Origin of the sequence: Streptomyces sp. NPDC048481 (genome assembly GCF_043200075.1) — a bacterium.
Lineage (GTDB): Bacteria > Actinomycetota > Actinomycetes > Streptomycetales > Streptomycetaceae > Streptomyces.
Genome location: NZ_JBICXC010000002.1, coordinates 397,610 through 512,952, shown reverse-complemented (window position 1 = coordinate 512,952; position 115,343 = coordinate 397,610). Strand labels below are relative to the sequence as shown.

The window sequence follows — 115,343 nt, the reverse complement described above, 5'->3', positions numbered from 1 at the left end:
TCGAACTGGAGGGGCACGGCCGCGAGGACATCGTGCCCGGACTGGACCTCAGCCGCACGGTCGGCTGGTTCACCAGCGCGTTCCCCGTCCGTGTCGACCCGGGCGGCTCGGACGGCGTCCGCGCCCTGAAGCTCGTCAAGGAGCAGCTGCGCGCGGTGCCCGGCAACGGCATCGGATACGGGCTGCTGCGGCACCGCGACGCGCGGTCCACCGCCGAACTGGCCGCGTACGGCCGCCCCCAGCTGGGCTTCAACTACCTGGGCCGCTACGCCGCTCCCGAACTCGCCGACTGGGCGCCGGCCCCCGAGGCCCCCGCACTCGGCGCGGGCTTCGACGCGGCCGCGCCGCTCGGCCTGGGCATCGAGCTGGACGCCGTGACCGTCGACCACGCCGACGGTGCGCGGCTCGTGGCGACCTGGACCTGGTCGAACGCCCTGCTGGCCGAGGACGACGTCCGGGAACTGGCGGACGGCTGGTTCGCCTCCCTCACCGAACTCGCGGCCGTCGAGGGCGGCGGACTGACCCCGTCCGACCTGCCCCTCGTGGACCTCTCGCAAGGCGACATCGAGGAGCTGGAGGGGGCGCTGCCGGATCTGGTCGACGTGCTGCCGCTCGCCCCGCTCCAGGAGGGCCTGCTCTTCCACGCCCTGTACGACTCGGGCGCCGACCTCTACGCCGTCCAGGAGGTCTTCGCGCTGAGCGGGCCGCTGGACCCGGGCGCCCTGCGCACCGCGGCGTCCGCCCTCCTCGACCGCTACCCGAACCTGCGGGCGGGCTTCCACCACGAGGGCCTGCCCCGGCCCGTCCAGGTGGTCGTCGACGGCCTCGAACTGCCGTGGCGCGAGGCGGACCTCTCGGGACTCGCCCGGGACGAGCGCGAGCCCGCCCTCGCCCGGATCGTGGCGGAGGCGCGCGCCGAGCGCTTCGACCTGGGCCGGCCGCCGCTGCTGCGGTTCACCCTGGTGAAGCTCGCCGAGGACGAGCACCGGCTCGTCCTGGTCAACCACCACATCCTCTTCGACGGCTGGTCCATGCAGGTCGTGCTGGAGGAACTGTTCGCGCTCTACCGGGGCGAGACCCTGCCCGAGCCGGCGGCGTTCCGCGACCACCTGGCCTGGATGGCGCGACAGGACCGCACGGCGGCGCACGACGCCTGGCGGACCGCGCTCGACGGGCTCGCCGCACCGACCCTCCTCGCCGAACCGGGCACGGCGGCTCCCGCCCGCCCCGTCCAGGTCTTCTGCGACCTGCCCGACACGGTGTCCGAACGGCTCCAGGACCGGCTGCGCGAGCACGGGATCACCCTCAACACCGCCGTCCAGGGCCTGTGGAGCCTGCTGCTGCGCACCCGCACCGGCCAGGACGACGTGGTGTTCGGCTCCACTTACTCCGGACGTTCCGCGGAGCTGCCCGGCAGCGAGGCGATGGTCGGCATGTTCATCAACACGCTGCCCGTCCGGGTGCGGCTCGACGCGGCGGAGTCGCTGCCGGAGCTGATGCGACGGGTCCAGGACGAGCAGTCCCGGCTGATCGCCCACCAGTACCTCGGACTCAACGACGTACAGCGGCTCTGGGGGCCGGGCGACCTCTTCGACACGCTGACCATCGTCGAGAACTACCCGCACGACGACGACTGGGAGCCCGCGCCCGGCCTGCGCGCTAGCGCGCTGGAGGACCACGACGCCACCCACTACCCGCTGACGCTCTCGGTGCTTCCGGGGACGCGTCTGCGGCTGCGCCTGGAGTACCGGCCGGATCTGCTGGACGGCGCGCAGATCGACGTGCTCGCCGCCGACCTCGTCCGCCTGTTCACCGCCTTCGTGGACGACACCCGCGTGCCCGTGGGCGAACTCGTCGGGACGCGGACGGCCGAGACCGGGACCGTTCCCAGCGCGGCGCCGGCGCACGGTACGGGCGGCGAAGGCGGCTCGGACGGTGAGGGCGGCGTTCCCGTGCCCCTGTCGTTCCGCGCGCCGCGCACCCCGGAGCAGGAGATCCTCTGCGGTCTCTTCTCCGCCGTGCTCGCAGTGCCGACCGTCGGCATCGACGACAGCTTCTTCGACCTCGGCGGACACTCGCTCACCGCGATCCGGCTGCTCAGCCGCATCCGCTCGATGTTCAACGTGGAACTGGCCATCCGGCACCTGTTCGAGGCGCCCACCGTCGCCGAACTCGCCGAACGGATGACGGGCGCCGAGGAGTCCAGGCTCGCCCTCGGCCCGATGACGCGGCCCGAGCACATCCCCGTCTCGGCGGCGCAGTGGCGCCTGTGGTTCCTGTACCGGCTCGAAGGCCGCAGCGCCACCTACACCGTGCCGCTGCTGCTGCGCATGTCGGGACCCCTCGACCGGCCGGCCCTCGAAGCCGCGCTGGGCGACATGGTGGCGCGGCACGAGAGCCTGCGCACCCGCTTCCCCGAGGTGGACGGGCAGCCCCACCAGCTGATCGTCGACGCGGAGCAGCCGGACGTCACCCTGGTCGAGACCGACGAGAGCGGGCTCGCCGAGCAGCTCGCCGTCGCCACCCGCTACGGCTTCGACCTCGCCACCGAACTGCCGCTGCGGATCACCCTGTTCCGCCTCTCGGAGACCGAGCACGTCCTGCTCTTCCTGCTGCACCACATCGCCAGCGACGGCTGGTCGGACGCGCCGTTCGCGCGGGACCTCTCCGTCGCGTACGGCGCCCGGACCGGAGGGCGGGCGCCGGCCTGGCCCGCGCTGCCCGTCCAGTACGCCGACTACACGCTCTGGCAGCGCGAACTGCTCGGCTCCGAGAACGACCCGCAGAGCCTGCTGTCCCAGCAGCTCGCCTACTGGCAGAAGACCCTCGCCGGGCTCCCGGAGCAGCTGGAACTGCCCACCGACCGGCCGCGGCCGTCCGCCGCGAGCTTCCGCGGCGACGAGGTCCGCTTCGAGCTCGACGCCGACCTGCACACCGGGCTGCTCGAACTCGCCCGCCACACCAACACCACCCTTTTCATGGTGTTCCAGGCGGCGGTGGCCGGACTGCTCACCCGGCTCGGAGCCGGCGAGGACATCCCGCTCGGCGGCGTCATCGCCGGACGGACCGACGAGGCGCTCGACGAACTGATCGGCTTCTTCGTCAACACCCTGGTGCTGCGCACCGACACCTCGGGCAACCCCACCTTCCGCGAGCTCCTCGCCCGGGTCCGGGAGACCGACCTGGCCGCGTACGCGCACCAGGAGGTGCCGTTCGAGCGGCTGGTCGAGGTGCTCAACCCGACCCGCTCCCTCGCGCACCACCCGCTGTTCCAGGTCATGATCCTCTTCCAGAACAACGCCGAGGCGGACCTGGACCTCCCCGGTCTGCGGGCCGGTCTGGAGGACGTCGGTTCCGGCGTCGCCAAGTTCGACCTCGACTTCGACATGCAGGAGAACCACGGCCCCGACGGGGAGCCCGCCGGTCTGTCGGGCCTGGTCGAGTACGCCACCGACCTGTTCGACCGGTCCACCGTGCAGGACATCGTCGCCCGGCTCGCCCGGCTGCTGCGGGCGGTCGTGGCCGACCCGGACCAGCGGCTGTGGCAGACGGACATCCTGGCCCCGGCGGAACGCCGGGAACTGCTGGAGCAGTGGACCGCGCCGGTTGCGCCGTCCGAGCGCACGACCGTGCCCGCGCTGTTCGAGGCCGCGGTCGCCGCACACCCCGAGGCGGTCGCCGTCGTCGACGGCGCAAAACGCCTGACCTACGCGCAGCTGAACGCCCGCGCGAACCGGCTCGCCCACACCCTCGCCGCCCACGGCGTGGGACCGGAGTCCGTGGTCGCACTCGCCCTGCCGCGCGGCGTGGACCTCGTGGTGGGCGTCCTCGGCGTCCTCAAGGCCGGCGGCGTCTACCTGCCGCTGGACCCGAACTACCCGGCCGAGCGCATCGCCTACGTCGTGGAGGACGCCCGCCCGGCCGTCGTCGTGACCAGCCTGCGCGCGGACGTGGCCCTGCCCGACGGCAGCACCCGCCTCGTCATCGAGCAGCTCGGCGACGGCCCCGTCACCGACCCGGCACGCCCGACGCTGGACCCCGACAACGGCGCGTACATCATCTACACGTCCGGCTCCACCGGGCAGCCCAAGGGCGTCGTGATCCCGCACCAGAACGTCGTGCGGCTCTTCACGCGGACGGAGCAGTGGTTCGGCTTCGACGCCGGCGACGTGTGGACGCTGTTCCACTCCTACGCGTTCGACTTCTCCGTCTGGGAGCTGTGGGGGCCGCTGCTGCGCGGCGGCACGCTCGTCGTGGTGCCACAGGACGTGAGCCGCTCCCCGCTCGACTTCCTGCGGCTGCTCGAAGACGAGCGCGTCACCGTGCTCAACCAGACCCCGTCCGCCTTCTACCAGCTCATGCAGGCCGACGAGGAGAACCCCGGCACGGACCTGGCGCTCAGGTACGTGGTCTTCGGCGGTGAGGCGCTCGACCCGGGACGGCTCTCGTCCTGGTACGACCGGCACCCCGACGACTCTCCCGCGCTCGTCAACATGTACGGCATCACCGAGACCACGGTGCACGTCACCCATCACGCGCTCGACCGCGTCTCGGCGGCCGCCACCGCCGTCAGCGTCGTCGGCGCCGCCATCCCCGACCTGCGGGTGTACGTCCTCGACCAGGGCCTGCGGCCCGTCCCGGCGGGCGTCACCGGCGAGCTGTACGTGGCCGGCGCCGGACTGGCCCGCGGCTACCTCGGCCGCCCCGGCCTGAGCGCCCAGCGCTTCGTCGCCGACCCGTACGGCGCGCCCGGGACCCGCATGTACCGCACCGGGGACCTGGGCCGCCGGGCCGCGGACGGCACGCTGTCCTACTTCGGCCGCGCCGACGACCAGGTGAAGATCCGCGGTTTCCGCATCGAGCTGGGCGAGATCGAATCCGCGGTCCTGGACGCGCCGGACGTCACGCAGGCCGCCGTGGTCGTGCGCGAGGACCAGCCGGGTGATCCGCGGCTCACCGCGTACCTGGTCGGCGGCGACGCCGCGCGGGTCCGGGCGCACGTCGTGGACGTGCTGCCCGCCCACATGGTGCCCGCCTCCTTCGTCACGCTGGACCGGCTGCCGCTCACCCCGAACGGCAAGCTCGACCGCAAGGCCCTGCCGGCGCCCGCGCAGTCGGGCGCCGCGGAGGGCCGGCGACCGCGCGACCCGCGCGAGGAACTCCTCGCGGTCCTCTTCGCCGACGTGCTGAACGTGGACCGCGTCGGGATCGACGACAACTTCTTCGAGCTGGGCGGGCACTCGCTGCTCGCCACCCGGCTGATCAGCCGCATCCGCTCCGCGATGGGCGTGGAGGTGCCCGTCCGGGCGCTGTTCGAGACCCCCACCGTCGCCGGGCTCGCCTCCTGGACCGGCCAGGCGGGTGAGGCGAGGCGCGCCCTGGCGCCCATGGAGCGTCCCGAGCGGGTGCCGCTCTCCTTCGGTCAGCGCGGCCTGTGGTTCCTGAACCGGCTCGAAGGCCCCAGCTCCACGTACAACGTGCCGCTCGTCATGCGCTTCTCGGGGCCGCTCGACGTGCCGGCGCTGCGGACGGCCCTGCACGACGTCGTCGCCCGCCACGAGGGGCTGCGCACCCTGTTCCGCGAGGCCGACGGCACGCCGTACCAGCACATCGTGCCCGCCGACGAAGCGGTGGTGGACCTGATCGTCGCCGACGTCGACGACGAGCGGCACCTGCGGACCGCCCTCGCGGAGGCCGCCCAGTACCACTTCGACCTCGTCACCGAACTCCCCATCCGCTGCACCCTGTTCCGGCTCGGCGACGAGGAACACGCCCTGCTGCCCCTCATGCACCACATCGCCAGCGACGGCTGGTCGGAGACCCTGCTCGGCGACGACCTCTCCGTCGCCTACGCGGCACGGGCCGAAGGCCGTGCGCCGGGTTGGGCGCCGCTCGCGGTGCAGTACGCGGACTACACCCTGTGGCAGCGCGAACTGCTCGGACGCGAGGACGACCCCGACAGCGCGATCTCCCGGCAGCTCGCCTACTGGACCGAGAACCTGCGCGGCCTGCCGGAGCTGGTGAACCTGCCCACCGACCGGCCCCGGCCGCCGGTGGCCACCTACGGGGGCGCCGAGGCGCCGCTGCGCCTGGACGCCGCCCTGCACGACGCGCTCCTGCGTCTCGCCCGGCAGCGCAACACCACGCTCTTCATGACGATCCAGGCCGGCCTGGTCGCCCTCCTGAGCCGGCTCAGCGGCGACACCGACATCGCCGTCGGAACCCCGGTCGCCGGGCGCACCGACGAGGCCCTGGAGGATCTGTTCGGCTACTTCGTCAACACGCTCGTGCTGCGCACCGACGCCTCGGGCGACCCCACGTTCGCCGAACTGCTGGAGCGCGTGCGCGAGACCGACCTGGCCGCGTTCGCCCATCAGGACGTGCCGTTCGAGCGCCTCGTCGAGGTGGTCAACCCGGTGAGGTCGCTCGCCCGGCACCCGCTCTACCAGGTCATGCTGACGTTCGAGAACTTCGACGAGGTCAGCCTGAGCGTCCCCGGACTGGAGACCCGCCTGGAGGACGTGGTCGGCGACGCCTCCAAGTTCGACATGGACGTCCGTCTCCAGGAGAGGTACGGACCGGACGGCGAGCCCGCCGGGATCGTCGGCGAGATCGAATACGCCACCGACCTCTTCGACGCGGCGACGATGGACGCGTTCGGCGACCGCCTGATCCGGCTGCTCACCGCGGCCGCCGCCGACCCGGCCGCGCCGATCGCCGCGCACGACCTCCTGTCCGACGACGAGCGCGACACCGCCCTCGTGGACGCCGACGGACGCCTCGTGCCGCCGGGCGTGGTGGCCGCCCTCCCCTCGGGCGAGCTGGCCCGCCGCAACCCCGGCGGCACCACCGAGTTCCTCGGGCGTCCCGAGGACGTCCGCCTGGTGCGCGGCTTCCGCGTCAACCCCGTCGAGGTCGCGGCCCGGCTGCGCGAGGTCTTCGCGGACGCCGCCGTCGTCGCGGGCTCCGCCCGGGTCGTCGCCCACGTCGTCCACGACGGCGACGCGACGGCAGCACGGCACCTCGCCGGGTCCGTGCTGCCCGACTACCTCGTGCCCGCCGAGTTCGTCGTCGTCACCGAGATCCCCGACGTCCTGCCCGCCGAGGATCTCGCCACCGCCGCGGCCCGGCGCGGCCCTCGCACCCCCGCCGAGGAGATCATCGCCGGTCTCTTCGCCGAGACGCTGGGCGTCGCCGCCGTCGGCGTCGACGACAACTTCTTCGACCTCGGCGGCCACTCGCTGTCCGCGATCCGGCTGCTCAGCCGCATCCGGTCGCAGCTCGGAGCGGAACTGTCGGTCCGCTCGCTGTTCGCCGAGCCCACGGTGGCGGGACTCGCCACCCGGCTCGACGGCGCGGCCGTCGGCCGTCCCGCCCTGCGCCGCCGCGAGCGGCCGGCCCGCGTGCCGCTCTCCTTCGCCCAGCAGCGCCTGTGGTTCCTGCACCGGCTCGAAGGGCCGAGCACCACGTACAACGTGCCGATACTGATCAGGCTCACCGGCGAGCTGGACGCGGCGGCCCTCGAAGCGTCGCTGGGCGACGTCGTCGCACGGCACGAGGCGCTGCGCACGGTGTTCCCCTCCGACGCCGACGGAACCCCCTACCAGCGGGTCCTCGGAGTCGACGAGGCCAGGCCCGTCCTGGCCACCGACGTCGCGGAGCCCGCCGAGGCGGCCCGGCACGCCTTCGACCTCGAGACCGAACCCCCGCTGCGCGCCACGCTGTTCCAGGACGGCCCGGACGAGCACCGGCTGCTCCTGCTGATCCACCACATCGCCGCCGACGGCTGGTCGACCGGCGCCCTCGCACGGGACCTGTCGACCGCGTACGCCGCCCGGCGGGCCGGCCGGGCGCCGCGCTGGCCCGGACTGCCGGTCCAGTACGCCGACTACACCCTGTGGCAGTCCGAACTGCTCGGCGCCGAGGACGATCCCGAGAGCCTCGTCAGCGGTCAGCTGGCGTGGTGGAAGGGTGCCCTCGACGGCATGCCCGAGCTGCTCGCCCTGCCGACGGACCGGCCGCGGCCCGCCGAGGCGAGCCACCGCGGCGCCGAGGTCGCCCTCCGCATCCCCGCCGAGCTGCACGGCCGCCTCCAGGCGGTGGCGCGGGAGACCGGCACGACCCTGTTCATGGTCCTCCAGTCGGCTCTCGCCCTGATGCTGTCCAAGCTGGGCGCGGGAACCGACGTCCCGATCGGCACCCCGGTCGCGGGACGGTCGGACGACGGCCTCCAGGACCTCGTCGGGTTCTTCGTCAACACGCTCGTCCTGCGCACCGACGTGTCCGGATCGCCCTCCTTCCGCGACCTGCTGGACCGGGTCCGGGAGGCCGATCTGGCCGCGTTCGCCCACCAGGACGTGCCGTTCGAGCGCCTGGTGGACGTGGTGCGGCCCGGGCGCTCGCTGGGCCACCACCCGCTGTTCCAGGTGATGCTCGTCTTCGAGAACGACGACGAGGACGACTTCGCCCTGTCCGGCCTGACCGCCGCGTTCGACGAGGACGTCGACATGGGGGCGGCCCGCTTCGACCTGACCCTGCACGTGCGGGAGGCGGTCGGCGCGGACGGCGCGCCCGCAGGCCTCGGCATCGACCTGGAGTACGCCGAGGACCTCTTCGACGCCGCCACGGCGCAGCGGATGGCCGCGCAGTTCGTCCACCTGCTGGAGACGGTGAGCGCCGACGCGGACGTCGTCGTGGACCGGATCGCACTGCCGCAGGCCGTGCACGGCCGCGCCGGCGGAGCGCCCGCCGACCCGCCCACCCTGCTCGAACTGATCGGCGCGCAGCCGGCGGACGCCGTCGCGATCGTCGACGGTGACGTCGAGACGACGTACGGGCAGCTGCTGGCCGAGCCGCCCGCCGGCATCCTGGCCGCCGTCGTCAGCGGCGAGCCGTTCGTCCTGCGCACCCGCAGCGGCAGGCCCGTCGTCGTTCCGCAAAGCGTCGTCGCGGCCCGTGTCGCGGCCCGCCAGGGCGCGCACGGCCTGGACGGCACGGACCGCGTCCGGTCGGCGGCCGCCCCCGGAACGGTGGGCGAGATCGACGAGGTGCTGTGGCCCCTCACGGCCGGTGCGACCGTCGTACGCGCCGACCGCACGGCCCCGGCTCATGGCACGGCCCTCGCGCACGGCGCCACCACACTCCACGTCACGCCCTCCGAACTGGCCGTGCTCCTCGGCGACCCGGCGCTGCCTGCGGCCGGACTGCGCCGGGTGTTCTGCACGGGCGAGGCCCTCGCCGAGCCGTTGCAGCGCGCCTGGTTCGAGGCCGTGGACGTGCCGCTGTGGCACGGCTACTCGCTGACCGAGGCCGCCGGCGCCGTCACGGAGCGCGCGTGCGACCCCGACGACTGGGACACCGTGGTGCCGCTCGGCGCCCCGCTGCCCGGCACCGTCCTGTACGTCCTCGACGCCGGCCTGTGCCCGGTTCCGCCGGGCGTCGTCGGCGAGCTCCACGTCGGCGGGCCGCTGCTCGGCTCCGCGCCGACGGTGGTCGCCGACCCGTTCGGCGGCGAGGGCGCGCGGATGGTCCGCACCGGGGACCTGGCCCGCTGGACCGCCGACGGCGAGCTGGAGTTCGTCGGGGCGCCGCTGCCGGTGCCGGGCTTCACGGCCCACCCGGCGCAGCTGGAGGCGGCCCTGGCCGAACACGACGGCGTCGCCCGTGCCGTCGTGGCGGTGCGGGACGGATCCCTCGTCGCGTACCTGACGCCGGCCCACGGCCGTACCGTCACGCCCGCCGCCGTCACGGCCTTCGCCCGCGCCGCACTGCCCGATCATCTGGTGCCGGCCGCCATGGTGGTACTGGACAGGCTGCCGCTGACCGCGGACGGCCGGGTGGACCGCGAGGCACTGCCGTCGCCGCGCACCGCCGGCGACGGCGCGGACCGCGGCCCCGGCACGCCGGCGGAGGAGATCCTGCGGGGCCTCTTCGCCGAGATCCTCGGCGTCGAGCGGGTCGGCGTCGACGACGGGTTCTTCGAACTCGGCGGGCACTCGCTGCGCGCCACCCGGCTGATCAGCCGCATCCGCACCACGTTCGGTGTCGAACTGCCCGTCCGTGCGGTGTTCGAGTCTCCGACGCCGGCGGGTCTGGCGTCGCGTCTGGTGGGTGCGGACGCGGCGCGGGGGGCGTTGGTGGCGGGGGAGCGTCCGGCTCGGGTGCCGTTGTCGGCGGCGCAGCGCCGGTTGTGGTTCCTGCACGAGCTGGAGGGGCCGTCGGCGACGTACAACGTGCCGTTGGTGCTGCGGCTCGAGGGTGAGCTGGACGTGGCGGCGCTGGAGTGGGCGCTGGGTGATGTGGTGGGCCGGCACGAGAGTCTGCGGACGGTGTTCGCGGATGTGGAGGGTGTGCCGTATCAGCGGGTGCTGCCGGTGGCGGACGCGGGTGTGGTGCTTGAGGTGGCGCAGGTCGGTGCTGCGGATCTGGCTGCTGCTGTGGATGCCGCCGCTGGGCATGCGTTCGATCTGTCTGCCGAGTTGCCGTTGCGGGTGACGTTGTTGCGGGTGGGTGAGCGGTCGTCGGTGCTGGTGGTGCTGATGCATCACATCGTCAGTGACGGCTGGTCGTTGGGTCCGCTGGCGGATGATCTGTCGGCGGCGTACGCGGCGCGGCTGGATGGTGTGGCGCCGGGGTGGGCCGCGTTGCCGGTGCAGTACGCGGATTACGCGTTGTGGCAGGCGAAGGTGCTGGGTGAGGAGGGTGACCCGGCGAGCACGGCGGGCCGGCAGATCGAGTTCTGGCGCACCGCACTGGCCGGCGCGCCCGAACTGATCGAGCTTCCGCACGACCGGCCGCGTCCCGCGATCGCCTCCTACCGCGGCGGAGCCGTCGACCTCACCCTCGACGCCGCGTTGCACGGGCGTCTGCTGGCGGTGGCCCGTGAGTGCGGGGTGACGCCGTTCATGGTGGTGCAGGCCGCCGTGGCGGTACTGCTGTCGCGGATGGGCGCGGGGACGGACGTGCCGCTGGGCACGGTCGTGGCGGGCCGCTCCGACCAGGCCCTGGACGGGTTGATCGGGTTCTTCGTGAACACGCTGGTGCTGCGCACCGACGTGTCGGGCGATCCGTCGGTGCGTGAGCTGCTGGCCCGCGTCCGTGAGACGGACCTGGCCGCCTACGCAAACCAGGACGTGCCGTTCGAGCGGCTGGTCGAGGTCGTCAGCCCGCAGCGCTCGCTGGCCCATCACCCGCTCTTCCAGGTGATGGTGGTCTTCGACAACAACACCGAGGCCTCACTGACCCTGCCCGGTCTCGAGGTCCTCGCGGGCGACTCCACCACGACGATCTCGCAGTTCGACCTCTCGTTCGCCCTGTTCGAGCGCCATGACGCGGACGGCGCGCCCGCGGGGATCAGCGGCGAGATCGAATACGCCTCGGACCTGTTCGACGAGGCGAGCGCCGAGGAGCTGGGCAGGCGGTTCGTCCGCGTGCTCGAAGCCCTGGTGTCGGCTCCGGACGAGCCCGTCGGCGCGGTGGACGTCCTGGGCGCGGACGAGCGGCGGCGGGTGCTGGCGCAGTGGAACGACACGGCGGTGGCCGGCGCCGCAGAGGCGTCCGTGGTGGAGCGATTCGAGGCGCAGGCGGCGGCGACGCCCGATGCGACGGCGCTCACCTTCGGCGAAGACGCCTTGTCCTACCGCGAGTTGAACGCCCGCGCGAACCGGATGGCGCGCTTCCTCGTGGAGCGGGGCGCGGGTCCGGAGACATACGTGGCGGTGGTGCTTCCGCGGTCGGCGGAGCTGGTGGTCTGCCTGCTGGCGGTCCTGAAGTCGGGCGCGGCCTACGTTCCGGTGGACCCGGAGTTCCCCGAGGACCGCATCGCGTACGTTCTCGACGACTCCCGTCCGGTGCTGACCCTGACCGGGGAGGTCCTGGCGGGCTTCGGCGCGGGCGACGCGTACGACGACGGTGACCTGGGCGTTCCCGGCAGCCCCGGCCGGGCCGCCTACGCGATCTACACCTCCGGCTCCACCGGTCGGCCCAAGGGCGTCGTGATCTCCCATGGCGCGCTGGCCAACTTCCTCGGCTCGATGCAGGACCGTTTCCGGCTCTCCGCCGACGACCGGCTGGTCGCGGTCACGACGGTCGGCTTCGACATCGCCGGCCTGGAGATCTACCTGCCGCTCCTGAACGGCGCGGGCCTGGTCCTCGCCGACCGGGAGGCGGTCAAGGATCCGTCGGCCCTGGGCGCTCTGCTGAAGACGTCGGGCGCGACGGTGATGCAGGCGACACCGAGCTTGTGGCACGCGCTGACCGACGCCGGGGTGGACCTGTCCGGCCTGCGGGTGCTGGTGGGCGGCGAGGCGCTGCCGTCGGATCTGGCGGTGACGCTGGCCCGGTCCGCCCGCTCGGTGACGAACCTGTACGGCCCGACCGAGACCACGATCTGGTCCACTACCGCGGACGTGACGGCCTCGGACCGGGTGACGATCGGCCGTCCGATCGCCAACACGCGGGTGTACGTGCTGGACGCGGCGCTGCGCCCGGTGGCCCCGGGGGTGCCCGGTGAGCTCTACATCGCCGGTGAAGGCCTGGCCCGCGGTTATCTCGGCCGTCCGTCGCTGTCGGCGGAGCGGTTCGTCGCCGATCCGTTCGGCCCCGCGGGCGGGCGCATGTACCGCACGGGCGACCTCGTGCGGTGGACCGCCGACGGCGCCGTGGAGTACATCGGCCGCACCGACTTCCAGGTGAAGCTGCGCGGTTTCCGTATCGAACCGGGTGAGGTGGAGTCGGCCCTGAACGCCGTGTCGGGCGTGGCGGGGGCGACGGCGGTGGTGCGCGAGGACCGTCCGGGCGACCGGCGTCTGGTCGCCTACTACGTCGGTGACGCGGACCCGGCCGCCGTGCGGGCGCAGGTGGCCACCGCGCTGCCGGACTACATGGTCCCGGCCGCCCTGGTGGTCCTGGACGAGATCCCGCTGACGCCCAACGGCAAGGTCGACCGGGCGGCACTTCCCGCGCCGCAGTGGTCCACCACGGGCGGCGGCGGACGCCGGCCCGCCGACGGCCGCGAGGAACTCCTCTGCCGGATCTTCGCGGACGTCCTCGACCTGCCCGACGTCGGCCCCGACGACGACTTCTTCGGGCTCGGCGGGCACTCGCTGCTCGCCACCCGCCTCGTCAGCCGGATCCGCTCCGTCCTCGGGCGGGAGATCGGCATCCGTGCGGTGTTCGAGTCTCCGACGCCGGCGGGTCTGGCGTCGCGTCTGGTGGGTGCGGACGCGGCGCGGGGGGCGTTGGTGGCGGGGGAGCGTCCGGCTCGGGTGCCGTTGTCGGCGGCGCAGCGCCGGTTGTGGTTCCTGCACGAGCTGGAGGGGCCGTCGGCGACGTACAACGTGCCGTTGGTGCTGCGGCTCGAGGGTGAGCTGGACGTGGCGGCGCTGGAGTGGGCGCTGGGTGATGTGGTGGGCCGGCACGAGAGTCTGCGGACGGTGTTCGCGGATGTGGAGGGTGTGCCGTATCAGCGGGTGCTGCCGGTGGCGGACGCGGGTGTGGTGCTTGAGGTGGCGCAGGTCGGTGTTGCGGATCTGGCTGCTGCTGTGGATGCCGCCGCTGGGTATGCGTTCGATCTGTCTGCCGAGTTGCCGTTGCGGGTGACGTTGTTGCGGGTGGGCGGGCGGTCGTCGGTGCTGGTGGTGCTGATGCATCACATCGTCAGTGACGGCTGGTCGTTGGGTCCGCTGGCGGATGATCTGTCGGCGGCGTACGCGGCGCGGCTGGATGGTGTGGCGCCGGGGTGGGCCGCGTTGCCGGTGCAGTACGCGGATTACGCGTTGTGGCAGGCGAAGGTGCTGGGTGAGGAGGGTGACCCGGCGAGCACGGCGGGCCGGCAGATCGAGTTCTGGCGCACCGCACTGGCCGGCGCGCCCGAACTGATCGAACTCCCCCTCGACCGGCCGCGCCCGCAGACTCCCTCCTACCGCGGCGGGGTGGCCCGTTTCGAGACGGGCGCCGCGTTGCACGGGCGTCTGCTGGCGGTGGCCCGTGAGTGCGGGGTGACGCCGTTCATGGTGGTGCAGGCCGCCGTGGCGGTACTGCTGTCGCGGATGGGCGCGGGGACGGACGTGCCGCTGGGCACGGTCGTGGCGGGCCGCTCCGACCAGGCCCTGGACGGGTTGATCGGGTTCTTCGTGAACACGCTGGTGCTGCGCACCGACGTGTCGGGCGATCCGTCGGTGCGTGAGCTGCTGGCCCGCGTCCGTGAGACGGACCTGGCCGCCTACGCAAACCAGGACGTGCCGTTCGAGCGGCTGGTCGAGGTCGTCAGCCCGCAGCGCTCGCTGGCCCATCACCCGCTCTTCCAGGTGATGGTGGTCTTCGACAACAACGCCGACGCCGCCTTCGACCTCCCCGGTCTCGACGCCTCCTTCGAGGGGGCCGACCTCGGCGTGGCCAAGTTCGACCTGACCTTCCACCTGGAGGAGACGCCCGACGGGCTCCACGGAGAGGTCCAGTACGCCTCGGACCTGTTCGACGAGGCGAGTGCGCACGGCCTGGGCGAGCGGCTCGTCCGGGTGCTGGAGGGACTGCTCGCGGAGCTGGACGGCCGGATCTCGGCGGTCGACGTGCTGTCGGCCGGTGAGCGCGGCCGGATGCTGGAGGAGTGGGCGGGCTCCGCGCCCTCCGGCCGGGTCAGCGACGGCCGGTCGTTCCCCGAGCTGTTCGCGGCCCGGGTGGCGGCGGACCCCTCCGCGCCCGCGCTGGCCTTCGAGGGCGACGAGTTGACGTACGGCGAACTGGCGGCGCGGGTGGACGCGTTCGCCGGGCGCCTCGCCTCGTGCGGGGTGGGGCCGGAGACCGTGGTGGCCGTCGCGCTGCCGCGTTCCGTGGACCTGGTGGTGTCGCTGCTGGCGGTGCTGCGGGCCGGCGGCGCGTACGTGCCGGTGGACCCTGACTACCCCGCGGACCGGGTGGCGTACATGCTCGCGGATTCCCGGCCGGCCCTGCTGGTCAGCGACAGCGCGACGCTGCCGGGGCTCGGGGAGTGCCGGACGCCGGTGCTGCTCGTGGACCGGCCCGCCGGCGAACGCGAGCCGTCCGCGGCTCCGCGGGTGGAGCTGCGGGCGGACCACCCGGCCTATGTGATCTACACGTCGGGTTCGACGGGCCGGCCCAAGGGCGTGGTCGTGCCGCACGGCGGCATCGCCTCCCTGTCCCGTGCCCAGCAGGACGCGTTCGGGGTGGGACCGGGCAGCCGGGTCCTTCAGTTCGCCGCGCTCAGCTTCGACGCGGCGGCCTGGGAGATCGTGATGGGGCTGCTGTCGGGGGCCACCCTGGTGGTCGCCCCGGCGGAGCGGCTGATGCCGGGACCTGATCTGGCCGCGCTCTGCGCCGAGCAGGCCGTGACGCACGTGACCCTGCCGCCGACGGCGCTGTCGGTGCTCGCGGACGACGCGCTGCCGGCCGGTGCGACGGTCGTCGTGGCGGGCGAGGCCTGCCCGCCGGAGCTGGTGGCCCGCTGGTCCGCGGGCCGCCGCATGATCAACGCCTACGGTCCGACCGAGACGACCGTGTGCGCCACCATGAGCGCGCCGCTGTCGGGCGGGATCGTGCCGCCGATCGGCCGTCCCATCCCGGGGACCCGGGTGTACGTGCTGGACGCGGCCATGCGCCCCGTGGCTCCCGGCGTCACCGGCGAGCTGTACGTCGCGGGCGCCGGTCTGGCCCGCGGTTACCTGGGCCGTCCGTCGCTGTCGGCGGAGCGGTTCGTCGCCGATCCGTTCGGCCCCGCGGGCGGGCGCATGTACCGCACGGGCGACCTGGTGCGGTGGACCGCCGACGGCGAGCTGGAGTACCAGGGCCGGGCCGACACGCAGGTGAAGCTGCGCGGTTTCCGTATCGAACCGGGTGAGGTGGAGTCGGCCCTGAACGCCGTGTCGGGCGTGGCGGGGGCGACGGCGGTGGTGCGCGAGGACCGTCCGGGCGACCGGCGTCTGGTCGCCTACTACGTCGGTGACGCGGACCCGGCCGCCGTGCGGGCGCAGGTGGCCACCGCGCTGCCGGACTACATGGTCCCGGCCGCCCTGGTGGTCCTGGACGAGATCCCGCTGACGCCCAACGGCAAGGTCGACCGGGCGGCACTTCCCGCGCCGCAGTGGTCCACCACGGGCGGCGGCGGACGCCGGCCCGCCGACGGCCGCGAGGAACTCCTCTGCCGGATCTTCGCCGAGGTCCTCGACCTGCCCGACGTCGGCCCCGACGACAGCTTCTTCGACCTCGGGGGCGACAGCATCATGTCGATCCGGGTGGTGAGCCGCGCCCGCGCGGGCGGGCTGCTGGTCTCGGCCCGCGACGTCTTCAGGGAGCGCACTCCCGCCCTCCTGGCCCGGGCGGCCACGGCGGTGCCGGCCACGACGGAGGACCGGGACGCCGGAACGGGCGTCTTCGCGCCCACACCGATCATGCGGTGGCTGGAGCAGTACGAGGACACGGACGGTTTCAACCAGTCGATGACCGTGCGCGTCCCGGCGGGCCTCGACGAGCGGGCACTGGTCCGGGCCGCCCAGGCCCTGGTCGACCATCACGACGTCCTGCGCCTGCGCCACCACCCGGACGGCACCTACGAGGTGCGCGCACGCGGCGCCGTGCCGGTGTCGGTCGTACGCGTCGACCACGGCGACGCCGAAGCCGCGGAGACGGCCCGCCGGGAACTGTCCCCGGCGGCCGGCGAGGTGGCACGGTTCCGCTGGTTCGACGCCGGGCCCGACGCCCCGGGCACGCTGCTGATCGTCCTGCACCACCTGGTCGTGGACGCGGTGTCGTGGCAGATCCTGCTGCCCGACCTCGCCGCCGCGTACGAGGCGGCCGCGGCCGGCCGGGCTCCCGAACTGGCCCCCGTCGCCACCTCGTACCGGACCTGGGCCGGGCATCTGCGGGCGGCGGACCGGCGGGCCGAGCTCCCGGTGTGGCAGGAGATCGCCGCGACCGCGGAGCCGCTCCTCGGCGCCCGCCTGCTCGACCCGGCGCTCGACACCGCCGCCACCGCCCGGGAGATCGAGCTGACCCTGGCGCCGGAGGTCACCGAGGCGCTGCTCACCAGGATCCCGGCGAGCGTCAACGGCAACGTCACCGACGCACTGCTGTGCGGGCTGGCGACGGCGGTCGTGGAGGAACGCGGGGCCGGACCGGTCCTCGTCGACCTCGAGGGGCACGGAAGGGAACACGTCGCCGACGGGGTGGACACCTCCCGGACGGTCGGCTGGTTCACCAGCCTCTACCCCGTCAGGCTCGACCCGGTGGGCCGCACGCCGATCGACCGGCTCAAGCAGGTCAAGGAGCAGATGCGCGCGTTCCCCGACAACGGCGTCGGCTACGGCGTCCTGCGCCATCTGCGGGGCGAGCCCGGTCTGGCCGTCGCGCCGCAGATCGGCTTCAACTACCTGGGCCGGTACACCGACGGTGACGAGCCGGCCGACTGGGAGACCGTCGACGGGCCGACGCCCGCGCCGCGGTCGCCGGGGATGCCGATGACGCACGCGGTCGAGATCACCGCGGTCACCGAGAACCGCGAGGGCCGTCCGCACCTCGTCGCCACCTGGACCTGGGCGTCCGGACTGATGTCCGAGCCCGGGATACGGCGGCTCGCACACGCGTGGTTCGACGCGCTCACCGCCCTCGCGGACGAGCGGCCGGACGCGGTCGGCCTGACGCCGTCCGACCTGAGCGATGACCTGACACAGAGCGAGATCGACAGCCTCGAGGCTGAACTGGGGGATTGGTAATGAAGCGCTCGCGCCTCGAAGACGTACTGCCGCTCACACCGTTGCAGGCGGGACTGCACTTCCACTCCCTCTATGACGACGAGGCCGTGGACGTCTACAACACCCAGCTCGTGCTGGCGCTGTCCGGTGAGGTGGACGGGGCCCTGCTGCGCCGCAGCGCCGAAGCCGTCCTGCGCCGGCACGCCAACCTCAGGGCGGGGTTCCGGCTGCGGGCGGACGGCCGGCCGATGCAGATCATCCCCCGCGACGTGAAGCCCGGCTGGTCCGAGCCGGTCCTTCGCCCCGAGGAACTGGACGCGTTCCTGACGGCCGAGCGGGCCACCCGGTTCGACCTCGCCCGGCCGCCGCTGATCCGGTTCAGCCTGGTCCGCCTCGGGCCGCGCGAGCACCGGCTCGTGGTGACCAACCATCACATCCTGCTCGACGGCTGGTCGGCTCCCCTGCTGGTCGACGAGCTGTTCGAGGTCTACGAGGCGCAGGGCAGCACCGACGGGCTGCCCCCGGTCACCCCGTACCGGGACTACCTGGGCTGGCTTGCCCGGCAGGACGCGGAGGCCGGCGCGCGGGCATGGAGCACGGCTCTCGCCGGCCTCGACGGCCCGACCACGGTGGCCCCCGGCGCGCCCGCGGGCAAGGCGCTGCCCGAGCGGATCGCCGCCGAGCTGGCGCCCGGCGCCACGGCCCGTCTGGTCCGGATGGCGGCCGAGCGCGGCCTGACCGTGAACAGCCTGGTGCAGGGCGCCTGGGCGATGGTGCTCGGGCAGCTCACCGGCCGCGGCGACGTCGTCTTCGGCGCCACGGTCTCCGGCCGCCCGGCCGATCTGCCCGGTGTCGAGGCCATGATCGGCTCCTTCATCAACACGCTCCCGGTACGCGTCGGGCTGGACCCCGCCGCGACGTTCGCCGAGGTCGTCGGCGACCTCCAGCGCCGCCAGGGCGACCTGCTCGACCACCACCACGTCAGCCTCGCCGAGATCCAGCGGGCTGCGGGACTGGGGGAGCTGTTCGACTCCCTTCTCGTGTTCGAGAACTACCCCTACGACGAGACGAAGGAGAGCCCGGCGGGGAAGCTCGAGATCGCCGACATCGACGGCGGCGGCGCGACCCACTACCCGCTCAGCCTCATCACCGGCATCGCCGGAGACCGTCTCGTCGTCCGGCTCGACGTCCGTCCCGAGCAGTTCGACCGGGCGCAGGGCGCCGCCATCGCCGCCCGGTTCCTCCAGGTCCTCGAAACCGTCGCCGACGACCCCGACCTGCTCGTCGGCCGCATCGACGTGACCCTGCCGGCCGAGCGGGAACAGGTCGTCGAGGCGTGGAACGCCACGGATCTCGAACTGCCCGCCGCGGTCCTGCCCGAGCTGCTCGACGCCCAGGCGGCCCGCACCCCCGACCGGGTCGCCCTGGTCCTGGAGGGCGAGGAGGTCACGTACGCGGACCTGCACGCCCGGGCCGACCGGATGGCCCGCCACCTCGTCGGCCGGGGCGCGGGTCCGGGCAAACTCGTGGCCCTCGCCCTGCCCCGCTCGGTGGAGCTCCTCGTCGCGCTGCTCGCGATCGTGAAGACGGGCGCGGCCTACCTGCCGGTGGACGTCGGCTACCCCGCCGACCGCATCGCCCACATGCTCGCCGACGCCGCCCCGATCTGCGTGCTGGACAGCGCGTACCTGGCGGCCACGGACACGACGGGTCACGCGGACGTCCCGCTCACCGACGCCGACCGGCTTCGCCCGCTGCACCCGTCCGACCCCGCGTACGTCATGTACACCTCCGGATCGACGGGCCGCCCCAAGGGCGTCGTCATCCCGCACGCGGCCGTCGTGAACCGGCTCGACGGCATGCAGCGCGCCTACCCCCTGGAGGCCGACGACCGGGTGCTCCAGAAGACCGCCACCAGCTTCGACGTCTCGGTCTGGGAGTTCTTCTGGCCCCTGCTCCAGGGCGCCACGATGGTGATGGCCAGGCCGGACGGGCACCGCGACCCCGAGTACCTCGCCGAGCTGATCCGCGCCGAACGCGTGACGACCGTCCACTTCATCCCCGCCATGCTGTCGGCCTTCGTGCAGACCCCGCAGGCCGCCGGCTGCACGAGCCTGCGCCGCGTGTTCTGCGGCGGCGAGGCCCTCCCCGCGGACCTGCACCGCGACTTCCGCGACCTGCTCGACGTCCCGCTGCACCACCTGTACGGCCCGACCGAGGCCACCGTCGACGTCACCGCGTGGGACGCCGGCCGCGAGCCGGGCCCGGGCAACGCGCCCATCGGCTTCCCCGTGTGGAACACCCGCGTCTATGTGCTCGACCGGGCGCTGCGCCCGGTGCCGCCCGGCGTGCAGGGAGAGCTCTACCTCGCCGGCGTCCAGCTCGCGCACGGCTACCTGAACCGGCCGGGCCTCAGCGCGGAGCGGTTCGTGGCCGACCCGTTCGGCCCGGCGGGATCGCGGATGTACCGTTCCGGCGACCTGGGGCGGTGGAACCCCGACGGTTCCCTCCAGTTCGCCGGCCGCGCCGACCGCCAGGTCAAGGTGCGCGGCGTCCGGATCGAACTCGACGAGATCCGGGCCACGGCGGCCGAACTGCCCGAGGTGGGCCAGGCCGTCGTCACCGTGTCCGGCGAGCGTCTCGTCGCGTACGTCGTCCCCCGCGGCGACCACGAGGGCGGCGACGACCTGATCCGCACGGTCCGGGAGCACCTCGCCGCCCGGCTGCCCGAGACGCTCGTGCCCGGCGCGGTCGTCCTCCTCGACGCCCTGCCGCTGACCCCCAGCGGCAAGCTCGACACCGACGCGCTGCCCGCCCCCGAGTTCGAGGCCGCCCCCGCGACGCGCACCGCGGCGACGCCGCAGCAGGAGATCCTGTGCGGCCTGTTCGCCGAGGTGCTCGGCCTGCGGCAGGTCGGTGTCGACGACGACTTCTTCGCCCTCGGCGGGCACTCGCTGCTCGCCACCCGGCTGGTCAGCCGCATCCGCTCCACGTTCGCCGTCGAGCTGCCGATCCGCGCGCTGTTCGAGGCGCCGACCCCGGCCGGGACGGCCGCCCGTCTCGACACCGCGGCCACCGTCCGTCCGCCGGTCCTCGCGGGCGCGCGGCCCGAGCGCCCGCCGCTGTCGTACGCGCAGCGGCGCCTGTGGTTCCTGTACCGGATGGAGGGGCCCGCCGCCACCTACAACCTGCCGATCGCGCTGCGCCTGACGGGCCCGCTGGACCGGTCCGCGCTGCGGGCGGCGATCACCGATGTCGTGCAGCGGCACGAGGCGCTGCGGACCGTCTTCCCGGACTTCGCGGGCACCCCCTACCAGCGGGTCCTGCCGGCCGGGGCCGATCTGAGGGTGGAGCGCTTCTCCCCGGAGGCGTTCGACGCGGCGGTCGGGCACGCCTTCCGTCTCGAGAGCGAGGTCCCGCTGCGCGTCACGCTCTTCGAGTCCGGCCCCGAGGAGCACACGCTGCTGCTGCTCATGCACCACATCGCCGGCGACGGCTGGTCCGCGGCCCCCCTCGCGACCGACCTCGCCACCGCCTACGCGGCCCGCTGCTCCGGTGAGGGCCCGGCCTGGCCGGCCCTGCGCGTGCAGTACGCGGACTTCGCCCTGTGGCAGCACGAACTCCTCGCCGGCGAGGAGGACCCCGACAGCCTGATGGCCCGTCAGCTCGACTACTGGCGGACGGCGCTGGCCGGCGCTCCCGAACTGCTCGAACTGCCCACCGACCGGCCGCGGCCCGCGGTCGCCGGGAACGGCGGCGCCGTCGTGGAGCTGACCGTGCCCGCCGGCGTCCACGAGTCGCTCGCGGCCCTGGCCAGGACCCATCAGGCGAGCCTGTTCATGGTCGTCCAGGCCGGCATCGCGACCCTGCTGACCCGGATGGGTGCGGGCACCGACATCACCCTGGGCACGGCGATCGCCGGCCGCACGGACGAGGCGCTGGACGACCTCGTCGGCTTCTTCGTCAACACCCTGGTGCTGCGCACCGACGTCTCCGGGGACCCGTCCTTCGCCGAGCTGCTGCGGCGCGTCCGCACCGCCGACCTGGCCGCGTACTCCCACCAGGACGTGCCGTTCGAGCGGCTGGTCGAGGTGCTCAACCCGGCCAGGTCGCTGGCCCACCACCCGTTGTTCCAGGTGATGTTGACGTTCGCCAACACCGCGGGCGGGGACTTCGGGATGGCGGGTCTCGACGTGGTCCGCGAGCACGTCGGCGCGGACACCGCCAAGATCGACCTCTCCTTCTTCCTCGCCGAGGAGCACACCGAGGACGGACGTCCGGACGGACTGCACGGCGCGATCCAGTACGCGACGGACCTGTTCGAGGCCGAGACCGTGCAGGCGATGGCCGACCGTCTGGTCCGCCTGCTCACCGCGGCCGCGGCCGACCCCGGCCGCCCGGTCGGCGACCTGCCGGTCCTGTCGGCGCCGGAACGCGACAGCGTGCTGGCCGGCTGGAACGGCCCCGTGCGCGACGTGCCCCGGACGACGGTGCCGGAGCTGTTCGCCGCGCAGGCGGCCCGGACCCCCGCGGCCGTCGCCGTGGTGTGCGGGGAGGACCGCGTCACCTACGCCGAACTGGCCGGCCGCGTCGACCGTCTCGCCCGGCGCCTGGTCGCCCGGGGCGCCGGCCCGGAGACCTTCGTGGCCATCGCCCTGCCGAAGTCCGTCGATCTGGTGGTGGCGGTGCTCGCCGTCTTCCGGGCCGGGGCGGCCTACCTGCCGCTGGACCCGGAGCACCCGGCCGACCGGCTCGCCTTCGTGCTCGACGACGTCGATCCGCTGCTGGTGCTGACCACCGCCTCCACCGAGCTTCCCGGCACGCGCCCGCGCCTCCACCTGGACGCGGACGCGTCCCCGGACGCGGACGGCGACGCCGCGCGGACGGGACCGCTGCCGGCGTTCGCGCCGGACAGCGCCGCCGCGTACGTCATCTTCACCTCCGGTTCCACCGGCAGGCCCAAGGGCGTCGTGGTGGAGCACCGCTCGCTGAACTCGTACCTGGCCTGGGCCCGCGACGCCTACGACTCCGTCGAGCGCGGCGCGCTCGTGCACTCGCCGATCTCCTTCGACCTCACCGTGACCGGCGTCTTCGCGCCCCTGACCTCGGGCGGCGCCGTCGACCTCGTCGACCTGGACGGGGACGCCCCGGACACCCGCCCCGCCTTCGTCAAGGCCACGCCGAGCCACCTGTCGCTGCTGCTGAATCTGCCGGACGCGTTCTCCCCCTCCGAGCAACTCGTTCTCGGCGGCGAGTCGTTGATGGGCGAACTGCTCGACGAGTGGCGCCGCCGCCACCCCGGCGTGACCGTGATCAACGAGTACGGGCCCACGGAGACGACCGTGGGATGCACCGAGTTCCGCATCGCCCCCGGCGACGCCGTCCCCGGCGGTGTCATCACCATCGGCCGGCCGGTCTGGAATACCCGGATGTACGTGCTCGACGAGAAGCTGCGGCCGCTGCCCGTCGGAGTGACGGGCGAGCTGTACATCGCGGGCGACCTGGTCACCCGCGGCTACCTCAACCGGCTCGGCCTCACCGCGGCCAGGTTCGTCGCGGACCCGTATGGCCCTCCCGGATCCCGCATGTACCGCTCGGGCGACCTCGGCCGGTGGAACCGGCACGGCGAACTGGAGTTCGTCGCCCGCGTCGACCACCAGGTGAAGCTGCGGGGCTTCCGGATCGAGCTGGGCGAGGTCGAGTCGGCCGTCGGCACGCACCCGGACGTGTCGCACGCCGCCGTCCTGCTGCGCGAGGACCGGCCCGGCGACAAGCGCCTCGTCGCGTACGTGACACCCGCCGGGCTGGACCTGGCGGCCGTGCGGGCGCACGCCGCCGACCGGCTCCCCGAGTACATGGCGCCGTCCGCCTACGTGGCGCTGGACCGGCTGCCCTTCACCGCCAACGGAAAACTGGACCGCGACGCGCTGCCCGAGCCCGAAGCCACGGCCGCCTCCGCCCAGGGCCCGCGCGACGCCCGCGAGGAAGCCCTCTGCACGATCTTCGCCGAGAGCCTCGGCGTGCCCTCGGTCGGCGTCGACGACGTCTTCTTCGACCTCGGCGGACACTCGCTGCTCGCCGCCCGGGTCGTCGCCCGCGTCCGCGACGAACTCGGCGCCGACGTCGGCATCCGGACCCTCTTCGAGGCGCCCACCGTCGCCGCCTTCGCCGCGCGGATCGCCGCGTCGGGACCGGACGCCGGACCGGCCCGCCCCGCCCTCGCGCCGCGCCCGCGGCCCGAGCGGGTGCCGTTGTCGGCCGCCCAGCGGCGCCTGTGGTTCATGTACCGCTTCGAGGGCCCCTCACCCACGTACAACGTCCCGCTCGCGCTGCGCCTCACCGGCAGGGTCGACCGGCCCGCGCTGCGGGCCGCCCTGTCCGACGTGGTGGGACGGCACGAGAGCCTGCGCACCGTCTTCGGCGACGAGTCGGGCACCCCGTACCAGCGGATCGTGACCGCGCAACCCGTCCTGGAGGAAGAGGCCGGCGACGGCATCGCCGCCGCCGCCGCGTACGCCTTCCGGCTCGACTCCGAACTCCCCGTCCGCTGCCGGCTCTTCTCCCGGAGCGACGACGAACACATCCTGCTCGTGCTCGTCCACCACATCGTCACCGACGGCTGGTCGACGGGACTTCTGCTGCGCGACCTGGCCACCGCGTACGAGGCCCGCAGCGCCGGGCGGGCCCCGCGGTGGACCCCGCTCCCGGTGCAGTACGCCGACTTCGCCCTCTGGCAGCAGGAGGTCCTCGGCGACGAGAGCGACCCGGACAGCGTGCTGGCACGCCAGACCGCGTTCTGGCGCGACACCCTCGCGGGCGCGCCGGACCTGCTGGACCTGCCCCTCGACCGGCCCCGGCCGGCCGTCCTCGGCCACCGCGGCGGCTCGGTGCCGCTGAGCATCGGCCCCGGCCTGTACCGCGCCGTCGCGGACCTCGCCCGCCGCCGGCACGCCAGCGTGTTCATGGTGGTGCAGTCCGCTCTCGCCGCCGTGCTCGCCCGGTACGGCGCCGGCACGGACATCCCGCTCGGCTGCGCGGTCGCCGGACGCGACGAGGAGGCCGCCCGCGAGCTGGTCGGCTTCTTCGTCAACACCCTCGTGCTGCGCACCGACGTCTCCGGCAGCCCCAGCCTGCACGAACTCCTCGACCGGGTGCGGGAGACCGACCTGGCCGCGTTCGCCCACCAGGACGTGCCGTTCGAGCGGCTCGTCGAAGCGCTCGACCCGGTCCGCTCGCCGGCCCATCACCCCCTGTTCCAGGTGATGCTCACCCTGGAGAACCTCGACGTCGCGGAGCCGGAGCTGCCCGGCCTGGCCGTCCACGGGGAGCAGGTCGACACCGAGACCGCCAAGGTCGACCTGGCGTTCGTCCTGGAGGAGGACGAGACCTCCGGGCTGAACGGCATCGTGCGGTACGCCGCCGACCTGTTCGACCCGGAGACCGCCCGCGCGCTGGCCGACTCCCTGGTGCGGCTGCTCACCGCGGCCGTCGCCGAGCCGGACACACCGCTGGACAGGCTGGACGTCCTCGGCCCGGAGCTGAGCCGGCGGGTCCTCCAGGAGTGGAACGACACCGCCCGCGACGTCCCCGCGCTCACCTGGCCGGAGCTCTTCGCGCGGCAGGCGGCCCGCACCCCGGACCGCCCGGCCGTGCAGTACGGCGCCGAGACGCTCAGCTACGCCGAGCTGGACCTGCGCGCCAACCGGCTCGCGCACCTGCTGCGCGAACGGGGCGCGGGACCGGGGGAGATCGTCGCGCTGCGGCTGCCCCGTTCGGCCGACCTGGTCGTCGCCGTCCTGGCGACGCTGAAGGCCGGAGCCGCGTACCTGCCCGTCGACCCGGGATACCCGGCCGAGCGGATCGCGTTCATGCTCGACGACGCCCGGCCGGTCTGCGAGCTCACGCCCGCCTCCTTCCCGGTCCCGGACGGGCTCCCCGGTACGGAACCGGCCGTCGCCCGGCGCCTCGACGACGCCGCGTACGTCATCTACACCTCCGGTTCGACGGGCCGCCCCAAGGGCGTCGTGGTGTCGCACCGCGGCATCGCCGGCCTGGCCGCCAACCAGGCCGAGCGCTACGAGGCGGGGCCCGGCAACCGCGTCGCACAGCTGATCTCCCCGAGCTTCGACGCGAGCGTCTCCGAGCTGTGCCTCGCCCTGCTCACCGGCTCCTGCCTCGTGATCCCCCCGGGCCTCCTGGCCGGCGACGAACTCGCCGCGTTCCTCGCCGACCGGCGCATCACCCAGGCGCACCTCACCCCGGCCGTGCTGTCCGGCCTGCCGCGGACCGCGCTGCCGGACCTGCGGGTGATCGTCACCGGAGGCGACGTGCCCGCGGCGGACGTGGCCGCGTACTGGTCCCGGGGCCGCAGGCTCGTCAACGCGTACGGCCCGACCGAGGCGACCGTCGACGTCGCGTCCTGGGTGTACGACGCTCCCGGCCGGCAGCCCGTCCCGATCGGCCGGCCCATCGCCAACGCCGGCGTGTACGTGCTCGACCGGTATCTGCGGCCCGTCCCGCCCGGCGTGACGGGGGAGCTGTACACGACCGGTCCCGGCCTGGCCCGCGGATACCTCGACCGTCCCGCCCTGACCGCCGGGAGGTTCGTCGCGGACCCGTTCGCCCCCGGCGGCCGGATGTACCGCACGGGCGACCTCGTCCGCTGGGACCGCACCGGCAGGCTGGTGTTCGCCGGCCGGGCCGACACCCAGGTGAAGCTGCGCGGCCTGCGGATCGAGCTGGGGGAGATCGAGTCCGCGCTCGCCGGACAGCCCGGCGTCACCCACGCCGCCGCGGCCGTCCACGCCGACCGGCTCGTCGGCTACGCCGTCCCGGCCCCCGGAGTCCGGCTGGACCCCGGGGAACTGCGCGGCCGGCTCGCCGTGCTGCTCCCGGCCCACATGGTGCCCGGTGTGGTCGTGGTGCTCGACAGCCTGCCGCTGAACCCCAGCAACAAGCTCGACCGCAAGGCCCTGCCCGTACCGGAGGTGAGCGCGGCGACGACCGGGCGCGATCCGCGCAGCCTGCGCGAGGAACTGCTCTGCGGCCTCTTCGCGGAAGCCCTCGCACTGCCCCGGGTCGGCGTCGACGCGAACTTCTTCGAGCTGGGTGGCCACTCGCTCCTCGCGATGGGGCTCGCCACCCGGATCGGCACCGCGCTCGACGTCGTGACGGACGTCCGCACGCTCTTCGAGGCGCCCACCCCGGCCCTGCTCGCCGCGCGGCTCGACACCGCCGACGACACCGGCCCCATGGCGGTGCTGCGCCGGGCCGGCGACCGCCCCTCCCTGTTCTGCGCCCCGCCGGCCCTCGGCCTGAGCTGGTGCTACGCGGGCCTGCTGCGCGGACTGCCCGAGGACGTGGGCCTGTACGGCCTCCAGGCGCGGGGACTCGACGGCCCCGGACCGCTGCCGGACTCGCTGGCCGCGTGGGCGCTCGACGCCGTCGAGCACATACGCGCCGTGCAGCCGCAGGGCCCGTACCACCTGCTGGGGTACTCGACCGGGGGCAACATCGCGCACGCCGTCGCCACCGCCCTCCAGGAGCAGGGCGAGCAGGTGGCCCTGCTGGCCGTCATGGACTCCCGGCCGGGCGACCCCGCCCAGGAGGGCCCGGTGGAGGAGCAGCGGCCGCTCACCGCCCAGGACGTGCTCGCCGTCCTGAGCGACGACGCGGGCGGCGACCCCGACGACCGGGGCGACGAGGCGGAACAGCGGGCCCGGGCACGGGGCCTGGTCGGAGAGATCCTCGGCGGCGCGGCCGACGAGCGGCTCTTCGACGTCATGATCAACACGATCATGGTGGTCACGGCACACCGGCCCGCCGCGTACAAGGGCGAGGTCGCCCTGTTCACCTCGGGCGGCGAGGAGAGGGCCGCGGAGCTGGCCGCCGCCTGGGCCCCCTACGTGGACGGGGAGCTGAAGGTCACCCCGTTCGCGTGCGGGCACGACGATCTGCTGGAGCCGGCCCTGCTGCGCGACGTGGCGGCGCGTATCGCCGGGTCCTTCGAATGCGACCCGGAAATGGCCGTAATAGAGGACCGATAAGGCGGCTCAATACCGTGTGACGCAATTCCTGTTGTCCCGCATATTTCGAGGCGGCCCGGTCATGCCTGACAGGCTCATAGCAGAAACTCCACTCGTCCGCCGCGCCCGGCGGTCGAACCGGAGGGTCCGTCTGTTCTGCCTTCCGCACGCGGGAGCGGGGGCGAGCGCTTTCGCCGCATGGCCGGGCCTTTTCCCGCCCGAGGTGGAAATCGTGGCCGTGCAGCTGCCCGGCCGCGAGGACCGCGTCGGCGAACCGCATCCCGCGTCCGTCGACGCCGCCGTCCGCATGGTCGCCGTGGCGCTGCGCCCCTACCTCCAGGGCCCGTACGCGTTCTTCGGCCACAGCGGCGGCGCGCTGCTGGCGTTCGAACTGGCCCGGGCGCTGCGCAGACGCGGCACCCAGCCCGGACATCTGTTCCTGTCCGGCCAGTCGGCCCCGGGGCACGACGTCGCCGTACCGGAGCTGCACCGGCTGTCCGACGACGACTTCGGGGCCGCCCTGCGGAGCCTGGACGGCACCTCGGACACGGTGTTCGGCGACCCCGAGCTGATGAAGCTGCTGCTGCCCACGCTGCGCGCCGACTTCACCCTCTGGGAGAACCACCGGCACCGCCCCGACCAGCCGCTCTCCGTGCCGATCACCGCACTCGGCGGGGACACCGACCCGCGCGCCCCCGTCAGCGGCCTCCACGCGTGGCGGGAGCAGACCACCGGGGCGTTCTCCGTGGAGGTCTTCCCCGGCGGCCACTTCTATCTCAACGACTCCGAGGCGGAACTCGCCGCGATCGTCGGCGGCACGCTGCTGGGCCGCCGGCCCGCGCACGCCGGTCAGGGAGGACCGAACCGATGACCATGCCCGGACCCGACGCCGTGGCCCTGCTGCGCGCGGCGGCCGAATCCGTCACAGGGGTGGAGGAGGCCGCGCCCCTGCTGCGCAGGGAGGCCCGGCTCGGCCGGGCGCGCCCGGCGGCGCCCCGCACCGCGGACGCGCCGCCCGCTCCGGCGCGGCCGCCGGCCGTCGCGTACGGCGGCGACCTGCCGGCCGACCCCGACTTCCCCACCACGTTGCAGGAGGCGCTCCGGCTGGCCGCCGAACTCGCCCCCGACCAGGGCATCGTCTACCTGACGGGTGACGGCGAGCGGGTCCAGAGCTACTCCCGGCTGCTGGCCGACGCACAGCGGCTGCTCACCGGCCTGCGCTCCACGGGCATCGCCCCCGGCGAGTCCGTGCTGTTCCAGTTCGGCGACAACCGCGCCTTCGTCACCGCGTTCTGGGCGTGCGTCCTGGGCGGGTACCTGCCCACCCCGGTCGGCGCCGCACCCGGCTACGACCGCGAGAACGCCGGCACGACCAGGCTGCGCAACGCCTGGCAGCTGCTGGACCGGCCGCTCGTCCTCACCGACGCCTCCCTCGCCCCGGCGGTGGCCAGGCTGCCCGCCCTGTGGGGCGTGGACGACCTGCGGGTGGCCGTCGTCGAGGACCTGTGCGACGGGCGCCCGCAGAGCACGGACTGGTTCCCGGCCACCCCCGACAGCCCGGTCGTGCACCTGCTCACGTCCGGCAGCACCGGCGTGCCGAAGGTGGTCCGGCACGCAAGCCGCAGCATCCTGGCCCGCACCCGCGCCGTCGCGGCGGTGAACGGATTCGACGCCGACGAGGTCGCGCTGAACTGGATGCCGCTCGACCACGTCGGCGGCATCGTCATGTGGAGCGTGCGGGACGTGGTGCTGCGCTGCCGGCACGTCAACGCGACCATCGACGCCTTCCTCGCCGACCCGCTGCGCTGGCTCGACTGGATCGACCGGTACGGGGTGACCAACACCTGGGCCCCCAACTTCGCCTTCGCCCTCGTCAACGAACGCGCCGCCGAGATGACCGGCCGGTCCTGGGACCTGTCGACGCTGCGGCACCTCCTCAACGGCGGAGAGGCCGTCGTCAGCCGCACCGCGGACCGGTTCATCGAGCTGCTCACGGCGCACGGGATGCCGGCCGACGCGATGCGCCCGTCCTGGGGGATGTCGGAGACCAGCTCGGGCGTGACCCACTCGACGCTGCGCGCCGGCGATCCGGACGCGGGCCGGCTGCGGGTGGACAAGAGCTCGCTCGGCGGGGCGCTGCGCTGGTCGGACGGCCCCGACGCCGTCACGTTCACGGAGGTCGGCCCGCCGGTGCCGGGCGTGCGGCTGCGCATCGTCGACGCGGACGACGCCGTGCTGCCCGAGGACCACGTGGGACGGCTCCAGATCACGGGGCCGACGGTCATGGAGGGCTACTACCGCAACCCGGAGGCGAACGCCGAGGCGTTCACCGCCGACGGCTGGTTCAGCACCGGAGACCTGGCGTTCCTGCACGAGGGCCGGCTCACCATCACCGGCCGGGACAAGGACCTCATCATCGTCCAGGGCGCCAACATCCTCAGCTACGACGTGGAGTCCATCGCGGAGCAGGTGGAGGGCACCGAGGTCACCTTCGTCGCCGCCTGCGGCTGGTCCGGCGCGGGCGACAGCACCGACAGACTGGTGATCTTCTTCGTCCCGGCCCACGGCGACCGGACCTCGGTCCACGACACCATCGCCGCGATCAAGGCACGGGTGGCCGAGACCCTGGGCCTCCAGCCCGACCTGGTCATCCCGGTCGAGCGGGACGACTTCCCCAAGACCGGCAGCGGCAAGATCCAGCGGGCCCGGCTCCTCGCCGACCTCGACGAGGGCAAGTACGCCCAATGGTGCGACGAGCCGGACGGCCCCTGGTACTTCGAGCGGACCTGGATCGACCTCCCCGCCGAACGCGGCGCCCTGCCCCCCGGCCCGTGGCTGGTCTCCGAGGCCCTACAGGACGAACTCGCCGCCGTACCCGGCGTTCCCGAGCTGGTCGTCCGCCCGGCCGGCGGCGCCTGTCCGGCCGGCCCCGCCGGCGCCGTCGTCCACCTCGCCCAGGGCCCCGACGCGGAGGGCGTGACCCTCGACGTGCTGCGGCTGCTCCAGGACCTGTCCGCGCACGATCCCGCGCCCCCGCTCCTGGTGGTCACGAGCGGCGGTCTGTGGACGGCCGCGGGCGACGCCCTCGACCTCGCCACCGCGGGCCTGCCCGGTCTGCTGCGCACGGCGGCCGCGGAGCGGGCGGCGGCCTCCGTCCGGCAACTCGACGTGCGCGACCCGGGCGACCGGGCCGCCGCGATCGTCACGGAGCTCGCCTGCCACGACGGCGCCGACCTCGTGGCCCACCGCGGCACGCGACGCCTGGCTCCCCGGCTGCGGCCGATGGCCCTCGGCGAACCGGGGCGGGAGGCGTTCGTCACCGGCGGCCGCTATCTCGTCACCGGCGGCCTCGGCGGCGTCGCCCACCCGGTCGCGGAATACCTCCTGGCCGCCCACGGCGCGAAACTCCTGCTGGTCGGACGCAGCCCGGCCGACCGCGGCGAGCGCGCCGAACGCCTCGACGACCTCGGAGCCCTGGGCGACGTCGTCTACCGCGCGCTCGATGTGGCCGATCCGGTCGCGTTGCGGGCCGCGGTGCGCGAGGCGGAGGCCCGCTGGGGGGCGCCGCTCGACGGAGTGCTGCACCTGGCCGGCGCCGACGTCTCCGGCCAGTGGGCGCGACTGGAACGCCACCAGGTCGCCCGCGAGTCGCCCCAGGCCTTCCGCGACGCCTACCGCGCGAAGGTGACCGGCACCCTGGCCCTCGCCGCACTGCTGGAGGACCGCCCCGGCACGCCCCTGGTGCTCTTCTCGTCGGTCAACGGCGAGTTCGGCGGGAGCTCCTTCGCGGCGTACTCGTCGGCCAACAGCTTCCTGCACGGATTCGCCGACCACTGGGGCCGCGAACGCGGCCGGCCGGTGCACTGCCTGGCCTGGAGCACCTGGAGCGGCGTCGGCATGAACCGGGCCGCGCCCCAGGGCGCAGCCGAGGCCCGCGGCTTCCGCGCCCTCGACCCCGACGAGGGCCTCGCCTCGCTGCTCGCCGTCCTGGGCCAGGACCGGGCCACCGTGCTGATCGGGCTCGACGGCCGCAACGAGCACATCGCGCGCGCCCTCGCCCCGGACAGCCTGCACATCGCGGAGGCGATCGTCGTGTACACCGGGCAGGCCTCCGAAGCCGACGTCCGGGCGGCCGTGGCGCCGGTGGCGAGGGAACTCGACCACCCCCTGCGGTGTCTGCGCGTCGAGCGGCTGCCCGACGACCAGGACACGCTGCTCGCCGTGGCGGTCGCGGCGCTGGAACGGGGCGGACGGCAGTTCGTGCCGCCGGCCACGGAGCTGGAACGGGACCTGGCCGCCCTCTGGAGCGACGTCCTCGGCAGCGACGTGGGCCGCGACGACCGCTTCTTCGACCTCGGCGGCAGCTCGCTGCGCGCCGCCCAGCTCGTGAACCGCATCAACAGCGCGCTGACCGCCCGGCTCTCGGTGCACCAGCTCTACGAACACCCCACCGTCGGCGCGCTCGCCACGGTGCTTTCCCCGCACACGCAAGGAGAACGAGCATGACCAATCCGTTCGAGGACCCGGAGGGCACCTACGTGGTGCTCGTCAACGACGAGGGCCAGCACTCCCTCTGGCCGACGTTCGTCGACGTGCCCGCCGGCTGGCAGACCGCCCACCCGGCCGACACCCGCGACGCCTGCCTCGCCTACATCGAGACCCACTGGACCGACATGCGTCCGCGCAGCCTCGCCGCCGCGATGGACGCGCAGTAGATCCATGACCCTTGCCATCGAGGTCGAGGGCCTGGTGAAGTGCTTCGGCGCCCACCGGGCCCTCGACGGACTCGACCTCGCGGTGCCGGCCGGCCAGATCCTGGGCCTCCTCGGCCCGAACGGGGCGGGGAAGACCACGACGGTGCGCGTCCTGGCCACCCTGCTGCGGCCCGACGCCGGGCAGGCCCGGATCTTCGGGCACGACGTGGCGAAGGAGCCCCATCAGGTCCGCCGCTGCATCGCCCTGACCGGGCAGTTCGCCTCCGTCGACGGCAACATCTCCGGCCGGGAGAACCTGTATCTCATCGGCCGCCTCCTGGGCATGTCCGCCCGGCGGGCCCGCTCGGAGGCGAACGGGATGCTGGAGCGCTTCCGGCTCGCCGAAGCCGCCGGCAAGCCCGCGCGCCAGTACTCCGGAGGAATGCGCCGGCGTCTCGACCTCGCCGCGTCGCTCATGGGCGAGCCGAGGCTCATCTGCCTCGACGAGCCGACCACCGGTCTGGACCCGCACAGCCGCAACGAGCTGTGGGCCATGGTGAGGGAACGGGCCCGGGCCGGCGCGACCCTTCTGCTCACCACCCAGTACATGGAGGAGGCCGAGGCGCTCGCCGACTCGGTGGTCGTCGTGGACAAGGGACGGGTGATCGCCGCCGACACGGCCGCGGGACTCCGGGCCCGGGTGGGCGGCCGGACCCTGGAGATACGGCCCGCGCACCCCCGGGACCTGGCGGCCCTCGCCGGAAGCCTGGCGCTGGAGGGGCTGGACGGCCGGATCGACCAGGAGGCCTGCCTGGTGCGGCTGCCGCTCGTGGAACCGGACGAACTGACCCGCGCGGTGCGGGCCGTCACCGCCTCGGGGGTGGCGGTGCAGGCCGTGGACACCCAGGTCGCCAGCCTCGACGAGGCCTTCATCGAACTGACCAGGAGCGCCGCGTGACCCCGACCACCGACATCGCGCCGACCGTGGGGACGCCCCCGCTCGCCGGCTCCGCCCGGAACGGGCCGCGGGACGTCGTCAGGCAGTCGCTCGCTCTCGCCAGGCGCAACATGCTCCAGCTGCGGGGCGACCCCGGACAGCTCCTCGACGCCGTGGTCATGCCGATGATCTTCACGCTGATCTTCCTGTACGTCTTCGGCGGCGCCATCTGGGGTGACCGTCCCGGCGACTACCGGCAGTTCCTGCTGCCGGGCATCATGGTGCAGACGCTGATGTTCGCGTCCCGTTCGACCGGCTATCTGCTCGCCGTCGACTTCGACAACGGTGTGATGGACCGGTTCCGGTCCCTGCCCATCGCCCGGTCGGCCGTCCTGACCGGCCGGATCGTGGCGGACATGAGCCGGCTCCTGCTCGGCCAGGTCGTCATGCTCCTGTTCGCGCTCGCCATCGGCTTCCGCGTGGAGACCAACTTCCTGTACGCCGTGGCCGCGGTGCTGCTCACGCTGCTGTACGGCACCGCGCTGGCCTGGGTGTCGGCCTTCATCGGCCTGACGATCCGCAGCCCCAACACCGTGCAGTCGGTGGGGTTCATCTGGATGATCCCGCTCCAGTTCGGCAGTTCGATGCTGGTGCCGACCAGCACCATGCCGGGCTGGCTCCAGGTCTTCACCGAGGCCAACCCCACGACCCTGGTGACGGACGCGTGCCGCAACCTGCTCGCCGGGGGGCCGGTCGCCCGTCCTGTGCTGGGCACCGTGCTGTGGAGCGTCGGCCTCATGTGCTTCGCGGTTCCCCTGGCGATATCCCGCTATCGGCGTCGCTGAAAAGTGATCGATAACAGTCGGGAAACCCCTCCCCCTACCTTCTTCTCATTCACACTCCGCGAGTGGAGGAGCCTCTCATGAGGTCCGGTCATACCGCCGTCCCGCGGTGGCAGGCGACAATCGGTGCGGCGCCGGGCACGGCGACCGTCGCAATTCCGCTGGAATACGAACCGACGCCCACCCAACTGTCAGCGGCGCACGCGAAAGTCGTCGCGATTCTCAGTGGTGAGGACGAGGTGGCGTTCGGCCCCGTGCCCCGTCTCGTGCCCGTGGCCGGCGCCACCTGGGCCGGCCTCGTGGCCCGCGTCCGCGACGCGGCCGCCGCACCCGGCCACGGCTTCGAGACCGTGGCCGGCGGAACGCCCGGCGCACTGCCCGACGGCGTGGTGTTCGGGGTGTCGGTCGCCGACGGCGCCCTGGTGCTGACGTACCGCACCGAGGACTTCGACGCCGACCACGCGGCCAGGGTCGCCGGCTACCACCACACGGCTCTTCGCCGCATCGCCGCCGAACCGCACGCCCCGCACGAGGGCCGCAGCCTGCTCTCCGCCGAGGAGCGGCGCCATCAGCTCGTCGGCATGGCCGGTCCGGCGCGGGAGCTCCCGGACCGCCGCTTCCACGAGCTGTTCGAGGACCGCGTACGCCTGCACCCCGGGAAGACCGCCGCGATCATGGGCGAGCGCCGGATCACGTACGCCGAGCTGAACGCCCACGCCAACCGGATCGCCCGGACCCTCCTCGCCCGCGGCCTGGCCGCCGAGGACTGCGTCGCCGTGGTGACCGAGCGCAACCTGGACTGGATGGCCTGCGTCCTCGCCGTGTTCAAGGCCGGCGGCGTGTACGTGCCGATCGAGCCGCACTTCCCGGCGGACCGTGTCGGCGCCACCCTCGACCGCGCCGGATGCACCCTCGTCCTCACGGAACCCGGGAGCACCGCCACCCTCGACGAGGCGCTGCGCGACCGCCCGTCCGTCACCGTGCTGCGCGTCGACGAGAGCGACGGGGCCGACCCGACGGACCTCGGGACGGACATCGGCCCCGGCCGGCTGGCCTACATCTACTTCACCTCCGGTTCGACCGGCAGCCCCAAGGGGGTGATGTGCGAGCACGAGGGAATGCTCAACCACCTCTACGCGAAGACCGACGACCTCGGGGTGGGGGAGGACGACGTCCTCGCACAGGTCGCTCCGCAGTGCTTCGACATATCGCTCTGGCAGCTCGTCGCGGCCCTGCTGGTCGGCGGCACGACCCTCATCGTGCCGCAGGAGGCGATCCTCGACGTGGAGAGGTTCGTGGAGGTCGTCCGCGGCGCCGACGTGGCCCAGCTGGTCCCCTCCTACCTCGAGGTGGTCCTGTCGCACCTGGAGGAGCACGGCGGCGGCCTCGGCCGGCTCCGCTGCCTCTCGGCCACCGGCGAGGCGCTCAAGAAGGAGCTGGTCGACCGCTGGTTCGCGGCCTTCCCCGGCACCGCCCTCGTCAACGCCTACGGGCTCACCGAGACCTCGGACGACACCAACCACGAGGTGATGACCGAGCCGCCGCACGGTGACCGGGTCCCCCTCGGGCCCGCCATCGCCAACGTGCGGGTCTACGTCGTCGACCCCGGCCTCGAACCGGTGCCGCTCGGATCGCCCGGCGAGATCGTGTTCGCCGGGATCTGCGTCGGCCGCGGATACATCAACGACCCGGAGCGCACGGCCGCCGCGTACGGCACCGATCCGCACCGGCCCGGCGAACGGCTCTACCGCTCCGGCGACTTCGGCCGCTGGCGTCCCGACGGCAAGCTGGAGTTCCTGGGCCGCCGCGACGCGCAGGTGAAGCTGCGCGGCTTCCGCATCGAACTCGGCGAGATCGAGAACCGGCTGCTCGGCGTGGCCGGGATCCGCGACACGGCCGTGGTCGTCGTCGGCGAGAGCCTGGCGGCGTTCTACGCCGCGGCCGCCGAGGTGCCGGCCGGCGAGCTGCGGACGCGACTGGCGGCCGCGCTGCCCGAGTACATGGTGCCGAGCCGCTTCCATCGCCTCGACGCCCTGCCCCTCACGGCCAACAGCAAGATCGACAAGAAGCGGCTGGCGCAGCTCGCGGCGGCGGACGAGGACGGACCGGAGCCGCCCGCCACCCCCACGGAGCAGCGGATCGCCGCCGCCTGGGCGGCCGTGCTCGGCCTGGCGCCCGAACGGGTCGGTCGCACCAGCCACTTCTTCGACTCGGGCGGCACTTCCCTGTCGGCCGTGCGCCTCGTCGTGAAGCTCGACCGGGCCGTGTCGCTGAAGGACCTCACCCGCTTCCCGCGGCTGAGCGAGCTGGCCGCGTTCATCGACGGAACCGGCGAGCCCGAGGGGACGGACGCCGGCACGGGCCTCCTCAACCCCCTCCTCCTGCCTCCCTCCCCGACCGGCACCCTCGTCTGTTTCCCCTACGCGGGCGGCAACGCCGTCAACTTCCGCCCCCTGGCGAGCGAGTTGGCGGACAGCGGGCTGGCCGTCCACGGAGTGGAGCTGCCGGGACACGACCTCACGGCCGAGACCGAGCCGTTCGTCTCCCTGGAACTGGTCGCCAAGACGGTGGCGAGCGAGATCGGCCGGTGCGCCGCCGGCCCGGTCCTGCTGTGGGGACACTCGTCCGGGGCGGCCCTGGCCGTGGCGACCGCGCGCCTTCTGGAGCAGACGGGGCACGACCTGCGGGCCGTCCTGATCGGCGGCCAGCTCGTCGGCTCCCCCGACGTCCGGCGCGGGCGCAGCGCCGAGATCGCGGCCCTCACGCCCCTGGAGGTCGCGGCGCGGCTCGGCGGCGACGGCGGCTACGCCGATCTCGCGGGGACGGACACGGCCCGGGCGGCGCTGGTCGGCGCGGCCTACCGGCACGACGTCCTGGAAGCCGACGCGTTCTTCGCCGACGCCGTGGAGAACCCCCCGGCCGCGCTCATCGAGGCCCCGCTGACCCTCGTCACCGCCGCCGACGATCCGGCCACCCGGGGCCACGAGGCCGACCTGCCCGCCTGGCGCGGCCTCGCCCGGACCGTCCAGGTCCGTGAACTGCCCGAGGGCGGGCACCACTTCTTCCGCACCAGGCCGGCGCAGACCGCCGCCGTCGTGCGGGCTGTCCACGACATGCACCGACGAGAGCGAGTGTGAAAGTGCCGCCGATTGACCCGGATCTCTTCGCCGGACTGGAAGGACGCCAGGACGAGGGCCGTCCGGCCGTCGTCACCGCCGCCGACGCGCCGGACCCGGCCGCCTGGGCCGCCCGGCACCACGAAGCGCTGTACCGCGTCGTCGCCTCACAGGGCGCGGTACTGGTGCGTGGTCTGGGGCTGTCCGACGCCGCGGGCGCCGCCGCGGTCCTCAAGGTCCTGGGAAGCGACCTGATGTCCGAACGCGAGGCGTTCGCGCCCCGCTGGACGTACGAGGACCGGATCTACTCCTCCTCCAAGTGGCCGCCGAACCAGCCGATGTGCATGCACCACGAGCTGAGCTACGCGGTCGAGTTCCCGGCCACCATGGCCTTCGCCTGCCTGAGCGCCCCCGCCACCGGCGGGGCCACCGCCCTGGCCGACGCCGGCCGGGTCCTGGAGCAGCTGCCCGCCGACCTCGTGGAGCGCTTCGAACGGGAGGGGTGGCTGCTCACCCGCAGCTACAACGACGAGATCGGCGTTCCGTGGGAGGAGGCGTTCGGCACCGCCGACCGCTCCGAGGTCGAGAGGTACTGCGCGGCCAACGACATCTCCTTCGAGTGGCACGGCCGGGAACTGCGCACCAGTCAGCGCCGTCCCGCGGTCCTGCGTCACCCCGCCGACGGCCGGCGGCTGTGGTTCAACCAGATCGCCTTCCTCAACCAGTGGACGATGGCGCCCGAGGTGCGTGAGTACCTGGTCGACGTCTACGGCCCGCAAGGCCTGCCGTTCAACACGAGTTTCGGCGACGGCGGCGAGGTCACCGAGGACGTCGTCGCGCTGATCAACAAGGTGTACGACTCCGTCACCGTCGCCGAGCCGTGGCGGCCCGGAGACGTGCTGCTCGTCGACAACCTCCGCATGGCGCACAGCCGGCTGCCCTACGAAGGAGCCCGCGAGGTGCTCGTCGCGATGGCGGATCCCACCACCCGTTCCGTATAGAGGTTCAGGACCCACATGACCCAGCACAGCCCAGATTTCGCAGTGATATCCGGCCGGCAGGTGCAGAGCGCACTGAGCGGTCAGGAGAAGCTGGTCACCGAGATCGTCGAAGCCGCCTACATCGCGCACGGCACCGGGAAGACGGTCAACCCGCCGTCGTACTTCCTCCGGTTTCCCGACCGGCCCACGGCCCGGATCATCGCCCTTCCGGCGTCGCTCGGCGGCGACGACGCCGTGGACGGGCTCAAGTGGATCTCCAGTTTCCCGGAGAACGTCAGCTCCGGGCTGCCCCGCGCCTCCGCGGTCCTGATCCTCAACGACCCGCGCACCGGCTATCCGTACGCCTGCCTGGAGAGCTCGATCATCAGCGCGAGCCGGACGGCCGCGTCGGCCGCGCTGGCCGCCGACCGGCTCACCCGCGGACGGGCCCGCCCCACCCGGGTGGGATTCGTCGGAACCGGTCTCATCGCCCGCTACCTGCACACGTATCTGGCGGGCACGGGATGGAGCTTCGACGAGGTCGGTGTGCACGACCTGTCCGACGACCACGCCGCCGGCTTCGCGGACTACCTGTCCCGCTCGGGCGAGAACGGCCGGGTGAGCGTGCACACGAGCGTGGACGACCTGATCCGCGCCAGCGACCTGGTCGTCTTCGCCACGGTGGCGGGCGCCCCGCACGTCACCGACCCGCGGCTGTTCGCCCATCACCCGCTCGTGCTCCATGTCTCGCTGCGCGACCTGGCCCCGGAGATCATTCTCGACTCGGCGAACTACGTCGACGACGTCGAGCACTGCCTGAAGGCCGACACGTCGCCACACCTGGCCGAACAGCTCTCCGGCAACAGGGACTTCCTCGACGGAACCCTCTATGACGTCATGACGGGCCGCGCCGAGGTGCCGTCGGATCGCACGGTGGTGTTCTCCCCGTTCGGCCTGGGCGTGCTCGACCTGGCGGTCAGCGCCCACGTCTACGACCAGGTGTCGAGAAGCGGCGGCCTTCACGTGGTCGAGGACTTTTTCCACGAGATGAGCCGGTACGGCGGCTAGGGGCGACTGCCCGGAACGGGAGAGAGCTGTGCCAATTATTTCAGAGCCGCAGCAGTACCACGAGAACGATCTGTTCGTCGACCTCCACCGGACCTTCGGACGCAGGCTCTACCTGAAGTGCGAAGGGTTCAACTTCGCGGGTTCGATCAAACTCAAGGCCGCTCGGGCCATGGTCGACGCGGCGGAGGCCGGCGGGGTGCTGCGACCCGGCTCGGTCCTGGTGGAGTCGTCGTCGGGCAACCTCGGCGTCGCCCTGAGCATCCTCGCCGCCAGCAAGGGCTACGGCTTCGTCTGCGTCACGGACAGCCGCTGCAACCTGGCCACGAAGCAACTCATCGAGGCCATGGGCGGCACGGTGCACGTCGTGACGGAACCCGCGGCCGACGGCGGGTTCCTCGGCGCGAGACTGCGTCTGGTCAAGGAGCTGTGCGAGTCGGACGACCGTCATGTCTGGCTCAACCAGTACGCGAACCCGAACAACGCGCTCGCCCACTACTGGGCGACGGCGCCGGCGATCGCCGAGCGCTTTCCCGATCTGCAGGTGGCCTTCATCGGCGCGGGCACGACCGGCACGCTCATGGGGTGCGCCCGCTACTTCAAGGAGAACCGTCCCGACGTCAAGGTCGTCGCGGTCGACGCGGTCGGATCGGTGACCTTCGGAGGGCCGTCCCTGCCGCGGCAGATCCCGGGCCTCGGCACGGGCGTCCGCCCGCCGCTGCTCGACCGGTCCTACGTGGACGACGTGGTCCACGTCGCGGAGGTGGACACCGTGCGGGCCTGCCGCCGACTGGCCAGGCGGGGCTTCCTCTTCGGCGGATCCACGGGGACGGTGATCAGCGGCGCGCTGCGCTGGCTCGACGAGTACGCGCCGGGCCCGGACGTCACCGCCGTGGCTGTCGCACCGGACATGGGCGACAGGTATCTGGACTCGATCTACCACCGGAGCTGGGTCGAGGAGATCTACGGCAGCGCGGCGCTCGCCGACGAACTGGAAGGGCTCGAGGACGTGCCGATGATGTCCACGACAGGTGTGGCCTGATGACAGAGCTGCTGGAAAACGGCGTCCGCGACGACGCCGTCCTCGTACTCGGCGGCGAGGCCGCCGCCGTGAAGGCCGTCGCGCGGGAACTGCTCCACGTCGCGAACGGCCGTGTCGACTCACCCGAGTTCGTGGCCGCCGCCCGGGACGCCTGGGACGGCCTCCCCGCCCCGCTCCGCCGGGAGGTCCGCCGGTTCCGCCGGCACTCGGGCCCCCGCGGACGCCTGCTGATCCGGGGGCTCCCGGTGGGCGACGAGGCGCGGCCCACCCCGTCGGCCGCCGACTCGGTCCAGCGGGAGGCCTCCGTCTCCGCCGCGATCCTCCTCATGGTGGCCTGCGGACTCGGCGACCCCGCCGCCTACCTCCAGGAGAAGTCCGGCGCCCTGGTGCAGGACGTCGTGCCCGTCCCGGGCCGGGAGGAGTTCCAGGGCAACGCGGGCTCGGTCCTGCTGTCCTTCCACACCGAGAACGCCTTCCACGAACACCGTCCGGACCACGTCATGCTGATGTGTCTGCGCACCGACCACGAGGGCGTCGCGGGCACCCGCACCGCCTGCGTCCGCGAGGTCCTGGACCTGCTCAGCCCGGCGGCCAGGAAGACGCTCAGTCTCCCCGGGTTCACCACCGAGGCTCCGCCGTCCTTCGGAGCCGGCCGTCAGGGCGCGCTCCACCACCCGGTGCTGGGCGGCGCGTGGACCGATCCGGACCTGCGCGTCGACTTCGCCGCCACCCGGGCGGCCACCGAGGAAGGGGCCGCCGCCCTGGCCGAACTGGGCTCGCTCTTCGAGCGGGTGTCGACGACGTCGCAACTGCTCCCCGGCGACCTGGTCATCGTCGACAACCACGTCACCGCCCACGGCCGCACCGCGTTCACCCCCCGCTACGACGGCCGCGACCGCTGGCTCCAGCGCACCTTCGCGCTGACCGCTCTGCGGCGCTCACGGGGACAGCGCCCGGACGACGGCTACGTGCTGGTTGAATGAAACGGAGGTCGACGCAACGGGTCGACCGGCAACGAGGGAGCACGCTGTGCGAGTGGTCATCGCCGAGGACTCGGTCATTCTCCGTGAGGGCATGGTGGAACTGCTGACCGCCCGGGGCTGTGACGTGCTCGCCACCGCGGACGACGCGGACGGACTGCTCGCCGCGGTGGCCGAACACGTCCCGGACGTCGCCGTGGTCGACATCCGCATGCCCCCCACCCATACGGACGAAGGAATCCGCGCCGCCGTCCAGATCCGTGCGGACCACCCCGAGGTGGGCGTACTCGTGTTCTCGCAGCACGCCGAGCCGTCCTGGGCGGCCCGGCTGCTCGCCGGCGAGGCGGCGGGCATCGGGTATCTGCTCAAGGAGCGCGTCTCGGCCACCTCCGACTTCATCGAGGCGCTGCGCAGGGTCGCGGCCGGCGGCGTGGCCCTCGACCCGGAGATCGTCAGCCGTATGTTCAACACCGGCAGCCGTCCCCTCGACCGGCTGACGGAGCGCGAACGAGTGGCCCTGGACCTGATGGCCCAGGGCCACTCGAACCGTTCCATCGCCGAACTGCTCGTCATCTCCGAGCGCGCGGTCGAGAAGCACGCGGCCTCCATCTTCGCGAAGTTCGACCTTCCGCCGGCCGCCGCGGACAACCGTCGCGTCAAGGCCGTCGTGGCGTACCTTCAGGAGTCCAGGACCTGAGCGCGGGCCGGGAGCGCGGTGGGGGAGCGCGGTGGGGACGTCGAGGGAGGGCGGATATCCGAACCCCCGGGACGGGAGGTAGCACGATGGTCCTGAGCAGCCGTGTTGCCGAGAATGAAGGCATGTCACTGAGCAGTGGGACCATGGCCCGACCTTCCGTGGAAAGCGGTCTGGGAATCCGCGCGGAGAACCTGCACCGCTCGTACGGCCGCGGCCGTGCCGCGGTGCACGCTCTGCGCGGCGTGGACATCGGCTTCGCCCCCGGCACCTTCACCGCGGTGATGGGACCGTCCGGATCGGGCAAGTCGACCCTGCTTCAGTGCGTGGGGGGCATGGACCGCCAGACCTCCGGAACCGTGCACTGGGGCTCGACCGACATCACCTCGCTGCCCGAGCGCCGCCTGGCCCAACTGCGGCGCGCGGAGGCGGGTTTCATCTTCCAGTCGTACAACCTGATGCCGGCCATGACGGTGGAGCAGAACGTCGCCCTGACCGTTCGGCTCGCGGGCGGCAAGGTCGACTGGGCGGCGGTCGCCGACTGCCTCGAGCGGGTGGGTCTCGCCGACCGGCGCAAGGAACGGCCCGGCCACCTCTCCGGCGGCCAGCAGCAACGGGTCGCCGTGGCCCGCGCGTTGTTCACCCGGCCGCGGGTCCTGTTCGCCGACGAGCCCACCGGGGCGCTCGACCGCGCGACCGGACGCGAGGTGCTGTGGCTCCTGCGCGAGGGGGTCGAGAACGACGGCCGCACGTGCGTCATGGTCACGCACGACCCGGTCGCGGCGAGCTTCGCGGACCGGGTGGTCATCCTCGCCGACGGCGTCCTCGTCGACGAGCTGGTGCGCCCGTCCGCCGCGCAGATCTCCGAGAAGCTGAGTGAACTCGCATGCTGAGGCTCGCACTGGGGCTGCTCCGGGCCAAGCCCTCCCTGCTCGCGGGACCCGCCGCCGTGCTCCTGATGGCCGTCTCCGTGATCACCATGTTCGGCTCCCTCATCGCCACCGCGATCGACGGCCACGCGGGCTCGCGACTGGGCGTGATCGGCGGGGCGTTCGGCGAGATCGCCATGCTGATGACGCTGTTCACGGTCACCAACACGCTCTCGTTCGCCGTGCGCGGTCAGGCCCGGGACATGGCCCTGCTCAGGACCAGCGGGGCGACGCCCGCCCAGATCAAGCGTCTGATCAGGTGCCAGATCCTCTGGCTGACCCTCTTCGTCTCGCCGCCGGCCTGGCTGCTCGGCGCATGGGGCGCCGGACGGTTCCTGGAGGAGCTGGCCGCCCGGGACATCGTCCCCGCGGACGCGACCGTGGTGTGGTCCCCCTGGCCGCTGCTGATCGGGACGGCGGTGACCCTGCTGGTCGGGGTCGGCGCCGCGAAGATCGCCGCCCGCCGCGTCGTCCGCGGCCGGCCGTCCACCGTGCTCGTGCAGACGGCCGAGCAGACCGGCGCGGGCTGGCTCCGCGGCATCGCCGGGCTCCTCGTCATCGCGGGCTCCGTGCCCCTCGTGGTGTTCACCTCCCGGCAGCCGGCCGAGAAGTCCGCCCAGCTGGCCCTGCTCGGATCGCTGCTCTTCCTGGTCGCCGTCGGGCTGCTCGGACCCCTGCTGGCCCGTGTGTCCATCGTGCTGCTCGGGGTGCCGTTCAGGCTGGTGGGCCGCAGGCACGGGGGAGACGCCGGCGGCGCCCTGGCCGCCGACAACCTGCGCGGGCACGCCCACCGGCTCTCCTCCGCCGTGGTGCCGATCGCCCTGCTGGTCGGACTCTCCAGCACCTTCGCCTCGGTCAGCGGCACCCTCCAGGAGGTCGCACCGTCCAGCGCCTCCGCCGAGAGCGACATCTGGCTGCGCGGGGTGGAACTCGCCATGCTGGCCGGCTTCGGAGCCGTGGCCACGGTGAACACCCTCGCCTCACTGACCACGGCGCGACGGCGCGAGTACGCGCTGCTCGCCCTGACCGGCGCGACCCGGCGGCAGTTGATGCGCATGCTGGGCACGGAGGCCACCTTGACCGCGCTGGCCGGCGTGGTGCTCGGCATCCTGGCCGCCGCGCCCATGAGCATGGCGTTCGCCTGGGCGGCGACGGGCGAGCTGCTTCCCACGATCGCCTTCGACACCTACGCCCCCCTGGTGCTGGGACCCGTGGCACTGACCGTGCTGACGATCCTGTCCACCGGCATGCGGGCCACCTCGGAGCCGGCGGTCACCGCCGTGGCCGTGCAGTGAGCGCGCCCCGCCTGGCGGACCAGGACCGCGCGGGACGGCGGACGCCGCGTCCGGGAGCGATCGTGTTCGCCCTCACCGGGGTGCCGCTCTCCCTCCTCGGCATGGCCTACGTCCTCGCGGTCCTCTACGTCGGCGGGCTGCTCTCACTGACCGTGGTCGGGCTGCCGGTGCTCGCGCTCGGCCTGGCGGGAGCCCGCCGTCTCGGCCGGGGTCACGTCCGGCTGATGAGGACCCTGCTCGGCGAAGGCATCGATCCCCCCGCGCCGCCGGCGGCGGAGCCCGGCGCGCTGCCCTGGATCAGGAGCCATCTGTCCGACGTGGCCGCCTGGCGCAGCGTCCTGTACCTCACCCTGCGGCTCCCGCTCGACCTGGTCGCCTTCGTGCTGACGGTCGCGCTGCCCGCCTTCGGTGTGTGGTCGATCGTCTGGACCGTCATCGGCAGCCCGGCGCTCTGGCTGGCGGTCACGGCGGTCGTGGGCGGACTGGCCGCCCTGGCCGTCGCCCCGGTGGCGGCTCGCACGATGATGCGGGCGCACCGGCTGCTGGGCAGGAAGCTGCTCGGTCCCAGCGCCTCGCAGCTGCGGGTCAAAACCCTGGAACGGGCGCGCACCCTCGCCTTCGCCGAGGGCGCTCGCGACCTGCGGCAGGTCGAGCGGGACCTGCACGACGGCACGCAGGCCCAGCTGGTCGCGATCGCCATGACGCTGTCGCTGGCGACCGACGCGCTGGGCGACGAGCCGTCCCCCGGACGCACCGGGGCCCTCGTCGCACGGGCCCGCGCCCAGACCGACACCGCCATCGCGGAACTGAGGCGGCTCATCGACGGGATGAGCCCCGCAGCGCTCGACCGCGGACTCGCCGACGCGCTGCCGCAGTTGACGGGGCAGGCCAAAGTGCCCGTGGCCCTGTCGGTGGAGATGTCCCGGAGACCGGATCCGGTGATCGAGCGGGTGGCGTACTTCTGCGTCGCCGAACTGCTCACCAACGTCTCCAAGCACAGCGGAGCGACGAAGGCGTCGGTCGACGCGCGCGTCATCGGCAAGGCCCTGCGGATCCAGGTCCGCGACGACGGCCGCGGCGGAGCCGGGATCGGCGCGGGCAGCGGTCTGTCGGGGCTGAGAGAACGGCTGACCGCGGTCGACGGCACGCTCGCTCTCGACAGCCCGCCCGGCGGCCCGACCACCGTCGTGCTGGAGATGCCGGTCCGGATCTGACGGTCCGCGCACGACGGGCCGCCCCGTCCGGTCGCGGCCCGCTCCGCCCCACCTCACCACCTCGGCGTCCTCGACGCCGCTCTTCCCCTCGGTCCGACGCGTCGAGCCGACCCATGCCCAGACGAAGGAGAACCGTCCATGCGTGCTGCGCGGATCAGACTCGCCATGCTGATATCCGGCGTCGCCGGCTGCATCGTCGCGTCCGTCACGGCCGCCGCCGCGAACCCCGTGCCCGGCCTGCCGGCCGCGCCCCGGCAGGCCGCAGTCGCGGCCGGGAAGCTGCCCGCCCTCTACCGCGAGAACCGGCGCTACCTCTCCCTCGCGGCCGACGCGGCACGGCGGATGGGCGACGACGGACGGGCCCGCGCGCTGGACGCTCTCGCCTCCCCCGACCGCGACTTCCTCCAGGTCTCCGCCGACGGCGACGGCCAGGCGGTGGAGGTGCTCGGCGACCTGGCGCACGCGCAGCGCGTCGCCCTGCTGGTTCCCGGCTCGGACACCACCGTCGACACCTTCGACCACCTCGGCTCCCGGCACGGCTCGGTGGCCGGCGGCAGCCGGGCGCTGTACGCGCAGATGCGGGCCCTGGCGCCGCGGACGCGGGTCGCCGTCATCGGGTGGTACGGCTACCGTGCGCCCCGCACCAAGAGCCGCGACACCGTGACCCAGGACCGGGCGGCGGAGGGCGGGCGGCTGCTCGTCCGCCAGCTCCAGCGGCTGCGGGGAATCAACCCCGACGCGTCCGTGGCCCTCATGTGCCATTCGTACGGGTCCGTGGTGTGCGGGGACGCGGTGCGCGCCATGGGCGGCTCCGCGCGGTCCGCGCTGACGGGCGTCGCGGTCTTCGGCAGTCCGGGCATGGGCGTCGGCTCGGCCGCCGAGCTGGGCGCCGGCGTCCCGGTGTGGGCGGGGCGCGGCACCAGGGACTGGATCTCGCACGTGCCGCACGCCCAGTACGGACTGTTCGGCGAGAGAGTGGGGTTCGGCCCGGACCCGGCGTCCGTGGAGTTCGGCGCCCGGCGGCTCCCCGTCGGCGACAGCCGGCACGGCGACTACCTGCGCCCCGGAAGCCTTTCGCTGCGCAGTGTCGCGCTCATCGGCCTGGGCCGGGGCCGGCAGGTGACCCATGGCTGACGTGCAGGTCACCACCGACGTCGAGCGCCCCGCTCCCGTGGTCTGGGACGACCTGGCGACGGCACGGCCCGTCCGGCCGGCGCCGGTTCAGCGGCTGCACCGGGCGGTGCTGCGGATCGACGCGGCGACTCCCTTCTCCCGCGACCGCGCGGTCGACGTCCTGCGCGCCTACTCCATCCTCGGCGTGGTGCTCGGCCACTGGCTGGTGAGCGCGGTGGTGCTCCAGGCAGGCGGTCATCTGGCGGGCGACAGCCCCCTGCACCACATGCCGGCCCTCGCGCCGGTGTCATGGCTGTTGCAGCCGCTCGCGCTGTTCTTCTTCGTCGGCGGCCGGGTCGGATCGCAGAGCCACGCCTCCGCGACGGCGAACGGGACCCGCTACCGGACCTGGCTGGCCCAGCGCCTGCGGCAGCTGGTGCGTCCCACCCTGGCCCTGCTGGGCGTGTGGGTGCTGGTGCTGGTCGGGCTGGCCGTGGAGGGCGTGGCGTTCGAGACGATCCGCACCCTGGTACGGCTTGCGGTGTCCCCGCTCTGGTTCCTCTGCGTCTACGCGGTGATCACCGCGGCCACTCCGCTGATCAGGCGGTGCGGCGCGGGCCGGCTGGTGCCGGTGGCTCTCGCGCTGGTGGTGGCCACGGACCTGGTGCGCGGGCTGGCCGGCGACCAGGGGTGGGTCGATTCGCTCCGCTGGCTGAACGTCCTCACCGGCTGGCTGGTGCCCTACGCGCTGGGCGTGTTCTGGGCGGCGGGCGGCCTCGCCCGGCGCAGGTACGCGGCCGGCATGCTCGTCCTCGGCGTGGCCGGCGTGGCCGTCCTGGTGCTCCGGTGCGGCTATCCGGCGAGCATGGTCGGCGTTCCCGGGGCCGCCCTGTCCAACCTCAACCCGCCGAGTCTCGCGGCTGTCTGCTTCGGTCTGGCCCAGTGCGGTCTCGGGCTGCTGCTGTGCGGCCCGCTGCGCCGGCTGACCGGACAGCCCACGGAGCCGGTCGCGTCGCTCGCCTCCCGCGAGTGGGAGGCGCCGGGGGCGCGGGCCACCGCGGGACAGTTCTGCTGGGCGGCCGTGGCCTCGCTGAACCTCTCGGCCATGACGGTCTTCCTCTGGCACCAGACGGCCATGCTCGCCACCACCGTGTTCGCGCTCGGGCTGGGACACCGCTGGCCCGGACTCCACACGGCGCCGGTGACCCCGTCCTGGGTGGCCTTCCGCCTCGTTTGGATCCCTGTTTTCGCCTGTTTGCTCGCTGTTCTTCTGCTGGCTTTCAAAGACGTGGAAAAGGCGGTCAGACGATCTCCCCGATAATCGGCCGATAATCGAATAATGCCGCGCTGGCCTATGGTTTTCAGCGTTTCTCAATTGCATTTCGTCGCAGTCTGAACAGGAGGAATTTCGTGGCCATCTCGAACAATGTCCCGGGCTCGGTGGACGGCGGTGCCGGCACGGCTCCCATGCCGGTTGACGTGAACTCCCTGCGTGACCTCACCGTGCAGGCGGTGTCGGATCTCTATGTGAAGTACCAGGACGACCTGCGTGCCGTCAGGGACCGGCAGCGGGAGTTCCTCCTACGGCGCGGCAAGTCGATGAAGGCCCAACTCGACGACTACGAAGCCGAGATCACCTATCTGCTGCTGCGCGAGTACCGGCCCGAGACGGTGGTCGAGATCGGCACGTTCTACGGCTGGTCCACCATGTGGATCCTCAGTGCTCTGCGCGACAACGGCATGGGTCACCTGTATTCGTTCGACATCGTCGACCGGGTGGTGAGCAATGTTCCGGCCGACCTTTCCGCCGACCGCTGGACCTTCACCAAGGGCGATGTCCGGGAGACGCTCGGGGACATCGTCGGCCGCGCGGACTATCTCTTCATAGACGCCGACCACGGCGCCCGCTTCGGCCGCTGGTACCTGGAGAACGTGTTCCCGAAGGTCCGCTCCGGGACCCCGACGAGCGTGCACGACGTCTTCCACGGCCGTCGGCCGAAGCCCATCAGCGAGGGCTCGGTCCTCATGAAGTGGCTCGCGGGACGTAAAGTGCGCTTCTTCACCCCGTCGGCGGCGAAGGCTCCCGAAGTCATCGAGCACCTGAGCAGGACGAAGAAGGAACTGCGGCTCGACATTCCCGTCCGCGAGAGCCGCCACAACCCGATGGTTTTCTTCACCCTCGGATAGCGCCGTGGAGTCGCCGGCGAGGGCAGGGGCCGTGGGTCTGATTTTCCCTGTTGGTCGGGTTTCGGGCAGGATATGAAAATCTGCCGGTGCGGAAAGGACTTGTCCGGGCAGGGCTGTTGTGATCGGGTTTCGGCGAGGGTGCGCTCGCAGCGGGAGCGCACCACCGAAACCTCGTTTTCCCGGTCCCGGCGCCGGGGGAGTGCGGTGGCCGCACGGACTGCCGGGGCGAGCGGTCCCGATGAGGGCCGAAAACGCCGGGACTGTGCGGCGCAAAGGGTCGCGACGGCACGGAGACGATGCATGAGGTCAAGATCACGACGCTTTTCGGCGCCTCTTCGGGCGGCCGGGTCGACCGGTGGGAGTAGGGTGTGGATGCTGGCCTCGCTCCCTGGGACGGTCTCGTTTGACCTGGTGGCAGCGGTGCGAGGCGGTTCGAGCGGGCCTGCGAGAGGGGAGGGGACGGCCTTGGGAGGGGAAAGCGCTTCCAGTGCGGCCCGTGTCCTTCTGTCGGTTGCCCGTGCGAATGGGGAATGCGGCAGGATTGTCGTCCTGCACGAGATCGATCGGGTGCGCGTGCTGACCTCACCGCCCCGTCCTGCCTGCGAAGCAGATGAAACCGTCGGAATTTCGTCCGGTGAATCCGCGTCGACGCGAGACGAGCGCGGACGAAGACGGAACGACGGAAAGGCTGCCAAACATATTTGGCAGCCTCTTCGGTTTGCGAAGGTATATGAACTGATCAAGATTGCCTAGGGCGAGGTCAAGATCTTGGTCGCGCGGTAACTAACGGGGACTTAGTAATGCATCATGCGACTGCAGTTTCATTGACAATACCACTAAAAGCAGAGGGAATACCTCCGCACATCAGAGCGCAGCAGGCGAATTCCGAACGGACCGAGCCGAACATCTCGTTCCAGGTTCTCGGCCCGCTGGAGGCGTGGGTGGGGGCGCGGAAAGTCGAGATCGGCGGGCCCCGCCAGCGCATCGTCCTGGCGATGCTGCTCCTCGCACCCGACCGGGTCGTCTCGATCGATCAACTGGTCGAAGCCGTCTGGAACGGACGGCCGCCGACGACGTGCCGCACGCAGATCGCCATCTGCGTCGCCAGCCTGCGCAAGGCGTTCCGGACCGCCGGGTACACGGGTGAACTGATCGCCACCTCCGCACCCGGCTACCTGCTGCGCCCGGCCGGACACCACATCGACTCGATGGAGTTCGCGGCCGGAGTCGACTCCGCGCAGACGCTCGCCCGCCACGGAGACGTCGGCGCCGCCGCCGACCGGCTCGGACAGGCGCTCGGACTGTGGCGGGGCCCGGTTCTCACCGACATGTCCAGCCCCGTGCTGGAGACGGAGGCGGAACTCCTGGACCACCGCAGGCTCACCGCCTACGAGCAGTACGCGACCCTGCAACTGCAGCTCGGCCGGCATCGCGAGGTCATCTCCGAGCTGACGGCCCTCGTGCACGACCGGCCGCTGTGGGAGCAGGCGCGAGCCGCGCTCATGCTCGCCCACTACCGCTCGGGCCACCGGTCCGAGGCTCTCGCCCTCTTCCGTCAGGCGCAGCGGGTCTTCCGCGAGGAGATCGGCCTCGAACCCGGCCGTGTCCTTCAGGACCTGCACACGGCCATCCTTCAGGAAGCCTCCGACCTGATGCCGGCCGCCGAGCCCGCCGCTCCGCTGAACGCCGTCGCCACGCTGCCTCAAATGCGTTCGGCGGCAGTGGAGTTGATCGGCCGCGACGGTGAGATCCGCTCTCTCGACGCCTTGCTCCGCCGGGCACGGGAGGGGATATCGTCCGTGGGCCTGGTGATGGGACGCCCCGGGATCGGCAAGACCGCCCTGGTGCTGCACTGGGCCCGCAGGGCGGCGCACGCGTTTCCCGACGGACAGCTCTACGTCGACTTCGAACGGACCGGCACCGCCGACGCCCCCGCCGCCCTGCTGCGGGCCTTCGGCATGTCGGACGCCGAGATCCCCCGCAACTACCAGGACCGCCTGAGGGAGTTCCACCGGCAGATCGGCGAACTGCGGCTCCTCGTCATCCTCGACGGCGTCCCCGACGACAGCGTCGCCCACGACTTCGTCCCCAAGGCGGGCCGGTGCTGCGTCCTGCTGACGAGCCGGCGCGTCCTGGCGACCGCTGCGCAAGTGCGGCTGAGCGTGCCGGAACTGAGCCCGGCGGACTCCGTGACGCTGCTCGGCTCTCTCGTGGACGACGGACGGGTCGAGGAGGACAAGGTAGCCGCGCACCGCCTCGCCACCCTGTGCGACCACCTGCCGCTCGCCCTGTCCGCGGCGGCCGCACGCCTCGTCGCCAAGCCGCACTGGCGTTTTCCCCATCTGCTGACCCGGCTCGGCGACCCCCGGCACCGGCTGGAGGAACTGAGCGCGGGGGCTCCCGTTCTCCGCCGGGTCCTGGACAGCGTGTACCGGACGCTGTCGCCCGCGGCCGCCGACCTCTACGCCCGCCTCGGACTCATCGACGGCGAGTGCATCGCGGTCTGGGAGGCCCAGGCCCTTCTCGAGGTCAGCGCGATGGCCGCGCAGCGGCTGCTCGAGGAGCTGGTGGACGCCACGCTGATCGAGGTGGCGGACACCGGACCGGACGGCTGGTTCCGGTACCGGCTGCCCACGCTGCACGCCCTGCACGCGGAGGAGACGGCGCACACGGAGGTGGCCGCCTCCGTCCGCAAGGCGGCCTTCGACCGTGTGCTGGCGTCCTCCCCCTCCCATGTGAAGTGCGCCCGATAGCAGGGCGATACCGAGCCTTCGTAAGGTCGAGCGACCGACCGGCCGCCCTCTCGCCGAGCCCGCGGCCCGGCGGTCTCCGCGGCGACGGTCCGGCGCGTCCCGGTGCGCGGCGGACGCCGTGGCCGGGCCCCCGGCGCCGGTCGCCACGAGCGGCGGGGAGCGTCCGGCCCGTGCCCGGACCCCCTACTCGACACTTACTCGGAGGCGTACCTTGATTGCCGCCCAGCAGACCAGCACATGGTTGCGGACACACCGGCCGGTGGACCGGCCCCGGGTGCGCCTCGTCTGTTTCGCGCACGCCGGCGGGGGCCCGAGCGCCTTCCGTACCTGGCCCGCCGCCCTGCCGTCCGACGTCGAGGTGGTCGGCGTGCGCTATCCAGGGCGGCAGGACCGCGTGAGCGAGCCCTGTCTGGACCGGATGGAGCCGATGGTCACCGCGGTCACGGAGGCGCTCACGCCCCTGCTCGACCGTCCGCTCGTCCTGTTCGGGCACAGCATGGGCGCGTGGATCGCCTACGAGGTGGCGCAGCGGATGCCGGTGCGTGCGCTGGTCGTCTCGGGCCAGGTGCCGCCCTCGCGGCGCAACTCGGCGCGCCCCGGCTCGGCCCGCCGCGGCGACGGCAGCGGTGAGCTGAGCGACGAGGCGCTCGTCGAAGAGGTCAAACGCCTCGGCGGATACGACGCCCGGCTCTTCGAGGACCCCGAGCTGCGCGACCTCGTCCTGCCGCCGATCCGGGCCGACTTCACCCTCGTGCGGACCTACCGCACGGACCGTCCGAACCTGCTCGACTGCCCGGTGCACGCCTGCTACGGCGAGGACGACGCCGACACCCGGGCGCACGACGTCGACGCCTGGGCCGAGGTCACCACGGGCCCCTTCTCGGCCCACCGGTTCCCCGGCGGCCACTTCTACCTGGCCGACCACGAGGCGGCCCTGCTGCGTGAACTCTCCTCGCTGCCGGCGGTGTCCCGTGGTTGATCCGACCGAAGCGACCCTGGCCGGACTGCGGACGGCACTCGCCGACGGCAGTGTCACCGCCCTCGAACTGACCCGCTGGTACCTGGACCGCATCGAGCGCTTCAACGACGAACTGTGCGCCGTCATCGAGGTCAATCCGGACGCGGAGGCGGAGGCCGCCCGGCTGGACGCCGGACCGGTCCGCGGTCCGCTGCACGGTGTCCCCGTCCTCCTCAAGGACAACCTGGACACCGCCGACCGCATGCACACCACGAGCGGCTCGACGGTCATGCTCGGCTCCCGGCCCGAGCGCGACGCCACCGTCGTGGCCCGGCTGCGCGCTGCCGGAGCCGTGCTGCTCGGCAAGGCGAACAAGACGTCGTGGATCCTCGGGCCCGCGGGCTGGAGCGCCCGGGGCGGCCAGACACGCAACCCGTACGACCCGACGCGATCGGCGCACGGGTCGAGTTCGGGCTCGGCGGTGGGGGTCGCGGCGAACCTGTGCGCGGTGGCGCTCGGCACCGAGACCATCGGGTCGATCCTGGGACCGGCCGCCGCGAACTGCCTCGTCGGGGTGAAGCCGACCACCGGACTCACCAGCCGGGCGGGCATGATCCCCGGTATCCCCAGCTTCGACTCGATCGGACCGCTGACGCGCACCGTCGCCGACGCCGCGGACGTGCTCTCCGTGATCGCCGGGCCCGACCCGCGGGACCGGGCGACGGACGGCGCGCCCGTGCTCGACTACCGGAGCTTCCTGGGCGCCACGGACCTGTGCGGTGTGCGCGTCGGCGTGCCGCGCACCATGTTCTTCGGCTACAGCGAGGCGGCCGACGCGGTCGCCGAGTCCGCTCTGGAGGCCCTGAGCCGGGCCGGCGCGGTCGTCGTCGAGGGGACGGACATCCCGGGGGCCGGCGAGCTGACCGCCGATCCGTCCTTCGGCCACGTCGTGGTGAACGAGACCGCCCACGGCCTGGGGCGCTACCTCGCACGGACGCCCGGCAGCCACCCGCGCAGCATCGCCGCCCTGGTGGAGGCCAACCGGGCGAACGCAGCGGTCGAGCTGGAGCTGTACGAGCAGGACATCCTGGAGATGCTCGCCGCGCACACCCCGGACCTCGACGCCCCGGCCTACCGCGACGCGCTGGCCACCGTGCGGCGGAAGGCGCGGGCGGAGGGCATCGACGCCGTCATGGACGAGCACCGGCTCGACGCGCTGGTCATGCCGACCTGCCCGCCGCCGTGGCCCATCGACGTCGTCGAGGGCGATCCCGAGCCGCACGGAGCCGCGCTCGTACCCGGACTGGCCGGCTACCCCGCGATCAGTGTGCCGGCGGGCTGGACGGAGGGCCTGCCCGTGGGCGTCACGTTCACCGGAAGGGCGTTCAGCGAACCCGTGCTGTTCCGTCTGGCGGACGTCTTCGAGCGGACCAGGCCCTCCCGCCGCCCGCCGGGCCTCCCTACCGGCGCGCGGTGAACGAAGGTGCTCGATCTCCTTCCCGGAAAGGACGACCCCGCACCGCCGGCGGGGACCGGCGGTCTGCGGCTGCTCCCGCTGCGCGGAGTGCGCTATGTGCCGGAGGAAGTCGGCCCTCTGGCGGCCGTGACCTCGCCGCCGCTCGACGGCGTGGTCCGCGGTGACGGACAGGCGTCCACGCATCCGTACAGCATCGTCCGCCTGATCCTCCCGCAGGCCGACACGGCCGAGGCCCGCCGCCGACAGGCGTCGGGGACGCTGCGTACGTGGCTCGCCGAAGGCGTCCTCGCCTCCGACGCCGAACCGGCCCTCTACGTCTACGAGCAGTCGCGCGGCGACCTCGTGCAGCGCGGCGTCATCGGCGCCCTGGCGCTCTCCCCGCCCGAGGAGGGCGTCGTCCTTCCCCACGAGGACGTCATCGCGCACGTCGTCGAGGAACGGGCGGCCCTCGTGCGGGCCACCGCCGCCCATCTCGAACCCCTCCTGCTCGGTTACCGGGGCGCCGCCGGACCGACCGCGGCCGCGTCCGTCGTCGAGCGGACGACGGCCGGCCCTCCGCTGCTGGTCACCACCACGCGGGACGGCTTCCGCCATCGCCTGTGGTCGGTGACCGACCCGGCCGAGGTCGCCGAGGTGACCGATCACCTCGCCGGTCACCAGGCGCTCATCGCCGACGGCCACCACCGGTGGGCCACGTACCTGCGCCTGCAACGGGAGCAGGCCGCAACGCCCGGCCCCTGGGACTACGGCCTCGTCCTCCTGGTGGACACGACGCTGTACCCCCTCCAGGTCAACGCGATCCACCGGCTCCTGCACCGTCTTCCCGTGTCCGAGGCGCTGGCCGCGGTGGCGGACTCCTTCCGCGTCCGGCGCCTGGACACGTCCCTTCCGCGGGCCATGGCGGCCCTGGCGGAAGCCGCCTCCCGGGGCAACGCCTTCCTCCTCGCGGGCGACGGGTCCTACCACCTCCTCGACAGGCCCGACCCGGCGCTCCTCGCCCGTACGGCGAGACAGGACCGTCCGGCGGACTGGCACGCCCTGGACGCCGCGGTGCTGCACGAGACCCTCCTGGCGCGGGTGTGGCGCATCCCGGACGCCTCCGACTCCGTCGCCTACGTGCACGACGCGCGGGCGGCGGTGGCGCGGGCCGAGCAGCACGGAGCCACCGCCGTGCTGCTGCATCCGGTCCGCGAGGAGCTGGTCCACGACCTCGCGCGCCGCGGCGTCACCCTTCCGCGCAAGTCGACCTCCTTCGGCCCGAAGCCGGCCTCCGGCCTGGTCCTGCGCACCCTGGAGGACCCCGGCCCGCCTCCCGCACAGCCGTACGGGGGGACGCGCCCGCGCGTCTCAGCCGAGAAGTTCACGGGCCCGGGTGAGGGCGCTGTCACGGTGGGCCGCGAAGTCGGCGCCGGTGAAGACGGGCACGCGGACGGTGGGCGCGATACCGGTCCCGTCGAAAGCCGCGCCGTCCGACGCGAGGTACTTCTCGTTGGGCAGGGTGAGGGACCAGCCGTTGGGCAGGACCCGGTCCATGGTGTCGGACAGGGCGCCCTGGGTGTTCTCCCCGATACGGACGGGGGCCGGGACGCGGTTCATGAGGGCCTGGGTGAAGGTCTCTCCCGCGCTGACGGTCAGGCGGCCGGTGAGCACGGCGAGCGGACCGGTGTAGACCGGACGGTCTGAGCGTGGGACCACCCGGATCGTCTGGGCCGGGGTGAACAGCCGCGCACCCGCGCTGTCGTCGCGGGCCCGCTTCGTGTAGGCGGTGTACGCGTGGGAGGTGAGCCTGGAGGCGAGGCGCAGCCCGAGGGCGTCGGATCCGCCGCCGTTGAACCGCAGATCGATGACGAGGGCGCGCAGCGCCCGGGGGCCACGGGTGCGCGCCCCGGTCAGGACGGCGTCGAGGGCTTCGTCGAGTGCGGCCCGGTCCCCCGCGTAGTCGCCGTGCCCGGTGAAGCCGGAGAAACGGGTGAGGCGCAGATAGCCGACGCGGTGGGGCAGGTCGGCGTAGCCGATGGCGCCCCGCCCCCACCGTCGCTGCGGCCGGCCCACGCTCGCGGCCGTCGCCCGGTCGATCCTCGTGACGGTGTCGGACGTGGGCGTCCTCGTGTCCGCCCGGCGGCCCGTGAAACGCCGGTCCCCGGCGACGATCGCGGTGTGGGCGTCGTGCAGCGGCTCGATCATGCGCGTGAGGACGCCGAACAGTTCGGCGTCGGTGGTGGCGGCGGTGACGCAGGGGCGGTAGCGGTCGCGTACGGCGGCCCAGTCGACGCCCTTGGCCGGGAACGAGGGGTAGTTCTCCGCGTAGGTCTGCCAGAAGGCGTCGAAGACGGAGCGGGGGTCCCGGGCAGGCTTGCGGCCGCACTTCTCGGGGAGTTCACGGACGCGGTGCAGGGTGCGGAACCCCGCGTCGTCCTCGAAGCGGAGCCGGACGGAGCCGCCGTCGGTGTCCGGGGTCAGGGTGAGGGGCCCGGCATCCTGGCGGGCCGCCGGCGTGAAGTCCACGGCGCCGCCCGCACGGGGCGTGCCGCGCTGCTCGGCCTCCAGGCCGCCGGGCAGGCAACTGACGCGCGTCGTCTCGTAGGTGCGCAGGTGACGTCCGCTGACCGCGACGACGGTGCCGTATCCGGTGCTGCGCCACAGCCCCTGCACCGACGGGTCCGCGAAGGAGGCGTTCCCGGGTGCCGGGACGCCGCACGTCACGGCGGGGAGAGCGGCGAGGGCGAGGGCGGCTGCGACGGCGCGGAAGGGGACGCGCCTGCGACGGACGGAGAGGTGCATGTCCCTCACGTTACGGAGAGTGCGGCGTCCGCCACTATGGGGTGACCACCCGTCCGCGGGTACGGGAATCCGAACCGGGGGCCCGGGCCCGCGCATGTCCTCGAGGGCCCGGTCCGCCCGGGCTTCGTGTGCGGGATGGGGTCGTGTGAGAGGCTGAATCGCATGAACCGGCTGGCTGGTGCGACCTCGCCCTATCTGCTGCAACACGCCGACAATCCGGTCGACTGGTGGCCCTGGGGGCCGGCGGCGTTCGAGGAGGCGAAGCGGCGCGACGTGCCCGTCCTGCTGTCGGTCGGTTACTCCGCGTGCCACTGGTGTCATGTGATGGCGCACGAGTCCTTCGAGGACCGGGAGACCGCCGACCGTCTCAACGAGCACTTCGTCAGCGTGAAGGTCGACCGCGAGGAGCGGCCCGACGTCGACGCCGTCTACATGGAGGCCGTGCAGGCGGCCACCGGCCAGGGCGGCTGGCCCATGACCGTGTTCCTGACGCCGGACGGCGAGCCCTTCTACTTCGGCACGTACTTCCCGCCCGAGCCCCGGCACGGCATGCCCTCCTTCAAGCAGGTGCTGGAAGGGGTCAGGCAGGCCTGGACGGACCGGCGGGACGAGGTCGCCGAGGTCGCCGGGAAGATCGTCCGGGATCTGGCGGGGCGCGAGATCTCCTTCGGCGACAGTCAGGCCCCCGGCGAGCAGGAACTGTCGCAGGCGCTGCTCGGGCTGACCCGGGAGTACGACCCGCAGCGCGGCGGGTTCGGCGGGGCGCCGAAGTTCCCGCCGTCCATGGTGATCGAGTTCCTGCTGCGCCACCATGCGCGCACCGGGGCCGAGGGCGCTCTTCAGATGGCCCGGGACACCTGTGACCGGATGGCCCGCGGCGGGATCTACGACCAGCTCGGCGGCGGTTTCGCCCGCTACTCCGTGGACCGCGACTGGATCGTGCCGCACTTCGAGAAGATGCTCTACGACAACGCGCTGCTGTGCCGGGTCTACGCGCACCTGTGGCGCGTCACCGGCTCGGAGCCGGCGCGGCGGGTCGCCCTGGAGACCGCGGACTTCATGGTGCGGGAACTGCGCACCGAGCAGGGCGGGTTCGCCTCCGCGCTCGACGCCGACAGCGACGACGGCACCGGCCGGCATGTCGAGGGCGCGTACTACGCGTGGACGCCCGCGCAGCTGAGGGAGGTGCTGGGCGAGGAGGACGCCGAGTTGGCCGCCCGCCACTTCGGGGTGACCGAGGAGGGCACCTTCGAGCACGGCGCCTCGGTTCTGCAACTCCCGCAGCAGGACGGCCTGGCCGACGCCGCGAGGATCGAGTCGATCAGGAGCCGGCTGTTCCGGGCCCGTGCCGAACGCCCCGCTCCCGGCCGGGACGACAAGGTCGTCGCCGCCTGGAACGGGCTGGCGATCGCCGCGCTCGCCGAGACGGGCGCGTACTTCGACCGCCCCGATCTCGTCGAAGCGGCCGTCGCCGCCGCCGACCTCCTCGTGCGGCTGCACCTGGACGACCAGGCCCGCATCGCCCGCACCAGCAAGGACGGGCAGGCCGGCACGCACGCGGGCGTCCTGGAGGACTACGCCGACGTCGCCGAGGGGTTCCTGGCGCTCGCCTCGGTCACCGGGGAGGGCGTCTGGCTGGAGTTCGCCGGGTTCCTGCTCGACCACGTCCTCACCCGGTTCGTGGACGCCGGATCCGGTTCCCTGTTCGACACCGCCGTGGACGCCGAGCGGCTCATCCGGCGCCCGCAGGACCCGACCGACAACGCCGTGCCCTCCGGGTGGACGGCCGCGGCCGCGGCGCTGCTCGGCTATGCGGCGCACACCGGCTCGGAGCGCCATCGCACGGCGGCCGAGCGGGCGCTGGGCGTGGTGAAGGCGCTGGGTCCGCGCGTTCCCCGGTTCATCGGCTGGGGGCTGGCCGCGGCGGAGGCGCTGCTCGACGGTCCGCGCGAGGTCGCGGTCGTCGGCGCGGGGCCGGACGACCCGGCCGCGCGGGAGCTGCACCGTACGGCGCTGCTGGGCACCGCGCCCGGAGCCGTCGTCGCGTTCGGGGCGGCGGGCGGCGACGAGTTCCCGCTGCTGGCCGGCCGGCCGCTGGTCGACGGGCGGCCGGCCGCCTATGTCTGCCGCGGCTTCACCTGCGACGCCCCGACCACCGACCCGCGACGGCTGCGCGACGCGCTGGGCGGCTGACGGACGGCGGGGACGGGAAGAGCGGCAGGGGCCTCGGGGGCCCTAGCCCGCGAACTCCGCCAGGGCGCGTTCCACGATGGCGACCAGCTGCTCGTGATGCGCGCCCTTCCAGTAGGCGCGGCCGCAGGAGCGGCACTGGGCGAAGACGTCGTAGGACTGCTGGGTGCCCTGGCGGAGCTGGGCGGCGACCTCGTCCTTGGTGGCCTGCTTCAGCAGCCCGTTGCAGGCGGTGCACCGGGTCCAGGGCCGCAGGCCGGGCGCGAACCGGTCCAGGACGTCGCGCAGTTGCTCCTCGGGGGCGGTGCTGTAGACGTAGGCGCCGGCCCACAGTTCGCGGCGGCGCAGCAGGCCCCGGTCGCGGCTGAGCATGACCCGCTGTTCGGCCGCCGACCGGGCGGCGAGGGCCGGGTCCCCGATGTCGGTCGACTCGTAGGCCGCGTCGACGCCGAGCAGGCGCAGCCGGCGGGCGAGGGTGCCGAGGTGGACGTCGAGGAGGAAGCGCAGCGGGGCGCCCGGCACCGGCTGGGGGCGGGCGACCGGGCGCACGCTCACCGACTCCCCGGCGGCGGGGATGTGCGAGACGGGCCGCTCGCGCCCGTCGACGAGCAGGGCGCCGACCTCGGTGAGGGGCACGCCGAGCGACTCGACGACATGGCCGAGGGTGGAGACGCCGTCGACGGCGAGGTCGGTGGCGCCGGCGCGCCGGGCGTGCGGGACGAACAGGGCCAGTTCGGGCGCGACTTCGACGCGGATCCGGAATGCGTTCACCTGGTCAGGATGGCACGGGGGAGCGGCCGGGGCTCAGCTCTTTTCCGGGCCCAGGCCGTGTTCCAGGACGTCCAGGGCACGGTCGAGGAGGGCGGCGAAGTCGCCCTGATGGCCGTTCTCGGCCCAGTACAGGGACGTCTCCATCAGGCCGCCGACGAGGGACATCGCGTGGACGCGGACCTCCAGGCCGTCGGGGTCGCGGCCGGTGCGCTCGGCGATCGCCTCGCGGAACAGCCGGCCGGTGACCGACATGCTCTCCATCATCCGCGAGCGCACGGCCGGGACCTCCACCAGCAGCCGGGTGCGCAGCCGGGCCACCTCCATGTCGTCCTCGATGCCCGTGCGGGCGGCCGCCAGCATGACGTGGCGGACGGACTCCGTCCAGGCCTCGTCCTTCGGGCGGGCCCGCAGTTCCTCCACGACGACGGTGTCGTACTCGTCCGTGAGGACGATGTCCTCCTTGGTCGGGAAGTAGCGGAAGACGGTCGACGGCGACACCTCGGCGCGTTCGGCGATCTGGTCGATCGTCGTGGCGTCGTAGCCCTGTTCCCCGACGAGCGCGTAGGTGGCGGTGCGGATCGCCTCCCGGGTCTTGATCTTCTTTCGTTCGCGCAGGCCCGGTCGGGGGCGGTCGGCGGGAGAGCTGGTGCGTGCGGCCGTCATGCGCCTTATTGTCGGGCATCGGCGTCGGCGGCCACCACGCCGGGACCGGCGGCGGCGGTCCGGCCGGACCGGGCCGCGGGCAGGAAGGCCGCCGCCAGCAGTGCGGAGACCAGGGCGGCGATCCCGCACACGAGCATGACGAGGCCCATGCCGTGGACGTAGGCGGCGTCCGCGGAGGCGGCGAGCGAGCCCGCGTGGGCCCGGTCGGCGATGGCGTGGGCGGCGACCACCGACCCGCCGGCGGTGTCGGCGGCCCCGGTGGGCAGGCCGGTGACGTCGAGCCGGTCGCGGAAGGCGTCCGCGAGCACGCTGCCGAGCAGGGCGATGCCGACGGCGCCGCCGACCTGGCGCAGGGTCATCAGCAGCCCGGAGCTGCTGCCGGCGCGGTCGGCGGGCAGGGCGTCCAGCGCTCCCGACATCGCGGGCACGACCGAGAAGCCGAAGCCGAAGCCGACGACCGACAGCCACAGCGCGGTGAAGCCGTAGCCGGAGTCGACGGTGGTGCGGCTGCCCAGCAGCGCGGCGAAGGCCAGCACCACCAGCCCCGCGCTCACCACGCCGCGTGCCCCGAACCGGGTCACGACGGGCTGCGCCGCCCGCGCGGCGATGATCAGGCCGCCCATCATCGGCAGCAGCCGGACGCCGGTGCCGAGGGCGTCGTGGCCGAGGACGACCTGGAGGTAGGGAGGCAGCACGAAGAGCAGCCCGGACAGGACGAACATCACCAGGGTCGCGGCGAGCGTGTTGAACAGGAAGCCGCGGTGGGCGAGCAGCGTCATGTCCAGCATGGGCCGTCGCACCCGCCGTTCGCGCAGCACCAGCGCGGTGATCAGGACCGCCGCCGCGGCGAACGCGGCCAGGACCAGCGGGTCGCCCCAGCCGCGGGTGGGGGCCTCGATGATCGCGTAGACGAGGGCGCCGAGCCCGGCCGCGGTGAGCGCGGCGGAGACGGGGTCCACCCGCGGGGAGGCGGGGTCGCGGGTCTCGGGCAGCAGGAACACGCAGGCGGCGATGCCGAGCGCGGCCATGGGCACATTGATCAGGAAGACCGAGCCCCACCAGAAGTGGTCGAGCAGCCAGCCGCCGATGATCGGTCCGAGCGGCAGGCCGAGCGTCGAGCCCGCGGAGACGATGCCGACGGCCTTGGTCCGTTCCCCGGGCGCGAACAGCGAGGGCAGCACGGACAGCGCGAGCGGGGTGATCAGGGCGGCTCCCACGCCCATCACCGCGCGGGCGGCGATCACGGCGTCGACGTTCCCGGCCAGGGCGCCGACGAGGGAGCCGGCGAGGAAGACGCCGAGCCCGGTGATCAGCATCCGGCGTCGGCCGAACCGGTCGCCGAGAAGGCCGGCGGGGAGCATCAGCGCCGCGAAGACGACGACGTAGGCGTCGGCCATCCACTGCTGCTGTCCGGTGGTGGCGCCGAGCCGTTCGGCCATGGTCGGGAGGGCCACGTTGAGGATCGTCGTGTCGAAGCCGAGCGTGAGCATGCTGGCGACGAGGGCGCCGAGGGCCCACCAGCGGCGCGGGTCGGGTTCCGCGGCGTCCGGGTCCGCGTTCGTGAGGGTAGCCATGAAATGAGAGTAGCTCTCAAAAGATGGCTGGTGTCAACAGTCTGGACTTCCCGGCGCACGGAAAACGGCCACGGCTGAGAGCCGTGGCCGTCCGCGGCCGGTCGGGAGGGGTGGCGGGCAGGGCGCGCCGCCGGTGCGTCATCCGTGCTGGTAGGCCACCAGGGAGATGCCGATGTAGTGCACGAGGAAGGCGGCGACCGTGAGGGAGTGGAACACCTCGTGGAAGCCGAACCAGCGCGGGGAGGGGTTGGGGCGCTTGATGCCGTAGATCACGCCGCCCGCGCTGTAGAGGAGTCCGCCGACGATCACCAGGAGCATCACGGCGACGCCGCCGGTGCGCATGAAGTCCGGCAGGAAGAAGACGGCGGCCCAGCCCATGGCGATGTAGCAGGGGGTGTAGAGCCAGCGCGGGGCGCCGACCCAGAAGACGCGGAAGGCGATCCCGGCGAGCGCGGCCGCCCAGATGCCCCACAGCAGCCACCGGCCGGTGGAGCCCGGCAGGAGCAGCAGGGCGAGCGGTGTGTAGGTGCCCGCGATGATCAGGAAGATGTTCGCGTGGTCGAGTCTGCGCAGGACACGGTCCATGCGCGGGCTCCAGTCGCCCCGGTGGTAGAGGGCGCTGACGCCGAAGAGCAGGCAGGCGGTGACGGCGTAGACGCCGCACGCGACGCGGCCGCGGGTGGAGTCGGCGAAGGCGGTGAGCACGAAACCCGCGATGAGGGCGACCGGGAACATTCCGAGGTGCAGCCAGCCGCGGAGCTTGGGTTTGACCGGATGCGGCAGGGAGAGCGCCACGGGACCACGGCCGGCGGCCGGCGTGTCCGTGGGCGCGTCGGGAACGGGCGCTGTCATGCGCTCAATCGTACCTACGCCCCCGTAGGCCAGGGGCCGCCGCGGCCGGGCCGCGGACCGGGAGTGGCGGGCGTCTCACGGCGGTCCGGTCAACGGGCGATCGGCTGAATGTCAAGTGGACGCAAAGTGACGGCTCTACACGTGGCCATCCTCACTCCGCTCACCTGTGAGGCCCTCTGGACATATGGGCGCGGACATCGGAGGATCAAATGAGTGCGGTCGACACCGGATGAGCGCCCGAGGTCATCACCGAGAAGCATCCGGGTCGCAGCCCCCACGGGGCCTCCAACAAAAAATCCCTCTTTTAGGAGCAATCGTGGCGCGCGAGAACGCGGCTCCCCCCGTCATCCCCACCGATCACCGGGAACTCGTCTCCTGGGTGAACGAGATCGCCGAACTGACCCAGCCGGACAACGTGGTCTGGTGTGACGGATCCGAGGCCGAGTACGAGCGCCTGTGCGGGGAGCTCGTCGAGAAGGGCACGTTCAAGAGGCTCGACCCGGTCAAGCGCCCCAACTCCTACTACGCGGCCTCCGACCCCACCGACGTCGCGCGCGTCGAGGACCGCACCTTCATCTGCTCCGAGAAGGAGGAGGACGCGGGCCCGACCAACCACTGGAAGGCCCCCGCCGAGATGCGGGAGATCTTCACCGGCGAGCAGGGCCTGTTCCGCGGCTCGATGCGCGGCCGCACCATGTACGTGGTCCCGTTCTGCATGGGCCCGCTCGGCTCGGACCTCTCCGCCATCGGCGTCGAGATCACCGACTCCGCCTACGTCGCCGTCTCCATGCGCACCATGACCCGCATGGGACAGCCGGTGCTGGACGAACTCGGCTCCGACGGGTTCTTCGTGCGTGCCGTGCACACGCTCGGGGCGCCGCTGGCCGAGGGCGAGGCCGACGTCCCGTGGCCGTGCAACTCCACCAAGTACATCTCGCACTTCCCCGAGAGCCGCGAGATCTGGTCCTACGGTTCCGGCTACGGCGGCAACGCCCTGCTCGGCAAGAAGTGCTACGCCCTGCGCATCGCGTCCGTCATGGCCCGCGACGAGGGCTGGCTCGCCGAGCACATGCTGATCCTCAAGCTCACCCCGCCCACCGGCGAGTCCAAGTACGTGGCCGCGGCCTTCCCGAGCGCCTGCGGCAAGACCAACCTCGCCATGCTGGAGCCGACGATCTCCGGCTGGACCGTCGAGACCATCGGCGACGACATCGCCTGGATGCGCTTCGGCGAGGACGGCCGGCTGTACGCCATCAACCCCGAGGCCGGCTTCTTCGGCGTCGCGCCCGGCACCGGTGAGCACACCAACGCCAACGCGATGAAGACGCTGTGGGGCAACTCGGTCTTCACCAACGTGGCTCTCACCGACGACAACGACGTCTGGTGGGAGGGCATGACGGAGGAGACCCCCGCTCACCTCACGGACTGGAAGGGCAACGACTGGACGCCCGCGTCCGGCGTCCCGGCCGCGCACCCCAACGCCCGCTTCACCACCCCCGCCGCCCAGTGCCCGATCATCGCGCCCGAGTGGGAGGACCCCCGGGGCGTGCCGATCTCCGCGATCCTCTTCGGCGGCCGGCGCGCGAGCGCGGTCCCGCTGGTGACGGAGTCCTTCGACTGGAACCACGGCGTCTTCCTCGGCGCCAACGTGGCCAGCGAGAAGACCGCCGCCGCCGAGGGCAAGGTCGGCGAGCTGCGCCGCGACCCCTTCGCCATGCTGCCGTTCTGCGGCTACAACATGGGCGACTACATGGGCCACTGGGTCGACGTCGCCAAGGGCAAGGACCAGGCGAAGCTGCCGAAGATCTACTACGTCAACTGGTTCCGCAAGAACGACGAGGGCAAGTTCGTCTGGCCCGGATTCGGCGAGAACAGCCGCGTCCTGAAGTGGATCGTGGAGCGCCTGGACGGCCGCGCCGAGGGCGTCGAGACCCCGATCGGCGTCCTGCCGGCGAAGGGCGCCCTCGACACCAAGGGCCTGGACCTCGCCGACGAGGACCTCGACTTCCTCCTCACCGTCGACAAGGAGATCTGGCGCGAGGAGGCCGCCCTGGTCCCCGAGCACCTCAACACCTTCGGCGACCACACCCCGAAGGAACTGTGGGACGAGTACCGCGCGCTGGTGGAGCGCCTGGGCTGAGTCCCTGCCCGAAAGACTCCGCGGCCGGCCCTGAGGGAGAGCCCTGACCAGTGATCGTCACGGCCGGCCGCGGTGCGAACCGGCGAGCCGCGTACAACGGCGTGCGCGGCCATGGGCCCGTCGTCGTCCCCCCGTCAGCCCCGACGGGAGGACGACGACGGGCCCTCGCCCGTTCTCACGGGTTCGGGCGCGTCTTCGGTCAGTCCATGCCCGTACCGGCAGGGGCGTGGGGAAAGATGGCGCCCGGTCCGCGCGTCGCTGCGGGTGCACGCGGACCGGGGCCGTTCAGGGACCCCGGGGGAGGGGGTCGGCCGGCGGCGGTTCAGCCGGTGGCGCTCAGCTCGCCGGCGCCGACCAGCGCGGCGGCGTGCGCGTCCATGCGCTGGGCCGCGAGGATCGCCGCCGAGGTGTCCGCGCGGGAGGCGGCGACCACGAGGGCGCGGCCGGCCAGGGCGTGCGCCCGCTCGTGCGCGGCCGTCACGCGCGGCTTCGCCGGGTCGGCGGCCAGGGGCGCGCGGGCCGGGGCGCGGCCGCCCCGCAACCGGGTCACCTGCTGGGCGAGCCGCGCGGCCGCGGAGTCCAGGTCGTCGGAGGGCGCCGCCGCGCGCAGTTCGTCGGTGACGGCGAGCAACGCCGCGAGATGCCCCGCGAGCTGGATGTCCAGCTCCTCCTCGCGCGAGCGGTGCGGGAAGTCCGCGGGCGAGTCGGCCATCGTGGTGGGGTCGGGCCCACGGGAAGAAGGGGTGCGGATCGGCTCGTACATGAGGATGGCCTCCTGTGCTGTCAGGAAACCATCCTAGCTTGGATTTCGTCTAAAGTAGCGAGTCGGCGGAAGTCGCCGCCGGAATCGGGTTTAAGGCTGGCCATAGCCGTCCAGGAAGCGCGCGATCCGCCCCATGGCGTCCCGCAGGTCCGTCACCGAGGGGAGCGTGACCACCCGGAAGTGGTCGGGCTCGGGCCAGTTGAAGCCGGTGCCCTGGACGACCATGATCTTCTCCCGGCGCAGCAGGTCCAGGACCATCCGCCGGTCGTCCTTGATCTTGAAGACGGCCGGGTCCAGGCGCGGGAAGAGGTACAGCGCGCCCTTGGGCCGCACGCACGTCACGCCCGGGATCTGCGTGAGCAGTTCGTACGCCGTGTCCAGTTGCTCCTTGAGACGTCCGCCCGGCAGCACCAGGTCACCGATCGTCTGGCGTCCGCTGAGCGCGGCCACCACGCCGTGCTGGCCCGGCATGTTCGCGCACAGGCGCATGTTCGCCAGGATCGTCAGGCCCTCGATGTAGGAGTCGGCGTGCGCGCGCGGGCCGGAGATCGCCATCCAGCCCACCCGGTAGCCGGCCACCCGGTACGCCTTCGACATGCCGTTGAAGGTGAGCGTGAGCAGGTCCGGGGCGACCTTGGCGGTGGGGGTGTGGACGGCGCCGTCGTAGAGGATCTTGTCGTAGATCTCGTCCGAGCAGACCAGCAGGTTGTGGCGGCGGGCGATGTCGGTCAGCCCCCGCACCATCGCCTCGTCGTACACCGCGCCCGTCGGGTTGTTCGGGTTGATGATGACGATCGCCTTGGTGCGGTCGGTGACCTTGCGCTCGACGTCCGCGAGGTCCGGCATCCAGTCCGACTGCTCGTCGCACCGGTAGTGCACGGCGGTACCGCCGGAGAGCGACACGGCGGCGGTCCACAGGGGGTAGTCCGGGGACGGGACCAGGACCTCGTCCCCGTCGTCCAGCAGGCCCTGCATCGCCATGACGATCAGCTCGGAGACGCCGTTGCCGATGAAGACGTGCTCGACGTCCGTCTCGATGCCGAGCGTCTGGTTGTGCATCACGACGGCCCTGCGGGCGGCCAGCAGACCCTTGGCGTCGCCGTAGCCGTGCGCCGTGGAGACGTTGCGGAGGATGTCCTCCAGGATCTCCGGCGGGCAGTCGAAGCCGAAGGCGGCCGGGTTGCCGGTGTTCAGCTTGAGGATGCGGTGGCCGGCCGCTTCCAGGCGCATCGCCTCCTCGAGAACCGGCCCCCGGATCTCGTAACAGACGTTGGCGAGCTTGGTCGACTGGATCACCTGCATGTCTGGGAGCTTACGGCCCGGTAACGCTCCGTGGGGCGTGTTTTCCGCCACGCGAGACGGGTGATTTGGTGCGTTTCGCCGGCGACGCCGGAGGCCGTTGTCTCAGGTGTCACGCCTGTCCCTAGAATCCCGGGTCATGTCCAGGCCAGGTGAAGAAGACGTGCCCCGGGTGAGGCCGAACGTGTACCACCCGTACGCGGCGACGGACCCGGCCCCGTACGAGCGGTACGCCGACCCGGCGGCGGCACACGGGTGGGAGAGCGCGTACGACGAGACCCAGCGGCTCCCCTCGATCGCGCCCGCCGTGGCTCCGGGCGGGCGCGCGGACCGACGCCGCGCCGCGCGCCCGGCGGCCGCGCGGCGCGCGCGCCGGGCCGGGATCGCCGCGGGGGCGATGGGGGTCGTGTCCTTGGCGGTGCTGGCGGTGCTGGCCCTGGGCCAGTCCTGGTCGGGATCGCCCGACGGCGGCGGGCGCGGCGGCCGGGGAGAGCGGGGCGGTACCCGGTCGGCGCCGGACGGTGCGGCGGACCGGTCCGGCGCACCGTCGCCCTCGCCGACGGGTTCGACCGGGGCCCCGGCGTCCGCGGGGGCGACCGCGCCCCCCGTCTCGCAGGAGCCGCCCTCCCCGGCCGTCACGACGGCCGGGGAGCGGCCGGCCGCCAGTGCGTCCCCGGCGGCCCCGTCCGTCGCGGTGAGCGAGGCGTCCACCGTCGCGGCGTCCCCCGGCAGGAAGGGCAAGGGGGGCCGCGGGCGGGGCAAGGGGGGGAGATAGGCGGGCGCGGGCGCTCCCGCGGACGGCAAGCGGAAGGCGTCCCTCCGGCGGCTGAAAACCCACCCTTGTTCTCACCCCTCGGCGCACTAACAATGCGCATGACAAATCAATGGGCGGCCGGAAGATCTCCGGTCGTCCTGTCATAAGAGGGGACCCCCACATGAGAAAGCCTCTCGTCGCCGCGTTCTTCGCCCTGGCCGTCGCCGGGGCCGGCGCGGCGCCCGCGGTCGCCGCACCGGCGGACGCGCAGCCCGCCACCGGCGCCTCCGCCTCCACCGTCACCCGGGCGGCCGCTCCCGCGCTGCGGGCCGTCAACCTCGCCGGCACCGTCGCGCTCAGCAACTGCTCCGGCTCGGTCGTCCGCTTCCCGAACTCCCTGGACACCGACCCGGCGCTGGTGCTCTCCAACGGTCACTGCCTGTCGACCGGCTTCCCCGAGCCGGGCGAGGTGCTCGTCAACCAGGCGTCCAGCCGCACGTTCAGCCTGCTCAACTCGTCCGGCGGCCGGGTCGCGACCCTGCGCGCCAGCAAGCTGGCCTACGGGACGATGACCGACACGGACATCTCGATCTACCAGCTCACCAGCACCTACGCGTCGATCAAGAACGCGTACGGGATCTCCGCGCTCACCGTGCAGGACACCCACCCGGTCGCCGGCACCGCCATCACCGTGGCGTCCGGCTACTGGAAGCGGCTCTACAACTGCAACATCGACGGGTTCGTCTACCGGATGAAGGAGGGGGCCTGGACCTGGAAGGACTCGGTCCGCTACACCTCCGCCTGCCAGACCATCGGCGGCACCTCCGGCTCGCCGGTGATCGACCAGTCCACCGGCAAGGTCGTCGCCGTCAACAACACCGGCAACGAGGACGGCCAGCGCTGCACGGAGAACAACCCGTGCGAGGTCGACGCCAACGGCAACGTCACCGTCCGCAAGGGCATCAACTACGCCCAGGAGACCTACCTCATCCCGGCCTGCTTCACCACCGGCAACCAGCTCAGCCTGAACAAGAGCGGCTGCACCCTGCCCAAGCCGTAGGCGGGGCGGCGGGGCGTTCCGTCACACGGGACTGCGACGGACCGCCCGCCCCGCCAGCACGTCGGTGCGCCGGCCGTCCTCGATCACGAAGCGGCCGTCGACCAGGACGTGCGGAATGCCCGTCGGCAGGGTGCGCGGGGACTCGTAAGTCGAGCCCGCCGCCACCGTGCGCGGGTCGAACAGCACCAGGTCGGCCCGGTACCCCTCGCGGACCAGCCCCCGGTCCGGCAGCCGCAGCCGGGCCGCCGGGCGGCCGGTCAGCTTGGCCACGCACTCCTCCAGCGTGAGGATGCCCAGCTCCCGCGTGTAGTGGCCGAGATAGCGCGGGAACGTGCCGTACGCGCGCGGGTGCGGCTTCGCGCCCGTCAGCAGGCCGTCGGAGCCGCCCGTGTGGACGCGGTGGCGCATGATCGCGCGCACGTTCTCCTCATGGCCCACGTGCTGGAGGATCGTCGGCCCGAGCCCGTCGTCGACCAGCAGCCGGCGCGCGGTCGTCCACGGGTCCTCGCCCAGCCGCTCGGCCGAGGCGCGGACCGTGTGTCCGACGAAGTCGCCGAGCGCCGGGTCCGTCACCCCCGAGATCTCGATCGTCCCCCAGTCCACGGGCACCCCGTGGCAGCCGTCCGCGCCGGTCACCTCCAGGTCGTGGCGGATGCGTTCGGCCGTCGCGTCGTCGGCCAGCCGGCGCAGGACCTCGCGCGGGCCGCCCTCGCTCGCCCAGCTGGGCAGCAGGGCCGCGAGCGTGGTGCAGCCGGGAGTGTAGGGGTAGGTGTCGAGGCTGATGTCGGCCCCCGCGGCGAGCGCCTCGTCGAGCAGGGCGAGCAGGTCCGGCGCCCGGCCCTCGTTCACGCCGAAGTTCATGGTGGCGTGGGCCAGATGGAGCGCGCAGCCCGCCCGCGCGGTCAGCTCGACCATCTCCGCGTACGCCTCCAGCGCGCCGGCGCCGTAACTGCGGTGGTGCGGGCAGTAGTAGCCGCCGTACCGCGCCACCACCCGGCACAGCTCGCTCAGTTCGGCGTTCCCGGCGTACATGCCGGGCGTGTACGTCAGCCCGGACGACATGCCGACCGCGCCCTGCTCCAGGCCCTCGGCCACCAGCCGCCGCATCCGGTCCAGTTCGCGCGCGGTGGCCGGGCGGTCCTCCCAGCCGACGACGAGGGCCCGGACCGTGCCCTGGGGGACGAGGTAGGCCGCGTTGACGGCGATGCCGCGGCCCCCGAAGCCGTGGTCCAGTCGGTCCAGGTACTCGCCGACCGAGCGCCAGTCGAGGTCGACGTCGTCGCCGGGGCCGTTCCACCCGGCGACGGCCCGGCGCACGCCGTCCAGGGTGGGCCCGTCGACCGGCGCGTACGACAGGCCGTCCTGGCCGAGGACTTCGAGGGTGACGCCCTGCGCGGCCTTGGCGCTGTGGTCCGGGTCGCGCAGCAGGGCGAGGTCGCTGTGGGCGTGCATGTCGATGAAGCCGGGGGACAGGACGAGCCCCTCGGCGTCCAGCTCCCGCACGGCCTTCGGGCGCAGACAGCCCGCGGCAGCCGCCTCCTTGACGATGGAGACGATCCTGCCGTCGTCGATCACCACGTCCGCGCGGTAGGAGTCCGCGCCGGTGCCGTCGACGACGTCCGCGTCCCGGACGACGAGGTCTTCCATGGTGGCCTCCGGTTCGGGTGGTCTAGAAGAACGTGCGGACGTAGTCGACGACCGTGCCGTCGGCCTGGGCGAGCGGGATCAGCGGCCACTTGTCGAAGGACGTGCAGGGGTGCGAGAGACCCAGGGCGATCCAGTCGCCGACCTCGACGTCCGCGTCGGCGGAGGTGCGCAGCCAGGCGTGCTGGTCCGAGAGGGCGGTCACCTCGACGCCGGTGGCGGGGCGTTCGGCGCCGTCGCGGCGGATCGTCCGCGCGACGGGCAGGTCGAGGTCGTAGGCGGCGTCGCGTTTGCCCGCGTTGACGAACGCCTGGCCGGGGGAGGGGCGCGAGACGACCTGGGTCCACAGCCGGAACGCGGGCTCCAGCGCGCCCTCCTCGGGCACTCGGTTGAACGGCGTCAGCTTGCGGTAGTGGCCGTCGTCGTGCGAGACGTAGGCGCCCGAGCGCAGCAGTTTCAGCACCGGCCGGGAGAGTTCGCCGATCCCGGCGAAGACGTCGGCGACCGCGTCGAACCAGGCGCTGCCGCCCGCGCTCACGACGATCTCCTCCACGTCCGCGAACCGGCCCGCCGCGTCGAAGCCGGCGGCGAGGGCGACCAGCCGCCGCAGCCAGGCCTGCACGCGCTCCGGGTCGGCCTCCGGCACCTCGCCCTCGTAGCCCGCCACGCCCACCAGCCGCAGGGTGGGCGCGGCGGCCACCGCGTCGGCGACCGCCGCGCACTCCCGCTCCGTGCGCACGCCGGTGCGGGCCCCCTCGCCCGCGGCCAGTTCGACCACGACGTCGAGCGGACGGCGCGCGCCGCGCAGGGCCGCGTCCATCAGCCCGACGCCGCGCACGGAGTCGACGTAGCAGACGAAGCGGAAGTCCTCGTCACGGTCCAGTTCGGCGGAGATCCGGCGCAGCGCGGCCGGGTCCACCAGCTCGTTGGCGAGGAAGACCCGCTGGACGCCGTACGCCCGCGCCACCCACACCTGGTGCGGCACCGCCAGGGTGATGCCCCAGGCGCCGCGGTCGATCTGGCGGCGGAACAGCTGCGGGGCCATGGAGGTCTTGCCGTGCGGGGCGAAGGCGAGGCCGTGCCGGGTCGCGTACGTCTCCATGAGCGCGAGGTTGTGCTCCAGGCGCTCCGCGGACAGGGCCAGGACGGGGGTGGTGAACCCGCCCGTGAACAGGTTGCGGCGCTGGGCGGCCAGTTCGCCGACGGTGAGGCCGGCGGCGTCCGGGGGGAGGCCCTTGAAGCGGTGGTCGACGCGTTCCTCGGCCAGCCGGGCGAGCGCCGCCAGTGCCTCGGTACTCATGGAACCTCCCTGATCAGGAGCGTTGCAGCACCTGCAACGTCCATTGCGTATGTCGCTTACCGCTGTCTAACATCTCGGCCAACGCGGGGTCAACGGATGAGCCGGCCCGCACTGCCTACGGAGCCACGACGACGTGACCGCCATCGCCCCCGGCGACGCCCCCGGCGTCGTGGACGTCGTCGCGCTCGGCGAGTCCATGGTCGCCCTCCTGCCCACCCGGCCCGGACGCCTCGCCGACGTGCCCTCCTTCGACCGGGGCATCGGCGGCGCGGAGTCCAACGTCGTCTGCGCCCTGGCGGCGGCCGGGCACTCCGCGCGCTGGGTCAGCCGCGTCGGGGCGGACGGCTTCGGCGACCACCTCGTCGAGACGATCGGCTCCTACGGCGTCGACGTGAGCCGTGTGCGGCGCGACCCCGGCCGCCCCACCGGCGTCTACTTCCGCACCGCCGCCGACCGGGCCGGCGACGACCACGAGGTCGCCTACTACCGCGCCGGGTCCGCCGCCTCCGCGATGTCCGCGGCCGCCGTCGACCTCGACGCCCTGCACGCCGCCCGCATGCTCCACCTCACCGGGATCACCGCGGCCCTCTCCGCGACCTGCCTCGGCCTGCTGCGCCACCTCACCGCCCGCCGGCCCGGCCGGCCCGTCGTCTCCTTCGACGTCAACCACCGCCCCCGGCTGTGGACGGACGGCAACAGCCCCCGCGTCCTGCTCGAACTGGCCCGTGGCGCCGACCTCGTGTTCGTCGGCGAGGACGAGGCGGCCGACGTGTGGGGACTGGACGGCGCCGACGCCGTACGGCACGCGCTGCCCGGCCCCGAGGTGCTCGTCGTCAAACAGGGGGCGCGCGGAGCGACCGTCTTCGACCGGGAACACGTCCTGCACGTCCCCGCCCTGCGGGTCGACGTCGTCGCCGCCGTCGGCGCCGGGGACGCCTTCGCCGCCGGGTTCCTCTCCGCGACCCTGCGCGGCCTGCCCCTGCGCGACCGGCTCCGGCACGGGCACCTGACGGCCGCCGCCGCCCTCACCGTCCCCGGCGACCTCGCCACGCCGCCCGCCCGCGACCACGCCGACCGCCTCGCCGCCCTCGACGACACCGCGTGGGGGAGACTGCGACTCGGCCCGGGCTGGACGCAAGCCCCGGCCGCACCGGAGGAGGCACGCACCCCATGAGCCAGACCGTCGACCGCGCCCTGAGCATCCTGCCCCTGCTCGCCGAAGGCCCCGCCGACCTCGGGCAGGTCGCCGACCGCCTCGGCGTCCACAAGTCGACCGCCCTGCGGCTGCTGCGCACCCTCCACGAACACGGCCTCGTCTACCGCCAGTCCGACCAGCGCTACCGCCTCGGCGCCCGCCTCTTCGCCCTCGCCCAGGAGGCGATGGAGAACCTCGACGTCCGCGAGATCGCCCACCCGCACCTCGCCCGCCTCAACGAGGCCTGCGGCCACACCGTCCACCTCGCCGTGTACGAGGAGGGCGAGGTCCTCTACATCGACAAGGTGGAGAGCCGCTACCCGGTGCGCATGTACTCGCGGATCGGCCGGCCCGTCGCCATCACGGTCGCCGCCGTCGCCAAACTGCTCCTCGCCGACCTGCCCGAGCCCGAGCGCCGGGCCGTCGCCGAGAAGCTCGACTACCCCCTCTACACGGCCCGCTCGACGCCCAACGCCCCCGCGTTCCTGCGGGAGCTGGAGAAGGTGCGCGAGCAGGGCTGGGCCACCGACCTCGGCGGCCACGAGGAGTCCATCAACTGCGTCGCCGCGCCGATCCGCGGCGCCGACGGCCGGGTGGTCGCCGCGATGTCGGTCTCCGCGCCGAACGTCGTCGTCACCGCCGACGAACTCCTCACCCTGCTCCCGCTGGTGCGCCGCGCGGCGGACGCCGTCAGCGGCGAGTACTCCGGCAGAAACCCCATCACGCAAGCAGCGAAGGAATGAACGCCGCATGACCGACAAGACCGCGCTCACCCCCGGCACGCACACCACCCCGCCCGCGAAGTTCTCGCACGGCGTGAAGAAGGGCAACATCCTCCAGGTGGCGGGCCAGGTCGGCTTCCTCCCCGCCGAGCCGGGCAGGCCCCCGGTCCCCGCCGGGCCCACGCTGCGCGAGCAGACCCTCCAGACCCTCGCCAACGTCAAGGCGATCCTCGAGGAGGGCGGCGCGGGCTGGGACGACGTGATGATGATCCGCGTCTATCTGACCGACACCGCGCACTTCGCCGAGTTCAACGAGCTGTACGACGCCTACTTCGGGGAGCAGGCCCTCACCGGACCGCCCGCCGCCCGCACCACCGTCTACGTCGGCCTCCCGGCGGCCCTCCTGATCGAGATCGACGCGCTCGCCGTCCTCGGCTGACGACCGCCCGCCCGCCCCCCCGGCCCGCACCCGCCCCGGCCGCCCGGCCCGCGACCGCCCCGCCGAACCCGGCTCCCCACGGCCCCTTCCGGCTCCCGTCGCCCCCTCCCTCCCGTCCGGCCCCCTTCTCCCGCCGGCCCTTCGCCTCACCCCGTACCCGTGCCCCGTACGGCCGCACGGCGCGGCGCCTCCCTCACAGGGGTGCGCCGCGCCGCGATCCCCCCTGCCCGAAAGCCCGATGCACCTACCCAGAGGACCCCCATGTCCCCCTCGTCTACCGTCTCCTCCGCCCTCGCGGCGGCCGCCCCCGCCGGGGCCCCGCCCCACACCGGCGGGCTGCTCCTGCTGATCGACGGCACCGCCGGCCTGCTGACGGTCGCCGCCCTCGGCATCGCCCTCCTCCTCTACCTGATCATCAAGGTCAGACTCCAGCCCTTCGTGGCCCTCCTGGCCGTCTCCATAGCCGTCGGCCTGCTGGCCGGACTGTCCGTCACCGAGCTGTTCGGCACCGTCCAGCGCTCGGACGCCGTCTCCACCGTCGAGTCCGGCATGGGCGGCATCCTCGGCCATGTCGCCATCATCATCGGCCTGGGCACCATGCTCGGGGCGGTCCTCGAAGTCAGCGGCGGGGCCGAGGTGCTGGCGTCCCGGCTGCTCGGCCTGTTCGGCGAACGGCGCGCGCCCCTCGCCATGGGGCTGACCGGCCTGATCTTCGGCATCCCGGTCTTCTTCGACGTCGGCATCTTCGTGCTCGCCCCGATCGTCTACGCGGCGGCCCGGCGCGGCGGCAAATCGATCCTGCTGTACTGCCTGCCGCTGCTCGCCGGCCTGTCCATGACCCACGCGTTCCTGCCGCCGCACCCCGGCCCCGTCGCGGCCGCCGGACTCCTCCACGTCGACCTCGGCTGGGTCATCCTCATGGGCGTCGTCTGCGGCGTCCCGGCGGTGCTCGCGGCCTGGGCGTACGCGGCGTGGGTCGGCCGCCGCATCTTCGTCGCCGTGCCGCAGGACATGGTCGAGGCGGCGGCCGAGGCGAAGCAGGCCGTCGTCGCGGAGCAGCGGGCGCAGGGCGTGACGCCGCGCGAGGACCCGGTGCCGCTCGGCACGGTCGTGGGGATCATCGGCACGCCGCTGGTGCTCATCCTCGCCGCCACGTTCTCCTCGATCGCCCTGGACCCCTCCACGGGACGCTCGGTGATCGAGTTCTTCGGAAGCCCCTTCGTGGCGCTGACCATCGCCCTGCTGCTCGCCTACTACGTGCTGGGCATCCGGCGCGGCTGGTCCCGCAAGTCCCTGGAGACGGTCTCGACGGCCTCGCTGAAGCCGGTCGGCAACATCCTGCTGGTCGTCGGCGCGGGCGGGGTCTTCGGCGCCGTCCTGAAGGCGAGCGGGGTGGCCCAGGCGCTCTCGGACACCTTCAACGACGTGGGCCTGCCGGTGATCGTGCTCTCCTACCTGATCTCGGTGGTGCTGCGGGTCGCCCAGGGCTCGGCGACGGTGGCCATCGTGACGACGGCGGGCATCGTGGCGCCGCTGCTCGCCGAGGGCGACCACTCGCAGGCCTTCGTGGCCCTCATCATCATGGCCGTGTCGGCGGGCTCGATCTTCGCCAGCCACGTCAACGACGGCGGATTCTGGATGGTGGCCAAGTACTTCGGCATCAGCGAGCGCGACACGCTGCGGACGTGGACCGTGCTGGAGACGGTGCTGTCGCTGGCCGGGTTCGCGATGGCGGCCGTATTGAGCCTCTTCGTCTAGGTCTCACCCGACTCCCGGTGCGCGACTCCCGTAACGAAGTCGGGGCTGGCTGTGTCCGGCACAGGATCTTCGACCATACTGCCCGCTGTGGAGCAGCGCATAGGTTCGAGCAGCCAGCCCCTGGAGGGCGCCGGATTCGACCCGGCATTCATCCCCGGACTCACGTCGCCCGCGGCCGCGAAGGCGGCGGACGGGCCGCAGGCCGGGGACGAGGCCGTCGGCGCCGGGGAGGTGAAGGCCGCGGACGCGAAGACCGAGGACGCGAAGACCGCCGACGCGAAGGGCGCGGACGCGGGCGGCGCGGAGCCCGCCGCCGAGGAGGACGCCGCCGAAGGGCCGGACTCCCCCGGTGCGCAGGAGCCCGCCGACGGGCCCGTCTTCGAGGCCGCCGACCGCCGTGCCCGGTTCACCGCCGACGCGCGGGGCGTGCGCCTGCGGCTCGACGAGGAGGCGTGCGAGTTCCGCTGGGACGAGATCGGCGCCGTCGAGACCGAGTCGCCGCGGTTCGGCAAGCGGTTCACCATCACGGTGCACACCCCCGACCGCCGCTGGTACCCGATCGAGATCGAGGCCACGGCCAGGGCGCGCTTCCAGGAGTGGGAGGAGCAGCTCGACGCGGTCCTCGACGCCTACTTCGAGGAGGGCGACGCCGGCACCACCGGTACCGACGCCGAGAACGCCGACGCCGGCACCGGTGACGACGTCAAGGACGCCGACTAGTCAGGCGCAGTACTGGCTCTGCTTCCCGATGGACCGGTACATGCAGTCCGCGTTCTCCAGGAGTTGCAGCACGGCGTCCCGGTTGCGGGAGGTCTCCCGCTCGATGACCTCGTCGGGCGGGTAGAACCCGCCTCCCGCACCGGATGCCGGATACATCTCGAAGGTGTACGAGAAGATCTTCTGCGTGCCCCAGAGATAGTCGTCGATCGACCCGTCGGTGATGTACAGGTCGCTCGACTGCTCGGCCGTGTACCCGTTGCTCGCGGCCATCTTGCGCCCGACGGCCTTGAACGCGGCGTTGTCGTCCGCGGTCATGCCGCTCGCCGTGTCGGAGTAGGTGTACCCGAACGGCCAGAGCACGAGTTCGCTGTACGTGTGGAAGTCGATCCCGGCGGTGATCTGCTGCCTGCCGCCCACCACCCGGCTGCGCACGAAGTCGGCGACGACCTTCACCTCGGGGGCGGACCCGGCGGACGCGCCTCGGTAGGTCTCCGACGACGTGGAGCCCGAAGAGCCGCCGCAGCAGCCCCATTTGAAGTCCCAGTTGCGGTTGAGGTCCGTGCCGACGTACGAGGAGCCGGAGTTGGGCTGGCGGTTCTTGCGCCAGGACCGGTAGGAGCCGGTGGCGATGTCGTACTCGCCGCCGTCCGGGTTGAGGTCGGGGACGATCCAGATCTCGCGGCCGTCGACCATGCTCGTCACCCGCGGGTCCGACCCGTAGCCCGCGCTCAGTTCGCGGATCAGGTAGAGCGCCATCTCCACGGTGAGGTGCTCGCGGGCGTGCTGGTGGTGGGTGAACAGCACCTCGGGCTCGGCCTCGTCGACGCCCACGTTGTCGCTGATCTTGACGGCGACGATGTCCCGGCCCTGGTAGGACCTGCCGATGACGCGCTTGCTCATGATGGCGGGGTGGGCGGCGACGCGTTGGTCGATCTCCGCCGTCGTCTCGGCGTAGTTGTGGTACCTCGCGTCGGCGGACGGGAAGTCGAAGAGCCGTGCGCCGTCCTGCCCGGCCCGGTCCGGTACCGCGCCCAGCGCGGAGACCTCGTACCCCTGGGCGCGCAGCCGGCGGATCTGCTGCGCGCGGCCGGAGACCACGACGCGCTCCTCGTCGGCTTCGTCGACGCTCACCCCGGACGCGGCGATCGCGGTGCGCAGCTGCGGGGTGCTGTGCCGGACGTGGACCTCGTACTGCCGGACGTCGTCGGCGGACGGCGCGGTCCTCGGGGCGCCGCCCGCCGCCGCGTCGGTGGCCGTCGCGGACAGGGGCGCCGCGAGGGCGAGGGCCAGCAGGGCGGCGAGGGCGGCGGCGCGCCGGCCGCCGGTGGGGCCGGCGCCTGAGCCGCGGATGCGAAGTCGCATGAACTCTCCTCGTGGGGAGTCGGGGCGTGGGGGGCGGTGCGTGTGCCGGGTGCGGCGGTGCGGTGCCGCACATCGTCATTGCATGGCATGGACAGGTCAAGGGAGGACAAAGCACTGATGGCCGGAACCATGCGAAGAACGGCGCATGACCGGCCGAGAAGTGTAATTGCGGCCTCATCCGCGGAAAGCGATCACACGCGCGAGTCCGGTGGGCACATCGGGTGGAGATCGCGCACGCCCTCTTGCCGCCCCGGCGTCTTTGGGCTTTCTTGACCCTCATGGCGGACACCACGGGACCCCCCACGGGAAACTCCACCGGACAGCCCACGACCACCGGCAATCCACCCGGAAGCGACGACAACCCCGCACCGCGCAAGTCCAGTTGGAAGTACATCGGCCCCGGCATCGTGGTCGCCGCGACCGGCGTCGGCGCCGGCGACCTGGTGGCCACGCTCATCGCGGGCAGCAACTTCGGCTACACCCTGCTCTGGGCGGCGATCGCCGGCTGCCTGGTCAAGATCTCCCTCGCCGAGGCGGCCGGCCGCTGGCACCTGGCCACCGGCCGCACCCTCTTCGACGGCTGGGCGAGCCTGGGCCGCTGGACGACGTGGTTCTTCGTCGCCTACGTGATCGTCTGGGGCTTCGTCTACGGCGCGGCGGCGATGTCGTCGAGCGCGCTGCCCCTCCAGGCGCTGTTCCCGGACGTGATGGACCTGCGGTGGTGGGCCGTCGCCTGCGGGCTGGTGGGCCTGGTGTTCGTGTGGTTCAACAAGTACGCCGTCTTCGAGAAGGTCATGACGGTCCTGGTGGGCGTCATGTTCGTGGTGACCGTCTATCTGGCGGTCCGCGTCACCCCCCACCTCGGCGAGGCGTTCGCCGGCCTGCTGCCGGTCCTGCCGGACGAGAAGGACTCCGTCCTCAACACCCTCGGCCTGATCGGCGGGGTGGGCGGCACCATCACCCTCGCCGCGTACGGGTACTGGGTCAACGCCAAGGGCTGGACGAACGCGGGCTGGATGAAGGTCATGCGGCTCGACAACCGGATCGCCTACCTCACCACCGGTGTGTTCGTCGTCGCCATGCTCTTCGTCGGCGCGGAGCTGCTGCACTCCGCGAACGTGGCGATCGCGAGCGGCGACAAGGGGCTCGTCCAGCTGAGCGACATCCTGGAGGCGCGGTACGGGAGCGCGACGGCCACGTTCTTCCTGATCGGCTTCTTCGCCACCTCCTTCACCTCGCTGATCGGCGTCTGGCACGGCGTCAGCCTGATGTTCGCCGACTTCGTGGCCCGCTACCGCGACCGCGGCGAGACCACCACCGCCACCTCCGCCGCCGGATCCCCTTCCTCCTCCACCGCCGCGCACGTGGCCTCCGGCGACCGGGAGCGGTCCTGGCCCTTCCGGGCCTACCTGTTGTGGCTGACGTTCCCGCCGATCGTGCTGCTCTTCCAGGGGCAGCCGTTCCGCCTGATCATCCTGTACGGCGTGCTGGGCGCGGCCTTCCTGCCCTTCCTGGCGGGGACGCTGCTGTGGCTGCTGAACTCCGCGCGCACGCCCCGGCCGTGGCGCAACGGGCTGCTGAGCAACGCGATGCTGGTGCTGGCGGGCCTGCTGTTCCTGGTGCTGTGCGTGAAGCAGATCTGGGACCAGCCGTGGGGGGACTTCTTCTGAGCCGGGGCCCGGGCGGCGGCGCGTCGGGTCGCACGGCCGGTCGCGCACCGTGTTCGCGGCCGGAGGCGGGGCTACCCGTGTCGCCGGCGCCCGGGCCCGAGCCGGAAGGCCAGTCCATCGCCGTCCTCCTCGTCAGTCCTCGGCGCTGCGCCACCGCGGGCTGAGCGCGATCGCCCGCAGCTGCCCGATCGTCAGGGCGGGGTCCGCCCGCGTCGCCGACCGGTTCTGCGCGGGGGAGTTGAAGGCGCTGATCACGACCCGCAGGCCGTCCTCGCGCAGGGTGTCGACGGTCCACATCACGACGCCCTCGCCGCCCTTCTCGCCCGGTCCCTGCCGGGTCGCGACGCGTGTGCCGTCGGCCAGCGTCTCGGCGCCGGAGCCGAACAGCTCGCCGGCCGTGTCGGACATGCCCGGCTGCACGTTGACCTGGACCAGGCTGCCGCCCTTGCCGTCGTCGACGACGAAGTAGGCGTAGCCCGTCTCCTGGCTGCCGTGCTCGACGCGCTTGAGGTCCTCGGGCAGCAGGAGGGTGAGCTTGCGCAGGATGAGCCAGCCGGTCATCTCCCCGCGCGGGGCGGCGGAGCCGGACGACCCCGGCGGGGGGACCTCCTTCTCCTCGGGCATGGCGTCGATGATCCGGCGCCAGTCGGGGGCCGCGGCCAGCGCTTTCAGCCCGGCGACCGTCAGCGGCGGTTCGGGCCGGGTCACCGGCTTGCCCTTCTCCGCGGCGGCGTTCCACTCGCCGACGCTGACATGATGACCGGCCGGGGTGACCAGGTCCGCCCCCCACGCCTTGGTGTCCTCGCGGCGGTCGGGATACTCGTAACCCCGGTAGACGGTGATCGCCGACCCGTCGGGCAGCAGCCCGGTGGTGCAGCTCTCGAAGGGCGACGGCCCGCCCTTCTGCGGGCAGGGCGTCACGGCGGTGGACGGATCGAACGTGCGGGTGCCGTTCGAGCGGACCCGGTCGAGGCCCACGGAGACGGATCCCACGCCTTTGCCGTCGTCGAACGTGCCCGCCGCGAGCGGCGGCAGGTCCCCGTCGGTGCCGCGCGCGTCGGTGGCGGTGAACTTTCCCCGCGGCAGCAGCTTGCGCAGGGTGCGGACCACGTCGTCGGCCGAGTAGGCCTTCGGCACGGCGCTGCCGTCGGCCGCGAGCGAGGCGGGCTTCGGGGCGGACGCGTCCTGCCACGGCGTCAGCAGCGCCCCGCCCACCCCCACGAGGGCCAGGCCGGCCGCGCCGCCCGCCACGGCCGCCCTGCGCCGCAGCCGCAGCCGCTGTCCGCGCGCCGCCCCGGCGGCCACGAGCGCGCCGCCGGGGCTGCCGAAGGCGCCGCCGGTCTCGTGGAGGGCGGCGGCGAGCCGCTCCTCGAAGGGGTCGGTGTGCTGGTCTGCGGGCATGGGGAACCACCGTCTCTCGCGGGAAGGGATGGACGTCGTCGTCGGCCGGGCGTCGGGAGGCCGGCGGCTCAGGGTCTGGCGTACTCGCTCATGTCCTCGCCGAGCAGCTCCCGCAGCCGTACGAGGGCCCGGGAGCAGCGCGTGCGCACCGCCGCCGAGCTGGCGTTCATCGCCCCGGCGGTCTCCTCGACGGAGCGGTCCTCCCAGTACCGCAGGACCACGACGGCCCGGTCCTTGGCGGGCAGCCGGCCCAGCGCCTGGAGCAGGGTGAGCCGCAACGGCATGTCGGCCGTCCCGCCGTCGGCGACCTCGGGGAAGGCCGCGACGGCCCGCTCGCGGCTGCTGCGCCGCCGCTGGTGGGCGAGGAAGGCGCGGGTGAGTACGGTCTGCGCGTATCCGGCCGGGTTGTCGACCCGGGACACGCGCGCCCAGCGCAGGTACAGCCTGCCGAGGGTCTCCTGGACCAGGTCCTCGGCGAGGTGCGTGTCACCGGCGGTGAGCAGACACGCCGAGCGGTACAGATGCCCGGTGCGCGCCGCCGCGAACTCGGCGTACCCGTCCGCGGGTGCGGACTGCCTCATGAAAGCTCCCCCTGTGCCGGTCGGCGTGCTGTCCTCACCTCACTAATGCGGTGGGAGGCGGGAAATGTTTCACGGCGGACCGAAAGCGGGGCCACCGGCGGCCCCGGGTAGGTTTCCGCTGTGACAGACCAGCCGCCGCCACCGCCCTCCGTGCCCCCGGGCTTCGGCCCGCCCCCGCCGCAGTACGCCCCGGGGGCCACCGGGCCGCAGGCCTTCCCGCCGCAGCCCGTCCCGCCGCAGTACGCGCAGCCGCAGTACGCGCAGCCGCAGTTCGCCCCGCAGCCCGGCCCACCGGAGCCCGGGCCGGAGTTCCTCGCGGTCGACAAGAACAACTCGGTCGTCGTCGACGCGTCGGGCGTCGCGTTCGAGATGTACGACATCACGGTCGACTTCCCGTGGCCCGAGATACGCAGCGTGCACCACAAGCCGAGCCCCGACGGCAAGGCCCTGATGGTCGCCGTCGTCCACCTGGACGGCAGGGTGTACGAGTGCGTGGTGCGGGCGAAGCCCAGGGAGCGGCTCCAGGCCTGGCTCACCCGACTGTCCTGGGTGCTGGGCCACTACCGCCCGGCGGGACGCTGAAGGGCGGCGCACCTCGGCACGGGGCTGCCCCCGTGCCGAGGTGCGCCGCCGGCCGTCGCGGGCGGCGCTCCCGCCGTCCTACGGCAGCGCGTGCACGTGCGGGCCCACCGCCGACGACCAGGCGTTGCCCGCCGTCGCGTCCCAGTTCGTCGACCAGGTCATCGCGCCGCGCAGCGCGGGATAGGTCTTCGAGGGCTTGAAGGAACCGCAGTTGGCGCCCTTCGTCAGACAGTCCAGGGCGTTGTTCACCACGGACGGGGAGACGTAGCCGCTGCCGGCGCCGCGGGTGGAGGCCGGTACCCCGAGACCGACCTGGGACGGGGACAGGCCGCCTTCCAGCTGGATGCAGGCGAGCGCCGTCAGGAAGTCCACCGAGCCCTGGCTGTAGACCTTGCCGTCGCAGCCGAGCATCGAACCGCTGTTGTAGTACTGCATGTTGACGACCGTGAGGATGTCCTTCACGTTCAGCGCCGTCTGGAAGTAGCCGTTCGACGTCGACTGCATGTCGATGGTCTGCGGGGCCATGGTCAGGATCAGCCCCGGCCCCGCCTTCGCCGACAGGGAGCGCAGCGCCTGGGACATGTAGGTGGCGTTGAGGCCGTTCTCCAGGTCGATGTCGACGCCGTCGAAGCCGTAGGTCTGCATCAGCGCGTACACCGAGTTCGCGAAGTTCGCCGCGGACGTGGCGTCGTTGACGGACACCGTGCCGTTCTGGCCGCCGATGGAGATGACGACCTTCTTGCCGGCCGCCTGCTTGGCCCTGACGTCCGCCTTGAAGCGGTCGACGGTGTAGCCGCCGAGGCCGACGGAGTCCAGCGTGAAGGAGACCGCGCCCGGCGTCGAGGTGGCGTCGGCGAAGGCGACCGCGATGATGTCGTACGCCGCGGGGACGTCGGAGATCTTCTGGACCGTCGCGCCGTTGTCGAAGTTCTGCCAGTACCCGGTCACGGCGTGCTTGGGCAGGGCGCCGCCGCCTCCGTCGTCCCCGCCGGTCGCGGCGGTGGTGCCCGTCACCGCCGCCGACTTCGCCGACTCGCCCGCCGCGTTGGCGGCCGTGACCTGGAAGGTGTACGCGGTCGAGGCGGTCAGCCCGGTCACGGTCGCGGAGGTCCCGGTCACCGTCGCCGCCTTGGTGCCGCCGCGGTAGACGGAGTAGCCCGTCGCGCCGGACACCGCGTTCCAGGACAGCGACACCGACGACGACGTCGTGCCGGAGACGGTGAGACCGCCCGGCGCGGCCGGCACGGTGGGGGCCGGGTCGCCGCCCCCGCCTCCGTCGGGCCCGAACACCGAGACGTCGTCGGCGTAGTAGGCCGCCTGGCCGTACCAGCCGTGCGTGTACACGCTCACCGAGGTCGTCGACGCCCCGGTGGTGAACGTCGTCGACAGCTGCTTCCACGCCGGTGAGTCCGGGGTCCAGGTCGAGACGTCGGTCGTGCCGGTGCCGGTGACGCCGAGGTAGGTGTAGCCGCCCTGGACCCAGGCGCTCAGCGTGTAGGTGGAGGAGGGCTTCACCGCGACCGTCTGCGCGCAGCGGGCGTTGTCCTGCCCGGCGGGCGTCGCCTTGAGGGCGGACGCGCCGCCGTGCACGGGGGAGGAGACCGTGGTGCCGCTGCCGGCGGTACAGCTCCAGCCGGTCAGGCCGGCCTCGAAGCCCGCGTTCCTGGCGTTGTTCAGGTCCGTGGCGGACGCCTGAGCCGCGCCCGTCAGGGACAGGACGAGGGCGGCGGTGACGGCTCCCGCGGCTCCCGGCCAGAGTCGTGTCACTTGCTTAAGTGGGGACATGACAACAAGTTGGTCCAGACCAATTCTGTTGTCAAGGGTTTCACCCGTGGAGGGCCCGTGGAGACGACCGCCGCGTAACCTGCCCCGGTTTGCTGTGAGTTGCGCCCGGAAGAGTTGCCAGGCAGCTACGGAAAGCTGTTCTCCGGCCACAGGGGGCTGGATACAGTGCTGAGGTAGTCACGCAATGAAGTCACCCCGGTGCACCGGAGTAACTCCGGTGGACCGGACCGCGGGAATCGGGGAGCTGCGCGTGCCAACAGCCATTGCCGTGACCGGAGCCGACCTGGCGCTGCCGCCCCAGGACGAACGCACGCTGCCCGCCGCCGTCCTCACCGACCTGGACCGCCGCCCGCTCGACGAGGCCCTCGCCGCCGTCCAGACCCTCGTCGAACAGCACGGGCACGTGATCGTCCTGTACTCGCGGACCGTGCCGGCCGCCGTCGAACAGCGTCTGCACACCGTCCGCTCGCTCCTGGAGAGCGACCGCATCGCGCTCTTCCGCCCCGACCTGCCGCCCCTCGCGGTGGCCGTCCTGGCCCGCCAGCTGCGCCAGCTCGCCTCCTGCGACCTCGGCCCCGGCGTCGTCGCCTCCGCCGGCCGGCTGCTCACCCACTACCTGCACGCCGGAGCGCTCCTCGGCTCGGTCGCCCGCCTCGACCGCGTCCCCGGCGTCGGCCTGAAGTCGCACGCCCGCTCCTGGATCCCGGGCAGCCAGTTCGGCGTGCTCGCCCACCCCCAGCCGCAGCTGGTGCGGGCGACACCCGAAACCGTCCTGCCCGGACCCGAGTTCGGCACCTGGCTGCTGGTCGCGCGCGGCCATCTCCCGTCCGACTGGGTCACCGACGTCCTCGCCCCCGCCTGGAAGGCGCAGGGGCTGCGGGAGACGACGCTGCCCGCCGAGTCCGCCGACTGGTGGGGCACCGGCAAGGCCGTCGAGTTCTGCGCCTACCTGCCCGACCTGTCCGTCCTCTACCAACTGGTCGCCTCGGTCCGGCAGAGCGTCTGCCACTGGTGCGGCATCGACGTCATCGGCGACCGCTGCGTCTTCTGCTCCGCGACCCCGCCGGCCGCCGCCGAACTCACCGCCCGCACCGCCCGCGCGCTCACCGCGGGCGGCTGAACCCGCATGACCCGCCCCTCCGCCACCCGCCCCTCCGCCCCCGCCCGTCCGACCCGACCCCCGACGAGGTTGTCCGGCTCATGAACTCCCGTCAGCGCCGCGGCGTGATTCTCCTGCTCCTGTCGGTGGTGTGCGCCCTCGGCGCGTTCGCCGGCGTCCTGTCCGTCATGGACGACGTGAAGTCCAAGGTCGGCCCCGAGGTCACCGCGTACGAGCTGCGCGCCGACGTGAAGCCCTACACCACCCTCAGCGCCGACCAGTTCAAGAAGATCGAGATGCCGAAGCGCTGGCTGTCCGGGAACGCCGTCACCGACCTCGCGACCATCCGCGGCAAGATCGCCGTGACGACCCTCAGGAAGGGCTCGCTGCTCCAGAGCGACATGATCGTCGACCAGCCCGCCCTCCAGCCGGGCCAGCAGGAGGTCGCCATCATGGTCGACGCCGCCACCGGCGTCGCCGGCAAGATCACCCCGGGGTCGGCGGTCAACGTCTACGCCACCTTCGAGGGCGCGAAGGAGGGCGACCCCGACCAGTCGAAGATCATCGTCACCGGCGCCCGCGTCCTCGACGTCGGAGAGATCAAGGCCCTGGAACCGGACCAGAACGACCGCGGCCGCCAGGCCACCGACGCCGTCCCCATCACCTTCGCGCTGTCCACCCTCGACGCCCAGCGCATCACGTACGCGGAGTCGTTCGCCAAGCGCGTCCGCCTCGCACTCGTGGCACCCGGCGGCAGCGCCACGATCCCCGACCGGGACCGCACGTACGAACTCGCCACGGACAAGTGAGAGGCCGCCGCCCATGCCCACGAGGATCCTCCCGGCCGTCGGCGACGCGGACGCGGTCCGTTCCCTCACCACCCTGCTCAGCCAGCTCCCCGACGCCGAACCCGTCCCCCCGGTCGGCGATTCCACCCAGCTCGTGGACACGCTCGCCCGGCTCGCCGCCGAGTCCGTCGACGAACTGCCCGAGGTCGTCGTCGTCCACGAGCGCATCGGCCCGGTGCCGGCGCTGGAACTGGTCCGCGAGGTCGCGCTGCGCTTCCCGGCGGTCGGCGTCATCCTCGTCACCACCGACGCCGGCCCCGGCCTGTTCGCCGCCGCCATGGACTCCGGCGCCCGCGGCCTGGTCACCCTGCCGCTGAGCTACGAGGACCTCGCCCACCGCGTCCAGGCCGTCGCCCAGTGGTCGACCGGGGTACGGCGCCACCTCGGCCACGGCGGCGACGTGTTCACCGGCGCCGGCGGCACCGTCGTCACCGTCAGCGGCGCCAAGGGAGGCGTCGGCGCGACCCTCACGGCCGTCCAGCTCGCCCTCGCCGCCCAGGCCTCCGGCCGCCCCACCGCCCTGGTCGACCTCGACCTCCAGACCGGCGACGTCGCCTCCTACCTGGACGTCCAGTTCCGCCGCTCGGTCGTCGACCTCGCCGCCATCGCCGACATCTCGCCGCGCATCCTCGCCGAGGCCGTCTTCCGCCACGACACCGGCGTCGCGCTGCTGCTCGCCCCCGGCGAGGGCGAGCGCGGCGAGGAGGTCACCGACCGCGCCGCCCGCCAGATCCTGTCCGCCCTGCGCTCGCGCTACGAGGTCGTCGTCGTGGACTGCGGCGCCCAGCTCAGCGGCGCGGGCGCGGTGGCCGTCGAACTGGCCGACCGTGCCCTGCTGGTGACCACCCCCGACGTGGTCGCCGTACGCGGCGCCAAACGCGCCGTCCGGATGTGGGACCGGCTCCAGATCCGCAAGGCGGAGGAGACGACCGTGGTCGTCAACCGGCACAGCCGCGCCACCGAGATCCAGCCCTCGCTCATCCAGAAGATCACCGGCACGGCCGTCGCCGCGACCACCGTGCCCGCCAACTTCAGGGAACTCCAGGCCGCGGTCGACGCCGGACGCGTCCACGCCCTCGACGCCAAGGGCGCCGTCCGCCAGGCCCTGTGGGCGCTCGCCGGCGAACTGGGACTGGTCAAGGCGCCGGAGACGGCCCTGGTGCGCAGGAGCGGCGGGCGCGGCCGCGGCCCGGACCGGGGCCCGGCGGGGTTCCGGCGGCGGAGGGAGTGAGATGAGCGCACGGCGGACGAGGACCCACCTCGCGGGCGACCGGGGCCAGGTCTCCGTCGAGTTCCTCGGCATGCTCCCGACGATCATCGTGACCCTGGTGGTGGTGTGGCAGTTCGTCCTCCTGGGATACACGTACACGCTCGCGGGGAATGCCGCCGACGAGGCGGTGCGGGCGGGCACGGCGGCGCATCCGGGCGGCGACCGGTCGGCGGCCTGCGCACAGGCGGGCAGGGACGAGCTGGGGGACGCGTGGCAGGCGGACGCCGAAGTGAGCTGCGGCGGCAGCGGCTTCGTGACCGCCGAGGTCACGCTGCACGTCCCCGTCCTGGTCCCGGGCCTGATCGACTTCCCGTTCCCGGTGCGGGCCCACGCGGGCGCGGTCGAGGAAGAGGACGGCGACTGAGATGGCGTACCCGGCGCACCGAGAGCGCGGACGGCAGCGGAACCCCTCCCGGGACGGGCGGGACCGCCGGGGCGGGCGGGGCGGTCGTGACGGCGGCCAAGCGGCCATCGAGTACCTGGGCTTCCTGCCCGTCCTCCTCGCCGTGGCCCTGGCCGTCGTCCAGCTCGGCCTGGTCGCCTACGGCGCCCAGCAGGCGGGAACGGCGGCCCGTACGGGGGCGCGCAGCGCGTCCCTGGACAAGGACTACGCCGGGGACTGCGCGCGGGCGGTCAGCAGCTGGCTGGACGCGGCCTGCGTGTCCGCCTACTCCGGCGACGAGGTCAAGGTCACGTCCACCGTCACCATCCCGTCCGTCATCCCCGGCGTCGAGGACTTCGAGGCCCACCGGACGGCCACGATGCCGGTCGACCACTGAGGGAAGGGCATCCGACATGAGCCTGCGGGCGCGCATCACCTCCCCCGAGGAGAACGGGCGGGGCGAGGACGGCCATCTGGTCGCCTCCTACCGGACCAAACTCCTGGAGGAGATCGACCTCGCCGAGATGAGCTCGCTCGCGGCGGCCGAGCGCCGGGCGCGCCTCGAACGGGTCCTCGGGCACATCATCAGCCGCGAGGGCCCGGTCCTGTCGACGGCGGAACGCGCCCAGCTCATCCGCCGGGTCGTCGACGAGGCGCTCGGCCTGGGCATCCTGGAGCCGCTGCTGGAGGACGCGTCGATCACCGAGATCATGGTGAACGGACCGGATGCGATCTTCGTCGAGCGCGGCGGCCGGGTCGAGCAGCTGCCCCTGCGGTTCGCGTCGAACGAGCAGCTGATGCAGACGATCGAACGCATCGTCTCCACGGTCAACCGCCGGGTGGACGAGACGAACCCGATGGTCGACGCCCGCCTCCCCTCGGGCGAGCGCGTGAACGTGATCATCCCGCCGCTCTCGCTCAGCGGCCCCGTCCTCACCATCCGCCGCTTCCCCCGCTCCTTCACCCTGCACGAGCTGGTCGGCTTCGGCTCGCTCGACGAGCAGATGCTCTACCTGCTCGCCGGGCTGGTGCAGGCCAAGTTCAACGTGATCGTCTCGGGCGCGACGGGCACCGGCAAGACGACCCTGCTCAACGCGCTCTCCGGCCTGATCCCGGACGGCGAACGCATCATCACCATCGAGGACTCGGCCGAGCTCCAGCTCCAGCAGTCCCACGTGATCCGCCTGGAGTCCCGCCCGCCGAACGTCGAGGGCCACGGCCGCATCACCATCCGCGACCTGGTCCGCAACTCCCTGCGGATGCGCCCGGACCGGATCGTGGTCGGCGAGGTCCGCGGCGGCGAGTCGCTCGACATGCTCCAGGCGATGTCGACGGGCCACGACGGCTCCCTCGCCACCGTCCACGCCAACAGCGCCGAGGACGCCCTCATGCGGCTTCAGACCCTCGCCTCGATGTCGGAGGTCGAGATCCCCTTCGTCGCCCTCCACGACCAGATCAACAGCGCCGTGGACGTCGTCGTCCAGCTCACCCGGTTCGCCGACGGCGCCCGACGCGTCACCGAGATCGCCCTGCTCGACAGCCACGGCGGCGAACCGTACCGGCTGGCAACGATCGCCCGCTTCCACGCACGGCCGATGACGGCCGACGGCCTCGTCCACGGCGCCTTCGAGTACTTCCCGCTTCCGCGCCGCACCGCGGACCGCCTCTACATGGCCGGCCAGCCGATCCCGCAGGCCTTCGGGGTGGCCCAAGCCGCACACGAACTGACGACAAGGGAAGCCCGGTGACGTCGATGGACCTGCACACCCTGACCACCCTCACCACCGGCCTGGCCCTGCTGACCTGCGTCCTCGCCGTCGCCGGCCTGCGCGCCCACGAACGCGGCCGGGCGCAGCGCGCCGAGCTGGTCGAACGCCTCACCCACACCGGGCAGACCGCCACCGCCGGCCGCCGGCGCCGGTTCCGCGGCCTGGACCGGCGGCTGCGCCGCACGAAGGCCGGCCGCACGCTGGAACTGAGGCTCGCGGCCACCGGCCTCGACGTGACGCCCGGCGAGTTCTTCGCCTGCATGCTGGCGGCGGTGGCCGGCCTGTGGCTCGTCGGACAGGCCGCCCTGGCCCCCTTCTTCGGCCCGCTGGCCGGGCTGCTCGGCGTCTGGGCCGCCTGGCAGTTCCTCAACTGGCAGCGCCAGAAGCGCATCGAGAAGTTCATCAACCAACTCCCCGAGCTGGCCCGCATCCTGGCCAACGCCACGCAGGCCGGACTCGCGCTGCGCACCGCGGTCGGCATGGCGGCCGAGGAACTGGAGGCGCCGGCCGGCGAGGAACTCGCCAAGGTGGCCAACCAGCTGGCACTCGGCCACTCCATGGACGACGCCCTGGGCGAACTCGCCGACCGCCTCCCGTCCCGCGAACTCGTCGTCCTCGTCACCACCCTGGTCCTCTCCAACCGCGCCGGCGGCCAGGTCGTCGGCGCGCTGCGCAACCTGACGGAGACCCTGGAGGAACGCAAGGAGACCCGGCGCGAGGTGCGCACCCAGCTGTCGCAGGTCAACACGACCGCCTACGCGGTGCCGGTGCTGGGAGTGGGCTCGCTCTTCCTGATGAACGGGGTCAAGGACGGCGCCCTGGAACGCATGACCGGCTCACCGGTCGGCCAGGGCGCCGTCATCATCGCCTTCGCGTTGTACGCGGTCGGCTTCGTCCTCATCCGGCGCATGTCCCGGATCGACGTCTGAGGCCCGGGGAAGGGAGCACGAACCATGGAACTGCTGCTCGCGGCCGTCATGGGCCTGAGCGTCTGGGGCGTCTTCGCCGGGATCCGCATGTACCGGGCCGACGCCAAGCTGCCCCCGGACCTCGCGCTGGCCCTGGAGGTCGGATCGACCCGCACCGGCGCCGTCGACTCCCTCGTCGACCGGATGGGCATGCGGTACGCGCCCGCCGTGCTGCGCCTCATGGGCCCCCGGCAGGTCGCCCGGTACCGCCGGAAGATCGACCTGGCGGGCAACCCGGGCGGCCTCACCATCGACCGGTACGCGGCCCGGCGGGCCGTGTACGGCGCGCTGGGCGGGTTCGGCGGACTGGTCTTCCTCCTCCAGGGCCGGATCGTCCTGGCCCTGGTGCTGTTCGCCTTCGCCGCGTTCTGGACCGAGGTCGGCATCTGGGCGGCGATCCGCATCCGCAGGGACGTCATCGAGCGGACGCTGCCCGACTTCCTCGACGTCCTCGCCGTCGTGGTGAGCGCCGGGCTGGGCTTCCGGCAGGCGCTCGGCCGGGTCGCGGCGCGGTACGAGGGGCCCTGGGCGGACGAGATCCGCATCACCCTGCGGCAGATGGACCTCGGCGTGAGCCGCCGCGAGGCCTTCGCCGAGCTGCGCCGCCGCAACGACTCCGAACAGGTCGCCATGTTCGTGACGGCGCTCCAGCAGGGCGAGGAACTCGGCGCACCGATCGTGGACACCCTGGTGTCGATCGCCCGCGACATGCGCCGCACGGACGCGCAGAACGCCCGCCGCAAGGCGGCCCGCGCGGTGCCCCGGGCCACTCTGATGATCACCACGTTCATGGTCCCGGCCACCATGCTCCTGCTCGGCGCGGGCCTCCTGCTCGGCTCGGGCACCGACTTCAGCCCCCTCACGGGCGACTAGGGCGAGGGGGAGACGGCGATGGCGGCGATCACACGAACGGCACTCGCACGAGCGGCGGGCATCCGGGGGGCGCTCGGCCGGCCCGGCGGCGGTGCAGGCGCCGGAGCCGCAGCAGTCGCGGGGGACGCCGGAGTCGCCGGGGACGCCGAAGTCGCCGGAGTCGCCGGAGTCGCCGGAAACGACGCGGGCGCCGGGGTGCCGGCGGACGTCTCCCTCGAAGTCAACGCGCTCCAGGCGCTGTGCCGGCAGGTGTTCGGGTTCCGGCTCGCGATGATCGCCGTCGCCGCGCCGTCCGCGCTCCTCAACGCCGCACCCGGCACGGGGGTGCGGCTGGTGGGCGCGGCCGTCGTCGTCACCTTCATGGGCTCCTACGTCCTGTTCCGCGACTGGGAGCGCTTCGGGCCCCTGCTGCTGCGCCACCCCTCGCTCCTCGCGGTCGACACCCTGTTCGGCGCGCTGCTGCTGGTCTCGGCCGGCCCGGACACCACCCTCGCCTACGTCAGCGTCTGCACGCCGCTCCTCGCCGGCCTCGTGTACGGCTGGCGGGGCGCGGCCTGCTTCGCCTCCCTCCAGTCGCTGATACTGCTGCTCGTCCACGCGGCCCTGCGGCCGGGCCCGGACACCGGCGTCGCGGAGCGGCTGCTGTTGCCCGGCCTGTGCGTCGTCACCGGCGCGATGGGCTCCACCCTGCGCCGGCTCATGCTGCGCTTCGGCTCGGCGACCCAGGCGCTGACCACCGTCCGGGCCCGGCTCGCCGTCACCGAGGCGGTCGCCGCGGAGCGCGCCCGGCTGGCCCGGGAGATGCACGACTCCGTGGCCAAGACCCTCCAGGGGGTGGCCCTCGCGGCGGACGCCCTGGCCCGGTCGGCGGGCTCGCCCGGCATGGACCCGGCACGGGTGCGGCAGGACGCCGACCTGGTGGCCCGCGCCGCCCGCCGCGCCGCCGCCGAGTCCCGCGAACTCCTCACCGAACTGCGCCGGGACGATCCGGACCCGGCGCGGAAGATCGACGTCCTGCCCGAACTGGCCGCCCGCACACGGGCGTTCGCCGACCGCACCGGTCTGCCGGCCAGCTACCACGCCACGGGCGACCGGGCGACCCTGCCGGTCCCGCCCGCGGTGGCCCGTCATCTGCTGACCATCGCCTCGGAGGCCATGGACAACGTGCGCCGCCACGCCCATCCCACGCGCGTCGACGTCCGCGCGGGCGTCCACGGCGACGCGCTGTGCATCAGCGTGTGCGACGACGGACGCGGCCTGCCCGACGGCGCCACGCTCGAACAACTGCGCCGCGACGGCCACTTCGGCCTGGTCGGCATGGTGGAACGGGCCGCCGCCATCGGCGCCCGCATCCACATCGGCCGCGGCGCGCACTCCGCGGGCACCGAAGTCCGCCTGGAGCTCCCCCTGACGGGATCCCGCCCGTGAACGACACCCCCCACCCGAACGGAAGCCACGTCATGCCGGACCGAACGCCGCAACCGGGCGCCGTGCACCCCCTGTTCCCCCCGCCGCCCCGGCCCGCCCCCGTGCGGGTGCTGGTGGCCGACGACAACCCGGTGGTCCGCGCGGGCCTGACGGCCCTGCTCCGCGACCGGGACGACATCACCGTCGTCGCGCAGGCGGCGGACGGCCGCGAGGCCTGCGAGGCGGCCCTGCGGCACCGGCCCGACGTCGTCCTGCTGGACGTCCGCATGCCCGGCGTGGACGGCCTCTCGGCCCTGCCGCACCTGGCGAGGACCGCACACGTGCTGATGCTGACGTACAGCCACGAGGCGGCGGTCGTCGAGGCGGCCCTGCGCGGTGGGGCGGGGGGCTACCTGGTGCACGGGGAGTTCACCGTGCAGGAGCTGGTGTCGGCGGTGCGGGACGTCACGCTGGGCCGGGCCCACTTCACGCCGACGGCGGCGACGGCCGTCCTGGCGCACCTCCAGAAAAGTGCGACTGCACACGATGGAGTGAGTGATGGCCCCTTGTTTTCCCCGACTTCAACCGAATCGCTTTCGCAGTTGCAACCACACGTGAGAGCATCAGGGGTGGAGGCCGGAGCACGGGGAGCGCTCAGCGGGAGGGAGGCGGAGATCATGGATCTCATCGCGTCGGGCATGACCAACCGGCAGATCGCCGCCACCTGCTTCATCAGCGAGAAGACGGTCAAGAACCACATCAACCGCATCTTCGCCAAGCTGCACAGCAGCAGCCGCTCCGAGGCCGCCGCCAAGTGGCTCGGCACGGCGGCGGCGTCCCGGCGAGGAGTGGGGTGACGGACGATGACGCGTCGCATTTGGGCCCGGCATTGGGCCCGCGGACCCTTATCCGGACCGCGTGTCGAGGCCTACGCTCGAACGGCCGACAGCGGCACCGGCGCCGAGCGAGCCGGTCACGCGACACCCGGAGGGGAACAGCATGACCAACTGGAACTGGATCCACACCACCGTCGCACGCCTCCAGGCCCGGGCCGCCCGCAGCGACAAGGGCCAGACGGCGGTGGAGTACCTGGGCATCATCGCGGTGGTCGTCGCCATCGTCCTGGCGATCACGGGGACGGACATCGGGCAGTCGATCTACGACGCGATCACGGCGAAGATCGCCGAGGTCACCGGCGGCTGAACCGGTCGCGCGGCGACGCAGGGCAGGCTTTCCCCATCTACATCACGGTGGTGGCGGGCCTGCTCTTTCTCGCGTTCGCGTACCTCGCGGTGGGCCAGGCGGCAGCCAACCGCAACGGCGCGCAGACAGCGGCCGACGCCGCGGCGCTCGCGGCCGCCCAGGACACCAGGGACCAACTGGCGGGCAGGTGGACGGACATGGTGCGCGACCCCGCCACATGGGGGGACATCCTGCGGGGGATCGCGCAGGGCTTGCACTCCTCGTGTCCGCGCGCCTACGAACTCGCCGCCCAGAACGAAGCCGGTGTCACCGCCTGCGAGGAGAACGGCCTCGACTTCAGGATCGAGGTCCGCACCGACAAGTCCGTCGGGGACTCCATCATCCCCGGCACGGAGGACGTCCACTCGAAGGCCGAGGCGCTGGCGGTCATCGACCCGCTCTGCGACGTCGAACCCCCCGGCGAGGGCGCGGCGGACGACGCCCTTCCGGAACTCTCGTGCAAGGGCGACCGGCACTGGACGCCTGACCCGGACGATCCTGCGAGCCTGCCGGAACCCCAGGACCTCTTCCGTGTCCATCTGGCCGACTGACCGACGAACGACGAGCGACGAAGGAAGCAGGGACATGGGCATGCGGATCACGACGAAGGCCCGCAGGGGGCTGGTCGCGGCGGCTGTGGCGGCCGGTCTCGCCCTAAGCGCGACGGGCTGCGGCGGCGGGGGCGACGACAAGAAGCCCGCGGCCTCCACGGCGCCGTCCAAGGGGGGCGACTCCAAGCCGAGTGCGCAGGAGGGCCAGTCCGACACGCCTCTGGCCGAACTGAAGGGCTCGGGCGGCCTCCTGCTCGACATCTCCTCGGCACAGCGGGACGCCGGCGGCTTCGTCACGGTGAACGGCACCCTGAAGAACGACGGCGACAAGAGCGTCGTCGTCCCCGCCGCCCTGAGCGGCAACGAGACCGAGATCGTCAGGAACGGGAGGTCGCTCGGCGGAGCCACCCTCGTCGACCCCAAGGGCAAGAAGCGCTACTACGTGCTCCGCGACACGGACGGACGGCCGCTCACGACCTCGGGGTTCTCCACGGTCAAGTCCGGGGAAAGCCTCTCCGTCTTCATGCAGTTCCCGGCACCCCCCGAGGGCACCGACGACGTCACCTTCCAGTTGCCGACCTTCGCCTCGGCCTCGATCACGATCTCCGGGTGAGGTCAGCCATGCGCCCTGCCCGTTCCCGCCTCACCCTCTCCCTCCTCACCCTCACCGTCGTGTTCGCCGCCCCCGTGCCCGTCGTGCGGGCCGACACCTCGCCCAGCGTGCCCCCCGGCACCGAGCCCACCGCCACCGCGCGCGTGCGGGTGGACCCCAACGACCCCGACCTCAAGCTGCCCGAGGGCGGCACCCTCGCCGAGCCGAAGGTGCTCGACATCAAGCAGGTCGTCGAGGACGAGTCGGGCGACGAACGCCGTGAGGACACCAACGCGGACGTGACGTTCGCCCTCCAGGCCGAGGTCCTCTTCGGCAAGGACAGCGCACGGCTCGGCCCGGCGGCCAGGTCCCGCATCGCCAGGATCGCCGAGGAGATCGAGAAGCAGCACACGACCGTCGTCCGCGTCTTCGGCTTCACGGACGACCTCGGCTCCGCCGCCCACGGCGACGTCCTGTCCAAGCAGCGGGCGGACGCCGTCCAGGCGCAGCTCGCGGGCCAGTTGAACGATCCGGACCTCACCTTCGAGGTCCGCGGCTACGGCGAGCAGTACCCGATCGCCGACAACTCGACCGAGGCCGGCCGAAAGAAGAACCGCCGGGTGGAGGTCACGTTCCCGCGCACGGCGGGCTGAGCCTCACGCGCACACCCGCACCCGCACCCCGGCCGTCAGCCCCCACCCCGCCATCGCGCCGGCCGCCGCCTCCAGGACGTGCCGGGACCGCGGCCGGGGCAGTCCCAGCCGTCCCGGCGGCATCGTGCGCACCGCGATCACGGTCAGCCCGCGGTCGAGGTAGGCGACGTCGATCGGCATGCGCATCCCGAAGGTGTGCACCCCGCCGGCCGGCGTGAGCAGCACCGCCCCGTCCACCGCGTCGCGTCCGAGCAGCCCCCGGGTGCGCGCCCGGTAGGAGGCGGCGATCTCCAACGGCACCCGGACGTCCTCCACGAGGAGTTCGCCCCGCCCGTCCCGCCAGCGCGCCATCTCCGTCTCCCCTCGGTCGCGTCGCTACCCTCTGCACGGTAGCGAGCCGGACACGAGAAGGGGCCCTCGCATGCCGAAGATCGTCCTGATGATGTCGACGTCCCTGGACGGCTACATCGAGGGCCCGGACCGTGACATCTCCTGGCACCGCGTCGACGAGGAACTGCACCGGCACTTCAACGCCTACGTCCGGGGACTGGGCGGCCTGCTCAGCGGCCGGACGACGCACGAGCTGATGGCCGGCTACTGGCCGACCGCCGACGCCGACCCCGACGCCTCGCCCACCGAGGCGGAGTTCGCCGGCATCTGGCGCGACATGCCCAAGACGGTCTACTCGCGGACGCTGCAACACGCCGACTGGAACACGACGATCGTCCGGGAGGTCGTCCCCGAGGAGGTCCGCGCGCTCAAGGAGCGGGCGAGCGGCGACCTGGGGCTCGGCGGGGCGGACCTCGCCGCCGCGTTCCTGCGGCACGACCTCGTCGACGAAGTGCGCGTCTACGTCCACCCGGTGCTCCTGGGCAGCGGCAAACCCCTCTTCCCGCACACCGCCTCCGGCGACGCGGCCCACACCGCGCTCCGGCTCACCGAGTCGCACACCTTCGGCAACGGCGTCGTCCTGCTGGCGTACGAGCGCCGGCGCTGACGCCGCCCGGCGCATCGGGCGCATCAGTCGGCCCGGTCGCATCGGTCGCACCGGTCGCACCGGTCAGATTATTTCGGAGGCGGCTCTCCGGCCTCTCTGCCACGATCGTCGGATGGACCACAGGGGCAGCGCCGGACACGGCACGGCGGCCGACGCCGCGGGCGAAGGCACGAGAGGCGGCACGGGCGGCGGCGGTGCGAAGGCCTCGTTCGAGGAGCTGCTCGCCGAAGGGGCCGCCGTTCCCACCGAGGGGTGGGACTTCTCCTGGTTCGAGGGGCGGGCGACCGAGGCGCGGCCCTCCTGGGGATACGCGATGTCGCTGGCCGCGCGGCTGGCGGGCGCGGACGCCGCGCTCGATGTGCAGACCGGGGGAGGGGAGGTCCTGGACTTCGCCCTCGGCCGGGCCGCGCCCAAGGCTCCCGTCCTCACCGTGGCGACCGAGGGCTGGCCGGCGAACGTCGCCAAGGCCACCGCGCTGCTGCGGCCGCGCGGCATCGCGGTCGTCGCGAACGCGGAGGACGCCAGGCTGCCCTTCGCGGACGCCGCCTTCGACCTGGTCAGCAGCAGGCATCCGGTGCGTCCCCTCTGGGGCGAGATCGCCCGGGTGCTGCGGCCGGGCGGGATCTACTTCGCCCAACACGTCGGCCCGCGCAGCGTGTTCGAGCTGGTCGAGTACTTCCTCGGACCGCAGCCGGAAGGCGTGAGCTCCGACCGCCACCCCGACCGCGAGCGCGCCGAGGCGGAGGCCGCGGGGCTGGAGATCGTCGACCTGCGGGCGGAGCGGCTGCGCGTGGAGTTCCACGACATCGCCGCCGTCGTCCACTTCCTGCGCAAGGTGGTGTGGATGGTCCCCGGATTCACGGTGGAGGCGCACCGGCCCCGGCTGCGCGCCCTGCACGAGCGGATCGAGGCCGAGGGCCCGTTCGTCGCCCACAGCACGCGCCATCTCGTCGAGGCCCGTCGCGGCTGAGGAGGCGGCCAACGTCCGGGAACGGTCGGGAACGTCCGGGAACGGCCGGTCGGGGCCGTGCGCGGCCGGATCGGGCCGGGCGCGGTCTCCACGAGGTTTCCACATCGTTATCGCATGTGGTTCGCATCTGCGCCCCGCCTCACGTAAGTTCAAGCACAGGCAATTCGCGTGAGCAAAGCTGCGTGGACGTCACCGCGCAGTGGAGGGGGCTGCGCGGTGACGCTCGCGTCAAGCGGGCGTTCGCGGCCGGGTTAGCCCGTCAGGGGGACGGGTGGGCGGGTGGCCGGTGAGCCTCCAGGTGCCGCCGAACCTGAACTTTCCTCGGTGCCGGGGATCAATTCCCTGTGAATCAGTTCTTTTCCAGCCATGAACCACCCAGGAACCATGCCCGCGATGGCCACCGTGGTGTCGCCGTGCGACTCCGGAGAGTAGTTGTGGCGCGCCGATGCGCGCAGCATCCCTCACGAAGGGTTATGGTGGAAACCCCCCCTCGGGCCGGTCCGTCTCCCCCCCACGGACCGGCCCGTTTTTCTGCCCAAGTGCGCACAGGGGTAGGCTGCGCCCCGCGGGGACCGCACCGTACGGAGGGGCTGACAATCACGTGAACCTGCGCGACAAGCTGCGCGGCCTTCTGGTCAGGCTGTACGCACGCCGGGTGGAAGGCCACCTGGACCACGCTCAGGTGCCCAAGCACATCGGCGTCATCATGGACGGCAACCGGCGCTGGGCGAAGGCCGCGGGTTCCACCACCGAACACGGTCACCGGGCGGGCGCGGACAAGATCGAGGAGTTCCTCGGCTGGTGCACCGAGACGGACGTCGAAGTGGTCACCCTCTGGCTGCTGTCGACGGACAACCTCGACCGCCCCCAGGAGGAGCTGGTCCCCCTCCTCGGCATCATCGAGGACGTCGTGCGCACCCTCGCCGCCGACGGCCGCTGGCGCGTCCACCACGTCGGCACCCCCGACATCCTCCCCTCCCACGTGCAGACCGCGCTGAAGGAGGCCGAGGACTCCACCGCCCACGTCGACGGAATACTGGTCAACGTCGCCATCGGGTACGGCGGTCGCCAGGAGATCGCCGACGCGGTCCGCTCGATGATCGTGGACGCCGCGGAGAAGGGGACCTCCATGGAGGCCCTCGCCGACTCCGTCAGCGTCGACCTCATCGGCCGTCACCTCTACACCGGCGCCCAGCCGGACCCCGACCTGGTGATCCGCACGAGCGGCGAGCAGCGGCTGTCCGGATTCATGCTGTGGCAGACGGCGCACGCCGAGTACTACTTCTGCGAGGTCTTCTGGCCGGCCTTCCGCAAGGTCGACTTCCTGCGGGCGCTGCGCGACTACGCGGCGCGCCACCGGCGTTACGGCGGCTGAGGCACAGCCCGTCCACGGCCGGGGCGCGGGCGCTCCGTATACCCCCTCCGGGGGCGGAAGTAACGTGGAGTTCACCGCCTCGCCGTCATATGCCGTGGCATGGCGGCGCGTGTTCGAGGGCATAAGCCAAGCAGGTCGACGCCCGAACCACGGGTGTCGGATCTCAGCGGACGGCACGGGGCCGTCCGCCCGGGAGGCCCTTTGCACCAGCCCGACCGTGCGGTCACGGCACGGAACAAGCAGCGGGGCGCCGGTTCTCGGCCCGTGCAGGGCGTCCGAGAACCGGCCTGGTTCTCTCCACCCTTCCGGCCCTGACTCCACTCCGTCGCTCCCCGACCTCATCCGAGGGGGTACGTCCTTCCGTGGTGACCAGCACAAAGCGCCGTATGCCAGACCGGCGCACCTATGTTCTCGACACCAGCGTCCTGCTGGCCGACCCGAACGCCATGACCCGCTTCGAGGAGCACGAGGTCGTGCTCCCCATCGTCGTGGTCACGGAACTGGAGGCCAAGCGGCACCATCCGGAACTCGGCTACTTCGCCCGGCAGGCCCTTCGGCTGCTGGACGACTACCGGGTGAAGTTCGGTCGCCTCGACGCCCCCATCCCGATCGGGGAACTCGGCGGCACCGTCCGTGTCGAGCTCAATCACTCGGACCCCAGCGTGCTGCCGACCGGCTACCGCCTCGGGGACAACGACTCCCGCATCCTCGCGGTGGCCCGCAATCTGCAGGCCGAGGGATTCGACGTCACGGTCGTGTCGAAGGACCTCCCGCTCCGGATCAAGGCCTCCTCGGTCGGTCTCCTCGCCGAGGAGTACCGCGCCGAGCTGGCCATCACCGGCTCGTCCGGCTGGACCGGGATGTCCGAACTGACGCTGTCCGGCGAACAGGTGGACATCCTCTTCGAGGAGGGCCGTCTGCACGTGCCCGAGGCCTGCGACCTCCCCGTGCACACCGGGCTCACCATCCAGTCGGAGCGGGGCAAGGCCCTGGGCCGGGTCACCGCTGACGGCAGCGTCCGCCTGGTGCGCGGCGACCGGGAGGCCTTCGGGATCAAGGGCCGCAGCGCCGAGCAGCGCATCGCGCTCGACCTGCTGCTCGACCCGGACGTCGGGATCCTGTCCATGGGAGGCCGGGCCGGCACCGGAAAGTCGGCGCTGGCGCTGTGCGCGGGCCTGGAGGCGGTCCTGGAGCGCCGTCAGCACCAGAAGGTGATGGTCTTCCGTCCGCTGTACGCGGTGGGCGGGCAGGAGCTGGGCTATCTGCCCGGTTCCGAGGCCGACAAGATGGGCCCCTGGGCCCAGGCGGTCTTCGACACGCTGTCCGCGGTCACCAGCCGCGAGGTCATCGAGGAGATCACCGCGCGCGGGATGCTGGAGGTCCTGCCGCTGACCCATATCCGCGGCCGCTCCCTCCACGACGCCTTCGTGATCGTCGACGAGGCGCAGTCCCTCGAACGGAACGTGCTGCTCACCGTTCTGTCCCGGATCGGCGCGAATTCGAGGGTCGTCCTGACCCACGACGTCGCGCAGCGGGACAACCTGCGGGTGGGGCGTTACGACGGCGTCGTGGCCGTCGTCGAGAAACTGAAGGGGCATCCGCTCTTCGCGCACGTCACGCTCAACAGGTCCGAGAGGTCCCAGATCGCGGCGCTCGTGACCGAAATGCTGGAGGACGGACAGATCTGAGCGGTCCGCCCCGGTATCCCGGGGTTCGGGGGTGGGCGCCGTCCGGCAAAGGCTGTGAGCCTAGCCGGGCGGCGCCCGCGTGTGTGGGGGTTTCGCGAAAACCCAGGGGCCTCCGCAGGTGTGAGCTTTCACACGCAACCCGGAATTGCCTTGCGGTGTCGGGTTACGGCAGAGTCTCGGTTCTGTCAGGCCCCGCATACGGCACACCTGTACCCGCAGGGGTACGGAAACCCACTTGCACCACTGTTCAACTCCATAGCGTCGTCGTATGCCGCCCGAGCACCACGCGGCGCTCCCCTTCCGGGAGTTGCCCACCGGGCCCGTGTCTCCCGTGACCCCGCAGTTCGGAGACCAGCGTCAAGGGCACGATCGCGTCCGCCAGGGTCAACGAAGCGGACGATGCTGGAAGGAAAACCGTGTGAGCCGGATCTCGGTCCGGGGATTCGCAGTGGCCTCGGCCACGGCGGTCACCGCTGTCGGAAGCGTCGTCGGCGTTGCCTCGGGCAGCGTCGCGCAGCCCAACGACGCAGAGGCGACGGCGAGCGACGCGACGCTCCTCGCCGATCTGCCCGTCGGCCAGCAGGCCCAGGTGCAGACGGCGTCCCTCACTCAGCAGGCCGGCTACCAGGCCATCGCCGCGGACGAGGGCGCGAAGAAGGACGCCGAGGCGGCGGCCCGCAAGGCCGCGGCCGAGACGGCCGTCGCGAAGAAGAAGGCCGCCGAGAAGGCGGCCAAGGAGCGCGCCGAGGCCAAGGCCAAGGCCAGCCGCAGCGCCGGTGACTTCCCGGTCCTCAGCTCCTACTCCACCGCGCAGATCCAGGCGATGGCGGCGCAGATGGTGCCCGGCGGCCAGTTCCAGTGCTTCAGCAACATCGTGGACCACGAGTCCAGCTGGAACTACCACGCGGTCAACGCCTCCTCCGGCGCCTACGGCCTCTTCCAGGCGCTCCCGGCCGGCAAGTACGCGTCCGCCGGCGCCGACTGGCAGAGCAACCCGGCCACCCAGATCAAGTGGGGCCTCAACTACATGAACAGCCGGTACGGCAGCCCCTGTGAGGCGTGGTCGTTCTGGCAGGCGAACCACTGGTACTGAGTGCGGGGCGGCTCCGGCCGCCCTTCCCCTTCATCTGATGCATCTGATGACACAGCAGAAGGAATCCGAGTGAGCCCGATATCCGCCAGGGGATTCGCCGTGGCCTCGGCCACCGCGGTCACCACCGTGGGCGCCGTCGTGGGTGTCGCCCAGGGCAACGCCCTGCACCCCGTCGACGACGCACAGGCGGCGGGCGGCTCGACGCTGCTCGCCGATTTACCCGTAGGCCGGCAGGTCGAGGTCCAGACCGCCTCCCTGTCCCAGCAGGCCGACGTCCAGGCCGACGCCGCCGACGCCACCGCCAAGAAGGCGGCGTGGGAGACGGCCCGCAAGCAGGCCGCCAAGGACGCGGTGGCCAAACAGCGGGCGGCCGAGGACAAGGCGAAGGCCGAGAAGGCCGAGAAAGAGGCCAAGGAGGCCGAGGAGCGCGCCAAGGAGAAGGCCGGCGCCCGGACGGAGTCCGCCTCGGGCGGGTCGACCTTCGTCCAGCAGGGGTCATACTCCACCTCCGAGGTGCAGGCCATCGCCCGCCAGATCGTTCCCGGCGGGCAGTTCCAGTGCTTCAGCAACATCGTGGTGCAGGAGTCCGGCTGGAACTACAAGGCCGTCAACCCCTCCTCCGGCGCCTACGGCCTCGTCCAGGCCTACCCCGGCTCCAAGATGTCGTCCGCCGGCGCCGACTGGCAGACCAACCCCGCCACCCAGATCAAGTGGGGCCTGAACTACATGAACGAGCGCTACGGCAGCCCCTGCGGCGCCTGGGACTACTGGCAGGCGAACCACTCCTACTGACGGCCCGCCACCCGGTGCCGGGCACCGTTGCGGCCCCGCACGATCCCGCGCAGCCCCTCCCCGTCTCCGGGGGAGGGGCTTTCGCCCTGTACGGTCGACAGCGGCCGTGACCGACGACTCCAGGGGGAGTGGTGGGGAGAGACGGGGGAAGAGGACGGATCATGTCGCGAGTGCCAGGGTGGCTCGGCCGGCTCGGCGCCGGCTTGAGCGAGATGAGTGAGCGGCTCGACGAGCGGCGTGCCGAGGTCGAGCGCGAGGGCGCCGAACAGGAACCGGCGCCCGCCAAGGCGTCGGCGCCCGCCGCCGAGGAGTTCCCGCACGAGCCCGTGGCCCCGGTTCCGCGCCCCGACCCCGCGCAGGCGGTGCCGTGGGGGGTCCGGGTCGCGGCCGAGGCGAGCTGGCGGCTGCTGGTGCTCGCCGGGACGCTGTGGGTGCTGATAAGAGTCATCAGCGCGATCCAGCTGGTCGTCATGGCGTTCGTCGTCGCCCTGCTCCTGACCGCGCTCCTCCAGCCCACGGTGGCCCGGCTGAAGCGGGCGGGCGTGCCCGGCGGGGCCGCCACCGCGCTGACCGCGATCCTCGGGTTCGTCGTCATCGGGCTGATGGGCTGGTTCGTGACCTGGCAGGTCATGGCGAACATCGACAACCTCTCCGACCAGGTCCAGGACGGCATCGACGACCTGCGCCGCTGGCTGCTGAACAGCCCGTTCCACGTCACCGACAAGCAGATCAACGGCATCGCCAAGAACCTGCGGGACGCGATCGGGAACAACACCGACTCGATCACCTCGGCGGGCCTGGAGGGCGTCACCGTCGTGGTGGAGGCGCTGACCGGCATCCTGCTGGCCTTCTTCTCGACCCTGTTCCTGCTCTACGACGGCCGCCGCATCTGGGAGTGGACGCTCAAGCTGGTTCCGGCCGCCGCCCGGCCGGGTGTGGCGGGGGCCGGTCCGCGGGCCTGGGCCACGCTGACGGCCTATGTGCGCGGCACGGTGATAGTCGCCCTGATCGACGCGATCTTCATCGGTCTCGGCATCTACTTCCTCAACGTGCCGATGGCCGTCCCGCTCGCCGTGTTCATCTTCCTGTTCTCCTTCATCCCGCTCGTCGGCGCGGTGGCCTCCGGCGCGCTGGCCGTCGTGGTCGCGCTGGTCACCCAGGGCGTCTTCGCGGCGGTGATGACGCTGGCCGTCGTGCTGGCGGTGCAGCAGATCGAGGGCCACATCCTCCAGCCGTTCATCCTCGGCCGCGCGGTGCGCGTCCACCCGCTCGCCGTAGTGCTGTCGGTCGCGGCGGGCGGCATGGTGGCGGGCATCGGCGGCGCGATCGTGGCGGTGCCCCTGGTGGCCGTCACCAACACGGTGGTGGGCTACCTGCACACCTACTCCCGGGAGCAGGCCCTGCGGCAGGCTCCCCGCCCCCGGGGGGCGACGGCGTCGAACGTGGCCCCCGTGACGGCGGCCCCGGCGGGCGACGCCGCCGAGGATCCGCCGGTCCCGCCCGCGGAGCCCCCGGCCCCGGACCACGCCTGACGACGACGAAGGCCCCGCACACCTCAAGGTGTGCGGGGCCTTCGCGTACGTCGGTACGGCGGCCGTGCGGGTCAGTCGCCGAGGACGGCTTCCGCGTCCAGCGTCACGCCGACGGCCTGGATCACCGAGGCGATCTTGAAGGCCTCCTGGACGGTCTCGCGCGAGACGCCCGCCTTGCGCAGCACCTGCTCGTGGGAGTCGAGGCACATGCCGCAGCCGTTGATCGCGGACACGGCGAACGACCACAGCTCGAAGTCGACCTTGTCGACGCCGGGGTTGCCGATCACGTTCATCCGCAGCCCGGCCCGCAGGGTGCCGTACTCGTGGTCCGAGAGCAGGTGGCGGGTGCGGTAGAAGACGTTGTTCATCGCCATCACCGCGGCGGCCGACCGGGCCGCGGTGTACGCCTCCGGCGACAGGTTGGCCTTCGCCTCCGGCGCCAGCTCGCGCAGCACGATCGGGGAGCGCGAGGCGATCGCCGTCGCCAGCACCGTGCCCCACAGCTGCTGGGCCGGGAGCTCGGAGTTGCCGATGACCGAGCCGAGGTTCAGCCGCAGGTCCTTGGCGTAGTCCGGTATCGCCGACTTCAGGGTGTCGAGGGACATCTCAGCTCACTCCCCGGCCAGCAGCTTGACCGGGTCGAGGGTGTTCTCGCCCTTGGTCCAGTTGCAGGGGCACAGCTCGTCGGTCTGCAGGGCGTCCAGGACCCGCAGGACCTCCTTGGGGTTGCGGCCGACGGAGCCCGCGGTGACCATCGTGAACTGGATCTCGCGGTTGGGGTCGACGATGAACACGGCGCGCTGGGCGAAGCCGTCCTCGCCCTCGATGCCGAGGTCGCGCATCAGCTCGTGCCGGGAGTCGGCCATCATCGGGAACGGCAGGTCGGTCAGGTCCGGGTGGTCCTTGCGCCAGGCGTGGTGGACGAACTCGGAGTCGCCGGAGAAGCCGAGGATCTGCGCGTCGCGGTCGGCGAACTCCTCGTTCAGCTTGCCGAACGCGGCGATCTCGGTCGGGCAGACGAAGGTGAAGTCCTTGGGCCACGCGAAGACCACGAGCCACTTGCCCTCGTAGGACTTGTGGTGGATCTGCTCGAACTCCGCACCCTTCTCCAGCGAGACGCAGGCGGTCAGTTCGAACTCGGGGAACTTGTCACCGACAGTGAGCACACGCTCTCCTTGCAGCGAGGAAGTGTCCGGATCGCGGACGCTTCCCTTGGGTTGGACGAGGTCGATCGTGGCACAGGGTGCATTGATTCAGGAAATGGCTACACTCGATTGAATTGATCGGAGGCAGCTATCAGTGACTGTAGGTAATTCCCGGGCCAGAAGGCGGCCGCCCAGCCCGACCCAGCTCCGGGCCTTCACGGCCGTCGCCGAGCATCTGCACTTCCGGGACGCGGCCGCCGCGGTCGGCATGAGCCAGCCCGCCCTGTCCGGCGCCGTCGCGGCCCTGGAGGAGGTCCTCGGGGTCACCCTCCTCGAGCGTACGACCCGCAAGGTGCTGCTCTCGCCCGCCGGCGAGCGGCTCGTCGTCCGGGCCAGGGCGGTCCTCGACGAGATGGAGGCGCTGATGGAGGAGGCCGAGGCGGTGCGCGCCCCCTTCACCGGAGCGCTGCGCCTCGGCGTCATCCCCACCGTCGCGCCCTACCTCCTGCCGACCGTCCTGCGCCTGGTCCACGAGCGCTACCCGCAGCTCGACCTCCAGGTCCACGAGGAGCAGACCGCCGGCCTGGTGGACGGCCTGCACACCGGCCGGCTCGACCTGCTGCTGCTCGCCGTCCCGCTGGGCGTCCCGGGCGTCGTCGAACTTCCTTTGTTCGACGAGGACTTCGTGCTGGTCACGCCCCTCGGCCATGAACTCGGCGGGCGGGAGGGCATCGCACGCGAGGCGCTCAGGGAGCTGAACCTGCTCCTCCTCGACGAGGGCCACTGCCTGCGCGACCAGGCGCTGGACATCTGCCGCGAGGCGGGCCGCGGGGACGCGCCGGTGACGACCACCGCCGCCGGACTGTCCACCCTCGTCCAGCTCGTCGCCGGCGGCCTGGGCTGCACGCTCCTGCCGCGCACCGCCGTCACCGTCGAGACCAGCCGCAGCACGCAGCTGCTCACCGGCGCCTTCGCCGACCCCGCGCCCGCCCGCCGGGTCGCGCTGGCCATGCGCACCGGGGCGGCGAGGGGGGCGGAGTACCGGGAGCTGGCGGACGCCCTGCGCGAGGCCCTGCGGCCGCTTCCGGTACGGGTGCTCGGCGGTGGGGGCGGCGAGAGGCGCACCGGCAGGTGATGAGAGGCGCGCCGGGGGTGCGACGGGCGGCGGGGGGGAGGTCCGGCTGGGTGCTCCACTCGGTCAAATAACGTCTGCGGCAAGCGAATTGGGCTTGTCGGAGAGGCAAGTTCCGTCAGCAGGGGGCAGGTCGGAAATCCCGCGCGGGAGCGTGCGCCCCGGCTGATACACATTCCCTCCTCAGCGCTACGCGTCAGGCGTATGTGCGAAAGGCCCAAGGGGAGTGATGTCGGGCTACGAGCTGCTCGCACGCGACCTCGCCGCGTGCGGCCGGGACGGCTTCACCGGGGAGCTGCGGGTGTCCGGCTCGCCCGGCGGCGCCTTCCACCTCCACGGTGGACTGGTCGTCGCCGTCGAGTCGCCGGGCGCGCCCGGCCCCGAGGCGCTCCTGCTGCGCTCGGGGCGGATCGGCGGCGAGGAGTGGGCCGCCCTGGTGCGCGAGTCGGGCGGGGCGCGCTGGCCGGCCGCCGGGCTGATCGCCCACGGCTACGCCGGGGCCGCCCAGCTCCGGGTGGTCTGCGCGATGTCCCTCCAGGACGCCGCGTTCGCGGTCGTCGCGGGCGGCGTCGACGGCTGCGAACGCGGCCCGGCGGCCGGCCCCCCGCCGGCCGCCGTCGCCGTGGGCGAACCGCCCACCCGGCTGCTCCAGGAGGCGTCCCGCAAGCTGCGCGCGCTGCTCGCGCTGCCGTACCCCGTACGCCCGGACCGGGAGCGGCCCACGCCCGCCCCCGTCTCCTGCGCCGCGACCCGCCTCGGCGCTCTGCGAAGCGAGCTGCTCGAACACGCCGACGGCCGGCGCACCGCCCGCGACCTGGCCTTCCGTACCGGACGCGGGGTCTACACCGTCACCGTCGAGGTGGCCCGGATGCTGGGCGAGGGGCTGCTGGAGTGCGTGGACGCGCCCCACCCGATCCCGGTCCGGCTGCCCGCCGACGGCGAGGCTCTGCGGCCCCGGGAACCCGAGCCGCCCGCCGGGCCGCCGCCGGCGGGGCCGCCGGGCCCGGACGCGTCGGCCCTGCCCCGGCGGCGGCCCGGCGCCAGCGGCATCAACGAGGCCCTCACCCCGGAACCGAACGGCGGCACCGGCTGGAAGGAGTTCTTCCGCCTGCGCAATCCCACGGCGAGATGACCCGTCCCGCCACCCCGCCCACCCGACCGCCCCCATGCGGCCCCACCCGCCTGCCACGCACCCCCATCCCCACGCACGGCCCCGCACGGGCCCACGGACAGAAGAACGGTCATATGCGATCAGAGACAGGGGAGTTGCCCACATGGACCACAAAGCCCTCGCGCGGGAGATGCGCGGCCTGCGCGAGCAGGTGACCGGCATCACCGACACCGCGGTGGCGGCGGCCGACGGACTGCTCATCGCCGCCGACACCGCCGACTCCATCGACCCCGAGGGCCTCGCCGCCCTCGCCGCGGCGGGCCTCGGCCTCGCCCGCCGCACCTCCGAGGCGACCGCTCGCGGCGCCCTGCACCGCACGGTGACCTACGGCAGCCACGGCTGCGCCGCGTTCTACGCGGTCGGAGACACCGCCCTGATGGTCGTGCTCGGCGACGAGGGCATGGACGTGGAGCGCCTGCACACGGCGACCCAGCCCGCCCTGCGCCGCATCGACCTGATCCTCACCAGGAAAGCCGCCGAAGGAGTCTGAAGGGATGGCGACGAAGCGTATGACCCCCGGTTTCTCCGATCAGGTGATGGGCCTGGTCAAGTCACTGCGAACGGACGCCCCCGACTGCCTCGCCTCCGGCGTCGTCGACATGTCCACCGGAATGCTGCTGTCCTACGAGACGGTCGACAACCATCCGCCCGAGGTACTGGACCTGCTGGCGGGCGCGACGCTCGACCTGTTCCAGGGCCGCACGGTGGTGATGATCGAGGACGTCTTCAAGGAGCGCCGCGGCGTCCAGAGCGACAACCACTTCTTCCAGGAGATCCTCGTCAACAGCGAGAACCTCACCCACCTGTTCGTGCGGATGACGGAGCAGCAGGACGTCGTCGCCGTGGTCGTCTGCCGCAAGTCGGTGAACGTGGGCATGCTCTTCGCCCAGGTGCGAAGGGTGGTGCGGGAGTACCGGCTGTGAACGCGGACGGCCCCTCCCCGCACGGGGGAGGGGCCGTCCGGGCGCCCGCGGCGGGCGGCGGCTACTCGGTGCGCAGCCCGTCCGGCCGCAGCAGCCGCAGCAGCGGCGGCAGGCTGAGCAGCGTCACCACGAGGACGACCAGCGCGCCGATGCCCGTCATCGCCAGCACGCTCGGCCAGTCCACGTTCACCGGCGTGTCCGTCATCCGCAGCAGCACCGCGCCCAGGGTGATCCCGACCGTCGCGGCCAGCAGCAGCCCCAGCACGATCGGGATCGCCGTCTGCCACAGCACCGACAGCCCCAGCGTGCGGCGCCGGGTGCCGAAGGCGACCAGGGACGACAGCAGCTTCCTGCGTTCGCGCAGCTGCTCCAGCTGGGAGACCAGCAGGCTCGCCCCGATCAGCGCCAGCACCGCGGCCGAGCCGACGAGCAGTCCGGTGCGGATGGAACTGAACTTCGTGTCCTGCCGGGTGGCCGTCCAGTTCATCGGCTGGGACAGCGGGTCCACGCGGAACGCCGTGTTGCGGGCGTACTCGTAGGCGTCGGGCACGGACTCGTCGATCGAGAGGTAGATCTCCCCGCTGACGCGCTTCTCGGCCGTCTTCGGCAGCGCGCCCGGCGTCATGAGGAAGCCGTCGCGCTCCCAGTCGGTCAGGCCCTTCACCGAACGGGCGGAGCGGACGCCCGGCGGGACGGTCCACAGGACGTCCCCGCTGTCGTCGTCGGAGGACGGCTCGAAGTACAGCTTCCTGCCGGGCACGTTCAGCGCCGCGCTGTCACCGGAGTTCTCGCCGCCCTCCAGGACGAAGACGTCGCCGTCCTTGCAGGTGGGCAGCTTCGCCAGCTCGCGCAGGGCGGAGCACTCGCCGACGGCCAGCGCGCCGAGGTTGTCCGGGCCCTCCTCGGTCTTCCAGGAGGAGTCGCCGAGGTAGCCCTCCCACAGCGCCGTCACCTTGCGGACCGCCTTGGTCCGGGCGAACTTCTGCGCGGTGGGGGCCAGCGGCGCGCCGTCCGGCACGCCGACCTGCATCTGCGCCCGGCTGACGTCCTGCCCGGTGGACTTGGTGTAGTCGCCGTCCACGCCGGCGAACAGCATCTGCAGCGCGATCGCCCCGGCCACCGCCACCGCGATGCCGTTGACCATCCGGGCCGCCGAGCCGCTGCTCAACTGCAAGCGCCGAACCGCCAGTTGCCAGGCGACGCCGCCCGAGCCGAGCCGGGCGACGACCGCCTCCACGAGCCAGGGCAGCAGCGCGGTGATGCCGACCAGGATCAGCATGACCCCGCCGCTCACCAGGTACTGGTTGAAGTCGCCGTTGGCGTGGCCCTGGCCGATCATGGGATAGAGCATCGCGACGCCGCCCAGGGGCAGCAGCAGCCGCCACCACAGGCGCCGTCGTGCCGGCTTGGCGGTGCGCACCACCCCGAGGGGCTCGATCACCACACCGCGCAGCGCGAACAGGGTGACCAGCACCGCCGCCGTCGGCACGGCCAGGACGACCAGCGCGGCCAGCGCGGGGGAGGGGTCGAGGTAGCTGGGCCACACGCTCACGCCGACCACCTCGACGGTGCCCGCGAACTGGCGGCCGGCCAGGAAGAACACGGTGCCCAGGACCAGGCCCAGCAGGGAGCCGGCCATCGCCTCGCCCGCCGCGATGCGCCGGGTCATCCGGCTGTCGGAACCGATCAGCCGCAGCGCCGCCAGCCGACGGTCGCGCCGCTCGCCGCCGAACCGCACGGCCGCGGCGATGAACACCGCGACGGGCATCAGCAGCACCACGATGACCACGAGGATCAGCAGGAGCAGCACCGGGTCGGTCTGCTCGTGCGACGGGTCCGGGTTGCCGAACCTCTCCAGCCGGGTCACCGGCCCCGCGCCGTTGACGTGCGCCTGAAGGCCGGTGGCGCCCGCGTAGTAGGCGAGTTCCTGCGAGCCGATCAGCCCGCTCTCCCCGATGGTCCCGACGACGTGGTACGGCAGCCGTTCGCGCAGCGGCGCGGAGCCGTCGGCGGCCAGCAGCTTCTTCAGCGCGGGGGAGACGTACATGTCGCCCTCGGCCGGGAAGCGGCTCACGCCGGGCGGCAGCGGCGCGCCCGTGCCCTCCGGCTCCACCATCCGGCCCCGGATGTCCTTGTCGCGGAACGTCGTGTCGGACTGCGCGATCAGCAGGGTTCGGTCGGACTTCGCCGGCGGCTCGCCGAACGGCCAGTCCAGCCGGGCCTGTTCGCGGTCGTGGCGTACTTCGAGCGCGTTGGGCGCGGCGGTCGTCAGCAGCAGCACGGCCACGCCGAGGCCGACGCCCACGGCGGTCAGGACGGCCCGGATCCAGCCCTCCCGTCCGCCGCTGAAGGCGAACCGGACGCCCAGTCCGAGGTCTCTGGACCTCCCCCACTTTCGGTTTCGCTCAAGCGGGCGGTGCCCCCTGCGCAGACTCATATGACGCGCTCCATGTCCCGCGACCGGCCGTCCCGAACGACGATCTCGCGGTCGGAGTACGCGGCCACCCGCGCCTCGTGCGTGACGAGGACGACGGCGGCGTTGGCCGTGCGGGCGGCCTCGGTCAGCAGTTCCATCACGCGTTCGCCGTTGAGCGAGTCCAGCGCGCCGGTGGGCTCGTCGGCGAAGAGGACCCGGGGGGCGGTGACGAGCGAGCGCGCCACGGCGACCCGCTGCCCCTGGCCGCCGGAGACCTCGCCGGGCCGCTTCCCGCCGAGGTCGTCGACCTCCAGACGCTGCATCCACTCCAGCGCGGTGCGCTCGGCCTTCTTGCGCGGGGCGCCGTTCAGCCGCAGCGGCAGCGCGACGTTCTCCACGCAGGTCAGCTCGGGCACGAGCTGGCCGAACTGGAACACGAAGCCGAAGTCCGAGCGCCGCAGCGCGCTGCGCTGGGCGTCGCTCATCGTGGCGAGGTCGCGGCCGTCGTACATGATCGAGCCGGAGTCGGGCGTCACGATGCCGGCGAGGCAGTGCAGCAGCGTCGACTTGCCGGACCCGGACGGGCCCATCACCGCGACGACCTCGCCGGGGTGGATGGAGAAGTCGGCGCCGTCGAGCGCCATGGTCGGGCCGTAGGCCTTGCGCAGATCCTCGGCGACGAGCAGGGATCCCCCGGGAGCCTTCACGCCTGCATCGCCGCCTTCAGCTTGTCGAGACGTGCGGCGGCGAGTTCCAGCCAGCGCAGGTCGGCTTCGAGATGGAACAGCGCGTGGTCGCAGATCAGCTGGTCGGCGAGATCGCCCCTGCGCTTGCGGTCGGTGAGGATGCGCATGCTGCGCAGGTGCTCCGAGCGCTGGGTGTCGAGGATGTCGGCGGCGTCGCGGTGGGTGAGCAGCGCCAGGACGATCTTCGTGTAGAGCGTGGACTGCAGATACGGCTCGGGCTTCTCGGGCGTGGCGAGCCACTGCTCGACGTCGGTGATCCCGGCGTCGGTGATGGCGTAGCGCTTGCGCTCGGGACCGCCGCCGGTCTCGATGCCGTCGACCTCGACGAGCCCGTTCTTCAGCAGGCGCGACATCGTCGAGTAGACCTGGCCGTAGTGCAGCGGCCGGTCGTGACCGAACTTCTCGTCGAAGGCCCGCTTGAGGTCGTAACCGTGGCGGGGCCCGGACTCCAGGAGTCCCAGGAGGGTGTGACCGATGGACATGCGAGGACTGTACATGCGGTGTATACCCGCCGTGTATACGCGGAGTGCGCAGGTGGCAGCGGTGGGTACGGCTTCGCAGGTGACGGTCCATTGTCACCGTTTGGCTACAGGCTGCCCGGCGGCCGGGCCGTCAGGGCGCCGGAGGCCTGGGGGCGGAGCCGCCCGGCGGGCGGCCGCGGCGGGGCAGCGGCCCGGTGTCGCCAGGCAGCCGGCCCGCCTCCTTCAGGGCCCTGCGCAGCAGGAACTCGATCTGCGCGTTGGCGGACCGCAGATCCTCCCCGGCCCACCGGGCCAGTGCCTCGTACACCGCCGGGTCCAGCCGCAGCAGCACCTGCTTGCGCTGCGGCCGGCCCTGGGGGGCGGGGCCCCCGGAGGGAGCGGTCACTGGTAGAGGGTCCCGGTGTTCAGCACGGGCTGGGGTGCGCGGTCCCCGCACAGCACCACCATCAGGTTGGACACCATGGCCGCCTTCCGTTCCTCGTCCAGCTCGACGATGCCCTGTTCGGCGATCCGGGCGAGCGCCGCCTCGACCATGCCGACGGCCCCGTCCACGATCTCCCGACGCGCGGCCACGACCGCGCCCGCCTGCTGGCGCTGAAGCATCGCCGAGGCGATCTCCGGAGCGTACGCGAGGTGGGTGAAGCGGGACTCGATGATCCGCACGCCGGCCGCCTCCACGCGCGCGTGCAGCTCCACGGCGAGCTTCTCGGTGATCTCCTCGGCGTTCCCGCGCAGGGAGAGCCCGTCCTCGTCGTGCGAGTCGTAGGGGTACTCGATGGCGATGTGCCGCACGGCCGCCTCGGTCTGGGTGGCGACGAACTCCAGGAAGTCGTCCACCTCGAAGGAGGCCTGCGCGGTGTCGCGCACGTTCCACACCACGACCGCGGCGAGCTCGATCGGATTGCCGTAGGCGTCGTTGACCTTGAGGACGGCCGTCTCGTGGTTGCGGACCCGGGTGGAGATCTTCGTGCGGGAGGTGAAGGGGTTCACCCAGCGCAGGCCGTCCTCGCGGATGGTGCCCCGGTAGCGGCCGAAGAGCTGCACCACGCGGGCCTCGCCGGGGGCCACCGTGTTCAGTCCGCACATCGCGAGGAACGCGGCGAGGGCGACCAGGACGCCGAGGACGATCAGCGCCGCCTTGAGGCCGCTCGCCGTCACCGCGGTGGCCGCGACGATCGCCCCGGCCCCGGCCAGCAGCCCGGCCAGACCGAGCAGCAGCGCCAGGCCGCCGCCCACGCTGTGCGCGGGGAACTCGGTCACGCGCGGGGCGGGCATCTCGGGGGCGTCGACGGACTCGGCGACGGCCCGGCCGGCGGCCGAGGGGCCGTGGGACGACGGGTCGTGGGGCGACGGGTCGTGGGGCGACGGGTCGTGTGCGGGCATGGTGGTTCCCCGTTTCTCGTCAGCAGCCTTATATGCGATCGGCTGTCTAGCTAAGTGATATCACTTTAACAGGGGATGGCAACCCTGTACCCCTCTCGAACGTCGAATCGGTGGGGAGGTCGCGCCGGTTCCGCGGGGCGGGGTGCTGATTCTCACGCCCTCCGAAGGCCGGATCGACAGCACGTCGTCATGGACAGCGGTGTTAGCTTTCTGAGCTGACCTGCCCCTGCCCCCGGGCACTGGTGTGACTGCCGAGTAGGAAGCGGAGCGAGCGGACTCATGGGACGAGCGGAAGAGAGACGAGCGCGACAGCGCGGTGGCCGCCGCGCGGCGCCGAGGAACCGCTCCGCGGAGACGGAGTCCGCGCCGACCGCCGCCCGCGACACCGCCGCCGGGCCGTCGACCGCGACGACGACCGCGCCCGCCGCCGGCGGCCGCGCGGCCGCCCGCAAGGGCGCCAAGAAGGCCGGCAGGGGCGCCAAGGGCAAGGCCGGCAAGGCCGACCGCAGCCTCATACGCCGGATCTTCACCTGGAAGAAGGTCCTCGGCACGTTCCTCGGCCTCACCGTCGCCGTCATCGGCGCGTTCGTCTGGCTGTACGTGAGCACGCCGATCCCGGCCGGCAACCCCGACGCCGACCTCCAGAGCAACGTCTACAAGTACGGCAACGGCGCGATGCTCGCCCGGGACGGCGACGTCAACCGCGAGAACGTCGACCTCGCCACGGTCCCCAAGGCCGTCCAGCACACCTTCGTCGCCGCCGAGAACAAGTCCTTCTACAACGACAACGGCGTCGACCTGCGGGGCACCGCCCGCGGCGTGCTCAACACCGTGATGGGCAAGGGCGCGCAGGGCGGCTCGACGATCACCCAGCAGTACGTCAAGAACTACTACCTGTCCCAGGAACAGACCGTCACGCGCAAGCTGAAGGAACTGGTCATCTCCCTCAAGCTGGACCGGGAGAAGGACAAGGACTACATCCTCGCCGGATACATCAACACCAGCTACTACGGCCGCGGCGCCTACGGCATCCAGGCCGCGGCCCAGGCCTACTACCGCGTCGACGCCGACAAGCTCACCGTCGCCCAGGGCGCCTACCTCGCCGCACTGCTCCAGGCCCCCAGCCAGTACGACTGGGCCGCCGCCTCCGACACCGGCAAGCGCCTGGTCCAGGCCCGCTGGAACTACGTCCTCGACAACATGGTCGGACAGGACTGGCTGAAGAAGTCCGAACGCGACGCCATGAAGTTCCCCATCCCCAAGGACCCCAAGGCCGCTCCGGGCAAGGAGGGCCAGATCGGCTACCTGGTCGACGCGGCCAACGCCGAACTCGCCAACCAGCTCGTCGCCACCGGCGTCGCCGACGACTACGAGTCGGCCGCGGCCCTGGTCCGCAAGGGCGGCTGGAACATCGAGCTGAACATCGACAAGAAGAAGCAGAAGGCGCTGGAGACCGCGGTCAAGGAGCAGCTCACCAGCAAGCTGGACAAGAAGAAGCGCCCGGTCGACGGCGACGTCCAGGCCGGCGCGGTGTCGGTGAACCCGAAGACCGGCGCGGTCGAGGCGATGTACGGCGGCACCAGCTACACCGAGCACTACCTCAACAACGCCACCCGCACCGACTACCAGCCCGCCTCCACCTTCAAGCCGGTGATCCTCGCCGCCGCCTTCGACGAGAACGCGGTCACCCAGGACGACCAGAAGATCACCGCCAACACGATCTACGACGGCACCAGCAAGCGCCCCGTCGTCGGCAGCGACATCGGCTTCGCTCCGGAGAACGAGGACGACCAGGACTACGGCCCCGTCACCGTCCAGACGGCGCTCAACAAGTC

At 72.8% G+C, this 115,343-nt stretch carries 80 protein-coding genes and 1 pseudogene (2 of these 81 running past the window's edge); 60 read left to right on the top strand and 21 right to left on the bottom strand.

The window, feature by feature from the left end; genetic code table 11:
- The 23 genes and pseudogenes from ACGFSH_RS08455 to ACGFSH_RS08345 form a co-directional block, all read left to right on the top strand.
- Nucleotides 1–17,723 carry the 3' portion of a non-ribosomal peptide synthase/polyketide synthase gene (locus tag ACGFSH_RS08455; protein WP_393346240.1) on the top strand. The gene continues 4,582 nt to the left of window position 1, outside the view, so 17,723 of the gene's 22,305 nt are visible here — the last part of the coding sequence; the start codon falls outside the window, past its left edge; the stop codon is at nucleotides 17,721–17,723.
- Nucleotides 17,723–27,748, top strand: coding sequence for an amino acid adenylation domain-containing protein (locus ACGFSH_RS08450; protein WP_393346238.1), 10,026 nt, complete (start codon nucleotides 17,723–17,725; stop codon nucleotides 27,746–27,748). The genes ACGFSH_RS08455 and ACGFSH_RS08450 overlap by 1 nt, the downstream gene beginning before the upstream one ends.
- A gap of 61 nt (nucleotides 27,749–27,809) precedes the next feature.
- Nucleotides 27,810–28,598, top strand: coding sequence for a thioesterase II family protein (locus ACGFSH_RS08445; RefSeq protein WP_393346236.1), 789 nt, complete (start codon nucleotides 27,810–27,812; stop codon nucleotides 28,596–28,598).
- Nucleotides 28,595–32,233 carry an SDR family NAD(P)-dependent oxidoreductase gene (locus ACGFSH_RS08440; protein WP_393346234.1) on the top strand — a complete coding sequence of 1,213 codons (3,639 nt, stop codon included), beginning with the start codon at nucleotides 28,595–28,597 and terminating at the stop codon, nucleotides 32,231–32,233. The genes ACGFSH_RS08445 and ACGFSH_RS08440 overlap by 4 nt, the downstream gene beginning before the upstream one ends.
- Nucleotides 32,230–32,442, top strand: coding sequence for an MbtH family protein (locus ACGFSH_RS08435; RefSeq protein ID WP_329413066.1), 213 nt, complete (start codon nucleotides 32,230–32,232; stop codon nucleotides 32,440–32,442). Before ACGFSH_RS08440 ends, ACGFSH_RS08435 begins: the two co-directional genes overlap by 4 nt.
- Nucleotides 32,443–32,446: 4 nt before the next feature.
- A complete protein-coding gene (locus tag ACGFSH_RS08430) occupies nucleotides 32,447–33,379 on the top strand; it encodes an ATP-binding cassette domain-containing protein (protein ID WP_393346232.1) in 933 nt (310 codons plus the stop codon).
- Entirely contained in the window at nucleotides 33,376–34,203 is an 828-nt protein-coding gene (locus tag ACGFSH_RS08425; protein WP_393346230.1) for an ABC transporter permease, read from the top strand. The genes ACGFSH_RS08430 and ACGFSH_RS08425 overlap by 4 nt, the downstream gene beginning before the upstream one ends.
- A gap of 251 nt (nucleotides 34,204–34,454) precedes the next feature.
- Entirely contained in the window at nucleotides 34,455–37,337 is a 2,883-nt protein-coding gene (locus ACGFSH_RS08420; protein WP_393346229.1) for an amino acid adenylation domain-containing protein, read from the top strand.
- Nucleotides 37,338–37,339: 2 nt separating this feature from the next.
- Nucleotides 37,340–38,317 (top strand): TauD/TfdA family dioxygenase, encoded by a 978-nt coding sequence (locus tag ACGFSH_RS08415; protein WP_393346227.1) that lies wholly within the window; start codon nucleotides 37,340–37,342, stop codon nucleotides 38,315–38,317.
- 15 nt (nucleotides 38,318–38,332) lie between these two features.
- Nucleotides 38,333–39,364 carry a 2,3-diaminopropionate biosynthesis protein SbnB gene (sbnB, locus tag ACGFSH_RS08410; protein WP_393346224.1) on the top strand — a complete coding sequence of 344 codons (1,032 nt, stop codon included), beginning with the start codon at nucleotides 38,333–38,335 and terminating at the stop codon, nucleotides 39,362–39,364.
- 28 nt (nucleotides 39,365–39,392) lie between these two features.
- Nucleotides 39,393–40,403 carry a 2,3-diaminopropionate biosynthesis protein SbnA gene (gene sbnA, locus ACGFSH_RS08405; RefSeq protein ID WP_393346222.1) on the top strand — a complete coding sequence of 337 codons (1,011 nt, stop codon included), beginning with the start codon at nucleotides 39,393–39,395 and terminating at the stop codon, nucleotides 40,401–40,403.
- Nucleotides 40,403–41,386, top strand: a complete 984-nt coding sequence (locus tag ACGFSH_RS08400; protein ID WP_393346220.1) for a TauD/TfdA family dioxygenase — start codon at nucleotides 40,403–40,405, stop codon at nucleotides 41,384–41,386. Before sbnA ends, ACGFSH_RS08400 begins: the two co-directional genes overlap by 1 nt.
- 52 nt (nucleotides 41,387–41,438) lie before the next feature.
- Entirely contained in the window at nucleotides 41,439–42,080 is a 642-nt protein-coding gene (locus ACGFSH_RS08395) for a response regulator (RefSeq protein WP_393346951.1), read from the top strand.
- Between the two features lie 122 nt (nucleotides 42,081–42,202).
- A complete protein-coding gene (locus ACGFSH_RS08390; RefSeq protein WP_393346218.1) occupies nucleotides 42,203–42,970 on the top strand; it encodes an ABC transporter ATP-binding protein in 768 nt (255 codons plus the stop codon).
- On the top strand, nucleotides 42,964–44,301 hold the full coding sequence (locus ACGFSH_RS08385; RefSeq protein ID WP_393346216.1) for an FtsX-like permease family protein: 1,338 nt from the start codon (nucleotides 42,964–42,966) through the stop codon (nucleotides 44,299–44,301). The genes ACGFSH_RS08390 and ACGFSH_RS08385 overlap by 7 nt, the downstream gene beginning before the upstream one ends.
- Nucleotides 44,302–44,363: 62 nt before the next feature.
- Complete coding sequence (locus ACGFSH_RS08380; protein ID WP_393346214.1) at nucleotides 44,364–45,515, top strand: sensor histidine kinase; 1,152 nt, start codon at nucleotides 44,364–44,366, stop codon at nucleotides 45,513–45,515.
- A 138-nt stretch (nucleotides 45,516–45,653) separates the two neighbouring features.
- The gene (locus ACGFSH_RS08375) at nucleotides 45,654–46,649 is read left to right on the top strand and encodes an alpha/beta hydrolase (RefSeq protein ID WP_393346212.1); all 996 of its coding nucleotides are present in this window, start codon (nucleotides 45,654–45,656) and stop codon (nucleotides 46,647–46,649) included.
- Nucleotides 46,642–47,949 carry an acyltransferase gene (locus ACGFSH_RS08370; protein ID WP_393346210.1) on the top strand — a complete coding sequence of 436 codons (1,308 nt, stop codon included), beginning with the start codon at nucleotides 46,642–46,644 and terminating at the stop codon, nucleotides 47,947–47,949. Before ACGFSH_RS08375 ends, ACGFSH_RS08370 begins: the two co-directional genes overlap by 8 nt.
- Nucleotides 47,950–48,038: 89 nt before the next feature.
- Nucleotides 48,039–48,815, top strand: coding sequence for a class I SAM-dependent methyltransferase (locus ACGFSH_RS08365; RefSeq protein ID WP_393346208.1), 777 nt, complete (start codon nucleotides 48,039–48,041; stop codon nucleotides 48,813–48,815).
- Nucleotides 48,816–49,756: 941 nt separating this feature from the next.
- The gene (locus tag ACGFSH_RS08360) at nucleotides 49,757–51,568 is read left to right on the top strand and encodes a BTAD domain-containing putative transcriptional regulator (protein ID WP_393346206.1); all 1,812 of its coding nucleotides are present in this window, start codon (nucleotides 49,757–49,759) and stop codon (nucleotides 51,566–51,568) included.
- Nucleotides 51,569–51,827: 259 nt separating this feature from the next.
- Nucleotides 51,828–52,547: a thioesterase II family protein gene (locus tag ACGFSH_RS08355; RefSeq protein WP_393346204.1), complete on the top strand. Its 720-nt coding sequence runs from the start codon at nucleotides 51,828–51,830 to the stop codon at nucleotides 52,545–52,547.
- On the top strand, nucleotides 52,540–54,003 hold the full coding sequence (locus ACGFSH_RS08350; RefSeq protein WP_393346202.1) for an amidase family protein: 1,464 nt from the start codon (nucleotides 52,540–52,542) through the stop codon (nucleotides 54,001–54,003). The genes ACGFSH_RS08355 and ACGFSH_RS08350 overlap by 8 nt, the downstream gene beginning before the upstream one ends.
- 6 nt (nucleotides 54,004–54,009) lie before the next feature.
- A pseudogene (locus tag ACGFSH_RS08345) lies at nucleotides 54,010–55,296 on the top strand (DUF1015 family protein); the annotation flags it as partial.
- Between the two features lie 54 nt (nucleotides 55,297–55,350).
- On the opposite strand, the gene ACGFSH_RS08340 reads toward ACGFSH_RS08345, so the two are convergent.
- Nucleotides 55,351–56,784, bottom strand: coding sequence for a S41 family peptidase (locus tag ACGFSH_RS08340; RefSeq protein WP_393346200.1), 1,434 nt, complete (start codon nucleotides 56,782–56,784; stop codon nucleotides 55,351–55,353).
- 162 nt (nucleotides 56,785–56,946) lie between these two features.
- On the opposite strand from ACGFSH_RS08340, the gene ACGFSH_RS08335 reads away from it, so the two are divergent.
- Nucleotides 56,947–58,977: a thioredoxin domain-containing protein gene (locus tag ACGFSH_RS08335; RefSeq protein ID WP_393346198.1), complete on the top strand. Its 2,031-nt coding sequence runs from the start codon at nucleotides 56,947–56,949 to the stop codon at nucleotides 58,975–58,977.
- Between the two features lie 42 nt (nucleotides 58,978–59,019).
- Here ACGFSH_RS08335 and ACGFSH_RS08330 read toward each other — a convergent pair whose 3' ends face one another.
- From ACGFSH_RS08330 to ACGFSH_RS08315, 4 genes are all read right to left on the bottom strand, one after another.
- Nucleotides 59,020–59,745: a Mut7-C RNAse domain-containing protein gene (locus tag ACGFSH_RS08330; RefSeq protein ID WP_393346196.1), complete on the bottom strand. Its 726-nt coding sequence runs from the start codon at nucleotides 59,743–59,745 to the stop codon at nucleotides 59,020–59,022.
- 33 nt (nucleotides 59,746–59,778) lie between these two features.
- Entirely contained in the window at nucleotides 59,779–60,408 is a 630-nt protein-coding gene (locus ACGFSH_RS08325) for a TetR/AcrR family transcriptional regulator (RefSeq protein ID WP_393346194.1), read from the bottom strand.
- Nucleotides 60,409–60,413: 5 nt separating this feature from the next.
- A complete protein-coding gene (locus tag ACGFSH_RS08320) occupies nucleotides 60,414–61,982 on the bottom strand; it encodes an MFS transporter (protein WP_393346192.1) in 1,569 nt (522 codons plus the stop codon).
- Between the two features lie 138 nt (nucleotides 61,983–62,120).
- Nucleotides 62,121–62,834 carry a hemolysin III family protein gene (locus ACGFSH_RS08315; protein WP_393346190.1) on the bottom strand — a complete coding sequence of 238 codons (714 nt, stop codon included), beginning with the start codon at nucleotides 62,832–62,834 and terminating at the stop codon, nucleotides 62,121–62,123.
- Nucleotides 62,835–63,150: 316 nt separating this feature from the next.
- Between ACGFSH_RS08315 and ACGFSH_RS08310 the strand changes: the two genes are divergently transcribed.
- Nucleotides 63,151–64,974, top strand: coding sequence for a phosphoenolpyruvate carboxykinase (GTP) (locus ACGFSH_RS08310; RefSeq protein WP_393346188.1), 1,824 nt, complete (start codon nucleotides 63,151–63,153; stop codon nucleotides 64,972–64,974).
- A 322-nt stretch (nucleotides 64,975–65,296) separates the two neighbouring features.
- On the opposite strand, the gene ACGFSH_RS08305 is transcribed toward ACGFSH_RS08310, so the two are convergent.
- Together ACGFSH_RS08305 and ACGFSH_RS08300 are read right to left on the bottom strand one after the other, a co-directional pair.
- The gene (locus ACGFSH_RS08305) at nucleotides 65,297–65,737 is read right to left on the bottom strand and encodes a hypothetical protein (protein WP_393346186.1); all 441 of its coding nucleotides are present in this window, start codon (nucleotides 65,735–65,737) and stop codon (nucleotides 65,297–65,299) included.
- A 90-nt stretch (nucleotides 65,738–65,827) separates the two neighbouring features.
- A complete protein-coding gene (locus ACGFSH_RS08300) occupies nucleotides 65,828–67,039 on the bottom strand; it encodes a pyridoxal phosphate-dependent aminotransferase (protein ID WP_393346184.1) in 1,212 nt (403 codons plus the stop codon).
- Between the two features lie 136 nt (nucleotides 67,040–67,175).
- Here ACGFSH_RS08300 and ACGFSH_RS08295 point away from each other — a divergent pair, with 136 nt between their 5' ends.
- The gene (locus tag ACGFSH_RS08295; protein WP_393346182.1) at nucleotides 67,176–67,811 is read left to right on the top strand and encodes a hypothetical protein; all 636 of its coding nucleotides are present in this window, start codon (nucleotides 67,176–67,178) and stop codon (nucleotides 67,809–67,811) included.
- Between the two features lie 160 nt (nucleotides 67,812–67,971).
- Complete coding sequence (locus ACGFSH_RS08290; protein WP_393346180.1) at nucleotides 67,972–68,850, top strand: serine protease; 879 nt, start codon at nucleotides 67,972–67,974, stop codon at nucleotides 68,848–68,850.
- A 21-nt stretch (nucleotides 68,851–68,871) separates the two neighbouring features.
- Here the strand turns inward: ACGFSH_RS08290 and ACGFSH_RS08285 are convergent, their stop codons facing one another.
- A complete protein-coding gene (locus tag ACGFSH_RS08285) occupies nucleotides 68,872–70,497 on the bottom strand; it encodes an amidohydrolase family protein (RefSeq protein WP_393346178.1) in 1,626 nt (541 codons plus the stop codon).
- A gap of 22 nt (nucleotides 70,498–70,519) precedes the next feature.
- A complete protein-coding gene (locus tag ACGFSH_RS08280; protein ID WP_393346176.1) occupies nucleotides 70,520–71,794 on the bottom strand; it encodes an amino acid deaminase in 1,275 nt (424 codons plus the stop codon).
- Between the two features lie 133 nt (nucleotides 71,795–71,927).
- On the opposite strand from ACGFSH_RS08280, the gene ACGFSH_RS08275 reads away from it, so the two are divergent.
- The 5 genes from ACGFSH_RS08275 to ACGFSH_RS08255 all read left to right on the top strand — a co-directional run bounded on the left by ACGFSH_RS08275 (nucleotide 71,928) and on the right by ACGFSH_RS08255 (nucleotide 76,628).
- The gene (locus ACGFSH_RS08275) at nucleotides 71,928–72,968 is read left to right on the top strand and encodes a sugar kinase (protein ID WP_393346174.1); all 1,041 of its coding nucleotides are present in this window, start codon (nucleotides 71,928–71,930) and stop codon (nucleotides 72,966–72,968) included.
- The gene (locus ACGFSH_RS08270) at nucleotides 72,965–73,732 is read left to right on the top strand and encodes an IclR family transcriptional regulator (RefSeq protein WP_393346172.1); all 768 of its coding nucleotides are present in this window, start codon (nucleotides 72,965–72,967) and stop codon (nucleotides 73,730–73,732) included. The genes ACGFSH_RS08275 and ACGFSH_RS08270 overlap by 4 nt, the downstream gene beginning before the upstream one ends.
- A gap of 7 nt (nucleotides 73,733–73,739) precedes the next feature.
- Complete coding sequence (locus ACGFSH_RS08265) at nucleotides 73,740–74,150, top strand: RidA family protein (protein ID WP_393346170.1); 411 nt, start codon at nucleotides 73,740–73,742, stop codon at nucleotides 74,148–74,150.
- Between the two features lie 261 nt (nucleotides 74,151–74,411).
- On the top strand, nucleotides 74,412–75,908 hold the full coding sequence (locus tag ACGFSH_RS08260; protein ID WP_393346168.1) for a GntP family permease: 1,497 nt from the start codon (nucleotides 74,412–74,414) through the stop codon (nucleotides 75,906–75,908).
- A gap of 87 nt (nucleotides 75,909–75,995) precedes the next feature.
- Nucleotides 75,996–76,628, top strand: a complete 633-nt coding sequence (locus ACGFSH_RS08255) for a hypothetical protein (protein ID WP_393346166.1) — start codon at nucleotides 75,996–75,998, stop codon at nucleotides 76,626–76,628.
- Here ACGFSH_RS08255 and ACGFSH_RS08250 read toward each other — a convergent pair whose 3' ends face one another.
- Nucleotides 76,629–77,990: a M14 family metallopeptidase gene (locus ACGFSH_RS08250; protein WP_393346164.1), complete on the bottom strand. Its 1,362-nt coding sequence runs from the start codon at nucleotides 77,988–77,990 to the stop codon at nucleotides 76,629–76,631.
- A 278-nt stretch (nucleotides 77,991–78,268) separates the two neighbouring features.
- Here ACGFSH_RS08250 and ACGFSH_RS08245 point away from each other — a divergent pair, with 278 nt between their 5' ends.
- Entirely contained in the window at nucleotides 78,269–79,660 is a 1,392-nt protein-coding gene (locus tag ACGFSH_RS08245) for an Nramp family divalent metal transporter (protein WP_393346163.1), read from the top strand.
- Between the two features lie 132 nt (nucleotides 79,661–79,792).
- On the opposite strand, the gene ACGFSH_RS08240 is transcribed toward ACGFSH_RS08245, so the two are convergent.
- Nucleotides 79,793–81,061 (bottom strand): hypothetical protein, encoded by a 1,269-nt coding sequence (locus ACGFSH_RS08240; protein WP_393346161.1) that lies wholly within the window; start codon nucleotides 81,059–81,061, stop codon nucleotides 79,793–79,795.
- A gap of 68 nt (nucleotides 81,062–81,129) precedes the next feature.
- On the bottom strand, nucleotides 81,130–81,642 hold the full coding sequence (locus ACGFSH_RS08235; protein WP_393346159.1) for a SigE family RNA polymerase sigma factor: 513 nt from the start codon (nucleotides 81,640–81,642) through the stop codon (nucleotides 81,130–81,132).
- 120 nt (nucleotides 81,643–81,762) lie between these two features.
- On the opposite strand from ACGFSH_RS08235, the gene ACGFSH_RS08230 reads away from it, so the two are divergent.
- Complete coding sequence (locus ACGFSH_RS08230; protein ID WP_393346157.1) at nucleotides 81,763–82,224, top strand: hypothetical protein; 462 nt, start codon at nucleotides 81,763–81,765, stop codon at nucleotides 82,222–82,224.
- 78 nt (nucleotides 82,225–82,302) lie between these two features.
- Here ACGFSH_RS08230 and ACGFSH_RS08225 read toward each other — a convergent pair whose 3' ends face one another.
- Complete coding sequence (locus ACGFSH_RS08225; RefSeq protein WP_393346155.1) at nucleotides 82,303–84,009, bottom strand: chitinase; 1,707 nt, start codon at nucleotides 84,007–84,009, stop codon at nucleotides 82,303–82,305.
- Between the two features lie 250 nt (nucleotides 84,010–84,259).
- On the opposite strand from ACGFSH_RS08225, the gene ACGFSH_RS08220 reads away from it, so the two are divergent.
- The 14 genes from ACGFSH_RS08220 to ACGFSH_RS08155 all read left to right on the top strand — a co-directional run bounded on the left by ACGFSH_RS08220 (nucleotide 84,260) and on the right by ACGFSH_RS08155 (nucleotide 95,663).
- Nucleotides 84,260–85,129, top strand: coding sequence for a hypothetical protein (locus ACGFSH_RS08220; protein WP_393346153.1), 870 nt, complete (start codon nucleotides 84,260–84,262; stop codon nucleotides 85,127–85,129).
- Between the two features lie 80 nt (nucleotides 85,130–85,209).
- Nucleotides 85,210–85,917, top strand: a complete 708-nt coding sequence (gene cpaB / locus ACGFSH_RS08215; RefSeq protein WP_393346152.1) for a Flp pilus assembly protein CpaB — start codon at nucleotides 85,210–85,212, stop codon at nucleotides 85,915–85,917.
- 13 nt (nucleotides 85,918–85,930) lie between these two features.
- A complete protein-coding gene (locus ACGFSH_RS08210) occupies nucleotides 85,931–87,187 on the top strand; it encodes a CpaE family protein (RefSeq protein ID WP_393346150.1) in 1,257 nt (418 codons plus the stop codon).
- 1 nt (nucleotide 87,188) lies between these two features.
- Nucleotides 87,189–87,590, top strand: a complete 402-nt coding sequence (locus tag ACGFSH_RS08205; protein WP_393346148.1) for a TadE/TadG family type IV pilus assembly protein — start codon at nucleotides 87,189–87,191, stop codon at nucleotides 87,588–87,590.
- A 1-nt stretch (nucleotide 87,591) separates the two neighbouring features.
- The gene (locus tag ACGFSH_RS08200) at nucleotides 87,592–88,005 is read left to right on the top strand and encodes a TadE/TadG family type IV pilus assembly protein (RefSeq protein WP_393346146.1); all 414 of its coding nucleotides are present in this window, start codon (nucleotides 87,592–87,594) and stop codon (nucleotides 88,003–88,005) included.
- Between the two features lie 16 nt (nucleotides 88,006–88,021).
- Nucleotides 88,022–89,356: a CpaF family protein gene (locus tag ACGFSH_RS08195; protein WP_393346144.1), complete on the top strand. Its 1,335-nt coding sequence runs from the start codon at nucleotides 88,022–88,024 to the stop codon at nucleotides 89,354–89,356.
- A 5-nt stretch (nucleotides 89,357–89,361) separates the two neighbouring features.
- Complete coding sequence (locus tag ACGFSH_RS08190) at nucleotides 89,362–90,306, top strand: type II secretion system F family protein (protein WP_393346949.1); 945 nt, start codon at nucleotides 89,362–89,364, stop codon at nucleotides 90,304–90,306.
- Between the two features lie 24 nt (nucleotides 90,307–90,330).
- A complete protein-coding gene (locus tag ACGFSH_RS08185; protein ID WP_393346142.1) occupies nucleotides 90,331–91,218 on the top strand; it encodes a DUF5936 domain-containing protein in 888 nt (295 codons plus the stop codon).
- A gap of 18 nt (nucleotides 91,219–91,236) precedes the next feature.
- The gene (locus ACGFSH_RS08180; protein ID WP_393346140.1) at nucleotides 91,237–92,646 is read left to right on the top strand and encodes a sensor histidine kinase; all 1,410 of its coding nucleotides are present in this window, start codon (nucleotides 91,237–91,239) and stop codon (nucleotides 92,644–92,646) included.
- Nucleotides 92,647–92,678: 32 nt separating this feature from the next.
- Nucleotides 92,679–93,482 carry a response regulator gene (locus ACGFSH_RS08175; protein ID WP_393346138.1) on the top strand — a complete coding sequence of 268 codons (804 nt, stop codon included), beginning with the start codon at nucleotides 92,679–92,681 and terminating at the stop codon, nucleotides 93,480–93,482.
- Between the two features lie 142 nt (nucleotides 93,483–93,624).
- Complete coding sequence (locus ACGFSH_RS08170; RefSeq protein ID WP_393346136.1) at nucleotides 93,625–93,828, top strand: hypothetical protein; 204 nt, start codon at nucleotides 93,625–93,627, stop codon at nucleotides 93,826–93,828.
- Nucleotides 93,825–94,418, top strand: coding sequence for a pilus assembly protein TadG-related protein (locus ACGFSH_RS08165; RefSeq protein WP_393346947.1), 594 nt, complete (start codon nucleotides 93,825–93,827; stop codon nucleotides 94,416–94,418). The genes ACGFSH_RS08170 and ACGFSH_RS08165 overlap by 4 nt, the downstream gene beginning before the upstream one ends.
- A 34-nt stretch (nucleotides 94,419–94,452) precedes the next feature.
- Nucleotides 94,453–95,031 (top strand): hypothetical protein, encoded by a 579-nt coding sequence (locus tag ACGFSH_RS08160; protein WP_393346134.1) that lies wholly within the window; start codon nucleotides 94,453–94,455, stop codon nucleotides 95,029–95,031.
- Nucleotides 95,032–95,039: 8 nt separating this feature from the next.
- Nucleotides 95,040–95,663, top strand: a complete 624-nt coding sequence (locus tag ACGFSH_RS08155; protein WP_393346132.1) for an OmpA family protein — start codon at nucleotides 95,040–95,042, stop codon at nucleotides 95,661–95,663.
- Nucleotides 95,664–95,666: 3 nt separating this feature from the next.
- Here ACGFSH_RS08155 and ACGFSH_RS08150 read toward each other — a convergent pair whose 3' ends face one another.
- Nucleotides 95,667–96,014 (bottom strand): DUF192 domain-containing protein, encoded by a 348-nt coding sequence (locus tag ACGFSH_RS08150; protein WP_393346130.1) that lies wholly within the window; start codon nucleotides 96,012–96,014, stop codon nucleotides 95,667–95,669.
- Between the two features lie 70 nt (nucleotides 96,015–96,084).
- Between ACGFSH_RS08150 and ACGFSH_RS08145 the strand changes: the two genes are divergently transcribed.
- The 7 genes from ACGFSH_RS08145 to ACGFSH_RS08115 all read left to right on the top strand — a co-directional run bounded on the left by ACGFSH_RS08145 (nucleotide 96,085) and on the right by ACGFSH_RS08115 (nucleotide 104,110).
- Nucleotides 96,085–96,660 carry a dihydrofolate reductase family protein gene (locus ACGFSH_RS08145; protein WP_393346128.1) on the top strand — a complete coding sequence of 192 codons (576 nt, stop codon included), beginning with the start codon at nucleotides 96,085–96,087 and terminating at the stop codon, nucleotides 96,658–96,660.
- A gap of 112 nt (nucleotides 96,661–96,772) precedes the next feature.
- Nucleotides 96,773–97,630: a class I SAM-dependent methyltransferase gene (locus tag ACGFSH_RS08140; RefSeq protein ID WP_393346126.1), complete on the top strand. Its 858-nt coding sequence runs from the start codon at nucleotides 96,773–96,775 to the stop codon at nucleotides 97,628–97,630.
- Nucleotides 97,631–98,231: 601 nt separating this feature from the next.
- Complete coding sequence (locus tag ACGFSH_RS08135; RefSeq protein ID WP_393346124.1) at nucleotides 98,232–99,005, top strand: isoprenyl transferase; 774 nt, start codon at nucleotides 98,232–98,234, stop codon at nucleotides 99,003–99,005.
- A gap of 362 nt (nucleotides 99,006–99,367) precedes the next feature.
- Nucleotides 99,368–100,693: a PhoH family protein gene (locus tag ACGFSH_RS08130; RefSeq protein ID WP_393346122.1), complete on the top strand. Its 1,326-nt coding sequence runs from the start codon at nucleotides 99,368–99,370 to the stop codon at nucleotides 100,691–100,693.
- A 418-nt stretch (nucleotides 100,694–101,111) separates the two neighbouring features.
- Nucleotides 101,112–101,786 (top strand): transglycosylase SLT domain-containing protein, encoded by a 675-nt coding sequence (locus ACGFSH_RS08125; RefSeq protein ID WP_329413158.1) that lies wholly within the window; start codon nucleotides 101,112–101,114, stop codon nucleotides 101,784–101,786.
- 69 nt (nucleotides 101,787–101,855) lie between these two features.
- Entirely contained in the window at nucleotides 101,856–102,578 is a 723-nt protein-coding gene (locus tag ACGFSH_RS08120) for a transglycosylase SLT domain-containing protein (protein ID WP_393346120.1), read from the top strand.
- Nucleotides 102,579–102,739: 161 nt separating this feature from the next.
- Complete coding sequence (locus ACGFSH_RS08115) at nucleotides 102,740–104,110, top strand: AI-2E family transporter (protein ID WP_393346118.1); 1,371 nt, start codon at nucleotides 102,740–102,742, stop codon at nucleotides 104,108–104,110.
- A gap of 71 nt (nucleotides 104,111–104,181) precedes the next feature.
- Here the strand turns inward: ACGFSH_RS08115 and ACGFSH_RS08110 are convergent, their stop codons facing one another.
- Both ACGFSH_RS08110 and ACGFSH_RS08105 read right to left on the bottom strand, forming a co-directional pair.
- Nucleotides 104,182–104,715: an alkyl hydroperoxide reductase gene (locus tag ACGFSH_RS08110; protein WP_329413163.1), complete on the bottom strand. Its 534-nt coding sequence runs from the start codon at nucleotides 104,713–104,715 to the stop codon at nucleotides 104,182–104,184.
- 6 nt (nucleotides 104,716–104,721) lie between these two features.
- A complete protein-coding gene (locus ACGFSH_RS08105) occupies nucleotides 104,722–105,276 on the bottom strand; it encodes a peroxiredoxin (RefSeq protein ID WP_256918609.1) in 555 nt (184 codons plus the stop codon).
- A gap of 133 nt (nucleotides 105,277–105,409) precedes the next feature.
- Between ACGFSH_RS08105 and ACGFSH_RS08100 the strand changes: the two genes are divergently transcribed.
- The 4 genes from ACGFSH_RS08100 (at nucleotide 105,410) to ACGFSH_RS08085 (ending at nucleotide 108,481) form a co-directional block, all read left to right on the top strand.
- Nucleotides 105,410–106,390 (top strand): hydrogen peroxide-inducible genes activator, encoded by a 981-nt coding sequence (locus tag ACGFSH_RS08100; RefSeq protein WP_393346115.1) that lies wholly within the window; start codon nucleotides 105,410–105,412, stop codon nucleotides 106,388–106,390.
- A 226-nt stretch (nucleotides 106,391–106,616) separates the two neighbouring features.
- On the top strand, nucleotides 106,617–107,519 hold the full coding sequence (locus ACGFSH_RS08095) for a MarR family transcriptional regulator (protein ID WP_393346113.1): 903 nt from the start codon (nucleotides 106,617–106,619) through the stop codon (nucleotides 107,517–107,519).
- A 142-nt stretch (nucleotides 107,520–107,661) separates the two neighbouring features.
- Nucleotides 107,662–108,048: a roadblock/LC7 domain-containing protein gene (locus ACGFSH_RS08090; RefSeq protein WP_393346111.1), complete on the top strand. Its 387-nt coding sequence runs from the start codon at nucleotides 107,662–107,664 to the stop codon at nucleotides 108,046–108,048.
- Between the two features lie 4 nt (nucleotides 108,049–108,052).
- On the top strand, nucleotides 108,053–108,481 hold the full coding sequence (locus ACGFSH_RS08085; protein WP_393346109.1) for a hypothetical protein: 429 nt from the start codon (nucleotides 108,053–108,055) through the stop codon (nucleotides 108,479–108,481).
- A 61-nt stretch (nucleotides 108,482–108,542) separates the two neighbouring features.
- Here the strand turns inward: ACGFSH_RS08085 and ACGFSH_RS08080 are convergent, their stop codons facing one another.
- The 5 genes from ACGFSH_RS08080 to ACGFSH_RS08060 form a co-directional block, all read right to left on the bottom strand.
- Entirely contained in the window at nucleotides 108,543–110,918 is a 2,376-nt protein-coding gene (locus ACGFSH_RS08080) for an ABC transporter permease (protein ID WP_393346107.1), read from the bottom strand.
- Nucleotides 110,915–111,541 carry an ABC transporter ATP-binding protein gene (locus ACGFSH_RS08075; RefSeq protein ID WP_393346945.1) on the bottom strand — a complete coding sequence of 209 codons (627 nt, stop codon included), beginning with the start codon at nucleotides 111,539–111,541 and terminating at the stop codon, nucleotides 110,915–110,917. The genes ACGFSH_RS08080 and ACGFSH_RS08075 overlap by 4 nt, the downstream gene beginning before the upstream one ends.
- A 59-nt stretch (nucleotides 111,542–111,600) precedes the next feature.
- Complete coding sequence (locus ACGFSH_RS08070; RefSeq protein WP_329413176.1) at nucleotides 111,601–112,125, bottom strand: PadR family transcriptional regulator; 525 nt, start codon at nucleotides 112,123–112,125, stop codon at nucleotides 111,601–111,603.
- Between the two features lie 130 nt (nucleotides 112,126–112,255).
- Nucleotides 112,256–112,510, bottom strand: a complete 255-nt coding sequence (locus ACGFSH_RS08065) for a hypothetical protein (RefSeq protein WP_393346104.1) — start codon at nucleotides 112,508–112,510, stop codon at nucleotides 112,256–112,258.
- A complete protein-coding gene (locus tag ACGFSH_RS08060) occupies nucleotides 112,507–113,508 on the bottom strand; it encodes an SPFH domain-containing protein (protein WP_393346102.1) in 1,002 nt (333 codons plus the stop codon). The genes ACGFSH_RS08065 and ACGFSH_RS08060 overlap by 4 nt, the downstream gene beginning before the upstream one ends.
- 279 nt (nucleotides 113,509–113,787) lie before the next feature.
- On the opposite strand from ACGFSH_RS08060, the gene ACGFSH_RS08055 reads away from it, so the two are divergent.
- Nucleotides 113,788–115,343, top strand: partial view of a transglycosylase domain-containing protein gene (locus ACGFSH_RS08055; protein ID WP_393346100.1) — the 5' portion only. Its footprint extends 886 nt past the window's final position; 1,556 of the gene's 2,442 nt are visible here — the first part of the coding sequence; it begins with the start codon at nucleotides 113,788–113,790; the stop codon falls past the right edge of the window.

Excerpts from the sequence above, each read along its gene's own strand:
- ACGFSH_RS08450 (WP_393346238.1), top strand. The coding sequence starts at position 17,723 with ATGAAGCGCTCGCGCCTCGAAGACGTACTGCCGCTCACACCGTTGCAG.
- ACGFSH_RS08445 (WP_393346236.1), top strand. The coding sequence starts at position 27,810 with ATGCCTGACAGGCTCATAGCAGAAACTCCACTCGTCCGCCGCGCCCGG.
- ACGFSH_RS08440 (WP_393346234.1), top strand. The coding sequence starts at position 28,595 with ATGACCATGCCCGGACCCGACGCCGTGGCCCTGCTGCGCGCGGCGGCC.
- ACGFSH_RS08435 (WP_329413066.1), top strand. The coding sequence starts at position 32,230 with ATGACCAATCCGTTCGAGGACCCGGAGGGCACCTACGTGGTGCTCGTC.
- ACGFSH_RS08430 (WP_393346232.1), top strand. The coding sequence starts at position 32,447 with ATGACCCTTGCCATCGAGGTCGAGGGCCTGGTGAAGTGCTTCGGCGCC.
- sbnB (WP_393346224.1), top strand. The coding sequence starts at position 38,333 with ATGACCCAGCACAGCCCAGATTTCGCAGTGATATCCGGCCGGCAGGTG.
- ACGFSH_RS08400 (WP_393346220.1), top strand. The coding sequence starts at position 40,403 with ATGACAGAGCTGCTGGAAAACGGCGTCCGCGACGACGCCGTCCTCGTA.
- ACGFSH_RS08390 (WP_393346218.1), top strand. The coding sequence starts at position 42,203 with ATGTCACTGAGCAGTGGGACCATGGCCCGACCTTCCGTGGAAAGCGGT.
- ACGFSH_RS08385 (WP_393346216.1), top strand. The coding sequence starts at position 42,964 with ATGCTGAGGCTCGCACTGGGGCTGCTCCGGGCCAAGCCCTCCCTGCTC.
- ACGFSH_RS08375 (WP_393346212.1), top strand. The coding sequence starts at position 45,654 with ATGCGTGCTGCGCGGATCAGACTCGCCATGCTGATATCCGGCGTCGCC.
- ACGFSH_RS08370 (WP_393346210.1), top strand. The coding sequence starts at position 46,642 with ATGGCTGACGTGCAGGTCACCACCGACGTCGAGCGCCCCGCTCCCGTG.
- ACGFSH_RS08340 (WP_393346200.1), bottom strand. The coding sequence starts at position 56,784 with ATGCACCTCTCCGTCCGTCGCAGGCGCGTCCCCTTCCGCGCCGTCGCA.
- ACGFSH_RS08335 (WP_393346198.1), top strand. The coding sequence starts at position 56,947 with ATGAACCGGCTGGCTGGTGCGACCTCGCCCTATCTGCTGCAACACGCC.
- ACGFSH_RS08325 (WP_393346194.1), bottom strand. The coding sequence starts at position 60,408 with ATGACGGCCGCACGCACCAGCTCTCCCGCCGACCGCCCCCGACCGGGC.
- ACGFSH_RS08320 (WP_393346192.1), bottom strand. The coding sequence starts at position 61,982 with ATGGCTACCCTCACGAACGCGGACCCGGACGCCGCGGAACCCGACCCG.
- ACGFSH_RS08315 (WP_393346190.1), bottom strand. The coding sequence starts at position 62,834 with ATGACAGCGCCCGTTCCCGACGCGCCCACGGACACGCCGGCCGCCGGC.
- ACGFSH_RS08305 (WP_393346186.1), bottom strand. The coding sequence starts at position 65,737 with ATGTACGAGCCGATCCGCACCCCTTCTTCCCGTGGGCCCGACCCCACC.
- ACGFSH_RS08300 (WP_393346184.1), bottom strand. The coding sequence starts at position 67,039 with ATGCAGGTGATCCAGTCGACCAAGCTCGCCAACGTCTGTTACGAGATC.
- ACGFSH_RS08295 (WP_393346182.1), top strand. The coding sequence starts at position 67,176 with ATGTCCAGGCCAGGTGAAGAAGACGTGCCCCGGGTGAGGCCGAACGTG.
- ACGFSH_RS08290 (WP_393346180.1), top strand. The coding sequence starts at position 67,972 with ATGAGAAAGCCTCTCGTCGCCGCGTTCTTCGCCCTGGCCGTCGCCGGG.
- ACGFSH_RS08285 (WP_393346178.1), bottom strand. The coding sequence starts at position 70,497 with ATGGAAGACCTCGTCGTCCGGGACGCGGACGTCGTCGACGGCACCGGC.
- ACGFSH_RS08280 (WP_393346176.1), bottom strand. The coding sequence starts at position 71,794 with ATGAGTACCGAGGCACTGGCGGCGCTCGCCCGGCTGGCCGAGGAACGC.
- ACGFSH_RS08270 (WP_393346172.1), top strand. The coding sequence starts at position 72,965 with ATGAGCCAGACCGTCGACCGCGCCCTGAGCATCCTGCCCCTGCTCGCC.
- ACGFSH_RS08265 (WP_393346170.1), top strand. The coding sequence starts at position 73,740 with ATGACCGACAAGACCGCGCTCACCCCCGGCACGCACACCACCCCGCCC.
- ACGFSH_RS08260 (WP_393346168.1), top strand. The coding sequence starts at position 74,412 with ATGTCCCCCTCGTCTACCGTCTCCTCCGCCCTCGCGGCGGCCGCCCCC.
- ACGFSH_RS08250 (WP_393346164.1), bottom strand. The coding sequence starts at position 77,990 with ATGCGACTTCGCATCCGCGGCTCAGGCGCCGGCCCCACCGGCGGCCGG.
- ACGFSH_RS08245 (WP_393346163.1), top strand. The coding sequence starts at position 78,269 with ATGGCGGACACCACGGGACCCCCCACGGGAAACTCCACCGGACAGCCC.
- ACGFSH_RS08240 (WP_393346161.1), bottom strand. The coding sequence starts at position 81,061 with ATGCCCGCAGACCAGCACACCGACCCCTTCGAGGAGCGGCTCGCCGCC.
- ACGFSH_RS08235 (WP_393346159.1), bottom strand. The coding sequence starts at position 81,642 with ATGAGGCAGTCCGCACCCGCGGACGGGTACGCCGAGTTCGCGGCGGCG.
- ACGFSH_RS08225 (WP_393346155.1), bottom strand. The coding sequence starts at position 84,009 with ATGTCCCCACTTAAGCAAGTGACACGACTCTGGCCGGGAGCCGCGGGA.
- cpaB (WP_393346152.1), top strand. The coding sequence starts at position 85,210 with ATGAACTCCCGTCAGCGCCGCGGCGTGATTCTCCTGCTCCTGTCGGTG.
- ACGFSH_RS08210 (WP_393346150.1), top strand. The coding sequence starts at position 85,931 with ATGCCCACGAGGATCCTCCCGGCCGTCGGCGACGCGGACGCGGTCCGT.
- ACGFSH_RS08205 (WP_393346148.1), top strand. The coding sequence starts at position 87,189 with ATGAGCGCACGGCGGACGAGGACCCACCTCGCGGGCGACCGGGGCCAG.
- ACGFSH_RS08200 (WP_393346146.1), top strand. The coding sequence starts at position 87,592 with ATGGCGTACCCGGCGCACCGAGAGCGCGGACGGCAGCGGAACCCCTCC.
- ACGFSH_RS08195 (WP_393346144.1), top strand. The coding sequence starts at position 88,022 with ATGAGCCTGCGGGCGCGCATCACCTCCCCCGAGGAGAACGGGCGGGGC.
- ACGFSH_RS08190 (WP_393346949.1), top strand. The coding sequence starts at position 89,362 with ATGGACCTGCACACCCTGACCACCCTCACCACCGGCCTGGCCCTGCTG.
- ACGFSH_RS08185 (WP_393346142.1), top strand. The coding sequence starts at position 90,331 with ATGGAACTGCTGCTCGCGGCCGTCATGGGCCTGAGCGTCTGGGGCGTC.
- ACGFSH_RS08180 (WP_393346140.1), top strand. The coding sequence starts at position 91,237 with ATGGCGGCGATCACACGAACGGCACTCGCACGAGCGGCGGGCATCCGG.
- ACGFSH_RS08175 (WP_393346138.1), top strand. The coding sequence starts at position 92,679 with ATGCCGGACCGAACGCCGCAACCGGGCGCCGTGCACCCCCTGTTCCCC.
- ACGFSH_RS08170 (WP_393346136.1), top strand. The coding sequence starts at position 93,625 with ATGACCAACTGGAACTGGATCCACACCACCGTCGCACGCCTCCAGGCC.
- ACGFSH_RS08160 (WP_393346134.1), top strand. The coding sequence starts at position 94,453 with ATGGGCATGCGGATCACGACGAAGGCCCGCAGGGGGCTGGTCGCGGCG.
- ACGFSH_RS08155 (WP_393346132.1), top strand. The coding sequence starts at position 95,040 with ATGCGCCCTGCCCGTTCCCGCCTCACCCTCTCCCTCCTCACCCTCACC.
- ACGFSH_RS08150 (WP_393346130.1), bottom strand. The coding sequence starts at position 96,014 with ATGGCGCGCTGGCGGGACGGGCGGGGCGAACTCCTCGTGGAGGACGTC.
- ACGFSH_RS08145 (WP_393346128.1), top strand. The coding sequence starts at position 96,085 with ATGCCGAAGATCGTCCTGATGATGTCGACGTCCCTGGACGGCTACATC.
- ACGFSH_RS08140 (WP_393346126.1), top strand. The coding sequence starts at position 96,773 with ATGGACCACAGGGGCAGCGCCGGACACGGCACGGCGGCCGACGCCGCG.
- ACGFSH_RS08115 (WP_393346118.1), top strand. The coding sequence starts at position 102,740 with ATGTCGCGAGTGCCAGGGTGGCTCGGCCGGCTCGGCGCCGGCTTGAGC.
- ACGFSH_RS08110 (WP_329413163.1), bottom strand. The coding sequence starts at position 104,715 with ATGTCCCTCGACACCCTGAAGTCGGCGATACCGGACTACGCCAAGGAC.
- ACGFSH_RS08095 (WP_393346113.1), top strand. The coding sequence starts at position 106,617 with ATGTCGGGCTACGAGCTGCTCGCACGCGACCTCGCCGCGTGCGGCCGG.
- ACGFSH_RS08090 (WP_393346111.1), top strand. The coding sequence starts at position 107,662 with ATGGACCACAAAGCCCTCGCGCGGGAGATGCGCGGCCTGCGCGAGCAG.
- ACGFSH_RS08085 (WP_393346109.1), top strand. The coding sequence starts at position 108,053 with ATGGCGACGAAGCGTATGACCCCCGGTTTCTCCGATCAGGTGATGGGC.
- ACGFSH_RS08080 (WP_393346107.1), bottom strand. The coding sequence starts at position 110,918 with ATGAGTCTGCGCAGGGGGCACCGCCCGCTTGAGCGAAACCGAAAGTGG.
- ACGFSH_RS08075 (WP_393346945.1), bottom strand. The coding sequence starts at position 111,541 with ATGGCGCTCGACGGCGCCGACTTCTCCATCCACCCCGGCGAGGTCGTC.
- ACGFSH_RS08070 (WP_329413176.1), bottom strand. The coding sequence starts at position 112,125 with ATGTCCATCGGTCACACCCTCCTGGGACTCCTGGAGTCCGGGCCCCGC.
- ACGFSH_RS08060 (WP_393346102.1), bottom strand. The coding sequence starts at position 113,508 with ATGCCCGCACACGACCCGTCGCCCCACGACCCGTCGCCCCACGACCCG.